Below are 111,735 nucleotides of genomic sequence, written 5' to 3'. Positions count from 1 at the left end.
CCGGACTCGACTGGGAGTCCTGGCGAGAACCCGCAGGGCGGCGCGCTGCTGCCACGTCATACGGCGTGCGATGCCGGACAGCTCTGCGGCGGAGAGGGGCGGTTCGGCAGGACCGCGGGGCCGGGTGTCGCTGTGCCCGGTGGAAGGAGATGGCGGGCCGGGTGGGTTGGTGCTGGTCATCGCGTGCGTCCCGCTGCCTGCTTCGCTGCTGGAGGCATCACGACCGCTGCTCGGGTGGGGGCCGTGGTGGGCTTGTGATGGGCGAGGGCACGGTGGCCTTCGGCGGTGACGCGGAGGCGCTGGCCCTGGTGCAAAGGCGTCGTGGTGTCCACAGCGACGAGTTCTCGCTTGACCAGGGCGTTGAGGGTGGTGACGTTCACGGTGGCCCGGTCCTTGTCGATGGCCTTGAGCACGCCGTATCGGCTGATCACGTAGCGGGTGCCGCCGCCTGCGGACAGCCGGGCGAGGACGGCGTGCTGGCTGTCCGTGATCTTCGGCGGCGGGGCCGCCTGGCTCTGGTTCTGTTCGGCGTGCTGCTTCAGGTCCCGGGTGATGCCGCTGGCGAGGTAGTAGCAGCCGGTGTGGGCCAAGTCGAGCTGGTGGGCGGCATCCGCGAGGTGCCCCGCCATGGCCGGGACCGCCTCCGCGTGCCGTGCCTGGCGCACGGCCGCTTCATCGACCGGCGGGCCGGGAAACGCGGCGCCCTCCAGCGGATTGGCCTCCAGCGCGCAGGCCAGGTCGGATGCGGCGATGCTGGCAGCCAAGACGACGGAGGCCAGCGCATCCAGGGTCGGGCGGCTGCCGGGGACAGCGGTGTACTGGCTGCCGTCCAGGGCGCCGAGGCGTTCCATGGCCTTTTGGGCCAGCTCGTGGGTGGCCACGATCTTCGCCGTGAGCTGCTGCCGGGCGTCGGTGCCGGGTGTGAGGGTGAGTGAGCGGATCTCGCTGTGCAGGTCCTCGAAATCGCTGCCGAGCTGCCGCAGGCGGGCGATCTCGGCGTTCAGATCGATCTGTTGCATGGTGCTGTTCCGGGGGAAGTGGTGGTCAGCGGCGGCGCCGCTGGGCCTGGTCCGGGGAGGGCAGCGCCGGCGCGGACGGAGGGCGAGAGGGCGCGGGCGGGATGCCCTGGAGGGTCGGGATCCCGAGGTCGACGCGCACGCCGACGCCGTAGGAGTAGAGGTGGGTCTCTGCGCGGATGACCGCATTCACGGCGTCGGATTCGCTCATCCCGGCAGGGAGTGTGTACTCCTGCGATGCCTTGGTGGGCGTGAAGCCGTTCTGGGCGAGGACATCGCCGGCGCGGTCCGTGAGGGCGGTGGCGGTGACTGTGCCGTCGCGGAAGCGGATGGTCGCCTCGGGTTCGGCACCGTTGGCGCTGGGGTGGCGCGTGGTCCAGGCGAGGTCGACGAGGTCCAGGGTGTGGGCCATGAGCCCGTAGGCCGCGACACCGGCGCGTTCGTGCGCGTCCTCGCCCGTCTGGGGTGGCAGGAGGTAGAGCGTGCGGCCCTGGTGCTCGCGGGCGGTGAACCCCGCCCCGGTCAGCATGCGGGCGGCGTTGCGGATAGGGCGGTTGACGATGACGAAGGTCCATCCGTCGTCGGTCGAGCCGATGAAGACGTCGTGGTGGTCGGTGATGGCCATGGCAGTCCGGGTGGTCGGGTCAGCGGCGAGGCGGGCGCGGGGTGGTGCGCGCCGCTGTGGTGGGCGGTGGTGGAGTGGAACGTTGGATTCAGGTGCGGGGTTGAGGCCGGTCAGTGAGGCGCGGGCCTCGTCCAGGGCCTGGTGGGCGTGGCTCAGGTGTACGTGCAGGCCCCTGTGGCGGTCGATCGCGTCGAGTTGCCAGTCGAGGGAGGCTCGGGCGCCGGGCTTGGCGCGTGCGGCGAGCGGGGTGAGGGCCAGGGTGTAGTGGGCCACAGCACGGCCGACATGTCCTGCGGTCTGGCTGAGGGTCTCGGCCGGATGCCGGGCGGAGGAGATCTCCTGGTCCTCGTTGAGGTGGTGGTGGGCGTCTCCGGCGAGGCGGATGGCGAGGTGGCCGAGCAGCTCGATGTGGCGCAGGGCGGTGAAGAACCCACCGGGGCCGCCAGCGATTCGGTGTTCGCGGATGTCGGCGATGACCGCGTCGAGCGCAGCGTGGACAGTCAGATCGTCGAGATCGCCGGGTTCATACGGGGCGATGAGCCGTCTCCTGGCGGAAGTTGCGGAAGAACAGGACGCTCAGGACCGGGCTCCTAGGCCGCGGGCCCGAAGTCGCTCTGTTTCGGCGCTGCCTTGGCTACGGCGCGGGCGGTGATGGCCTTTGAGGCGCGGGCGGAGGCGGCGGCCAGCTCGTCGGCGCCGGGCTCCAGGTACCAGGGGCGCAGGTCGAGCATGGCGGCGCGCATGCCGGTGGCGAAGCACAGGGCGGTGCCCTTGGGCAGGGCGCGGATCGCGTCGGCGGGCAGGATCCGCTCCTGCCGCATCGACACGGAGGTCGACGTGCCGGACTCGGAGCGGGAGGTGGAGGTGGTCTCCACGTCGTGGTCACCGATCAGCCGACTCAGCTTGTCGGCGAAGTCCGGGTCGTCGATGCCGGAGCCGATGACCTTGACGGTGGAGGCGGACCACATGGCGTCCATGCCGGCGTCTCCCCAGACTTTCTGGCCCTGTCGGTAGGACTGGAGGATGGTGATCGGGATGATGCCGCGCGAGCCCAAGTGGCTGTACAGGTCGGGGAGATCGCTGATCTTGCAGACGTTGGCGGCCTCGTCGAGGATCGCGAGCATCGGCGGGTCGAGACGCCCGCCGGCGCGTTCGGCCTGCGCGGTCGCCGCCCGCATCACGGAGTCCGCGCACGCGGCGATCAACGCTGACGCTCCCCCTCCGCCGTCCTTCGACAGCAGGTAGAGCGTGCCGGTGGACGTGACGAACTCCGACGGGCGGAACTCCGGAAGATCTTTCTGTGGGGTCACCCACGCGGCGATCTCGCTGTTCAGCAGCGCGGCGGCGTACTGGCGGGCCGTCTCATAGATGCCGTCCCTGGTCTCCGGCGGGCCTTCCACGGTGCCCTTGAGCTGCGCGGCGACGGCCGTGAAGCGGTGGTCCCGGAGGATGTCCAGCGGCGTGCGGTCAGCGGGGAACGCCAACCACTGCATCACGTCCGTGATCGGGCGGTCGTCGAGCGCGGCAGCGAGGAAGAGCTGGGACAGGATGTTCGATCCGGCCTTGGACCAGAAGTCGCCCTGCTGGCTCGCGTCGATGGACGCGGCGAGGAAGTGGCCGGCCAGGCGTCCGGCGCCGTCCAGTGTCTTGGCATCGGCGAGGGGGTTCCACCACATCTGGCGTGCGGCGTGTGCGATGTGCTGCGGATCCATCGACCAGACCCGGCCCACTCCGGCGCGGGCGTCGAGGGTGGCGGTATACGCGTCGCCGGCGGCCTTGTTGGAGGTCAGCAGAACCGGTCCTGGGGCGGCCAGGATGGACGGGATCGCGAGACTGGTCGTCTTGCCGGAGCGCGGCGCCATGATCGCCACCGCGACGTCCTCGTACCCCATGCGGACCTCGTGCCGTGTGCCCTGCAGGTTGCCGAGGAGGATGCCGGTGTCCTTCGCATCGATGTGCTTGGCGGTCTTCAGACTCGGACGCAGGGAGCGGGCCTTGGCGGTGATCGCTTTGGCCATCAGGGGCTCGATGTCCTTCGGCTTCGCCATCCCGGCGATCTTCTTCTTCCGGCCGCCACCGCGGTTCTTGTGGCGGGAGAACAGCACGCCGGCCACGGCACCGAGCGCGAGCAGGGCTGTGATCGGGACGATGCGAGCGCCGATCAACAGGGACGTTTCTCCGGCCTGCGGCCAGAGCTGGTCGGGATGGAGGAGGGCCGTGGTCGGCTGGTAGGGCGCCCAGTCGTGTCCGGTGACCCAGGCGGTGATGTTGCCGCTGAGCCAGGCGAGGTGAGACAGGGGTACGACGACGCCGAGCACTCCCAGAAGGAGGCGGAAGGCGACGTCGTACCCGTCGGTGGAGGAGCTGTTGGCGGGAGAAGGCAAAGGGAATGAGCGCTTCCGGGAGGCGGTGACGGCGATCAGCGGGTGTGGCCCGGGTTGGTCGGAGGACGTCGCGGGGCAGGCGGTGCCGTCGGCGGGGCGGCACGTCGGGCGGCTAGGGCGTGCACCCGGTCCTCCAGGGCCAAGGCGACCTGGACGGCAGGCAGTTCCCGGTACGTGCGGGTGATGAGCTTGGTGCCGTAGCCGGGGATGCTGAGTGGGTTGCCGGTGCGTGGGAGGGGGCTGGGGTCGGCGAGTGCGCGGGTGAACGTGGTGATCAGGTGCGGTGGGGTGTGCTCGCCGAAGTGGGCTTGCCACACCGGTCCCTGGCTCTCACTGAGTAGGGTGGTGGCCCACCAGCAGTTGGACGTTGCGCTGACGTAGTGCTCGACGTAGGCCTTGCCGTCGGGCGAGACGAGCCCGTCCTTGTCGGGAAGGGGCGTCCAGTCGGCCTTCGTGAGCGGTTCGGAGGGGTCGACGTCGACGGCAGCGTCTGTGGCCGGGTCGGTCAGGGCGTCGGTCAGGGCCGCGATGATTTCGACCGGGGTACGGGCCCCGAAGCTGGCGTACCAGGCCGGCCGGTCCCGCTCGGGCGCGTGATGCAGGGTCCACCACTGCCCGTCGGGATCGGGCTCCAGACGCAAGCGGGCCTTCTGGCCGGGGCTGGAGAGGATCACGCGCGGCTGCAGGGGGTCGTGGCCGTAGCTCCAGCCACAGGCGTGGTGCAGGGGGGGCGGTGACCCATGCGGGATCGCCGGCGCCGGCCAGGTGACGCGGGGCGACGAAGTCGACCTCCACAGTCTCGGGCGTATTAGGCACGGTCACCTGCGCACGGTGCCGGCGTGGCCGGTTGCGGGGGCCGCGGTCGTGGTCGGCGGCGGGGCCAAGGTGGAGGGGGCGTGCCGGGCGGCGGTGTTGATGTCGCCGATGGCGTGGCCGTGGGTGGCCCAGTCGTCGAGGGAGCTCCACGCTTCGGCGTAGTGAGCGGCGAGGACGTCATCGAACACCGGGGTGCCAGGGTGGGCGTCGGCGGGGAGGCTGTCGCGGGTCTCCAGCCACTTCTCGTGCAGGGCATCGAGGCGGTCTAGCGCTTCGTGCAGAACACCGAGTTGCCACACCCAGCGGCTTTGCACCGTACGGGCAGGCAGGTGCGTGAGCTGGATCTGGGCGGTGGCCAGGAGATAGTGCGCGCCGTCGCGGACGCTCTCGAACGCCTCGGCGGTCGCTGCGTCGCGCAGGCTCGCGCGCCGGCCGTAGGCGTCCTCGTCGTAGGGCCAGCCGTCGAGGTCGGTGTGCTCGTCGGAGTACGCGTCCCAGGAGTCGAGGATCTTCTGGCTGTCGCGCAGGAAGCGGCCGAGCTGTTTGAGCAACGCGCGGTGGGCATCGGAGGGTGCGGGAATGGCGGTTTCCTTGGGTAGGCGATGGAGTTCGGCCGAGTACGGCCGGTGGGTCAGCGCCGGACGGGAGGTGCTGCGGCCTTGGGTGGCGGCCCGAGGGGCTGGGTAGTGGCCGGCCGCTGGCGGCGGCGCGCGGCGCGTGCCTGGATGCGCAGGGCATCGAGGCGGGCGGTGTGCGCGTCGACCACCTGCTGCGGGCTGAGCGGGCTCAGCTCCTTGACGGCGCTGTAGTGGGCGGTGCGCTCGAACATGCCGCGCTGGAGCGGGGCGGTGTCGGTGAGCGTGGTGACAAACGCGCTGACCAGGTGGGAGGGCGTGTGATGGTCGAACCAGGCGTGCCAGATCCGAGGGCCCACGGGATGGCCGTGTCCGTGCTCACGCGTCTCGATGTGCCAGGACGGCGTATCGCGGTCGCCGAGGGGACGCAGCTCGATGTGGCACATGCCGTCCGGCGAGTGGGCGCTGTTCTGTTGGTCGAGCTTCCAGGCGGCCGAGGACAGTGCCTGCCAGGGGCCCGGGGGCTCGGCGCGCGGCGGGCAGAGGAGGGCGTCGGTGACGCTGGCCAGGATCTCGGCGGGGACGAGTTCGCCGAACTCGGCGTACCAGTCCGGTTCGGTGTCGGTGGGCTCGGCCCGCAGCCGCCACCAGGCGGAGGTGGCGGACTGCGGGTCGAGCTGCAGGCTGTGACGGCCATCGGGGCTGCGCAGGACGATTTCCGCGCTCAGCGGGTCGGATGTGCGGGTCCATCCGACGGCTGCGAGGCCGTGGGTGACGTGGCGGGCGTCGCCGGGGCCGGCGAGGTGGCGTGGACTGGTGTCGAAAGGGATCTGCCAGGCGCGCTTGTCGGCGAACTCGGCGAGCTGCCGCTCGCTCACCGGCATCAGCTGCACTCCGGCGTGTTCGGGGAGTCGTTGTCGAGCAGGGTGCGCAGGTCGTCGAGGACGTAGTGGAGGGTGTGCTGGTCGGTCTGCTCCCACGCGGCGGTGCGCAGCTCTGCGATCAGGAGGTGCGTCTCGGGTGTGCGCGGGGTGTTCGGGTGGTCGAGTACGGCGCGGGCGAGGGCGCGCAGGGTGTCGCCGAGCTGGACGGGGATGCCGGTGTACTCATCCAGCAGCGGCTCGACAAGGGCGAGTGCCTCGGCGGGGTTGGGGGCGTCGTGCAGGTACTCGGTGAGCCGGGACAGGGTTTCGGTGGCGGTGTGGATGTCGTCCGGGGTGAGTGCGGGCACAGGGCTCCTTGAAAAGGGAGAAGGGGGCCGGTCAGCGGCGGGCGCGGGGGCGGCCGGCGGTGGCGTGGGGGCGGGTCGTGGTGCGGGGCTGGCTGGCAGCCCAGGAGTTGCGGGCCCAGGTGGCGGCGCGGGCGGCGTGGACGCGGGCCTGCTGCCAGGCGCTGAGCTGGGAGGGGAGAACGGAGACGGAGGTGGTGCGGATCCGCGTGCTGTGCGGGACACGGCCCCGCGGGCGCATCACGGGGTCGGGGCTGGCGAGCGCTTCGGAGAAGGCTTGGACCAGATGCATGGGGGTGGAGGCGGTGAAGCTGGCGGTCCAGCCGTTGCCCTGCTCATCCTGTGCCCCAGACCACCAGATGGCCTGGCCGCTGCGGTCGTGGTGGAACTGCATCCACGCTGCCCCGTCGGGGCTCGTGGCGATGAAGTGTTCGTCGCCGCGGTCGGTCTTCCAGTGTTGCTCCTGGAGCGGCGCCCAGACGTTGGGGGCGTGCGCGCTGCGGGGGCGGGTGAGGGCGTCGGTGAGTCCGGCGACGATCTCCACCGGCGTCTGCCGGCCCAAGGACACCGTCCATTCGTCCTGGTGAGCGGTGGCCTTGCTGTGGATCGTCCAACCGCCTGGCAGCATGTAGGGGTTGTAGCCGATCCGGATCGTGCGGTCGGGGCTGTCGAGAACGAGCGGGCCGTTGCGCTTGGACTTGTCCTGCCACCCGCAGGCGCTCAGGAACTCCGAGACGTGCCTGAGGTCGCCGCCCCCGGCGAGGGCACGGGGCTGGACGAGGTAGTGCTGCTCTGCTTGCTCGCCCGGCCCCCAGCCCTGCCACTGTTTTCGCTTCACCGGCGCCGCCGTACGACGAGCGGCGCAGCGGTCGGGGGCTTGGCCGTCACGGCGGGGCGGGCGTGGAGGCGCTGGAGGGTGTCGGTGTGCTCGTCGAGATCCAGGCCGATGTCATGCAGTTCGTTGGCGGCCCGGCCGAGGGCGAGCCACACCTCCGCGGGCAGGGAGCCGCGTTCGGCCTGGGTTTTGGCGAAGACGCTGCCGGTGGCCACGAGGTGGGTGAAACGGCCGAGGACTCCGTCTTCGGGGTTAAGGACGCGTGCGATGACGCGGGTGGCCTCACCTGCCGGGAGTAGTACGAGGTGGTCGGAGAGTTGGCCGAGCTGACGGGCGATCTCGTCGGCCAGCCGGTCCGGGTTCGGGGCGGGGTGGGGCATAGCCCTCCGGGGCGGGATTGAGGGTCAGTGGTGGTGGCGGTGGCCGATCCGCCGGGCTTCGTCGAGGCTGGCCTCGGGGTGTGCGCCGGTCGGCGGAACGATCCGGTGGGGGCCGGTGGGAATGCAGGCGCGCAGATAGCGGCGGAACAGGGCGGTGGCGAGGCGGGGTGTGAGGCGGCGGGACATCGGCGGTGGTGTGCGGGGTGCTACGGGCTTCTCCGGTCGGTGCTGCGGCGGCCCCGGGGCGGCCCCGGCACGTGCCAGGGCCGCCGTTCGGGCTTATTAGGGGGCACGCCGAGGCGAAGCGGTGACTGCGGCTGCTGGAGCAGGTTTCGGGGGCTGGGGTCGTACCTGGCGGGTGCGTATGTCGTGCACGGCCTGCTGATAAACGACGGGATCGAAGAGGTAGTCAGGAAGGAAGACCTCGTATCCCGCCGTGATCAGTGCGGGGACGGCTCGGGTTGCGAGCTGCTTCTTCTCGTCCTCGGTGAGGTGCGCCGGCGCCTCGTGCCAGATGTAGACGGGACCGGCCGTCACCGCGGTCCTGCGCTCGAAACCGAGACCGTCGAGCAGGGCCAGGAGCTCCTCGGGCGCACCGGTGGGGGTGTCGGCGTGAACGGTGTCGGTCAAGGGCTTGCAGTAGATCTCGACGTCGGTACCTTCGTCGTCGGCGCGATTGCCCATCACCGGGTCCGCGTGGTCGAGTTGCGCGCCTGGGGCGGCGGGGCCGCCGGCGCGGTGGACGTGGGCGCGGACCGCGCCGCAGGGTGCTGGAGCGCGGTGGTGATGCCCTGGGCGGCGAGCTGCTCGCCCATCTTGCGGACGGCTCGGGCCTGCACGGCGGTGTCGTCCCCGCTCAGCCGGTAGGAGCCGGTCTGCTCGTCATGGACGAAGCCGTTGGCGACCAGGACGGCGGCGACCATGTTGCTGGTGGGGGCCGTGGCGAGGCTGCCGTCGGCCTGCCAGGTGAGCACGACCCGCTCCGCCTGGGACGGCTGGGTAGCGTCGGGCTGGCGGGCCAGGCCAATGGAGTTGTGCCGGACCTGGGCGAGCGCGGCGTCGTAGCGGGCCAGAAGGTCACCGGCGACCGTCTCGGCGCTCAGGAACGGGTCGTCGCTCAGCGCGATGCCGTCCGGCTCGCGCATCCCGCCAAACGCCTGCCCGGGGATGTCACGGGGGGCGACGGCGGCGATGAGGAAGCCGTCCCGCTCGTCGTGCCGGTCGATGACAACCAGCTGGGCGCCGTCCTTGCGGGTCAGCACGGCCGCGTGCCGGATCGGGTGCGCGGCGAGGGATTCGGCGACGAGGTCCATGTCCCAGATGTGGTCGGCCAGTTCGGCGAGATCGTCCTTGCGCTCGGGCGGGTGGTAAGTACTGCTCCAGGTGCCGGGCAGTTCGCCGGCGAGGACGTCGGCGAACGAGGCGAGGCGGCCGGGATCGGAGTCGTGGTCGTGCAATGTCTTCCTTAGTAATGGAGCGGGCGGGGGTGAGGGGCGCAGGCCCGCGATGCCGGAGGCGGGGTCGGCACCTGCGCTGCCGTGGCGGGTGGACGCATCCAGCGGACGCTTCGCGCTCTGCGCCGGGCACCTGCCCGGTGCAGGTGCTGCGGGCGGGGTGCGGGCGGGCCGGTCGGCGAGCTGGGCGACCTGGGCACCGAGCGGGGCAGGTGCTGGTCGGTATCGAATGCCTCGTCGCAGTCGATGTGATAGCCGACGGCCACAGCCGGGCCACGGCGTTGGTGGCAGGTCTCGTGGACGCGGACGACGGGCCCGAAGCCGCAGCGCTGCAGGATGCTGTGGGCTTCGGGGTCTGCGCCGCGAGTGAGGACCTCACCGGAGTGGGGATTCGGCGGAAACCCAGGAAGCGGTCGGCACGCAGCAAGAGCGGGGGCTTACTACGGTGATCGTCGTGTGTGCCGCCCATCCGGCGGTGCGGTGGCGATGCCGTGCCGAGAGACGGCGCCCGGTGGGCGAGCCGCGAGGTGGGCGGTGGTGGCGTCGAGGTCCTGCTGGATGTCGTAAAGCCGGTGAGCGATCAGCTCCAGGCGGTGCGCCGTGCCGGGGCTGCCGGCACCCGGCTGGCGTGCGACCCGATAGGCGGTGTGCTCGATGAGGCCGCGCACGGTGGCCAGCGGCCCGGACTGCTCGTCGGTGAGCTGCGCCAGGACCGTCGCGAGCTGAGTCGACGCGCTCGGGACGGGCCGGGCGACGGCCTGGCGCTCAGGGGCTGTGCGTACGGGGGTGAGGTGCAGCTCGTTCTCGATGCGGCGGGCTTCATCCGAGAGCCGTCGGAGCAGGCTGGTGGGCTGCGGCTGCCAGGTGCCGTCGAGCCGGATCAGGTTGGCGATCAGGTCGAGGCGGCCGGGCTGGGCCTGGACGCCGATCCAGCGGCAGCCGCCTTCGTCGCCGGGGATCTCGATCCCGGCGGCACGGGCGAGGCGGTGGGCGGCCTCAGCCCACTCCGGACCGGTCAGATCACGGTCATCGGGGTGGAGACGGACGTCGAGGTGGAAGATCGCCCGCCGATCGCCCCGCGGGCCGGCAGCGAACGGGTGCTCCACCAGCGGGTCGTCGATGTGCTCGGCCCACTGGGCGGACGTCCAGATCGCCTGCTCGTCGTCCAGAGTGTAAAAGTCCAGGCCCGGCCAGTAGGCGACGACAGTGTGCTCGGTCAGGCCCTCCTCCGCCGACACGTTCCGGTCCAGCGCCTGGCTGAGCGGGTGCTGGGCGGAGATGCTGCGCTCGTTGAGGCGTGGGATCACGTCTGTGTGCCTCCGCTGGTTCGTGCGGACAGCGACACCTCGCTGGCGGCGGCGATCAGGGAACGCTCGCGCACCAGATCCGCGTGCACCGACACATCACCCGGCGGCAGCAGGTCCAGCGCGCGGTCGATCGCCGCAAGCCCCTCCTCGTGCCGGCCGAGCTGACGCAACGCGCCGGCCTTTCTGAAGAGCACGATCGGATCGGTCCGTGCGGCGAACGGCGGCCGGGCGGCGAGGTCGAGAATGCGCTCGGCGCGCTGGGGCAGGTGCTGGCCGAGCCACAGGCCGTGCAGCAGCACGTGCAGGGTCTTGGCGTGCTCGCCGGCCTGGTCGAGGACCTCGTCCATGAGGGCCAGGCCCTCGGGCCGTGACTGGCCCAGCAGCGAGAAGGCGTACAGCGCGCGGCTGTAGCAGTCCAGCCCCGCGCGTGCGGCTGCGGGGAGTCGCTCGACGAGCGACTGCAGGCTGGGGCATCGGAAGTCGTAGCGCAGGCCGCTCAGGTACAGGTGCCGGTACGTGCGGGCGGTGACCGGGTCGGGGTCGGCGGCGGTGACCTGCTCGGGCCGCAGCAGACCAAGGGCGCTGTGTCCTGCAGCGCGGGCCGCCCAGGCGGCATCCGCGCACACCTCGGCCGATTCCCGCCAGTCGGCGTCGAGTTCGCGCAGATCGGCTGCCAGACGGGCGGGCCAGCGTGCGTCTGCCGGCGTGAGGGTGGCCCGGGTGCGGGCGTACGCGAGGGCCAGGGCGCGGCCGGGCCGGCGGACGGGAAGACTCACCGGCCGTCCCGGGCGTCGTTGACGTGCACGAGCTGGCCGAGGGCCGTGGTGGTGTACCAGCCGCAGTCGATCAGCTCGTTGCGGGAGGCGTACTTCGGCAGGAGGTAGTCCTCCATGGCGCGCAGGTAGATCAGGCAGTCCGGGCACCGGCGCTTCAGGTGGACCAGGTAGCGGGGGTGGGCGGTGAGGTAGGACTGCTGGCCGCCGGTCGCATCGCGCAGCCGCCATCCGTCCTCGTCGGTCGGGGTGTGCCACGAGGAGGCGACCACGCGCATGGCGTCTCCCCACAGTTCCCCGCCGGACACGCCCTTGAGGACGACGACCTGGTCACCGGCGCCGAAGTGCCGGTGGGTGATGTCCCGGGCGGGAGTGAGCGGATCGGGCGTCGGCGCGAAGGCCGGAGTCGGCGGAGGCGTCCAAGACGGCGGGAGCATGCAAGTCCTTCCACGCGGTGCGGGTGGCGGTGGGAGGATCAATGGTCCGCAGGATCGCCGGTTTGGCTAACCGGCGATCGTCGGCTATGTTCCCGCCGTCGTCAGCGGTACGGGTTCTCCGTCCCGCGGTCGGACTCGCTGGCGGCATCGAGGAGTTCGACCAGGTCAGAGCCCTCTGCGTCCCTCTGGTCGATCCACCAGCCTGCCCTCGTGATGGTGCGGGCCTTCTCTTCCAGCACCGCCCAGTCCGCCTCGCCCCAGGTGCCTTCGGCGACGAGGGCGGTGTGCGCGGCGGTCATCAGCTGGTGGCGGGAGCGCTCGCCCCAGTCCAGCGCCCTCTCGGGTCCTTCCAGCGGCGGCATGTCGAACTTCTCGGCCCACTCGGCCGCGGCCTGCTGCTCCTCGGCGCGCTTGGCCGCGAGCCACTGCTCCTTGGACTCGGTGTCAGCGTCGCGGGCGGCCTTCCAGCAGTCAGAGCATTCCCGTCCGGCGAGCCAGCGGGCGAACCCCGCTCGCCGGTCGGCCGGGCGGTCGGACAGGTCATGGACGGCCTCATGGCCGCATGGAACATGCTCGATCGTCCATCTGGTACGGACTGACATGGTTTGGATCTCCTCAGTAGGTGGGTGTGCGGCCGGGTTGGGGTCGTGGCTCTAGCGGTGGCGCGCGGGCGACGGGCCACGGGCGGGAGGCGCTGGCGGCGTTGTGTCCAGGACCGGGCGCGGGCGGACGTGTGGCCTGGGAGTGCGATGGGGCGGCAGGACGGCGACACTCGCGCCGAGGTCCTCGGCCGTCTCGTGTACTTCGCGGGTGAGGAAGTCGAGGTATCGGCCGAGCGCGGCGAGCCGGGCGGCGACCTGCTGGCCCCGCACGGTTTCCAGGGCGTGGGCGAACTGGCCTGCGATCTCCAGGAGTTCCTGGAGGCGGACCAGCGGGCCCGCGTTGTAGCCGTGCTGGGTTGCGGTGAGCAGGACCTCGGCAACGTCACCTGCCGCTCGGGCTTCGATGACGTCCCGGATCAGTTCCTGCAGGGAAACCTCGGGCGCGGCCTCCGGGCGGTTGAACGGGGAGACGCCCGGCCGCAGCACGCCGGGCGGGACCGCGGACGGCAGTGCCTGCCCGGCGATGTATTCGTTGGCGTAGTGCCCGATCACCTGCCAACCCGGCGCATCCGGATCGCCGGACAGTGCGATCACGGTCGAGGTGTCGTCCTCGATCAGGTGGGCGATGGTGATGAGTCGGCCGTCGACGGCGTACCACGACTCGATCAGATCCAGCTCGCCCCGCCGCTGCGCCGCGTGGGCCATGGCGGTCCACATCTGCTGTTCCTCGTCGGTCAGCGGGATTTCGCGCTGCTGGTGCTGGTCGGCGAGTTCGGTGGCGAGGTAGCTGTGGTCCGCCCAGAAGGCGAGGTGCGGCCACACGGCCGTGTGCTGCTCACGCTCGGCGGTAGAGCCGGGTGAGGCGGGCTGGTCGAGGACTTTCGCGATCTCGGTGTGGGAGGCGGCGAGGCTGTCGAGCAGGCTCCGCCACGCGGCGGTGTGGCGGGCGGGCGGCAGCACGTCGAGGGCGCGGCGGGCCGCGGCGAGCAGTTCGCCTGCGTGCGGGACCAGGTAGGTGGCGTACGCCTGGAGGGCTGCCTGGTCGCGGTGGGCGCGGGCTGCTGCTTCGGCATTGTGGTGGACGGTCCGCCCGTGGCGGTCCCGGGTGGCATCGAGCGCGGTCTCGACCTCACGGCCGATGCGAATCATGCGAATTCGGAAGTCCCGTGCTTTCCAGGCCAGTTCGCTCGCGGTGGGAGTGGGCGGGTTGGGGATCGGTTGCTCCTGGCGGTTGTGGTCAGTGGCGTGTCCGGCGTCCTGTCGACGGTGCCTGTGCGGTCATCGCCGGCCGGTGCTTCGGGGCGGACGGGGTGGACTGGCCGGGGCGCGAAACGCGCAGGTCGGGGTCGAGGTGAACCGAGTAGCGGGCGGCCACCAGCATCTCGGCGGCCCAGCTGGCGTGTTCGTTCTCCCAGGTGCGGCCGAGGTCGAAGGGCAGCCGGATCCACTGCCCGCGCAGCGTCGGATAGGTCTCGAATCCGGCGCGGGCCAGGATGCTCGCGGCGAACGCGTCGCACCGTCCTTCGACTTCGACCTCGCCGCCTTCGCCCCGGGTGATGCGGATCGGCTCGCTGGTCATGTTCACTGGCGCCGTCCTTGCCCAGCAGTCGGGGCGTGGCTGGCGGCGGCAGGCGGTGCCGCCGGCGCGGTGTTGGCCAGGGCGGAGATGCGGGAGGGGCGAACGGTGGCGGCCTGCGCGATGCGGGAGCGCCGTTCAGCCAGGCTGTTGCTGGTCGTCGGCCGGGCAGGAGCCGATGCACGGGCGGGGTCGAGCGCGCTGTCGTCCTGCACGCGGTAGCCGAGGCTGCGCAGGTCGTGGACGGCTTGGCGGGTACGGCGCAGCCCGTCGCGTTCCGGCTCGGTGAGCCGGTACAGGCCCGGAGAGAAGGGGATGGGCTCGAACTGCTCGCGGAGGAGGAACCATTCGGCGAGGTGGGGGGTGAAGTTCGCGTCGGCGGAGGCGACGAAGCCGTGTTCGGGATGGGCGCGGAAGTGGAAGTGGTCGGACAGAGGGATCCTTATCGGTCAGTGGCGGTTCGGCTGCCGTGTCTGCGGGACGGCAGCCGGCTGGGTTCGCAGGCCGGTCGTTCGCGGTGTGGACGGCCCAGGCGGTGCCGGTGTGGAGGTCGCGCGCAGGGCGGCGGCGGTGTGCCGCAGACGGGCGCGGGCCGCGACGTATTTCTCGGCCGTCATGATCCGCAGGACCTCAGGGTCGTTGCGCAGAGGCGAGTGGGCGAGGTCCTCCACGGCCTCGCGCTGGAAGCCGGTCGTGGCGTAGGTCAGGGCCTCGGCGAGTGTGTCCAGAGCTCGCGCGATACCTGCGGCGGCCCGGGCGAGCCGGGTCAGAGCGGCGCGTTCGGGCGGGTAGACCGTCTGCGGTGTGATGAACCGTTCCTGCGCGCGTTCGATGGCGTGCTGCAGATGGTGGGCCAGCACGCCGATGTCGTCGGTGAGCGTGACCAGGTCGACGGCGTCGGGGCTGGTGGGGAATTGGGCGGCCAGCTCGTCCAGACGCCGGGCCAGGTAATCGAGCGTGGCCGGGGTGACGGAGGACGACATCAGACCACCCCGGCCGCATCTCTCGTCTCTCGGCCGCAGAGGGTGGCTCGCAGGCTGCGTCCGTAGTTCCACGCATGCCGCCGAGCCTGCGGCTCCAGGACGTCATAGGCGTCCTGGCGGGTCATCTGGCCGGGGTGTTTGCGGTACCGGTAGACCGGCAGGCGCAGCAGGATCCCGGGGGCGAGGCTGGTGACGCCGACGGCGGCCATGTAGTCCTCGCCCTGGACCAGGCCACCCATCGGCGCCGCGCGCACGAGGTCGGTGCGGGCGAGGAGGGTGGTCGGCCCGATGGGGATGGTGTCGGACGGGGACTTCCAGTACGTCCACACGTCGCCGGCCTCGTGCCGGCCGGGCGGCGTCGGGCAGCGCCACAGCGTTGTCGTTCCTTCGGGGTGGAGGTCCTGGCTGTAGCCGGCACACCAGCCCACCCCGGTCGCTTCCAGGGTGTGCAGCCGTACGGCCATGGCGTCGTCGGTGAACTCGTCGTCGTCATCGGCCCAGTTGACGTAACGGGTGCGGACGTCGTTCAGGGCGAGGTTGCGGGCGCAGGCCGCGCCGACCTGGCGGGGCAGCACGAGGGTGCGGACACGCGGGTCACCCGCGAGCGGCGCGGGCAGGAGCTTAGGGTCGGCCCCGTCGATGGCGATCACGGCTTCCCAGGGCACGCTCTGCCGGGTGAGGCTGGCGTGCATGGCTTCCAGGTAGCCGAGCCGGTCCTCGCGCAGGCGGGTGGCGATGACGACCGTGATCAGGGGCGGTGCGGGAGTGGGCAGGGCAATTCCTCCGGGAAGGCGGGCGAGGAGCGTTTAGCGGCGCGCGGCGGGGCGGGCCGGGGAGCCGATCGCTGGGCGCGTGGTGGGGGTGGCCTGGGGCGGGGCGGCGCGCACGGGCGTGAGGACGGGGGCTGGTGCGGTGGAGGACCAGTGGGCGGGGCTGTCGCTGAAGACAGTGCGCGGGTCGGTGTTCCAGTCCACGACCGGACCTGCGTCCTCGTGGAGCAGGCTGATCACTTCGATCCCGTGCGGGCGCAGGATGTAGCCCCACTGCAGGTCCTGCTCGATGGCGGTCGCATCAGTGACCGTCATCCGTACCGGCGGGGAGCCGTCCGGGGTGATCAGGTGGTCCAGGGTGCGGCTGGGCCAGTGTTCGCCGCCGGTCAGCGCGGCGACGAGCGCGGGCGGGGCGCCGTCGAGGAGATCGGTGCCCAGCTCCTCCCAGCCGACGGCGACATCGTCCACGAGAAACCGGGACATGGCTTCCAGGTCGCGGCGGAAGCGGTGCTGGAACACGGTCAGGAGCAGGGGCAGGTGGTGGCTCGGCACGCCGTCGAGATGGACGTAGATGCCGCCGTAGCCCCCTTCGGTGGGGCGGGCGACGAAAGAGCGGGTCGACAAAGGCGGGTCTCCCAGTGGGCACGGGCGGATGCGGCGGGGTGTTCGCTGAGACTCAGGGACGCTGACGGGTGGGGTGCGGACCACCGGTGTCGGGGGCGCGGCCGTGCTCGGCTGCCAGCACTGGCAGGGGTACCGCGCCGGCCAGGGGGGCGTCGGGTGTGGTGACGGCGTGCAGGGCCCGGTTGAGGCTGCGCAGGGCGGCGGCGTGGCCGAGTGTCGCGTTCAGCCGGTTCTCCACCGGTTCGCCTCCCCTGGCGTGGGAGGTGAGCCGGTGGGCGTCGGCAAGACCGGTCACGGCCGTGCCAAGGTGCGTGGCGGCGAGGCTGCTGTGCGCAAGCGCGGCGGCCAGACGGGACAGGTACTGACTCCGACGTCGGTGCCGGCGAGGGAACTCTCGGCAGTCTGGCGCAGGTCGGAGACGAGACCGGACGTCAGGTTGTGCACGGCGACGAGCTGGTCGAGCACGGGCACCAAGTCCGCCTGGGCAGTGCCCACCTCCGGCAGGACCATAAGCCCCGCAGTCTCCTTTACACGGCGCTGCCACAGACGCAGGCGTGCGGACGCGAAGTCGGCGTGGGGACGGCTCATCGGCTCGGCCCCTTTGGCAGATTCGCCGTCGGGACGGGCTCGGTCGAGGGGGCGCCGAGGGCGAGGCTGGACCGTACGGATACGTGGAAGCCCAGGTGCCGGAGGCGTTCGAGGCTCTTGATGAGCTGGCGGCGGGTCTGCGCCTCGGTGAGGGTGTCCGGCAGGTGGCATTCGCCCGTGGCGGCATCGAGCAGGAAGCCGTCCCGCGCGAGCAGCTCGATCAGGGCGCGGATGTAAGTGGTGCGAATGCGCGGACTGCGCTCGGCATCGAAGGTGACCTGCACCTGAAGGTGGCCCTGGCTGGCCGCACGCAGTGCGGGCAGTGAGGCGAAGCGGTACTCCAGCAGCATCCGCCGGCGCACCGCCGCCGCGGCCCGGACGGGATCGGCCGATACCGCGATGCCAGGGGGACCGGGTAGGTCCTTCACGTGCTCCTGTTGGCAGCCGGCGGGCAGCAGCGGCAGCACGAGGAACTGTTCGGCTCGATGCGGCCGGGGCAGGACGTACAGCTGCAGGCCATACAGGGAGGTGAGCACGCACCGCTGGACATCGGCCGCGTCGAAAGCGGCGTACGCCAGCGGGCCGCTGTGCCAGATCCGGTGGCTGCCGGCCTCCTGCGCCACGAGGCTGGTGGGTTCTCCAGCCTGCCAGCGGCCGGGCAGGTGCTCGGCGAGCGAGGCGGCGAAGCCTGACACGGGCGGGGGCGGTTGCTGATGCGCGTGGCTCATGCTCACGCTGCCGAGGAAGTGGACAGGCCCTCGGCATCGGTGCGGCGGCAGGTGTAGCTGATCAGCTTCGACTTGTCCGGCGTCGTCGGGACACTGGCGACGTCGGAGCAAGTGAAGGTGTAGGTGAAGTACGGACTAGGCTTGTCCCCCAGCCAGGCCCGGTCGTCCTTGTCCGGCACGATCTGCAGCCCGGAATGGGCGACAGCATCGCGCTGGATGTGCGTGTGCGCGAAGACGACCAGGGCTCCACCGGCGGCGGTCCTGAGAGCGTAGCTGCCGGTGAACTCGGTGGCGGCGGCGGAGAACTGGGTGGTGCCGCGGCTGCCGAACTTGTGGATCGTGTCGTCGTGCACCTTGATCTGCCGGGTGGACGTCTTCGTCGTGGTGAAGACCTTTTTGCCGGCCAGGTCGCCTCCGGTGGCGAAGTTGTCCAGGACAGCGTCACGCAGGACGTCGACCGGGGCGGCCACGTTCTTGGTGGAGGTGGCGTCGACCGCGGTGGCGTAGCCGTCCGCGTCGAGAGCGATCTTCGGGACCTGCTTCTCGTCGTCGAGGTCGACGGCGGCGACCATCGCCCACCGCTGCGTCTTGGCCTGCTCGGCCATGATCAGGACGCGGGCGTACTTGTTGTTCTTGCCGCTGTAGGTGACGGCGGCGAACCACTTGGGCTGTCCGGTGGTGAAGCGGGGGATGTAGACGTCGGTGGAGCCAAGGTTGTACGACCACGGCTTGTACTTCTCGCGGTCGGCCTTGGGCAGGCCCTCGTCGTGCTTGTAGTCCGCGACCGACATCGCGTACAGCGGGCCGTCCTCGATGGTGTCGAGGAGCTTGCGGTTGTTGTGCGCGTTGGCCTGGTTGTTGATCTTGGAGTAGTGGGCGATCTGGGCGAGGGCCTCCTTCTGTGTCAGAGCCGGCTCGGCGGTCGGCGCGGGGGAAGCGGTGCGTGTGACCCGAGCCGTGGCGCGGTTGTCGGTGCTACCGGGAGCGCCGCAGGCGGACACGGTCAACGCGACGGACGCGGCGGCGGTGAGCAGGAGAGCGGAACGGCGGGCGGAAGTGTGCAGGGGGATGACGGTTCTCCGAAGAATGCGGATGGGTCAGCGGTTGCGTGATGCGGCAGCGGAAGCTGCGGGCGGTCGCGGCACGGTCACGGCGGGTGTCACCTGGGTGTCCGCGGTAGCGCGCAGCTGCTTCGCGGCGTGGGCGAGGTGCGTACGGGCGTCGCCGAGGCGGTCCACGAGGTGCTGGTGTGCGGCCGCGATCGACCGGTCGCGGGCGGGGCCGGACTGCTGGTGGGCAAGGTGGGCCAGGAGCCCAAGCTGGTGGACGGCGGCGCCGAGGGCGGCGAGCGCGGCACCGGCGGGCTGGGCGGCGCTCGCCAGCGCGAGGGTAGTGCGGCGGTCGGTGGCTGTGACCTGGTGGGGGTAGCGGGTGGCGGCCCGGTGGCGGAAGGCGCTCTCCCCGGCCAGGTAGCCCAGCAGGCGGGCCAGATGGCGGACTTCGTCGTCCAGGATCTCGCTCAGGGCCGGGTCCGGTTGGATCTGGTCGGGGAGCGGGAGGTGGTCGGCCACGGTGTTGAGCCGGTCGGCCACGTCGTGCAGCAGCATCCGCTGGTCGAGATCAGACACCAGAGGCAACTCCAGGATGTACGGGGGCGTCTACCGTCGTGCTGAGGACGGCGTGCCCGCTGTTGGCCGCGTGGCGGGCGCTGCCGTGGGCGGGCGGCTTGTTGGGCCTGCGGAGGTGGGGGTGGCGTGGCGGAAGTTGACGCCGATGCCTTGGGCGGTGAGCAGCCGGACGGCGCTCTGGATGAGCAGGGCGCGGTCGCTGGTGCTGTAGGAGGCGGGTAGGACGAATGCCGCCTCGTGCGGGCTGTACTGGAAACGGCAGCCGTACAGCACCATGCGGGCGTCTTCGGGCACCGACCTATACGGCGCTCCCACCACGCCGTCCGGGTACCACACCAGCGTGAGGGTCTCGGCGACCTCTGGTGCGGCGGGACGGTGCGGCGGCTCAGGCTGGACGCGGGCGCTGTGACGGACCGCGTCCACTGCCCGGTGGTAGCGGGGCAGCACGCGGCGTGCGACCCCGGCGGCGGCACGGACTGGATCGTTGGGTACGGCGATGCCGTTCGGCTCGTCCACGTAGCGGAAGTGGTGCGGCTTGAACCCCTCGGGCTCGAGTGGGGCGACCAGGTACTGGTGGGGGTAACGGGGGCGTTCGGTGACGCAGAGTTGTTCGTCGTCCGGCCCGTGGAGGAGGGCGACGGGGGCATTGGGAAAGTCGAGGAGGGTCGAGTGAGTGGTACCGCAGTCCCAGACCCGGTCGGCGACCGGCCGGTGGTCTTGGGGAGCGGGGAAGCCTTCGTACTTGCGGTACCACTGTCCAGGCAGGTGCTGGGCGAGTGTGGTGGCGAAGGAGGGCAGGTCGGTGCGGGGTTGAGGCATGGGCTCTCGGTGGTCTTCAGGGGGTGCGGCCGGCGGGACGTGCAGACGGCGGCGGCTGAGCGGGGGCGATGTGGGCCGTGGCGTAGTAGTCGGCCACGGCTTCCTGCCAGCTTCGGCGCTGTGGGAGGGCGAGGGCCTGCATGCGTTCGGCCGCGACGTGCAGGTCTTCGCCGAGCCGGCGCAGCGTTAGTGCGGCGGTCTGGAGGGCGTGGTAGAGGTCGAAGCCGTCCTGGCGTTCGGATGTCTTGGCCGTCTTGGCTGCCGCTTCGAAGAAGCCTTCGAAATCGTGGAGGAGTCCCTCGGTGGGCTCCAGGACCTGGTGGAGGAGCTGGGCGGCTTCGTCGTAGGAGCGGGCTGCGTTCAGCCGGTCGGTGAGATCACGTACGGCCCTGGCGGCGGAGTGCCGGCTGGCAGAGGTTTCGGGCTGGGGTGGCAGGCGGGCTTCTCCGGTTTCAGCAGCGGTCGGTGATGATGGTTCGGGTCAACGCCGTGGCCGTCCCGGACCTGGCTGCTGCCCCGGCGGCGGAGCCGGAGGCGTGTCGTGGGCTGCGCGGGCCTGCTGGGTGAGCGCGTCGAGGCCCGGGGGCGGGTCGTAGTGGGCGCGCAGGATCTGCAGGTCGGCGTCTGCGGCCATGGCCACGGCGGTCTTGATCCGGCTGGCGGCATCCCTGAGCAGCTTGGGCGGGGAGGCGGGGGCGGCTCCCCGGTTCTGCCGGCGCCATTGCGCAGCGGCGGCCAGGTAGTCGACGACCGTGTTGAGGAGGGGTTCGGCGGCGTCCAGCAGGGCGTTGGTGACCGTACTGAACTCGGCGGGAGTCTTGGCTGCGGCCAGTGCCGTCAGGTACCAGTCCAGGTCTGGCACGAGCAACGGCTGCTCGGGCAAAGGGTGTTGGGCGCGGAATCCTTCGGAGTCTCGCTTCGCCCAGCGGTACAGGTCGTCGGTGGTGGCGGACCGTGTGTGGTAGGCGTGGATCTGTTCGGCGGTCCGGCCGACGTTGTCGTACAGCTCGAAGTCGGGGTGCTGCAGTGCGGTCTCCTGTCTGGCGGTGGGGACGGCGATCGTCCCGGGGGTGGAGCTGTCAGGGGCGTGGCGTCGTGCGGGATGCGGAGTTCTGAGGTGTGCGAGGGGCCGGGGTGAGCAGGCCGGCGAGGAAGCGCTGCACGTGCGGTGTGTCTTCAGGTGACGTTTGGCGGCGTGTACGGCTTCGGAGGCACGGCGCAGTTCGCGTCGGCGGCAGTCCAGGACGTCTTGCCGGTGGGGTCGTGGGTTCGCTGCTGGCCAGGCGGGACGCCCAGGCCCGCAGTTCGTGGGGATCACGATCCAAACAAGTCGCCCTGGTCGGCGTCGTCTTCGGTCCAGCCGAAGACCACGCGTTCCAGGTCTCCGAGGTAGACGACGTCGCGATGGGCGCGGAAGGCGTCGAGGACTTCGTCCGCGTAGTCCTGTATCTCGTTGTCCGCCTGGTCGATGCGCGTCCGGTTATTCCTCGACAGTCGGCGCCATTGCACGACGTCGGAGTCGGTGGCGCGGTTCATCCAGACCCATACGCCGTTGCCCAGCTTGAAGACGTACTCGGGGTGGAAGAAGCGGCCGGTTCGGCTGTGGCGGCGGGGGTTGCGCTGTTCGCCGAACCCGGTGACGAGGCTCTGGGCAAGTTTGTCCAGGGCGGCGGCCTTGACGTGCGGGTCGAGGTCCTCGCGCGCGATCTGCTCGCGTACCGCGTCGGTGAGCTGGCGCTTGTGGAAACGGCCGTCGGCGTCGGTGAGCTTGAGCGCGGTCTGCTCAACGATGTGCCGCAGCCGCATCTCGGCGGTGGTCGTCACGGCAGGTCACGCTCCTGCCAGACCTGGTCCATCTCGGTCAGCGCCGTCATGGCGTGGGCGATGGTTTCGCGGGTGATGGGTGTTCCGCTGGCGTACTCGGGGTCGTATCGGCTGAACGTCCGGGTCCCGCGGGCCTGGGCGAGCGGCGGCACGACCTCGTCCAGCAGCCGGGTGGCCACCCGGCGCTGCCGCTTGTCCTCCTCCACGCGTTCGGTGCGCTCCGCCCGCGCGCCGGCCAGGGTCAGGTCGCCCTCGACGACCCGGTCGGCCAGTTCGGGATCCTCCTCCCGCAGCCGGGCGAGCTGGACCTCGGCGCTGTTGGCCTTGGCCTTGTTCTCCTGGGCGACGGCGTACGCCTCGTTCAGCCCGGTGGCGCCGCTGATGACCGGGTCCACGAGGTCGGGCGCGTGCTGGAGCACGACATTCGCCTTGCCTACGGTGCCCAGCGAGATTCCCAGCTGTTCACTCAGTGAACGGGAGGACTGTTCACTCGGTGAACGGCCGCTCTGTTCACTCAGTGAACAGGCTTTGGCTGTGATCATCGCAATCTGGCCCTTGGTCAGATTGCGTCGGTGGACGTTTGCCGACAGGGCGTAGCGGTCGGGGTCGTCACCGGCGTATGTGGTGTACGCGGGTTCGACGCCGGCGATCTCGCATGCCTTCAGACGGTTGCGTCCGTCGATGACTCGGCCGCTGCGGTCCAGCACGACCGGGTACAGCAGGCCCTGCTCCTTGATGTCGTCGGCGAGGGCGTTGAGGTCGTCCTCGTCGAGTGCGGGGAAGAGCAGGATGGTCGGATGGAACTGGATGGTGTGCTCCTAACGGATTGATCGTGTTGGGTGGTCGGCTGCCCGAACTCGCGGGAGTTTCAGTGCATGCGGGCGTCGGTGTCGAACAGCTGCAGCTCGTGCGGGTGGAGGAGGTGCTGGACGATGAAGGACCGGCCGGCGACCTTCCACAGGCCCCGTCCTCGGTTGAGGTGGGAGATGGCGTCGGTCTCGACCGAGGTAAGTCCCAGCAGGGAGGCTGCGGCGTGGAGTTGGTCGGTCTCCTGCCGGTAGATGATGCGGGTGGAGCAGTCGGCCAGCAGTCCCTCGGCCAGGGCGCGGCCCTGGGAGCCGGCATCGCCGGCGGTGAGCAGGTCGGACAGCCGGTGGATGACCATCAGGTTCGCGATGCCCAGGCCGCGGGAGAGCTTCCACTGGGCCTGCATGCGCTGCAGCAGGCCGGGGTGGCGCATCAGACGCCAGGCTTCGTCGTAGACGATCCAGCGCCGGCCGCCGTTCGGGTCGGTGAGTGCGGACTCCATCCACGCGGAGGCACAGGTCATGGCGAGGACGAGGGCGGTGTCGTCGCCGGACCCGCCGAGCCGGGACAGGTCGATGGTGAGCATCGGGCTGCCTGGGTCGAAGGCGACGGTGGAGGGGGCGTCGAACATGCCGGCGAGGTCACCGTGGACCAGGCGGCGCATGGCGTGGGCGAGGTCGCGGGCCGCCTCACCGAGCCGCCCCGACATCATCCCGGCCGCCTCGTCGAGCTGCTCGGGGTTGTTGAGCGCGGAGGCGACGTCGCCGAGGAGCGGTGTGCGGCTTGTGTCGGCGGCGCGGGTGACGACGACGTCCAGGGCGACGTCGAGAGCCGTGTGCTCCATCGGCAGCAGGTCCCGGCCCAGAATGGTCCGGGCCAGCGACCCCAGCAGTAGCAGGCGGCGCTTGCGGATCTCTCCTACCCAGTCGGCTTCGGCGACCGAGGCGGGCCGGGGGGCTGCGTCCAGCGGGTTGAGCCTGCCGGGCAGGCCGGGGCCGAGGGCGACGGAGGTGCCGCCCAGTGCGTCGGCGACCGGCGTCCACTCGCCCTTGGGGTCGCAAGGGACGTAGACGCGGTAGCCGAAGGCGACCGACCGGAGGGCGAAGCTCTTGGCCAGTGCGCTCTTGCCCTGGCCGATGACGCCGGCGAGCAGGAGGTTGGGGTTGGTGAAGCCCTCGACCTTGCCGTACAGGGCGAACGGGTCGAACACGAAGGAGGCTTCGGCGTGAACGTCGCGGCCGATGTAGATGCCCTCGGCGCCGAGCCCTCCTTCGGCGAGGAAGGGATACGCGCCCGCGGCAATGGCGGTGGTCATACGGTGGGCCGGCAGTTTCAGCCGGTTGCCGCGGGCGGAGGCAGGTCCGGGCCGCCCGGTCGGCGGGTAGAGGGCGCTGGGCATGTCGTGCTCGGCCGCGCTCGGGCTTGCCGGGTGGGAGCTGGCTTCGGCTCGGGCCTTGGCCGCGGCCTCCGCGAGCTGCCGACGGGCCGCGCGGCGGGCGGCGCGGTCGGTGCCGTGGGGGGTGAACACCGGGCTGGCGGAGGCGCGGCGGGCGCGACGGTCGGGCCGGTGGCTCATCAGAAGCCCTCGATTCGGCGGGTGGTGTTCATCGCACGCATGCAGTGGTGTGCGTGCGGTTGAGATCGGTGGGGGTGGTCTTGCGGCGGACGATGTGTCCGGCGGCCAGATGGCGCTGGCAGATCGTGAGGACCGGCGGTCCCTCCGGGAGCCGTTCCGGATGACACTCGCTCGCATCCGAGGTGGAGGCGGGCAGGAGGTGGAAGGCCGAGTGCACCTCGGCGGTCGCCTGCCACAGCCGGGCGTGCGCAGTGGCGAGGTGCCGACCTGCGGCGGGATGCGGCGGGCGGGCGGATTCGGCGAGCTGGTCGAGGAGTTGATGCAGGGCGGTGAGGTGGGCGTGCAGCACGTCGAGGTGCACGCGGTCCACCACCGCGGGAGCGGTAGGTGCTGAGCGGGCCAGGGCACGGGTGTGATGGCGGATGCCGGCGCTTGCGGCCCGGAGGTAGGGGTGCGCGTCGTCCGGACGCGTACGAGAGGTCAAAGGGGTTGTGTTCCTTCCTGTCGCCGTGTGGGGACAGGGGCGGGCTGTGAGTGCGCCTCACAGAGCGGTTCGGGCGAGGGGCAGCGCGGAGAGGGCGAAAGCGTCTGGCTGCTGGTAGTTGAGACGGCGCAGGTCGACGCCGGCGGTGACGGCGGCGGTCTCGATCTGCGCGCAGGCCGCGTCCAGGAGGGCGTCGGTGGCGGCGGTGACGGTGACCAGGCCGGTCAGGGCGACGTCGGCGTGCCCGGCGATGAGCTGGCGCTCGCGCTGTTTGACGTCGGCGTACTCGACGGAGTCTTCCTCGCTGTCGACCTGGCCGCGGCGGGCGCGTTCGTTGGCGTCGGCGATGATTGCGGCCTTCTTGCGCTGGACGTCCCGCAGCGCGGACTCCAGCCCCTGCGGCACGTAGATAAGGGACAGGCTGCGGCGGACGCCGGCGGTGAACATGATCCCGTGCAGGAACCCGGCCCCCATCTCGGTCCGCGGCCAGTTCTCCACCCAGTACGTGGCGTGGCGGGCGGTGTCGGTGGCGAGCCGGTCGTACTCCTCGACCTGGACGACGGGCCCGGCGGCTGCGGGGTCCGCTTCGGCGCGGCCAGTCTGGGACCACTGCTGGAGCGCGGCGAGAGCCCTGGGGTCGTAGGCGGTGCGGATGACGGCGGCGATCTCCCGGGCGCTCAGCCATCCGGTGACCATGAGGCCGGCGTTGCGGGCGGCCTGGGCGATGGAGGCGGTGGTCTGCTCCATGACGGTGAATGCGCCCGGAAGCCCGCCTCCGGCCTGCGAGATCAGCCGCTTGGCGGCTTTGAGGTCGAGGGAGATAGCGAGGTAGGTCTCGTGCGGGGCGGCGGCGGGGCCGGCGGAGGCGACGAGTTCGGAGTAGATCTGCCCGGCGACGGGTGTCTGCGGCTGGCCGTGCTGGGCCCAGTGGCGGGTGAGGGTGTCGCCGGAATCGGGGACGGTGCGTTCCAGGACCTGCACGGTGGCGACGTGCCCGGTGCGGGCGATGCCCGCCAGCGCACGCCCCCAGCCGTTCACGTTGTGGTTCTGGGTTGCGGGGTCGAGCAGGGCGAAGGCCCGGCTGGTGACGCGGGCGATGGCGGTGAGGGTCTGTTGGTGCGGGTCGTGGACGGCGGCGGCGCCGTTGGCGGAGTCGCCGGGGGTGACGACTTTGAGGGAGGCGGCGGTGCCGGGCAGGTGGAGGAGGCCGTCCTGGCGCGGCCGGGTGACGGGCCGGCCAAGATAAAGGGTCTGCCCGGTGCGGCGGCGGTGCGCGTAGCGGGCGACGATCGGCGCCCAGTCGATGAGAGAGCGGCCGTGCCGGCGGATCGCGACGAGCGCGGCGACCGCCGCCCACAGCGGGGTCAGCGCGATGACGCCGAGGAGACCCGTGGAGACGACGGTCACCAGCGCAAGCGCCAACGCGCCTGATACGAGGATGAGTTGGGAGAGGGAGAGGCCGAGGAGGATGCCGCGGCGGGAGCGGTGCGGGAATTTCACCGTGACCGGGGCGACGGAGAGAGCAGACAAGGGGCTGGTCCTGGAGGGCGCGGGGAGCCCGGGGGCGAGAAGGCGATGGGCACGGCCCGCCCCCGGGGATTCGGTCAGATGGTCAGAGGCCGGTCGGGGGCGGCGGCGGGGATCCCGTGCCGCTGCTCCCGGCGCTCTGCGTTCCGGAGGACGGCGGGGCCCCCTGCGGCGGCGGGCTCGTGGTCGGCGGGGCTGACCGCCATCCGCCGGCTTGGTCTGCTGCGGCGCCCGATCCGGGGCCGGCCGTACCCGGGTTGCCGCCCACCTGGCCGCTGGTGTCGTCGGTGACGCTGGTCGGCGGCGGCTGTACAGCCTTCTCCAGGCCGGACTTGACGGCGTCGCCACCGGGCGAGGCACCGGTCCCGCCGCTCTGGGAACCCTCCTGGCCTGCCGGGCTGGATGCGATGTCGCCAGGGAAACCGCCGCCACCTGGAATCGTGTCCGGACCCTGCGGGGCGGCGCCGACTCCTGCGGCAGCGCCGCCGGTTCCTGCGGTGGCCGCCATCGCGGCTGCCTTCTTGCCGACGTTCTGGGCGTGCTGCTTGGCGAGCTGGGCACCGGCGCCACCGGCACGGTGAAGCGTTTCTCCGTCGGACCCTTCGGCCGCCCAGTGGACGAACTTGAAGGTCGCGTACGGGCACAGCAACACCAGAATCATGATCACGATGCCTGCGAGGACGTCGGCGAGCGCGCCCAGACCGTCCTTCGCCTCGGTCTTGCCCATGGCGGCGATCCCGAGCACGAAGATGATCGTCATCAACAGCTTCGAGACGACGAGGGTGGCGGTGGCCTCGACCCAGCCCTTGCGCCAGCGGCGTGCGACTTCCCAGCCGCCGCCGGCCCCGGCGAAGACGGCCAGGGTGACGAGCACGAGAATGCCGACCTTGCGCACCATCATCACGCACCAGTACAGGACGGCGCCGATGGATGCTCCCAGGGCGGCGAACACGGCGACGAGCCAGCCGAGTCCGGCGAGTCCGGGAAGCTGGTTGACCTTGACCATGCGGCGGACCGCGGAGGCGATGTCGGTGTTCGCGGCCTGGAACAGGCCGGCGGACAGGGCGTCGACCACTTCGATCGCGACGGTGGTCAGGGCGATGGCGGCGAAGGCGAAGATCACGCCGGATGCGGTGCCGGTGAACGCCTGCCTCAGGGCCTGCCCGTCGCGTCTGATCGCGGCGCGGACGAGCTGGGCGCAGAACGTGGCTACGAGAACAACCAGGCCGATCGGGAGGATGGTCTCGTAGTTGTCGCGGAACCAGCTCGCGTTGAGGTCGACGCGGGTGGTGACGTCGACGGCCTTGGAGGCGAGGTCGGCGGTGGCGGCGGCGAGTTCGCCGGCGCTTTTGGCCATCCAGTCGCCGATCGCCTTGCCGGGGTCGGAGGCGAAATCCACGGCTTCGCCGACCGTGCAGACGGTGTCCGCGAGGGGGAGGTCACAAAACCCCATGGAGGACTCCTTTCGGTCAGGGCGCGACGCGCGGGGCGATGGCGACGAGTGAGCAGTCGGCCGAGGGGCGGCACTGCACGGCGAGGGTGATGGAGCGGTCCTCCGCCCCTTGGCCGCCCTTGGCCCAGGCGATCTGCTGCGTGCCGGTGACGGTCACCGCATAGATGTACGCCTTGGTGATCGCCGAAGGATCATCGGCCAGGGCCTGCTTGAACGCGGCCGGGTAATGGCCCTCGGCGATGGTCGCGGTGGCGTACTGCTTCTGATCGGCCATCCGCGACCACAGCGTCGGATCCGGCATCTGCGCGGAGACCGACGCCCAGTCGCCGTACTCGCTCTCCTTCGTCATCCACGCCTCCATGCCGGCGAGCTGCTGCTCGTGGCTGGTGGTGCGGGTGTCGTAGGACCAGAGCATCGCCGCGGCGGCCTGGGCGAACGCGAGGGGATCGGAGATCCGCGGCGGCTGGGGAACCGACCCTGTCTTGGCTTGCGGATTCTGCGTACCGACCGACGGCGCCGTGCTCGGTGATGAGGACGCTGCGGGGCTGCTGGAGGAGGGGTGTTGCTGTCCGCCGTGGCCGGTGAAGTAAGCGGTCGCGCCGGCGATGGCAAGCAGGCAGACCAGGGCGATCGCGACCAGGGTGAGGCGGCGGCGTGCAGACCAGCCGACGCCGTATCCCGACGGGGAGAAGAGTCGGGTGCGCATCAGTGGACCTGAGAGCCGAGGGCGGAGAAGAACGCGACGATGCCGTTGGCGGCACCGAGGCCGAGTGCGGCGCCGGCCGCGACGACGGCGCCCTTCTTCCCGTTCGCCTCGGCCTGGTGACCACCGGAGTGGTGGCCCCATGCCCAGACGCCGAGGGAGACGGCGAGCGCGCCGACGACGGCCACGATGCCGAAGAGGTTGATGCTGTTGACGACGTTCTTCAGCACCGACAGGCCCGGCAGGCCGCCTCCCTTGGGGGAGATGCCCGGGTCGTAGGCGAGCTGGATGAAACGGTCGGCGAATGGGGTCATGGGTATGACGAGGCTCCTTGCGTGCGCAGGCCAAAGGGCCCGGCAGAGGGGAAGAGAGAAGAAGAGGGAGGGCGCGACGGGCGCGAGAGGGGCGGGCGTCAGACGACGCGGCGCGCGGCGAGGACGTCCCAGTCCTTGATCGCGGTGATCCGGACGGGCTTGCCGGTACGCGGGGCCTCGATGACGAGGCCCTCACCGAGGTACATCCCGACGTGCTCGGGGCGCGCGGCACTGCCGCGGCTGAAGAGCAGGTCACCGGGCTTGAGAGCCTTCGCGGAGACGGCCTTGCCCTCGTTGACCTGCGTGTACGTGGTCCGGGTGAGCTGGATGCCGGCGTGCGCGTATGCCTGCTGCATCAGCGAGCTGCAGTCACAGCGGCCCATCGGGTCGGGTCCGTGGGGCGCAGTGCAGCTGCCGCCCCACTGATACATCGTGCCGAGCTGCTGCATCGCCCAGACGATCGCCTTGCGGGCCCGCGGGTCGGTCCCCGCGGGGATCTTGTAGCCCTTCGGGACGGCGCCTTCGGGGATCGGACCGAACGAGGAACCGTCGTCGGTGCTGCAGCCGGACGTCGAGGGGGTGGCCTCAGTGCTCTTGCCAGCACTGTCCTTGCCGGCGCCGGGGAAGGTTGCGGCGATGGCCTTCTGCAGCGCGGTCGCCAGCGGTTCCCACTGCGCGTACGCGTCCGGATAGCCGGACCTCTGCACGGCCTGGGCCGCCTGCGTGAGGGTCATCTGCTGCCAGCCGTCGACCTTCAGCAAGTGCTTGTAGAACTGCTCGGAGGCGTAGACCGGGTCGTGGATCTCCTCAGCGGTGCCCCACCCCTGGCTGGGGCGTTGCTGGAACAGACCCAGCGAATCGCGGTCCCCGGCACCGAGGTTGCGCAGCCGGGATTCCTGCATCGCGGTGGCGAGCGCGATGATCTGGCCCTTCTTCGGCACGTCGAGGCTGATGCCGGTGGCGACGATGGTCTGAGCGTTGGGGATCTGCTCAGCGGGCAGGGTGAGGCCCTCGATGTGGACGTCCTTGGCGGAGGCGCCGTCGAGGATCTTGGTGACCTGATCGGCGACAGCGTCGGTGTCCATGCCGGTCATGCACTGGTACGCGCTGCTGCTGGCCTGGGCGGCTTCGCTGGAGGAGGCCATCATCATGGCCGCGCCGCCGAGGAGGAAGGGGGAGAGGAAGACGACGCCGATACCGGCGGCGAGCGCCTTCAACCGGTGCGGCCCGCTCGCGGGGCGCCGTTGCGGGGCAGGGACGGGGAACGAGGCGTCATGGACGTGTCCTTCGGGGTGCGGTGCCGGACTGCCGCGTACGCGAAGCGTGGTGGAAGGGAACGCGGCAGGCCGGCGGTGGGCGATAGGGGCGGGCCGGTACGGGCGAGTTGCCGCTCGCTGAACGGGCCGGGCCGTGAGCTAGGTATGCCGGGGCAGGGGAAACCTCCGCGAGGCGTGGTGGGGATGGGCCAGCGGCGGTGTGCGCCGGGCGGTTGAAAAACTGTAGGCCCGGATCGCCGGTCGACCAAAAAGCAGGCGTGAGGGGTCGGAATCCGACCCCTCGGCAGTGCACTTTTTGGTTGACCGGCGTTATGCGCCTACAGTTTTTGGACTCCCTTCGCTCTTCCCTGGTCTGTGGCCTTGGGCTTCTGCATGCCCGATTTCCGCCCGCGGGGTTCCGCTTGCGCGACGGGGGATTTCCCGCACTCTCCCACCCGAATCGGGGTACCTCTTTGCCTTTTTCCCTGCACCACGGCGACGCGCTGAGCGTTCTCGCCACCCTGCCGGATGACTGCGTCGACTCGGTCATCACCGACCCGCCGTACAACTCCGGCGGTCGGACCGCGAAGGAGCGCACCTCCCGCAGCGCGAAGGAAAAGTACACATCCGCCGACGCCGGCCACGGCCTGGCCGACTTCACCGGCGAGAACATGGACCAGCGCAGTTACGGCTTCTGGCTCACGCAGATCATGACCGAGGCCCATCGGCTGACGAAGAGCGGCGGGACGGCACTGCTGTTCACCGACTGGCGTCAGCTGCCCATCACCACTGACGCGATCCAGGCAGCCGGCTGGCTGTGGCGCGGAGTGCTGGCCTGGCACAAGCCGCAGGCCCGACCCCAGAAGGGCCGGTTCACGCAGAACTGTGAGTTCATCGTCTGGGCGTCCAACGGGCCGATCGACGCCTCCCGTAACGCCGTCTATCTGCCCGGCCTGTACTCGGCTTCGCAGCCCTCGGGCGCCAAGCGCCAGCACATCACGCAAAAGCCCGTCGAGGTGATGCGCGAACTGGTCAAGATCGCCCCGCCGGGCGGAACCGTGCTCGACTTCTGCGCTGGCTCCGGCTCCACGGGCGTCGCCGCGCTACTGGAAGGCCGCGACTTCATCGGCGTGGAGAAGACCAAGCACTACGCCACCATCGCGACGGACCGGCTCACCGAGACCGTCCGTCACACCCTCACCCAGGATGACGTCGTCCTGACCGCCTGAGTCATCAAAGCCGTTCCCCTGAAGTGAATGTGGGTCCCTCGCCCAGATGTCGCAGGGGTGCCCCCCAACGGCCGTCCGCACATTGTCGAGGGCCCATCTTTCCCTTCTTCCCGGCTTCAAGGAGGCCCGTCTTCTTCATGCCTGAATCCGTAGAACCCCACGGCGATGGGGAGTTGGATCCGATAAGGATTCCGGATCCCCACCTCGAAGGAATCGAGGCCCGCGTCCGCAAGCTCATGGAGCAGTCCGCCCAGCAGGCCCAGCAGCTCGACCACCTCGCCACCGGGCCGACGCCAGGCCCATCACCGTTCGCCGCGTTCGGAATGCCGGGGCTCGGCGGACCCGCCCCGGCCGCTCCGCCCGAGCCGCGCCCGATTCTGGAGCTGGAGGGCGAGGAGTACGAGGACGAACTGGACGCCCTGAGCGACTGGGTCGACGACTTCCTGATGCCGGTGTATGGGGCCGAGGTCACGACGGCGGCGCCCTGGTGCCTGCAGTGGCAGGAGCACGACGACGTCGTGGCCTGGCTCCACGCGCTCTGGCTCGCCTACCAGCAGTACAAGGATCCCGAAGCCGGCCTGAGCGGGCTGTTCGTATGGCACCGGGACTTCCTCACCCACGCCATCGCGGCGATCCGGGCACCGGGCGGTCCGCTGTCGGCGTGCATGACCTCTCCGGAGCGGCCCGCGCACCGGATCCTGCCCGGCCCGCCGCCCTCGGCCCGCACGGAGAAGACGGACACGCCCGCGACCGGCACACCTGGCTCCGGCGAGCCGGACGAGCCGACGTCATGAGCGCGGGGCAGCCGGCTTTCGGCCTCAGCTTCGATCCCCGGGCCCTGACCGACCTTCTCCAGGCCCCCAGCGACATCCGCGACCTGACGCTCGCGTACCTGCAGGACGTGGTGAACGCCGAGCGGTTCGGGATCAAGCTGACCGGCGACCTGGAGGGCTACCGCAAGCTGTTCGTGGATTCCCGCAAGGAGTGGCGTGTCGTCTACGCCGTGCGCCCCGCACCGCCGACGTCCGCGCACCGCCACGACATCCACGTCGTGGCCGTCCGGCCACGGGCGGGCAACGACGTCTACGACACCGTCGGGCAACGCCTGGGAATGACCCGCCGGCCCCTGAGCGCCCGCACCCACGCTGCCCGCTCCCGCTCCCCGCAGCTCACCGCTCGCGGGCCCGTGCCGAAGCCGGGACCGCTGCCCTCCGCGATGCCGGGCCTGCCCCGCCCGGCCCACGCTTCCTCGCAGCACCACGCCCGCTGACACCAGGAGCACCCCCTATGCCCCCTGATCCCGCGCCGGGAACAGCCCGGCGTGCCATCTCCCCAATCGACCTCCGAGTTGAGGCCGCGACCGGCCACGACATAGACACCCTCTGGGCCTATCGCGACCGCGGCGTCCTCGACGAGCCGCGCGCACGCCTGGTCGACCGGCACCGCGCGCTGTCCAAGGCCGAGACCAGCGTGACCTTCCACCGACAACTCCTGAACCGGCTCACCAGCGGCGAGTTTCCCGTCGACTCCGCCCTGCTCACTCGGATCGACCGCGCGGCGCATCAGCTGGAGGAGGCCGCCGGTGAACGCGACGCTGCAACGGCCCGAGCGATCGCAGCCCTGGAGCCGATCGAGGATGTCGCCCGCACCACTCAGCCGGACGGTCACGAACCGCTTCCGGCAGCCGACCAGGCGGCGCTGCTGGCCATCGCCGGCGGCGCCAAGCTGCACGAGCATCTCCTGTCCGGCCGGATGTCCGTGGCCACTGCCTCCGGCACCCGGGTCCCGTACACCCACCTGCAGCGGCTCGAGGCGGCCGGGCTGGTCTCCCGGGACACCAGCCATCCGGTCCACGCCGGGCAGCCGGTCGCCTTGACCGACGCCGCCCGCGCCGCACTGGCCGACAGCCGCCGCCCGCCCTCGACCGCTGCCCCGGCCAGTGCCCGGCCCGGCGCCTGGCCGACCGCCGCCAGCCGCCGCCGCTGACCCCCGCCCACCTAGCGAAAGGCCCTATGTCCCCGCCCGAACCGGACTTTCGGCTGGACGACTTCGAGGCCGCCGACGAGCGGACCGAGGAGGCGTTCTCGCACACGATCGGGATAGAGCACGACATGCTCACCGCACTCGCCGAGCACCACACCCCCGACGGGTCGCAGAGCTACTACGTCCTGCACAACGGCGCCGTCACCTGGGGCATCCCCGGTGAACCGCAGCTCGTCGCACTGCACCTGCAGCGGGACATGGAGCGACGGACGTTCCGCTTCGAGCACGCACAACTGCCCCTGCCCGCAATGGCGCAGTCCTGGCTCATTCACCGCGGCTGCCCACCAGATGCCATCGGCCTCATGCGCGGCATGGGAACCGCGCCTGCGGATGAGACGACCCGCGCGCTGGAGCAGCGGCTCATGGGCGACGGAGATCACTTCGCCCTCCTGCACAGCTACACCCGGGACGACCCCGACGACATGACCACCGTCGTAGTCCTGCGCGCCCTCGACGACCAGCGCAGTCCCGCGCCGTTCCGTGTGCTGCACGAGGAAGCGGACACCGACGCGGGGACCCACACCCTGCGCGAGGGCGGCTTCGCCACCGTCGCCGAAGCCCTCCAGTGGTGCGACAAGCGCCTGGGCGGAGAGGTCGCCCCTTTGCCACCCGTCCGGCTCATGGCCCGCTCCACCGGGCCCTCAGGCACGGCGCCGGCACCCCCTGCGCAGCGCCCGCCAGGCCGAAACCGCTGACCCTCAAATCCGCTGAACGGGCCGAAACATAGCCGACGATCGCCGGTTAGCCAAACCGGCGAATCCGTGGACTCTTATACCGCCGCCGGGGCGAAAGCCCTGTCCGCCTCTCTCAGCATTCCCATTCCCTGCACGGAGGTTACTTCCGCATGCGCTCCACCCGAATAGCGATATCCGCCGCGATGCTCGGCGCACTCGCTCTGCCGTCGCTGTCCGCCCCCACCGCCAGTGCGGCCACCGTGGCAACAGCCAGCAGCTGCTACAACCTCCCGCCGCTCCCGTACACGGTCCACACGAAAGCCGTGACCATCCGCTCCAAGGCGTCGGTGAAGTCCACCAGCCTGGGCATCCTCTACCGCGGTCACAAGTTCACCGTCCACAAGACCAGTGGGAACTGGCACTACATCACCGACAAGACCACCGGTGTGAAGGGCTGGGTTTCCGGCACCTACGTCTACCGTGACGTCCGCATGTGCCTCGACTGAGCAAAGCCCTCAACTCCGCGCACAAATGGATGAGTTGATCCGTCCCCATTCGCTGCTCTTCTCCATGGAAGGCCAGCATTTCCCGTGCCTTTTGAAAAGGAGTTCTCTGTGTCCGACGGCATAGAGGATGTCGTGGGCGTGCTCACCGAACAGATCGAGCGCCGCTTCGAGATGAGCATGGACGAACTGACCGCCGCGGTCGCCGCAGCGCCGGACGCGAACCCCGAAGCCACCGACATCGTCAAGTGGCACGGGCTCCTCACCGAGGCCCAGGCGGCGCTCGGGCGTGCCGAGGACGACCTCCTCGCCGCGCTTCAGAGGCAGCCCAGCGAGGTAGACGACCCGACGCTGGACCTCGCTCACCGCGTCAATGCGGCCGTGACCACGCGTGACGGGCGGGCCCTGGTCGTGCGCTGGCTCCTTGACCCCGACGCTCCGGGGAAGAAGGACCTCGCTGCCGAGCGTCTGGCCCGCCTCAATCGTCGGTCCCGCCCGGGCCCGGCTGTGCCCACCAGCGCGCCGGTTGCCCGGCCCGCGACGGCGCCCGCCACCGGCCGAGGAGCCCTGCCGTGAACGTCCGCGACAAGCCCTGCACTCAAGACGGCAGGCTCCGGGAAGTCTTCGGCGCCCCGGTCGCCGACCTGTACGAGACGGCCGCCGGCCCGGACGCCTCCGCCGCGCTGACCCGGGCGCTTGAGATCCGCTCGTTCCTGGCCCTGGCCGAGGAACAGGTCGCCCGGATCTGCCAGCGCGTGCACGAGGCGATGGCGCCCGAGCACGACATGGACGAGCTGTCCGCGGACCAGCTGCGGATGGACGCGCAGTGGCTGGAGGCGGCGCTCAGCGCCCGCGACGGCTACCGCACCGCCCTCGGCGACCTGCTGCGCACCATGCCGCCGCCGGGCCAGCAGACCCGACCGGTCCGCATGACCCAGCAGACGATCACCACCACCCTGCCCCCTGCCACCGCCGCCCCGGCACCCCAGCGTGCCGGGGCAGCCCGGGAGCGCCGACCGTGAAAGACCCCGCCGCTTGCCCCACCCCACGTCCGCCCAGATCGGCTCACGCATCGAGGAGTTGTACGGCGCTTCGCTGACCGACCTCGAAGCCCACGCCCAGGACCAGCCGCCCGGCATGCTCGCCGCCCTCCTTGGCAGCCACGACCGGCTCGCTTTCGCCGAGCAGACCATCACCTTCTACCGCGAGCGGCTCAAGCAGCTCGTCCATCCCGAGCGGCAGATCGGCACCTTCGAGGTGTCGCACATCTTCGACTGCGCGCGCCGCCTCGCCGAAGCCGTCGCTGCCCGCGACACCCAGGCCGCCACCACCCAAGCGGTCCTGCAGAGCCTCGGCCGCACGGACGCGCCGGCATCGCCCACCGCTTCCACGCCTTGTGCTGTTCCCGCTCCGCCCGTGCCGACCGTGAGCGCTGCCCCGAGCCGCTGACCGATCGGGCCCAAGCCCTTCCTCACCCAGGAGTCCCCCCCTTTGGCCACCACAGGTCTGCCACCCGCCGTCGATGCCGACGTCGCCCGGGTCACCGAAGCCCTCCACATGATCACCCCGCGCTGGAACGTGCGAATCCTGCTGGCCCTGAACGAGCCGCCGCAGCGCTACACGCAGATCGCGAACAAGCTGCCCTACCTCCACAGCGGTCAGCTGCACCCGAAGATCCGCTCGCTGTGCGACGCCGGCCTCATCGAGCGCACCGAGCACTCCGCCCACCACGTCACCTACGGCCTGACCCAGCGCGGCCGACAGCTCCTGCCGGTGCTCGGGGCGATCGCCGCCTGGGCCGAGGAGCACCTGGAGCAGCCGGAGCAGTCGCTGTCCGCGATCGAGCAGATCGAGGACAGCCTCACCCTCCTCACCCGCCGGCAGGCTCCGGCAATCCTGTGGGTGCTCAAGGCCCGTCATGAGGTCAGTGCCCGGGCCCTGGCCCGCATCGTCATCCCCGACGGCTACTGGACCAGCATCTACCCGCCGCTGCGCCAGCTCATGGACGACGGCCTGGTGGTGACCGCGGGCAAGGGCCAGCCCTACCGCCTCTCGCCGGGCGGTGACGGACTCGGTCATGTCTTCGGCGCGCTGTCCATGTGGGCTGCCGGACGGCCGATGGACCACGCGGCGAGGCACCCGCTCTGGGGCCGGCTGGATCGCAGGGCCATGACCGCTCCTGGGACGTGGGTCAGCCACCCGTCCCGGCTTCCGGTCCCCTCCGCCCGTCCGGCACCCGCTGTGCAGACCCAGCCTGCCCATCGCCCGGCCTGGCAGAACGGCGACCTGTTCTCCCACGCCACAGCGCCCCGCCCGATACCCGCCCTGTTGGCCGGAGGGGTCCGCCGATGATGCCAGCCCTCTCTCCCCAGCAGTTGCAGGTCGCGTGTACAAAGCTGTCCTCGGCTGGCCTGATTCGCCTGGTCAGCGAGATCGACGACCATGGGGCCATCCCGCCCCGCGCGCTGGCATGCACCCTCACGGACCTCACCAGGGACCAGATCCGGCAGGCCACCGAGCAGGCGGACGCACTCGGACTCCTCGACCGCTCGCATTCCGGCCTCGGGCTCACCCCGGCCGGAGGGGACCTTGCCGACCTCTACGACGCGACCGCCCGCTGGGCCCGGCGCAACAACTACCCGGCGTCGGTCTGCGACTTCGCCGGGCGTATCCGCCACACTTTCGCCCTGCTGGGCGAGGCGGCCGCGAATCCTCGCCCCACGGAGGGCGAGGCCGACGCCGAACTCGGCCGCGTCCACCGGCTGCTGGCCGAGTGGGTCTGCACGCACCAGCCCCCGCAGATCCGCGGCGACCACGGCGTCGCCGCGTGACGCCGGACGCCGTGGGGCGTTCCACTGCCGGCCTCAGGCGCAGGATCTATCTGCCGCGCGGGGCGGATGCCGCCGCCTTCGCGATGACCACCTACGGCATCCCCCTGCTCGTCCTTGCCACCACCGGATCGGCGGCTCTGACCGGGCTGGCCTTCGCGCTGGAGTGGATCCCGAGGATCGGGGCGTTCACCGTGGCCGGCACCCTCGTCGACCGCTACGGCACGGCCCGCATCTTCCGTGTCACCTGCCTCGCGCGGGCCTTGGCCGTGCTCGCCGCCGCCGTCATTCTCACCGTCCTTGAAGCCCGAACCCCGGCTGCGACGGTCACGGTGATGCTGCTCGCCGCCTCAACCGGTGTACTCACCGAGTTCAGTTTCGTAGCGGCTGAAACGGCCGGCAGTGAGGCCAGCCGGAAGGCCGGCGACAGGGCGCACCGGGTGCAGTCCGTCCTGCTGGGGATCGACCAGACCGCGACTCTGGCCGGGCCAGCGGTCTCCGGCCTGTTGCTGGAGCACGGCGGACCGGCCGCCATGCTCGGCACGCTCGCAAGTCTTTCCCTCCTCGCTGCCGCACTCAGCTCCCGCATGGGCACGGCGCCGGTTGGCGTGGCTTCTGCCAAGCGAGGGCTGCGCGCGGGTTGGGCAACGCTGGGTTCGCTGCCGGCCCTCGCCTGGCTGGTGGGCGGCCTGGTCGTCTCCAACGGAGCATTGGCCCTCCTGCAAGCAGCCGTGCCGGTTGTCATCGTCACCGCGCTGGACCACTCCAGCGCGGATGCCGGACTTATCTGGTCCGCCGCAGCCGTCGCTTCCCTGCTCGCCATCACAGCATCCCGCCGCGCGATCGACCGCTGGGGCCTGTGGCCGGTCGGCGCCGTGGCCGCCACGGTCGCAGCCGCAGCGACGTTCGCCGTCGCCCAGGCCGACACCTACCGCGGCTACCTGCTCCTGGTCGCTGTCGTGATGGCCGGCGAGGGGAGCCTCACGGTCGTCTTCCGTACCCTGCGCTCCCGTCTGATCCCGCCCGAGGTGTTCGGCAGCACCCTCGCCGTGACGGTCCTTCTGCTCCTGCTGCCCTTCCCCGCCGCTGGCCTGCTCGTCGCGGCCGTGCCACCCGCGCAGCTCGGGCACGCCATCACCGTTGGCGCCGTCCTGCAGGCCCTCGGCTTCGCGGTCGCCTTCGCCCGCCTGCGCACCCTCCCCGCGCTGCGCACATCGCCGGCCTGACCCTCCCGGGCACGAGAGGCGCCTTCGTCGCTCATGTCCACCATCACGGAGGGGCGGCCGTCGTTCAGCGAGCAGTTCCACGCCCTCAATGCCGGCCGCCCCTGGGTGTACCGGGCTCTGGAGCGGCTCGCCGTCCAGCGCCTCGCGACCGGCGCGACACGGGGCGGCATGAAGGCGCTGTTCGAGGCCCTGCGTTGGCGCCACCCGCGCGGCGTGAAGGGCCTCAACAACAACTACACCGCGCTCTACGCGAGACGGCTGCTCGACGCGCACCCGGAGTGGGCCTGCGCCATCGAGGTCCGCCGTCGGCGCAGCCCGTGACCAACGACCGGCACAACCCATCCGCCACCACATCCTCCGAGGAGCCTTCTTGTCCGACCGTCCTGTCGTCCTGGTCGTGGCTGCGGCCGACATGGAAGCCGAGGCGTATCGCCGCTACTGCCTTGAGTCCGTGTCTGCCGCCTACGACGTCGTCCTGATCACCAGCGATGAACCCTCGTGGGAGGTGCCGTTCATCCGGGACTGCGTGGTTGTGCCCGACCCCACCGACCAGGCGGCGCTGTCCGCCGCTGGCCGGACCCTGGCCGACCGCTACGAACTGGCCGGCGTGTTCACCTGGACCGAGTGGTACCTCGTCCCGGTCGCCCGCCTCGCACGCCAGCTCGGCCTGCCCACCACGGCGCCCGAGGTGATGCAGGCATGCCGCAACAAGGCCACCGCGAGGAGCCTGTTCGCCCGCCATGGTGTCCCCTCGACAGCATCGGTGAGCGTGCGCACCCGCCAGGAGGCGCAGGTCGTGGCTGAGCGGATCGGCTACCCGGTCGTCCTGAAGCCCGCCGCGCACGCGGCGAGCATGGGCGTGATCCGCGTGGACCGCCCCGAACAGGTCGCCGCCGCCTACGACTTCGCCGCCCGGGCCGCCGGCCTGGGGACGGAGAGCACGAGCGTGCTGGTTGAGGAGTACCTCGACGGACCCGAGGTCTCGGTCGAGTGCGTCACCTACCGGGGCGAGACCACCGTGGTCGCGGTCACCCGCAAGACTGTCAGCGCACCCCCGTTCTTCGAAGAACTCGCCCACTCGGTCGACGCGTCTGACCCGCTGATCGACGTAGTGGCCCCAGCGGCGCGGGCCACGCTCTGCGCGCTCGGCATTACCGACGGCGTCAGCCACGTCGAGATGCGCCTGGTGCACGGCCGGCCCCGGCTCATCGAGGTCAACGGCCGCATCGCAGGGGACCTGATCGGCTACCTGGTGCGCCTCGCCACCGGCATCGACCTGCCCCGTGTGGCGGCCGACATCGCCTGCGACCGCACCCCCGACCTCACCCCCACCCAGCGCTCGGCCGCCGCGATCCATCTGATCTACCCCGAGACCTCCGGCACCCTCACCGCCCTGCGCTTCGACGGTCCCCGGCAGCCGTGGCTGGAGCAGATCTCCTTCCAGCGCAGCGTCGGCGACCGGCTGTTGCTCCCGCCCGAGGGAGACATGTTCTCTGCCCGGATCGGCTTCCTGATCACCACAGGCGCCTGCGCCGAAGACGCCCGGCACCGCGGCCAGGAGGCGCTGCGCGCCCTCACCTTCCACGTGGCTCCCGACCAGAACGGCCAGGGCACGGGGGCGGACTTCCTCGCATGAAGACGGCACCCCTCACGGCCCGCCGCAGCCGTGGCCTGCTGACCGGCTACTTCCTCGGCCTCGGCGTGGTGATGGCCATCTGGGGCGCCCGGATGCCGGCCGTTCAGCAGGCCGCCCACCTGAGCACCGCACACCTGGCCCTGGTACTGCTGGCCGCCGCGCTCGGCATGGTCGCAGGACTCCAGGCTGGAGGACGTCTCGCCCAGCCAGCGCTCTTTCCTGCCCTGCTCACCTCGGGCGCCGCCGGCCTTGCCGTATGCCTCGCCCTCCTGGGCCAGTGCGACAGCCTGCCGTCCCTCCTCACCGCCGCCCTTGCGTTCGGTATCGCGCACGGTGTGCTGGACGTGGCCGTCAACTCCGCGGCGGTGCGCTGCCAGAACGCCGCCGGCAGACCCATCATGTCCTCGCTCCACGCCGCCTACTCCATCGGCGCCCTCGTAGGAGCCGTTCTGGCCGCCGTCACCGCCCACACTGCGCACAACACCCTCTTCCTCGCCACCGGCCTGGCCCTCACATGCGCCGCGCTCGCTGCCGCCCCCGCAACCCGATCCCTGAACGGCACGGATCAACCAGATGCACCCGCCGGCCCCGGGCAGAGCGAGGCGCGGCCAGCACTCTCCTCCGGGAAGCTGTGGCTGCTGGGCGCACTGGCCGCCTCGTGCCTGCTGGGGGAGGGAGCGGCAGCCGACTGGGCCGCCGTCCACCTGCACAGCCTGGATGCCTCAACGGCCGTGAGCGCAGCCGCGTTCGCCCTCTACAGCGCGGCCATGGCCACCGGACGACTCACCGGAGACCGGCTCACCACAGCCTTCGGCGCCCCCTCGGTCGTACGGGCCGGCGCACTCCTTGCCGCGGCCGGGCTTGCCACCGGCGTCGTCACCGCTAACACGCCGCTGGCGCTGGCCGGCTGGGCCCTGTTCGGGCTCGGCCTGTCCATCACCGTTCCCTGCCTGATCACGGCTGCCGGAGTCGGCGGCCCACGGGCCGTGGCCACGGTCGCCGTCACCGGCTACCTCGGCCTGCTCGCCGGACCTGCCCTCATCGGCGCCCTCGCCACCGTCACCACCCTGTCCACCGCACTGCTGCTGCCCGCCCTGCTCGCAGCCGCCGTCGCAGCCCTGGCCCATCGAGCCCTGGAGAAACCCACCCCTTGACCCCCACCACCGCGAACCCCGCCCTCGACGCTGTGATCCTCGACTACAACGGCGTCATCGGCATCCAACCCGAGACCGAGCAGTGGCGTCACCTCGCCCGCCTCGCCAACCGGCCCGACGACATCGCCTCGTTCCAGAACGCCTTCTGGAACGCCCGCGAGGCGTACGACGCCGGCCAGCTCAGCGACTTGGCGTACTGGGCCCGCGTACTCGGCTACCACCCCGGCCCGCGCATGCTGCGCGAACTGCGCGCCGCCGACACGGCCATGTGGACCACGGTGGACCACCGCGTTGTCTCCGTCCTACGACGCACCCACCAGCTCGGGCTGCCGATGGTGCTGCTGTCCAACGCCCCGCACCCGCTCAGCGATGTCCTCGACACCCACGACTGGTGCCGCGAGCTGATGACCCAGGCCCTGTACTCAGCCCGGCTGCAGGTGTGCAAGCCGGACCCGGCCGCCTACCGACAGGCCCTGGACGCCACCGGCGCCGCAGACCCGCAGCGCGTGCTGTTCGTCGATGACCGGGCGGACAACTGCCGCGCCGCCGCACGCCTCGGGCTGCGCACGCAGCACTACACCGGCCAGCCCGCCCACCTGGAAGCAGCACTGCTGCCCCGCACCAGCTGACCCGACCCCGAACACCTACATCTCAGGACCCGCGTGCCAACCCACGACGACCTACACACCATCGACGGGGACGTCTACGTCTCCCCGCGCTATCTCGCCGGCACCACCGGGATCGGCGACCCCGCCCTCGCGCCCCTTCTCGACCTCGGCTGGGAACTGGAGAACGACGACCTCGGCAACGCCTACGTCCACGCACCCGACCGCAAGGTCCGCCTCGGCTACCTGCCCGAAGGCGAGGACGACGGACTGTGGCGCATCAACGCCTACAGCGATCCCTTCGGCCCGCCGGCCTGGGGCCTCTGCTTCAACGACTCCTGCCCGACGGAGTTCGTCACCGCGTTCACCACCGCGCTCGCCAAGGCGTACGAGCAGGGCCCGACCGCCTACCTCGCGACGCCGAAGCCGGGCAGCACGGACCGCGACCCGTTCCTCGCCGCCGTACCACTCATCAACCGCGGCTGGCAGATCGACCACCCCCGGTGGGGCGTCTTCGCGATCCATTCGCCCGACGGCTACGCAGGGCTGGAGTTCACCACCGGACGCCTCAACCCGCAGACGGAGTTGACCACCCGCGACGCCCGCTGGCAGCTGTGGGCCGGCACCTCGATCGACCGCCCGGCCTGGTACGCCACCGCCAGCACCGACACCCCCGTGGCCCTGATCAAGGCCGTCACCGAGTGCGTGTCCGATCCCGCGCCGCTGCCCCGCTGGCGGGAGGAAACGTACAGCTACGTGAAGGGCATGGCCCAGCTCACCCCGGTCATCCCACCCCGGTCCTCGGCCCCGACACCGCTCGACGTCCAGCGTGCCGCCGCCCGCCGCCCGGCCGCCCTTCCTGCTTCCAGCGTCCCGCGCTGGAGTACCACCAGCCGGCCCGCTCTGCCCGGCCCCGGCCGTTGACCACCTGCCACCTCACCGTCCGAACGGAGGCATTCGCTTGGCCCTGTACGCCCGCGAGTTCTTCATGGAGCACCTGAAGCTCCCGTTCACCGAGGCAGGAGTTGTCGGCAGCACCTACTACGCGACCCCCGTTCCCGGTAGCCCGCTGAGGCTGCGAATCGACTTCGCCCGGACCATCCGCGCAGACGAGTACAACGGCCTGCGCCTGGCCACCATCCACCAGGACAGAGGCGAACTCGACGCCGCGGTGCTGCGGTTCGAGGACCACAAGACCTTCGACCACCGCGACGCATCTCAGGACCGCAGTCCGAGGGAATCTGGGTACGGCACCTTCCAGGAGTTTCGCGACCGTCCCGACTGGGTGCCCTGGGAACACGCCCACACAGACGGACTGCGCAACGCCATCGAGCAGTACGTCTCCGTCTGGTTCCCCGGCGCCTGGAAGACGCCCGCGCCGTCACGTACCTCGGGCCGCACCGCCCGGAAGGCCCCGTCACCGCCGACCGCCCGCAGCGGCGCTCGCTCCCGCTGAACCGTCGCAGCCCCGCGCTGCCGCCCCTTCGTCATCCTCTTCTTCGTTAAGGAGTTCCTGCTTGCGCGTCACCCCTGCCCGCCGCCTTCCCGTTGCCGCCGCCGCCGCCGTCGCCGCGGCGGTGACCAGCACCCTCACCTGGGCCCCGACCGCAACTGCCCAGCCGACCGAGCCGACGCCCTCCGCTGCTGTCACCGACACGCCCCAGCCCGACGCGGGCAGCATCGGCATTGTCAAGAAGGATCCGGCCGGCGACATCCTTGAAGGCGCCGCCTTCCTCCTCCTCGACGCCGCCGGCCAGGAGGCCGGCAGCGGCACCACCGACGCCGAGGGGCAGCTGACCTTCATCGGTCTCGCCCCCGGCGTGTACCGGCTGAAGGAGACGACCTCAGGCAGCCCGCTCCACGATGTCGTCGCTGACCAGGACGTCATCGTCACCCCCGGCGCCACCGCCCGCCTGACGATCGTCGACCCGTTCAAGCCCGCCCAGGTCCTGCTGAAGGCCAAGGACAACGAGACCGGCAAGCTCCTGCCCGGCGCCACCGTGAACATCGGCAGCGGCGAGAAGACCCTGCTCACCCTCACCACCGGCCCGAAGGGCACCGCTACCGGCGAACTCGCTGTGCCCAGCCGCAAGGCCGAGTTCTGGGTCAAGCAGGTCAAGGCCCCCAAGGGCTACGAACTCTCCAAGCCCGTGAAGACCTTTACTGCCGGACCCGGCGCCCCGGTCACCGTGACCGTCACCAACACCAAGACGGCCACCACGCCCAAGCCCACCGAGAAGCCGACGGACCAGCCGACCGCTACCCCGTCGATGCCCACGGACAGTCCGGCCGGGAGCACTTCTGGCGGGTCAACGTCCAATCCGCCGGCCACTGGCACACCGGACACTGACTCCTCGGTCATCTCGTCAGCGGACGGGACGGATCCCGCGTCACCGAAGACTCCGGTCGGTTCCCTTGCCCACACCGGCGCCGACGCCACCCCGTGGATCCTCGGCGGTGCCGGACTCATGCTCGTCGGCGGCATCGGCGCGATTGTCGCCGCGCGTCGCCGTACGGGCTCCCAGCCCGAGCAGGACGAGAACGCCGACACGAACTGACCGGCCTTCCCTCATGCCAGGCCCTTGGGACCGAGTCCCGGGGGCCTGGCGCGCATCCATGCTCTTGCGCCAATCGTGGGGCTTGGGGGAAGCACGTTTCCGTAGCGCTGAGTGGGCGCAGCGTGTTCCTTACAGCCGGCCTGCTGCACCACCGCATCCGCAACCTCGGCATGAGCAGCGCCCAGCTCGCCGATGAAGCCATCCTCCCCGAACCTCTGGTCATCGCCCGGCTCGACGGGCCCCCGTCACACCCTCCCAGCTCCTGCGCTGCGCCCCGGCCCTGCAGTTGTCCGAGGACGTCCTGCTTGCCGCGCTGGAGGGCAAGCGAGACACCGAGTACTGGCCCCTGCCTGTTCCGCCACCGGACCAAGCAGGGCCGTCCTGAGTGACCAACCGCGGCTGGACACGTCGGACGCCCCCGGAGAGCCCCTCCACACTCGTAGGCCCACAGGCCGTACGACCGGGGATCACGCACGACGGAACCTCGACTGTGTTCAGGTTGGGGGCCTGGTTGCTGGTGTTCGGCACGGCTGGCCCAGTCGATGCGGCAGCACCTAAAGGCGCTCGGCGTCACTCTGACCGCCTATTGCCGGACCTTGCGGGCCGGAGGCGACGGGGTTGCGAGCGGCGGAGCCGAGGGCTCCGGCGGTGTCGGCTGCCGGCGCTGAACGGCCGGCTCGGCGCGCCTCGCCCCACCAGCCGACCCCCGTCAGCACCAGGGTGAGGCCGACTCCGGCCAGGATGGCCGTGGACGGTGCCACCGCCTTGAGGAGGGCACCGGCGAGCGACCCTGTCGCCGCGTAGCCTGCACCCGCCGCCGCGTACATCAGGGAGTAACCTGCGGCCAGAGCGCCCGGCGGAAGCGCCTCGCGCAGGGACAGGTTGCGGGTGAGCATCGCACACGACTGGAGTGTGCCCCCCACGACCAGCGCGGCGGCGATCCCGGCCGGGTGAGGCGTTAGCGCCGCGAGGGTCACGCACGCCGATGTCCCGGCCATCAACACCAGGCTGCGGGTGCGCAGCCGCCCGGGCCAGGACCGAAGACCGTGGACGAAGGCGCCGAGCCCCCCGCCCACCGCCATTCCGGTGAGCAGGGGACCGGACCAGCCGACGCCGACGCCGCGCTGTTCGAGCAGGGCCGGCAGCACGAGTTCGGACAGACCGAGCAGGGCCAGACTGGCTGCGCCCGTGACGTACACCGGCCAGGCGCCGGTCAGGAGCCGCAGCAGCGACGCGCTCGTCCGGTCCTCGCCGCCCGTGTCGTCCGCGCCCCAACTGGCCGGAAGCAGCCACAAGCTCGCGACCGACGACGCCATCAGGGCGGCACCGAGAAACAGCGGGGCGGGAGATGCTGCACCGAGGGCCAGACCGGCAACCGCGGCCGGGGAGACGGCCCAGATGCCGGCCGTCAGTATCGACTCGACGGACAGAGCCTGCGCTGTCGCCCGCTCCGGGACGAGCACGGTAAGCAGCGTGCGCAGGCCACCGGTGGCAGCGGCCGGGGCGGCACCGGCGAGACACGCAAACCCGGCGAGGACCGCCGGATGCGCGTCGGGGAACACCCCGAGGCCCGTGAAGGCGGCGGCTCCGACTGCGAGCCCGACGGCCAGGTGAACTCGGGCGCGGTCGGGGCGTAGGCGCATCCCGAGGACGGGGGCGCCGATGATCTCGCCGATGACGTAGGCCGCCGCGAGGATCGCGCCCAGGGAGTAGCCGCTGGGGCGTTCGCGCACCAGGAAGACCAGGGCCAACGGGGCCATGGCCACCGGCATGCGGGCGCCGACGGTGGTACAGGACCAGATCAGGACCTGCCTCGAGGCGACGTCGCGGTAACTCATGGGACGACGCTAGAGGCCGGCACCGACAACGCCCCAGGGGATTTCCGGCGCCTGTGGATATCTCGTGGGCACCCGAGAACTCCTGAGCACCCCCTTCAAAAAGTCAGCCCTGAGCCACTTGCCCCGCCCGCCACGTGCCGACACCACGCCGAAGAGGTCAGGGGGAACGGCACCATGTCCTGTCGGCACAGGTCTTGTCAGTGGCACCTCATACACTCCGCTGATGCGACAGCCAAGGATGATGAGCACCCTGGCCCTGGCCCTCCCAGACACCAGAGCTCTCGGGTACGGCGTCTGCAAGGTCGCCCGCAGATCCAGTAGATCAACGGCACCATGCGCCAGAAGCGCTTCCGCGAGGTGGGACGGTCTCCGTTACGGATCTCGGAGAGGGTTCCACTATCGTCCGTGTCAACAGGGGGATTAGAGCTGTGCCTTCCGCTACTGGCTTGACTGACTTGCGCGAGCAGTGGATCCAGAAGATCTGCACGAGGATCGTCACCTCCAGCGGCCGCCACCCGTTGCTAGATCCGGCGCGAATCGTCGGCGACACGAGCGATCTGGATCTGATGCGGGCCCTTCTGGTTCTGCAGATCGCCGTCTTGGATGCGCGTGGCCGATCTACCGCGCACATCACCGGACTCCTGGCCGAGCACCCGGTCTTCGCCGATCCCAAGCCCGACACAGATCAGTTCGCCAGCCTGGTCAAGCATGTCCGCCAGCGTGTGGAATACGACGGAGTAACGGGTTCCGTCCTGCTGTTCGGCCTCGGCCTGCGTGCCGAGGACTTGGAAAGCGCGTACGCCCTTCTCCTGGACCACTGGTTCCGTCGGCGTTCCCGCGCGGCCACCACTGCCCAGGTAGTCAGAGACCTGGCCCGGCACTGGGGCGTGGAAGCCTCTCGCACCGTAGAAGCTGTGGTGCCTCGCTCACTCGCACCCCTGGAGGCGTGCTCCGACACCATCTGGTCCCGGCTGAAAACGGAGCCCGATACTCGTGTCCAGCATGTCGTGTCACGTGTCCTATTCGGGAAAGGCCACGAGGCTCAAGAGCTATTGATGAAGCAGTTTCCAGCCCGCGGTGTCAGGCATCTCTGGGAGCTGGGCTCACAGACGGCCAGCTGCACCGCAGCTAGAGGGTACTTTCGCGAGGCGATCCGCCACCCCCGGCTGAACTATGCTCAGCGGTCGGTCATCACCCGCGCCTTGGACCTGATCGACGAGCAACTCGAGGCGCTCGCCAAAGCGATAGGTTGCCTTAGCGCCACCGAGCGCGACCTGCTACGGCCCCGTACACAGCAGGAGCGCTTCCGGGACGCCTGCATCCTGACCTTCCTGAACCGGTCGCTCCACTTCCGAGACAGCTACCCCGTTAGCTCTTGTGTCCCCGACGCCCAGGCGGTACACGGCACATACGGCCCTCTGCCCTGGTGGAACATCGTCGTACGAACCGGGGAGGAGACGGAGGCCGCCCGCGCCGCACTCAGCGAGGGAGTGTTGCCCCTCGGTTTCGAGAGGGATCCCGGACACGCGAGTCGACTTCTGCTCATCTGCCGCAAGCCCAGAACGAAGTCCCTGGGTATGCGCGCTCACTTCGTCTTCGACCTGGACAACCCAGCCCACGCCTGCGAGCTGCTCCTCATAGCGAAGAGCTCCGGCGTCCCCATCGACCTCTATGCCGAATCACACAACGGGCAAGACGAATGGGACATTGAGTCCACCCACCTGGGCACGCTGTACGCGCCCATCGGCCCGGAACTCGCTGGCCTGGTCACGGAAGGGGCCATCGAAGCACTGACACGATCCTTGCCGGGCGCCCGTGACAGTGACCTCGACGAGCATGAGGGGATTGAGCCGCTCGTGGAGGCGTTGCGGCGTCTGCCTCCCGCGGGGGTCCAGTACTTCTCCTCGGGACGGCACATCACCGCATCGTCCCATCGCGACCTCGAAGGCGGGGTCGTAGCGCTGAAGGCCGACCCGCCGGTCGAGCTCTCTGGATTCTCCAGGGGCACCAAGAAGCGCCAGCAATCCAGCGGCTCGCGGGAGACGCGCACCAGGACCCCCCTGCCTCGCCCTCGGACGACTGGATTCGTGTACGTCCAGCGGAATCCTGCCTTCCCGGACATGCTTAAGATCGGCTACTCGGACCGGCTCGCAGAGGACCGCGCGAAGGAGCTGTACGGCACATCGGTCCCCTTCCCTTACGAGGTGCTCTTCAGGGCTCTCTCGTCCCGCCCTGAAGACGTGGAACGGGCTGTCCATCGCCTCCTCACTGCCCAACGGGTCAACGCAGACAGGGAATTCTTCCGCGTCACCCTTGAGACGGCTATCGAGGCGATCCGCCATTGCCAGGGTGAGGCAACCGGGATCACCACCTGGGAGCCGACACCTGCCATTCATCGCCTGCGCGCGGACGACCGAGTCGTCCTGCCACTGCGAGCCGGGCAGTTGTTCGCGCTCACGGCATACCCCCATCTGCTCAGTTCGTCCGCCGAGGTCCTCGACTTCTGGCAGGCCCACGCGGACGGTGATCTACTGGAAATTCACGCCACGCGCGACCCCGGGCATGTGGCCGGCATCAGCGACAACGATCCCGGTGCATTCGAGGACCCCGTTCCATTCCTCAATAGGGAAAAAACCGCACGGAACGGCATGCTCCACGGTCGGGAACGCATGGTCGCCGGCGACCGGCTGATCTGGTTCTCGGACGAAGAGGGGCCGACCGACGCCCGCGGCGTCGTCTTCGAAGCGGACGCCTTCTGCCAGGTCACCTACCGGACGGCAGCCATCCGACGGGGCCCGCTGGGAATTCCTCTACTGCTGAACGACCTTGACCGGGACATCCCCGACGCCATGGGAACACTCATCAGGGACGTCCTCGCACTAGACCCACCGCGCAGCTGGGCGCCCCGGAACCCTCAAGAAGAAGACGGGTGGGCGGTAGCGGCCACGGATCCCCAGCCGCCCGAGCGCTGGCTCCCCCAACTCGAACGACGGCGCAGGAACGTGCGCCGAGACCGATCCTGAACACCGTGAGGCACAGGAGCCAGCTCGACCTGACCAATCCCAGCGTACGCACTGAATCTCTGTCAGATCCCAAGCAAACCCGGCAAGTTCTTTTGCCAACCGATCCCGGTCGGCGCAGGTCAGCGGGACTCCAGCGACTAACGTCACCCCCAAGGACAAACTGCCGTCCGTCGACGACGAGTCCTCCCTCCGGGGAACTGCCCCTGCCATCCTTTCAGTCGCCATACTCGCGGTACTGGCGCTGCGGGAGGTCCTACTCGATCATCTGCCAATGAAGTTAGTCCTTGCAGGTCAGCGTCTTCCTTTGGGTCAACTTCGATGTCGACGGACAACAGTTCGTGTCCTCTGACGTCCAATCGAGTCGTTTGACAGCGAACCTAGTCGTGCGAGGTGAGCACGGGTCTGCTGCGCGATCGGGCGACATCTGAACTGGCTTGCCCTGTGGTGCGGTGGGAAGAATGTCGTTGTGCCCAAGCCCGATCCGAGAGAGTTCCGCGAGGGCTTCGTGCGGGTTGCGAGAAAGCGCGTGGCGTGCTTGAACAGCAGCAGAGGGTAGGGCGGCAGGTCGGTGACCTAGGAACGGGTGACGGCCCTGCTGCGCTCTCTGTCCACGGCTGTCCATGGCGCGGCAGGTGAGCGAGACGCTCCTTGTATGAGCCTCACTGAGAACCTGAGCGACGGGGCCGTGGCCGTGTTTGCAGGCGTTGTCATCGAGCTGATGCTGTGGGGCGGCCGCCAGTTACGCCGCCGCTTGCCGACAGACCCGCCGGAGCTGCCAGGACCAGATACGAAGGAGCACATGCGCATGGGACGCCCCGGTCAGCTCACCAAGCCGAATCTGCCGCCAGGCTCGCACCGGGATCTCATCAGCCTGCTGCATCACCTGCACTTGCTGGCCGGACTGCTGTCCGTACGGACGATCGCAGAGCTCGCCCGGCGGTCGCCCAGCACCGTACACAAGGCCCTCACCGGAACCGAACTCCCTGATCTGCACGTGGTGATGGCCATCGCTCTCGTCCTGGCAGACGCGGCCCGCAGTGACGATCGTGACCGCATCCTCGACGACGTCGACTCCCGCGTCGAAGCTATGTGGCTGGAGGCACAGCGCGAGGGGCGCCCGCCCGCTCCCAAAACCGTGCAGAGCGTCGTCGAGGAGACCTGGGCCGAGTTCTCCCGGGGCGAGAACCCCTGGGCCAACGTGATCCTCAACCCGGTGGATTACTCCCAGCTCGCACGGTGTCCCATCCTGTCCGTGAGCCTGCGTTCTGGTCTCGTCACGGTCCTCGTCTCCACCCCGGACTGGGACGCCTTGGGAACCGTGGAGGACCCCCAGGAATGGCACCTACTGTTCCAGACTGCAGTGATCAAGAAGCTCGACTACTTCCTCCACGTCTGGATCAAGTTGGTTCCCGGGTTCGACACCGTCGCGAATCCGTGCCCCAGGCTGACCCCCGTCGCGCCTCGTACGGCCTGACTGACGCGGCAGATCAACGGCCCTGGATCCGCGTGCGGGTTCGGGGCTTTGCCGCGAGGGCCGTGGTCAGCAGCTGCGTCAGGTCCTGGGTGACGGTGAGGGTGCGGTGCGGTCCTGTTTCTTGGTGTGACCTTGCCTCCCCGTACGGCGTGCCGTTGCAGTCCGTGACATGTGAGTGCCGACCGGTACAGCCACACACCCCCGGCCAGCGCACTCCTCACGACTAGGTTCGCTGTCAAAGAAGCCGAAACGCCTGGGCTGGCTGTCGAACGACTCGATTGGATGACAAGGGACAGTTCGCCCGGGGCAGACAGGAAAGAGCCGGGAAAGACTGGCCAACGCGCGTAGAACTATGTCAACGTAGACGACCTTCCCGGAAACAACCAGGTCAGAGAGGTGATTGTCCATGGCTGTGGCTCCCGTGAGCCACGGAGATGCCAGCCGATATCGTCCCCGTCGTGTCACACGTGCTGGAGCCTCCCGGCCCCTGTGAAGGACAAAGTCGAGTTGGCGTCAGGAGATTCCACACGGTACCGCGCTCCTTCTGCCCAACCTTGAGCGGCGCGACCTTCGCCGTCCTGTACGCCCTCTGCCTGTATGTAAGGAGACTTCCCGTGGAGCCCTCGGAGATGACCGTCGGTGACCTCATCGACCGCCTGTCCGCCTGCGACCGGACCGCGCCCTTGCGGCTGGCGATGAACCCGTTCTTCCCCATGGCCCATCGCCCGGCGCAGGTAGTCGAAGCGTGCGATGAGGCCGGACGGGCCGTCGTCTACCTGGCCGAGGGACGGGACGCGGACAGCCAGCTCGGGCATCTGCCGCCCGAGGTAGCCGTGGCCCTGACCTGGCAGGCCCCTGTCCAGGCGCCACCGCGCCGCCCCCGCCGTACCGCCCGCGGCCTGTAGATCCGCACCCAGCACCAGGAGGCGCCCCTGAACCCCAGCCACTCGCTCGGCCCGTCTACCCCGAACCGCGCTCAGCCCGCGTACTGGGTCGGCCCTCGACACCTCGCCGGTGACGACGGACGTCTCTACGACGCTGTCGCCGACACGCTGGCGGGCCTGAATTGGACGAGCCTGGCAATCGTCCGCGGACGCCAGGCGCCTGACGAGGCACTCGAGGACCGCCAGGTCCTGCGCAGTACCGTGCTCCACGTCAGCCCCGACACCCTGCGGTGGGCCCAATGGGTGCTGCCGGACGAGCCGTTTCACCTGGGCGGGCTGCCGATCGCCTGGCAGGTCTGTGCCCGTCAGGACGTGACCACGCCGCTCGCGCAGTGGTCCGCCTACTTCACCCCCGACGTCCCAGGCGAGGTCCTAGCCGAATTCCTCGTGGCGCTCGATGCCCGCGATCAGCCCACCGCCGCGTTCACCGGGCCAGAGCTGGTTCTCGACGCCGTCACCACGCACGGCTGGCTTCGCGACGTCGACCAGCTCGACGCCGGGGCGACGGATCCGACCTTCACCTCCCACCTCAGCCTCGGCGAGGTGCCGCCCCTCATCCAGGATGGCGACCCCCGTGCCCTGACCGTCGAGGCGGACGAGGCGGGGCCTGTCGGATGGCAGGCATGGGCAGAGCCGGTGCTGGGCGCGCCGTGCCTGTGGGCTGTGTCATTCAGCGCCAGCGTGCCGCACGACCTCGTCGCCGCCTTCGCCGCATCCCTCAGTTCCACCGCACCGGTCCTGCGCCGGGTGCTGCCCGAGAGCACGCGGGACCGACTCCTGCGCGCCCCGGCCAGCTGAGTGCCGGCGCACCGTTTGCATCCGACAGTCCGGTTTCCCGAGTCATTCGGGAGGCCGGGCTGTTTGCTGTTACCGGCTGGCTCCTACCTCTCCGCAGCCTCTTCCCCTGAAGGGTCCTGGCGCAGATACACCAACAGCGCCCCGGCCGTTCGCTTGGCCTGGGGCGCTGTGGCGTGGGAGGGCGTCAGCGGGGTGCTGTCACCTTGGCGAGAGCCTTGTCGAGGTGTTGGTCGACGAGGGCCGGCGCTCCCGAGACGGTCAGTAGCACGTTCCCGGAGCGGATCGCGGTCTGTTTGACCACACTGTCCCGCCCGTCGGCGGAGAAGGTGAGGAGCATGCTCCACCGCTCGTCGCCGAGCTGGGGCGCGGACATGCGCTGCGTGGTGATGTCGATCGCGGTGCTGCCGGAAAGGAGCTGGAACTCCGGGCATCCGGTTATCGCGGCGAAGATCCGGCCGGTGCTGTCGGAGAGCCTGCCTGCGGTGTCGCTGTACAGCTCCTCGGACACTCCCGAGTTGCTGTCGCCGGTGTAGGTGAAGGATGCCTTCGCCTTGCGGGGGAAGTCGAGCGAGCTTCCGGTGACCGCGTCGCCGCCGAGTTTGGCCAGGGTGGGGCAGCCGAGGACGGTGACGTCGTCGTGCCGGGCGGGGCGCTGGGGCGTGCGGGTGTAGCCGCTGCCGAGGTCGCTCTCGTCGAGCAGGAGACGCTCCAGCGCGGCCGACGACAGCGGCGCCGTCTGCCGCTCGCCGTTCACCGGAATGCCGGTGAGGGTGGCGGATGAGGCGGTGGGCTTGGTCTGGCTGGAGGGGGTGGAGCAGGCCGGCAGGGCGAGGACGGTGACGGCCGTGAGGCCGAGGACGGTGGTGGCGACGCGAACACGCACGGAGAGACCCCTTGTGCTAGGTGACGGTTGGGCAGTGCGGGCCCGTGGGCCCGGAGGGGTCGCAGGGGAGGGGGTCAGTGGCCGAGATGGCGCAGGCACTCCTCGAACGTCGCGTGCGTCGCGTCCGAGGGGCCGGAGTGCCGGTTGAACCAAGCGGTATCGAGCCGTGGTTCGAGCTGCTGGTGTCCGGCGCGGCAGCGCAGCCACACCTGGCCCCGGGTGGAGATGATGAGCCAGTCCCGGTACGTGGCGCACTCGGCGCAGGCGACGACCTCATTGTCGATGACGATCGGCCAGGGCCACGGCATCATCCGTCCCTCGACCTGGTCGTGGCTAGGCACCCGCAAATCCGCCGGCAGGAAGTCGTCCACCACCGGCGCCGGCTCAGCGACCGACTCTGGGGCGATGGTCGCGGGATGCGGTGGCCTCTGGTTCGCGATAATCCGCGCCTCGAACTCCGCGTGCTTGCGCAGCATCTCGGCCATCTCTGCCTCCGCGCGACGGCGCCGTATCCGGTGGAACAACCGTGGTCCTCCCTCGTCTCGTCCTGCACACACGTTGATCGTCTCGCAACGGCCGGACCAGCTTCCATTCAAAAAGTCTGTAGTTATTGCCTGCGGCTACGGGATCCGGACCGCCCCTGTTCGGACCGCTTCGCGTGGTGCGTGCCCCGGTCTGCTGGGTGATCGGCGAGTGCCATGTCGGTGGTGTCTGCGGGGAGGCTGGCGGCGCGGCGTAGCCGCCACACGAGCACGTCACTGATCGACTCCGCACTGTCCAGTTCCCGTCGCCCAGCTGCTTCGGTGAGGAGGCCGGCTGGGTCGTGGCCGGCGCTCTCGGCGTCGGCGAGGGTGGCGGCGAGGGCGTACCAGCCGGGTTCGGCCAGGATCTGCTCGGCTAGCTCCGGCAGCGCCTCGCGCAGTAGGGCCGTCTGCCGTTGCTGCAGGGGACGGTTGAGGCGTCGGCCGCGCTGGTAGAGGGCGCCGAGGGGCTGGGCTGCGGCGGCCTGGTAGGCGGCGCGCAGGTGCTCGGCTGCCTGGCGGGCGGCGGCGGCCTGCTGCGCATGGCCCTTCTTCGCGTGCCAGTGGATGGCTGCGGTGATGAGGAAGAACAGCATGTCGATGGCCATGGCGGTGGTCGCGCCGTCCTCGCCACGGCCAAGCGCGGGACCGCTGTAGACGAGGTCGCGGGCGGCCTGCCGCAGCGCCTGGTCGTGCCCGCGCTCGGCCCTCACGTGAGAGCGGCAGGCCCGCTCGAACGCCCAGGCCGCTTCGCGCAGTTCGCGGCGGGTGTGGGCGGCAGAGGTCTTCGCCAGCGCGTCCAGGACCTCCCCGGCCGCCGCGATGTACGCGGCCGCCACCGCATCGTCGCCATGCTCGACGACCAGCACCGCTTGCCATGTGGCCGAGGCCGTACGCCGGCGGGCGGAGGCCGGGCCGCTCGGCGCCGGCTCCCCTGGCGCGGTGTTCGGGGTGTGTTTGTCGGCGGACCAGCGTTCCTGGATGCGAGGGAGGGAGAGGTCCGGCGCGAGGCGCGCGCCGGGGTAGAACACCGGCTCGTCCTGGGCGTTGCGGTCATCAGGCAGGGCGACCTTGTACCCGAGCAGGTCACCGGATGGGGCGGCCCGCTTGCGGATCAGCAGTCCCGCGGCGGCCAGCCGCTCGAAGAACTCCTCCTCGCTGGTTACGCCGGCCACCGCGCGGCGCACGGTCTCGCGCAACTCCTCCCGCGCCGTGCGCTGTCGGCCCTGGCGTTCGGCTTTGTGGCGTTCGGCGCTGGTGGGTCGCTGCGCGGCAGTGCCGTCGCCCTTGTTGAGGCGGCGCAGCCCCAACTCCACTTCCAAAACGCGGGCTTGGGCCTGGACGCGGGCGGCGTCGTGGTCGAGGTCGGGTTTGTAGCCGTCCTCGCGGACGAGGGTGGCGACGATGTGGATGTGGTCGTCGGCGTGCCGGACGGCCGCCCACCTGCAGCCCGCGCCCTGGTCGGGGTCGTCGATGCCGGCGGCGGCGACCATGCGGCGGGCGATGTCGCCCCACTCCTCGTCCGTGAGTATCCGGTCCTCAGCAGCGTTGCGGACAGACAGGTGCCAGACGTGCTTCTTCGGCCGCTCGGACTCCTCGATGTTCTCCAGCGGCTGGTCAAGGAGCTGCTGCAGCTGCTGGAGGGTGGCGGACTCGTCGCGGCCGGGGTCGGGAGCATTGCTGTCCCAGGAGGCGACCAGGTGTGGGTCGATGTGTTCCTCGTACTTGCCCGGCTCGTACAGGTAGTACAGGAGGCCGAGCGTGCGCTGCCCGCGCCTTTGGATCCTGGGGATCATGCTGCTGTCCTAGAACGATTGATCAACTGGGGTGGTCAGCGGGAGCGGTGCGTTCCAGATCCTCGTCGCGGGAAGCCATCGCGGATGAACTGGATATCGCCGCTCTCCGCCCTTCTGGGAGTCCTGTTCGGTGTCGGCGCAACGGCGCTGGCCGATCGCCGGCGGTGGCGCAGGGAGTCGGTCACCCGCCTGCTGGAGCTGCGTACGGCGCTGTACGCCGAGTACTTGGTCGCGATGGAGGAGACGGGGCAGGGCCTGCTGCGCGTCCTGAGAACCGCGGCGGCGGAGGAGCGCGCGGAGGCGGCCGAGGCGGCCTTCGTGGGCTTCAATCTCGGCGGCACCCGTCAGCGGATTCATGTCCTTGCCCCGCCTGACGTGTCCGAGGCCGCCGACGCGGTTTTCCGCAGCCTCCGGCGTGCGCGGGACTACGTTGCCATCGCGGATCAGCGGGACACACAGGGGCTGAGTGCCTTGAAGGACGAGGTCGGCTGCCTACGCGACCGGTTTCAAGAGGCACTGCGGCGCGACGTACGTGGCCTGCTGGCCGGCAGCGCTTCGTGGTCCGCGTGAGCTTCGAAATCACCGCCTGTCCAGCAGCCGGTCCGTGGCCGCCTGCACGCGGGTCACGGCGAGTTGGACCGCTGCGACGACTGCGTCGACCTCCGTGGGCTGCCCGCCGGAGTTGATGGCACGGGCTACCTGGTTGAGGTTGTTGCCCACTTGACCGAGATGTCGGCGGGCGGCGAACAGCTCGGCGACCAGTTCGCGATGTCCGGCGATGGCTGCAGCAGTGTTGTCGAGGTCGTGCGCGGCGGCGAGGCCGCTGCGCGCGAGGAAGGCAGGCAGGCTCGTACGGGTGGCGTTGGCGGCGGCGGCGAGGAGGATCTTCTCGTCGTCGTTCAAGCGGACGCTGCACACGTAGTCACGTTTACGCGCGGGCGGCTTCGGTGAGCGCTTGCGCGAGCTCTTCTTCGTGGCGCGGCGCTTGCGCGGCGACGGCTGCTTCTCCGGCTGCGATCCGCCCTCGGTCGCTGCCTCGCGGACCAGCGCCCCCCGGTGCTGGTCCGCTCCCGCCACCCCCGGGGCGGGTCCGGCCGAAGACACCTTCCCCGACGGGGAAGAGTGTCTTGGCCGATAACTTGCTCGCTCCGAGACCGAGTTGAGCTTCGGCTCGCGGTCTGGGGTGTTGTCAGTGTCGTTTGGGTTGGTCATCGGGTGCGGGGCCTCGTGGTGCGGATGCGGTGCTGGATGGCGGCGGCCAGCTCGACGACGTCGGCCGGTCCCGCGAGCACGCGAACGGGACTGTCGGACTTGCGCTGAACGAGCCACTGGCCGTTCGGGACGAGAATCGCCGCGTGCAGGAGCTGACGACGCACCAATACCTCAGCCCAGGCGGCGGCCTCGGCAGGGGTAGGTGCGGACGAACGTACGATCTGAGAGTCGATGGTGGTGCCTCCTGGAAATCCGGCCGTGGCCCGGCACTGAGCGGGGCCACGGTCGCCTTACGGGGGCAGTGAGCTGCGGCTGTGCGAGCATCAGCCGCACTCGGGGCAGCGCACGACGTGCCGGCTGAGGGCCTTGGCCATCTGCTGCTTCGCCGACAACGCGTGTTTCGCGCTGGCCTTCGCCGCCGGCTTGCCGGCATGCAGCTCGGAGTGGTTGCCCAGGAAGCCGATCTCCTGCTCGAACTCCTGGCGGATCTGGGAGAAGCGGTGGCAGGTCTTCATCGGCTGGTGCTCCTTGTGGTCGTGGTGGTGGTCGCCTCGCTCCGCAGTTGCTGGAGGACGAGGCCGAGTCGGTCGTTGCGGCCGCCCGTCAAACCCTCGCGCCGGATGATCTCCCGGAGCTGGACTCGGGTGACGGTCTCGTTGCCGTCCCGCTGCAGCAGGTCGGGGACGTGTGGCAGGACCTGCTGCACGAGCTGGTCCACAGCCGCCTGCAACTCCCGCGACGGGCGCTGCGCCTTCTGGCTGCGGGACCGGCCGCCTCGCTTGCCCTTGGCTTTGCCGCTCGGCTTCCGCCGCAGCGGGACCATGTGTCCCCGGTCCGTGGTGGGGTCGGTCCCCGTGTCGGTGTCGGTCGGTCCCCGGTCCGTGGTGGGGTCGGTCCCCGACTCGGCGCCGCTCGGTCCCCGGTCCTGTCCAGTGGCCTGAGCAGGCACCTCGTGCATCTGGCGGCCGGTCCCCTCGCCGCTGTCGAGGGACCTGTCGGTCCCCGGCTCAGCCGCTTCGGCCCCCGCTTCCGTGCTCGCGGGCCACGCTTCACGGTCCCCGGATTGGGGGACCGTACAGCCCGGTGCCGACGCGGTCCCGGGGACCGGTCCCCTCGCAGACTGCGCGGACCGGTCCCCGGTCGGGTTGGCGTGGGGGCGGGGGCCGTCGCCGGGGACCGCGGTTTCCAGTGAGGTGGTCCCGGTGACCGGTGCGGGGACTAGGCCCGCTTGGTTGGCCTGCGGGGACCAGGGAGAGGGCAGGGGCACCGTGGCGAGGGCGAGTGCGTGCCGGCGGGCCGCGAGCTGGTTGAGCAGCTCGGCCCGCTGCGCGGGATCGGTGCCGACAGAGGCTCGGCCGATGGCCTTCGACAGTCGGCGGGTGAGCCGTCGGCCGCGCCAGCCTGTTCGCTGCTCGGGAGTGCGTTCGGCGAGGCGGGCGGCGAGGGTGACGGCACGGCGAGTGGCCCGCTCGCGGGTGATCTGTGCGGCGTCGCGATCCCGGGCGGCGATGCCGAGGCGGGACAGCAGCCGCTCGCGTGCCTCACGGCCGAGAGTGGCGAGCAGTCCGTGGGAGGCGGCGCCGGGGGTGCGCAGGCGCAGTTCGATGCCCATGGCGAGGTGCCACAGCATCGCCGCCATGACCGGGCCGACGAAGGCCCGGACGGTGCCGCCGATGGGGCCGCTCTCGGCGTAGGCCGGGATCACCTGCACGCCGGTGATGACCCAGACCAGCGTGCCCGGCATGCCCGGCGCCCCCTGGGTGGCCAGGTTCTGCCGTGCCATGAGCGCGGTCGCGAACAGCGCCAGTTCGGCGGCGGCGAACATGCCAGCCCGCTCGGCGGTGCCGGCCATGTCGAGGTAGTCGGCGGCGAACCGCCAGCTCGTGTCCGCGCTGTAGACGGTGCAGCCGAGCGCGGCAAGGGCGGCGACCTTGACCGCGGGGCCGCCAGAACGTTTCTTCTGGTCGCGGGCTCCCCGGCGGATCGCCCAGCCCATCAGGACAAGAGCCAGGACGGCGGCGGGGACGCCGATTGCGAGGAGAACGGACAGGTCCGGGACGGCGCCGAGGGGCAGGGAGAGGCGGGTCAAGCGGCGGCCTTTCCGAGAGGGACGTGCGCGGATGCCGGCTGTACCGGGTGGGAGGGGGGCTGCTCCTGGGCTGCCTGACCGGTCGCGGGTGTGCTCGTGGCCGGCTTGGACTGCTTCCGCTTCTTCTTCCTCGGGGGCACCCCCAGGGTGAGGTCCCGGTGGAAGACCTTGTGGGCGGCCTGGGTCAGCAGGTCGCGGGCGTGCTTGTGGCTGACCTGCAGAGCGACGGCGAGCCGGTCGGCACGCCAGCCCCGGGCGTAGGCGTGGTCGACGACGACCTGCTGCTCCTTGCCGGTGAGGTGCACGTCACGGCCGTTGAAGAACGCGATCACCCGGCTGTAGTCGAGCCGCTGCGGCAGCCCGTCGTGCCAGGGCCGGCGTTCGGCCTCGGTGAGCCCGCCCCAGATGCCCTCCTTCAGGACGTTCTCCAGGGCGAAGTTGAGGCACTCCCGCTTGACCGGGCACGCGGCGCATAGCTCCTTGGCGTCGGCGATGGCCTCGTGGTCCCGGGGCAGCGGGAAGAACGTGGCATCGGCGTCCTCGGGGTCCATGCCGTGGCACACGCCGTCTGTATGCCAGCTGGTGTCGCCGATGCCACGCAGGCCGCTGAGCGGCGTGTTGTGGGTGGTGATGGTGCGCAATCTTGTCTCCGATGTGCTGCCGCGTTAGCCGCTCGGGTCCGGCGGCGGGTGGACGCGGCGTCAGGCGTCGGTTGCGGCGCAGGGCGTGCGCCGCAGGGAGGGGGCGGTGGTGTGCGGCGGTGCACCGGACGGGGGGACCGCCGGGTCCGGTCACGCCATCGCGGGCTGCTGGGCATGCTGGGCTGCGGCGAGGTCGACGCGGCCGGGGTGCGGGGTGGCGCGGGGTGCAGTCCCGTGTGCGTAGCCGTCGGGGCTGACGCGTCGGCGGCGGCACGGCTCGCCGACCGCTGCGTGGCACCACTCGCAGCGGACGCTGAGGAAGTCCGGCTGGCCTTGGGCGACGGCAGCCTCGCGGGCAGCGCGGGCTGGCCGGTAGGGGGCGAGGTCAGCGCGGACGTGATCCGGTATGTACCGGCCGATCGACTTGAGATGAGGTTCGAGGTCCGGGTCGACCTGGCCGCTGGCGATCTGCCGGTATGTCGTCGGCGCCGTGGCTCCCGAGGCAACGGCGTGCCGCGTGCGGACCAGCTCGGCGGTCCAGGCGGCCTGGTCGTCCGGGTCGGCGGTGGGGGTGGGGTCGGTGTGACGCTGGAGGCGGTCCCGCCGGTAGCTCTCCCACGGGCGGGCGATGTCCGCGGGCAGGATCTGGTACGGCGAGATGCGGATGTGCTGGCGGGCCGCGAAACGGGCGTCCCAGCCGTGTGGTGTGGCCAGGGGCACGTCGCCGAGCAGCTCATGCCACTGGGCGAGCTGGTCGCGGGCCTCGCCTGTGTCGGTGCGGATGGTGCGGGGGTCGAGTCGGCCGATGTAGGCCAGCAGGGCGGCGACTTCGCGTCGGTCCACGAGGGTGCTACTCCGTTCCGGTCGGCTCGTCGAGGGCGGCGAGGAGGGCGGCGGTGTGGGCCTCGGCGCGGGTCATGCCGCCTTCGGGTGCGGGTCCGCTGCCGGGCAGGGCGTAGAGGCGCGGGCGGCCCGGGGCCGGGGTGTGTTCCCGGGCGACCCAGGCACGCCAGTCGGCAGCCCAGGCTCCCGCCGAGCGGGGCTTCCCGTCAGTGCGGTAGGCGCGCCATTTTGCGTCGGCTGAGCGCAGGCCGTCTTCGCCGAGGCGGGCGAGGTGACCTTGCTGGCGGGCCCAGGCGTGGGTGGCTGGGTCGACTTGCCACTGGCTGGCCGAGATGACGGCAGCACTGCTGCTGTCCTTACGGTTCACCTTCGGTTCACTACGGTTCTGGGTGTCGGAATCCGCACCCCCCAAGGGTCGGAATCCGTACCGTCGGGGGGTCGGATTGCGACGTGAGGGGCCGGAATCCGACCCGGTCGGAACCCGGCGGGAGGGGGCGGAATCCGTGCCGTTCTTGGGCCAGATTCCGTACTGCCGGAGATCCTCGATCTTCAGCTCGGGTACCGGCAATTCTGTCGCCGGCGCGACGTCCGCGTCCCAGCCCTCCTCTTCGGCGGCCTTGACCTTGGCCAGGAACGCTGCGGTCAGGGGCAGGCGGTAGACCGTGGTGCGCTGCGGGCCCTGGAGGTCCTCGCGCTGTTCCAGCTCACCGCTGGTGGTGAGCTTCTCGAGGGCGTCGCGTACGGCGGTCCGGCTCGCGTTCGTGCGCTCGATCAGGCTGGAGAGGGAGGCCCAGGCGGTGCACTGCTCGTCGGGCACCCGGTCGGCGATCGACAGCAGGACAAGGCGAGCAGTTCCCCGGCTGGAGCTGTGCTCCCACACCCACTCGCGGGCGTCGCTGCTCATCGGCCACTCCCGACCGACAGGTGGGAGGCATGCGTCAGCATGGTGGCCAGGGCGTGCTCATGCCCGAGGCGGGGGGACGCGGGAACGAGGGCGGCTGCCGCGCAGGTCAGGCCGTCGGGCCTTTTGCGCAGGGCAGAGCGCATGCGAGAATCTCCTTTGGTGTTGCCACGCTGAGATGCCCCGTGGAAGGGATCAGCGTGGTGATGGTGGCGATATCCGCCCTTGCCGGGGCGGTTTGTGCCGTGAAGCGTTCGGCGTCCGGGAGTTGCACCTCTCGGGCGCCGTCGCTGTTTGTGGGCCTATGAGGCCCGAAGTGTGCGCATGCCGCTGCTCCTCACATTCGTCGTCCCCCGGGCGGGCTGCCCGGGGGACGACGAACATACGCACGACCCTGCATCAAGATCCAGACTTGGTTCTTAAACCCTGTAGAAGTCGCGCGGCCGGGCGCGACACCGGGCGGGTCATCATGAGCGGTCCTCGTGCCTAGGGGTATGGCGAACGCCGCAGGGAGCGATGCGCTCTGCCGCCCTCCCCGACGTAGCAACACTTTGGTGTTGCCGTGGCTGGAACATACGCCAAAGTGATCCCCGCCTGTCAATACCGTAGTGTTCCGTCTCGCGAGTTGGTCCCACATCAACACTGGAGTATCGTCAGGTCTTCAGGGTGTAGATGGGAGGAGTCGGGTGATGGTGGAGTCCAGCGGATCGGCGGAGGTGCCCTCGGGGTCGTCCGGCGGTCGGCAGCTGAGCCTCGCCGACAAGCTGAACCACCTCTTCGAAACGGTGAAGAACCCGGCGACGGGCAAGAGGTACACCAACGCGGAGGCGTCTCGCGCGATCCGTGAGGCCGGCGAGGCGGATGGCCTCACTGTCTCGGAGAGCGCCATTGCGCAGCTACGCTCCGGAGCCAAGCCGAACCCGACCGTGAATACCGTTGAAGCGCTGGCACGCCACTTCAATGTCACGCCCCAATACTTCTTCCCTGACTTCGACGCCGAGGAGTCCGAGAAGATCCGAGCCTCCATGGAGCTGATCGCGGCCGTGGGGGACAGCAAGGTGCGAGGGCTCGCACTGCGAGCCAATGGGCTCTCGGCCGACAGTCTCAAAATGATCACGACGGTAATTGAACAGGCGCGTCGCCTAGAGGGCCTTGATAAGCCTGATAATCCCTCAGTAACGTGACCTCCCTCACCCTCTATCCCGTTTTGACGGATATGCCTTCAAGATCCTCTTGGTCGCCCGGCGAGGCTGTGTAAAGCTCCGCTTGGCCGCGGGGAATTCTCGTGCGCCGGCGAGTAAGAGTCGAGTAAGAACTGCGTACTGCGCTTACTCGGGGATCACAGCAAGGATCTCGTTCATGTTCAATCGGCGCTATGCGCGAAAAGAAGCGCAGCTGAGGCGACAGTGCGAGGAGCAACTGCGGGGAATCGAAATATCCGACCCCTACGCGGTGGATGAAGTATGCCGCCAGCTGGCGGTCAAGCGTGGGCGCCCGCTGCACCTCCACGAATTGCCCGACCTGGGAGGTGTCAACGCCCCGTGCGGTCTCATGATCTCCTTCGAAAGCGGAGATCACATATTTCATGTGACGGCGACAAGTGAGCGGCACCGCGCGCAAATAGTCCGCCACGAACTGGCGCACCTACTGCTCGGGCATGCAAGCGAGAACACGAGCGTCGTGGAGTCGCTCCTGTCGATCATGCCGCAGGGCGTCGACCCCTCGGCCGTACTCACAGCGCTCGGACGGACCAGCTACGACAGTGAGACCGAGTACGACGCCGAGATGGCCGCCTCGTCCCTCGGTGAGCTGTTCGAGGAACTGGCTCACTCCGGCCGAGAACCAGGGCGGCCAGGCGCCATGACGCGTCTTGACGACGCCCTCGTCCATCCCCGAAGGAACCGCCGCTCATGAACACCCCGACCCTCGTCGCCGGCTCCCTGTGGCTCGTGACCGTATGGCGTCTGCCGTCCATCCGTCACTCCCACAAGCAGCGGAGCCTTGCGCTGACGTTCGCGGCCCTGGCTGCGGCCATGACCTTCGAGGTGCCCGCCGTCAAAGCCGCTATCAGCGACAACGCCGGCGTCACCAGTCTTACTCCGCTGCTGAAGCACCTGCTCGGCGTTACCTCCGCGGCCTTCCTCCTGGACTTCATCGTCGCTGTCGTCCGCCCGCAGGGCCTAGCCCGCCGCACCAGGCTGGCAGCGATCGCAGCCACGCTCCCCCTCATGGTCCTCTTTTATGCGCTGGCAAACTGGATGCCAGGTGGGCCAGTACGGGTCGGCGACGGCGAGCGCGCCATCTATCCGGTTCTCTACACGGCCGTCTTCACGCTGTACATCGGCATCGCCATGTTCGTCGCCACCTGGCTTTTCCTCAGCGGCGTCCGGCACAGCCGCACCCTCCTGGGCAGGGCCGGCCTCGGCCTCATGGGGCTCGGCACGCTGCTCGGCAGCCTCTATGCCCTGCAACGCGTCGGCTTCGTCACGCTGGACCTCACCACCGGAGTCCGGTATCCGATGCTGGAGTACCAGATCTCCACCGCGCTCAAGCAGTTGGCGATTCTGTCGATCGCGCTCGGCAGCTGTCTGCCGCCACTATCCGTGGCCGTGGAGTACGTCAGATCCTGGATCATGCTCAGGCGGCTCCAGCCTTTGTGGAAGCGCCTGACAGAAGCCGCTCCCCACGTGGTGCTCTCCACATCGGTTCCAAAGCAGCGTGTCGGCTTCCGACTTGAACGATGCGTCATCGAAATCGAGGACGCATGCCTGGCGCTACGTGAATACGTGTCACTTGATATCCGCGAGCGGGCTCGCGCGTTCGCCTTCCAAAAAGGCGTAAGTGAGCAGGAAGTTGATGCTGTGACAGAAGCTGCCTGGCTGCGCGTGGCCGCTAGTGCCGCTCGAACAGGAAACCAACTTGAAGGTGTTGAGTACCCGCCCCTCGGCGTCACTGGAAGGGACCGGCCGAGTGAACTCGCGTGGCTCCACGCGGTATCCCGCGCCTACACTTCTTCACCCGTCGTAACAGAATTCACCCGCCAGGAAGTCGCACTTGCCTCCTTGCCGGCAGGTGGACCGGAAAAGGACTCCTCCCATGACAACTGACGTGCACCCCGCGGAGTCCAAACTGGCACGCCGCATCACCGACTGGCTTGAGCCGAAAAACTGGATTATCGCCGTCACCCTCCTGATCGGCTGGCACACGGCGCAATGGACCGGCGTCGCCTGGGGAGCGGTCGGCGCACTCTTCGCCGCCATCATTCCCATCACCTTCATCAAGTACGGCATTAGGAAGGGCCACTGGGGCGATCGACACGTCGGGGCCAAGCCTGCACGGCTCGTCGTCATGGCCGTCATCCTGCTCTCCGTGGCCACCGGAATCCTCCTCATGGCCGCCGCAGGCGCCCCGCGGACGATGACCGCCCTCATTGTGTCGATGCTGGTCACCCTCGCGATCCTCGCCGTGATCACGTTCGTCTGGAAGATCTCAGTGCACCAGGCCGTCTCGGCAGGTGCCTGCGCGATGCTCGTACAGACCTACGGTGTGTGGATGGCCCTCGGGTTCCTCCTGGTCGTCATCGTCGGATGGTCCCGGGTCGAGCTGCGGGACCACACACGCAACCAGGTCATCGCCGGCACAATCCTCGGCACCATCGTGGCCGCGGCCGTGTTCCAGCTGGCACGCTGATCAGCCCGCCGTCGGCCTGACGGCGGGCGATCGGCGCCCGCTACTGTCGGCGCCGTGACCCAGCAACCGCTTCCCGGAGACCCTGCCGCACTGCGCCTGAACTACCACTTCGGCCACGGCCTGAGCGGGGACACCCATGAGGAGACTGTGGAGCGCTGGCAGGTAGACATTCGCCACGGCGGTGACACCCACGATGCCGCCAGCCCAATTCACTGCGGGGCCAGCGTCGGCCACATGGTGTTCTACCGCATCCGCCTGACCCAGCGCATGAACGCGTACTGGGCGATGGAGGCGGAGAGCGAAGAACTGTACGAGCTGGCCCAGGCGCTTCTCGACCCCTCCACGGGCTACTTCACCGAGGAGGTCGACCAGCTCCTGGCGTACGTCGGCATGGACCTGTTGATCATGGACCGAGTCGTACTGAACCGGGAATGGCGGGGGTTCGGCCTCGGCCCGATGCTCGCGGCCGAAGCCATCGACAGGATCGGCCTGGGGTGCCGCGCCGTCGCGTGCAGCCCGGGAGTCTCCGAGCCTGACCCCGACTGGCGGCCAGACCAGGAGGAGTGGGATCGCGTCACGGGCCGGATCAGAGCGGCCTGGAAGCGAGCTGGGTTCACCGGCTACCGCGATAGCTCGTATCTCCTCGGGCCTGCGTCGCCGGAAACCGAGTCGGCTCGCGACGCCCTGCGCACAGGCTTCCAGGACCTCTGCCTCCGGTGGCGCGCCGAGCGGACGGACGCGCTCGATCTTCTGCAGCAGGACGCTGAATATCTCAGCGCAGGCGGTCATCAGTAGGCGGAGTCGGCCATCCGTGATGCCGCAACCCGAGCAGGACCTCGCCGTCCCGTTCCAGGTACAGATGGACGCCGATAACGTTCGGCACCGTCTTCGTGCCAGCATCGCGTACGCGCAGCACCGGCAACTGACCGGCGGCACCATTGCCAGCGCGCGGGCCGTCCTGGTGGTGGTGGATGACGGCCGTGGTCTTGGGGGCCATGGTCACATACGGGATCTGCTCGGGATCGGTCCAGAGCAGCATGATCCCCTCGGTGAGGGGCAGCAGGGCGGGGCCGCCGTTCCATGTCCTGGTGTACACCTGGATCCGTCTGGTGGGCCGGTCCTCGGCGTCGGTGTTCTCGATGACGGCGAGCGGGACGAGGTCGGGGATGTACAGGCCGGCCTCTTCGATCAGTTCGCGGGCGATCGTGTCATCGAGGCTTTCGCTGGGTTAGGGATGGCCACCGGGCAGGGACCACTGCCCGGCGCAGATGTTCTTATTGGTGTCCCGCAGATGCAGCAGGTAGCGGCCGTCCTCGCTGATGAGCAGCGCCGCCGTGGTCGTGGTTACAGCTGGTGCGGTCACGGAATCCTCCATGTACGGCGGGCAAGGGGTGAGGCTGCCGCGCCCCGGGTCGGGACGCGGCAGCAGGGGTGGTTGGGTCAGCGGTCGGTGGACAGGGCCAGGAGTTCGGCGAATAGGCCGCCGCCGTAGGCGAGTTCGTCGTACGTTCCGTGTTCGGCGATCCGGCCGTGTTCCATCACGATGATCCGGTCGGCGATCTTGGTGTTTTCCAGGCGGTGGGTGACCACGATGGTGATGCGGTCGGCTGCGATGTCCTTGATCTGTTCGAAGATCTGGTGCTCGCCGCGCGGGTCCATCTGGGAGGTGGGCTCGTCGAGGATCAGCAGCCCGGGCCGGCGGTACAAGGCCCTGGAGCAGGCGATGCGCTGCCACTGGCCGCCGGAGAGCTCCGAGCCGCCGAAGACCTCGCGGGACAGCAGGGTGTCCAGGCTCGCGGGGAGGTCCTCGACGGCTTCGCGTAGGCCGACCGCGTCGATGGCCTCCCACACGGGGGTGTCGTCGTGGGTACGAGGCTGGCCGAGGGTGACGTTCTCGCGGACCCGCAGCGGCCACTGGGCGAAGATCTGCGGTACCAGACCGGTGCAGCGCCAGACGGTCTCGGGGGCGACCTCGGCGAGGTCGGTGCCGTTCCAGGTGACCTTGCCCTTGTCGGGTAGGTAGATCCCGGTGAGCAGCCGGGTGAGCGTGGACTTCCCCGAGCCGTTCGCTCCGACGATCGCGAGGATCTGGCCGCGCTCCAAGGTGAGGGAGACACCATCCACGGCGGGCTTGTCCTTTCCCGGGTACTGGTAGACGACCTCGTCGAGCTGGATCTCCTCGACCGGCGCGGTGAGCTCGCGGGGGCCGCGCTTGGGGGCGCGGGCGGCGGCGTCGTCGAGAAAGGCTTGCATGTCGCTCAGGTACAGGCTGGTGTGGAAGACCGCGGCGCCGTTGATGACGACCTGGGAGAGCGCAGCGAGCGTGGTCTGGACGGCGATGACAGCCGTGGCGGCGACCGCGAGTGCGATCCGTCCGGTCACGGCCATCCACGCGAGGGCTGCCCAGGTCGCGACGAGGAAGACACCGCCGGCCAGCGAGGAGAGCAGGGCGATCCGCAGGGTCCTCGGCGCGGCGGCCAGGGTGCGCCGGTCGCATCGGTCGGACAGGGCCCGGTACCAGTAGACGAGGTAGTCGGTCATCGAGTTGGCGCGGACCTCGTCGCCGTACTTCGGAGTGGTCGCCCACCAGCGCATCATGCCGCGCACGTTGCGGTCGGCGACGTTGGCGTAGTGGATCTCGTAGTCGACTCGGGCAGTCAGGACGGCGCCGACACCGGCAGGCAGCACGGCGAGCAGCAGCAATGGCAGCATCACCGGGTTCAGCACCGACAGCACGCCGCCCGCGGTGACCATACGGATCAGCGCGGACAGGAATCGCTGGGCGTCGGTGACCATCACGAGGGTGCGGATCACCCCCATCTCGGCCGCCTCGTGCCGGTCCGAGAACCCCTCCTCCGCGTACGCTGCGGCCTCAACCCGGCACACCGCCTCCACCAGCGCAGTGTCCGTCTCCGTCGTCAGCCGCGGGGTGATCCGCCGCTCGGCGTACGCGGCCACCGCCCCCGCGGCGCGGCCCAGCGCGGCGGCGAGCGCCACCACCAGCAGCGCGGGCACGGCGCCGCGCAGCCTCTCACCGGCGGAGCCGTCCCCGAGGACGGGCTCCATGGCGCGGGCGGTTGCGGCCAGCAGCACGGCGGCGGAGACTCCCGTGACCACCTGGCAGCCGAGCAGGAGCTGAACCGCGCGCCGGTCGGTCCGCCACGACAGCCGAGCGATCCGGCCCAGGACGGCCGGGATCTGCGCGCACATCCGCCGGAAGGAGACCTCGGCGAGGGGGTTGACGGAGTACTGCCCGCTGTAGGCGATGTCCGCCGGCGGTGGCGGAGGCGGCGCCGTGGTCTGCTGCTCTTGCGTATCGGCCGAGGTCAATGTGGTCCCCCTTGACGGTCGTTCGGCGTGGTCGTGAGGTTCAACGAACCGGCCGAGATATCGAACACATGTGTTTCGGTCGCTCTCGAAATCCCGACATTGAGCCCGTGGCGGAGCGTGGACGATGCATCGACCCGCCTCCAACAACAGGTGTGCGAGGCACGAGGCTTGGCCGAAACGCCGAGCTTCCGCCCCAGCGGCTCACAAAAGGCTCCGAAGCGCGCCCTTGGCCTTGGCCATGGCTTCGGCGAGGGCCTGCATGTACGCGTGAAAGAGCGGAGGGGCAGTGCGGGCGCTATGGGATGGACGTGCGGTACAGGAGTCGCTGGTGGCAGGTGCTGTCGCACGGCAAAGCAGTGTGGAGCGTGGCGAAGTTGTCCCAGCCGACGACGTCGCCCTGGCCCCACCGGTGGGAGTACACGTACGACTCGCCGGTGGTGCGCCGCAGCAGCTCGGCGAGCGGCTCGACTCTCGTCCGGGCCCAGCCGATGCGCGACTGCTGGTTTGTCACGAACAGCCTCCGTCCGTGGAGAGGCCGGCGAACGCGTCATCGAGGTCGGAAAGGCTGTTCAGCAAGCGGCGGATGGCGATCTGCCGCTCGTTCCAGTGCTGCTTCAGGTCGGCTTCCGCTTCCGGAGGAAGGTCGTACTCGGCGGTGGTAGCGCCGTAGAAGCTGAACAGCATGTACAGCAATGCGATCCGGGCGCAGGCTCGTACTTCCGTCAGGGGGAGGCTGGGGTTCTCTGCGCGGTAGGCGCTCACCATTGCCAGCGCGCAGGCGTCCCATTCCGGGCTGGTGGCCACGGTGCGCGGATCGAACGCGGCCCGGCCCAGCTCCCAGGCCGGTATGGCGGTTGCGCCCCGGAAGTCGATGACACCGGTGACGGCATCAGCGAGAACGATCAAGTTGGTGCGGCTGAGGTCCGCGTGCAGTGCCTGCTCCACCATCGTGCCGGGCAGGTGCTTCCGGAGCCGGTGGACGTGATCCTGTAGGTCCTGCCGCCGCTGATCGAGGTCGGTCCGTAGGTGCTCGAGACTCTCATGCCCCTGCTGCAGGGCCGTGGCCATCACGGTGTCGCATTTGGCGACCGCGTTCTCGACCGTGCCCGTCCGCCAGCGGGACTGCTGCACGCGCTGGGGCAGCGGGTAGGCGGCCAGCACTCGGTGCATGCGTCCCATCACCGTGCCGATGTGTTGGGCGAGGGGCACCGTCATCGCCGAGGTGGTCACGCGGCCGGGCGCCTCGTCGACCACGGCCCAGGCGCTGCCCTGCGCGATCGTGATGAGGTTGCCGTCCTCGTCGTCCCAAACGCGTGGGATGGGAAGTCGCGCGGCTCGGCAGTACTCCGACATGTCCCATGCGGTGCGGGCCGCCTCCAGGTCCGCGGTCGACCGGTACTCCTTGACGAACAGCCGTATTCCGTCGTCGGTCAGGACTCGCCGGTTGATCGTGTCGGTGCCCATGTGCACCGGCTCGACCACGTTCACGACGAGCCCGTACCGCTCCTCCAGCACGTCAGCTGTCACCGCCGCGTTCCAGTCCGCCTCGCTCATCCCCGTCACCGGTCCGTGGAAGAGGGGCGGCGCGCGGTGCGGACGGTGAATGTGTTGTCCTCCACGAGGAACCCGCCTTCCGCGAAGGGGACCAGGGCCTCGGTGAGTGCCGTCTCGAAGGCATCCTGGTGGTCGCCGAACAGATGCGAGGCCGCGAACGAAGTCGAGTACAGGTAGCCGATGACTTCGGCGATGCTCCATTCGCGGCGGACGGGGATGGTCGCGGTGGTGACCTCGCAGAAGGCGGAAGCGCGCAGCACTTCTTCGTACGGTGGCCCGGCCGGGCCGAAGACGCCGTCCCCCGCTCGCCGCTGCTCACCGAGGAACTGCTGGACGACGGCGCGCGCGGTTTGCTGCCAGGCACTCTCGGCGGTCCACAGGCTGCGATCGCTGAACACCGCAAGCACACCGCTGGGGGCCACGTACTCGGCCAGTCGGTCGAGGAAACGAGGCCGGTCGAGCCAGTGAAAGACACGGCCACAGGTAACGAGGTGCGGCTGCCATCCCGCCGGCGGTTCGAAGTCCTCCGCCAGCGCGTGCCGGATCTGCAACCGCTGACCGCCGGAGAGCGCGGGACGGAGCACGGCCTCAGCTTCGGCGCACATTGCTTGGTCGGAGTCGACCGCGATCACCTCGTCGAAGTACGGGGCGAGCGCGCTGGCAACGAGCCCTGGGCCGGTGCCGATGTCCAGCAGACGCAGTGGAGAACCCGCGGGCGCCTCGTGGGAGAGAAGGACGGCAAGGTCGACTGGGATGCTGGGGCGGAAGCGCCGGTAGTAAGAGGCAGTTCCGGCAAAGGCGTTCACGAACCCCACCCGCCCCACATGCGCGCGCCGCTCTCCTGACGCAGGTTCTCCAGCATGGTGTGGGCCTCGTCGGCGAGCCCGATGTCATGGTGTGTGATCCCCCAGGACAGCGAGTCGAGGGTGTCCAAGGCCGCGTACGCCTGGCATGCAGCCAGCTCCTCTTCGGTGAGCTGGCGGCCGTATCCGTGGTGGACAGCGGCAAGGAGGTCGGGGCGCTGCAGAAGAATCCGGTAGCGCAGGCGGCTGAAGTCCCGGCGGGCAGCGGGCTGGAGTTCCGCCCGCTCGAAGTCGATGATCCGAAGCCGTTGCTCGGTCTCGTCCCACATCCAGTTCTTGGGCATGTAGTCGCCGTGCGTCGCCACCTGCGGCAGACGCGGCGGTGGCTCCTTGACGAGCGCACGCACCATCGTGATCTCGTGCTCCGGCACGTGGGAGGCAGCCTCATCCAGTAGCTTCGCAGCCGTCGAGTCCCACGCGTCCTCGGTCATGTTCGCGGTCGGCTCGTCCGCCGCTGCGGTGTGATGCCGGGCCAGGAGTTCACCGGCTTGCTCATACGCCTTGCGCTCCTGCTCGGCCGGCAGCCGCAGCGTGTCCAAGCTGCGGCCGGGCACTGCGGTGACCAGGACGGTTCGCGTCTCCGCGTTCGAAGCGATGAGCTCGGGCGCACGGTCAGCGCCCAGCGAGACCGTCCACTTCCGGTACGCGTCGACCTCACGCCGGTGCAGCTTCGGGCCGACATGCTGTTTGGCGAACCATCGCTCGCCGCAGAGTCCGTTGATCTCCCAGAGGGATGGTCTGATGTTGCCGGGCCGGGCGTGTTCGGTAACCACGGTGTAGGTGTCGGTCACCGATTCCACCAACTGGTGGAGTGCGCGGGGCATATCGGTCACGTTTGGTGCGCCCTTCCATTGGCCATGCCACCCACTACGATCACAAAGGTGATTGATTGGGTGCTCTTGGTGGTTATGCGGCGATGGGGAGTGTGCCACGGGGGACTGACAACTCGATCTGAGCTGGTCATGTAGGAGCCGGGGCACGAAGGACCGTGCCAGAGACCATTTCGACGAGGGACTCGTCGATCACCCCATACGTCCAGCCGAGCGTCACCAGGTGCGGGTCGTTGTGGGCCCGGACGCGCTCCCGGAGAGCTCTAATCCGCTGAAGGGCTTCGTCGCGGCTGATCCGGGCACGGTCCGCGTAGTCCTTGGAGGTCGCACCGATGGCGATCATCCACCACGTCTCGGTCTCAGCGTCGGAGAACGTCTCCGGGAAGGCTGCCTTCCCGGGACGCTTGAGCTGCCCGGTTACGTAGCACGCGTGGACGACGGCGGCCCGACCGCTTACCCCGAGCTTCTGACCGCAGTGCTTCATTTGCACGTTGATCGTTCCGGCGGTGATGGTCAGGTCGGATGCGATCGCATCGGTGCTCTTGCCCTTCGCGACCTTCTGGGCGATCCGAACCTGAGCGGGTGTGAGTTCGAGGTACGTGGCGGGCGGGCGCGCCGGTCGTGCACTCACGGGAGTTCCGGGTCCTTTCCTTCTTGGTGGCTTGACGGTCAGGCTCGGGCCAGCCACCTCTGCCGCTCGGCATCGGTGACCAGGCGCTGCTGATGGTCGAGTTCCAAGCGGGCGAGATGGGCATAGTGCTCGACCACTTCGGTGCCGAACGCTCCGTGGGCCAGGGCACTTTCCTGGAAGGCGGCCAGGGCGTCAGCGAGGGTGGGCGGCACAGGGGTGCCACTCCCGCTGTAGGCGTTGCCGGCCGCTTCAGGGCCGAGGGCGAGCTGCTGCTCGATGCCGTAGTCGATCGCCGCCAGGACCGCGGACAGGGCCAAATACGGGTTGGCATCCGCCCCCGGCACACGGATTTCCAGATGGAGGCCCTCTCCGTGACCGACGACGCGGACAGCGCACGTGCGGTTGTCGTGGCCCCAGTGGAGCATGGTTGGCGCGAACGAGCCGGGAGTGAATCGCTTGTAGGAGTTGACGTTCGGCGCATAGAACGGGCCCAACTCCGGCAAGCCTGCGAGCAGCCCCGCGATTGCGTTCCGTCCGATCTGGGACAGCTCGTATTCGTTGTCAGGGGAGTGGAGTTGGCTAAGGGCTTTCGACCACAGCGAGACGTGCAGGTGCAGGCCGTTGGCCCACCCGGTCTCTGGGGCTGCCATGAACGTGGGCGCCAGTCCGGCGCGCGTTCCCAGCGTGCGCACCGCGTGCTTGAACAGCAGGTGCCGGTCGCAGGCGGTGAGCGCGGGTCCGTACGGGAAGGTCACCTCAATCTGGCCGGGGCCGGCCTCGGTCTTGATCGCTTCCACGGGCATGCCCGCCCCGGCCAGGGCACGCTGCAGGCGGCGGAAGAACCGGTCGCAGGCGGGGCCGTGGTCGAGGGCGTAGTCAAGGTTCTCCATCGTCACGGGCCGCAGGCCCTTGTACCCGGCCCGTTCCGCTTCCGCGTACGTGCCCTGGTAGATGGTGAACTCGGTCTCGATTCCCGCTTTGGCCTGGAGGCCGTGCCGTGACAGCCGGGTCAGCTGCTGATGGAGGATCTGGCGGGGCGCGACGTCGATGGGGGTTCCGTCGTGGTGCACGGCGTCGCCGAGGACGATGGCGGTGCGCGGCAGCCACGGCACCACGCGTAGGGTTCCGAGGGCCGGCTGAACGGACAGGTCCTGGTAGCCGCTGTCCCACGAGGTCAGCTTGAAGCCGTCCGCCGGGCTCATCTCAGCGTCGGTGGCCAGGACGTAGGCGCACATCTCGGCACCGTGATGCGCGATGCGCTTGAGGAAGTGGTCGGCGTCGTACCGTTTTCCCTTCAGCCTCCCCTGCAGATCGGGAACGGCTAGCAGCACGGTGTCGATCGCGCCGCCCTTTACGAGGTCGCGCAGGTCGGTCAGGGACAGGGACTTCTCCGAGCGCGCCCCCGATGCGGAAGCCGCCGCTACGGCCGGGCGCGGGGCTGTGCCGTTGCTCGTTGTGGTCATCACACGACCTCGTCTTCGTACTCGCCTGCCGAGCGGTCGAAGTTCTGGGCCGGCACCTCGTACTTGCTGCCTTGCTTGTGCCACCACCCCCACGCCAGTGCGAGCACGACGATTAGGGCCACCGGCGCGTAGTTGAACGTGTCGACCGTGGCGAGGGCACCGCCGTCGGGGCGGGTCTGGGGCAGACAGAAGAGGACGGTCACGAACATCACCCAGATGACGGCGATTGTGCCCACCATTACGCCCCAGCTGCCCAGGTTCCATGGGCCCGGCCTGAATCGGTGCCGGTTCTTGACCCGCAGGAAGATCGGGATCGCGTACGCCGGGGTGATGCCGATGACGTTGATGCTGGTGATCGCCGCGTACGCGACCGGGCTGTACAGACTCGGCAGCGCCAGCACCGCGGCGCACACCACGGACAGCAGCACCGCCTTGCGGGGCGTGCCGGTACGACGATCCACCTGCCGCCACAACGGAGAGCCCGGCAGTGCCCCGTCCCGAGAGAAAGCGAACACCATCCGGCTGGCCGCGGCGGTCTCTGCGTTGCCGCAGAACAGCTGGGCGACAATCACGACCAGGAGCAGCGCCTTCGCCCCCGCCATGCCCAGGGCGTCGAGGAAGATCTGTGCTGGCGGCACCCCTGTCGCTGTGCCCACGGTGCCCGCGTAGTCCTTGATCGCGAAGGTGAGCCCGGCCAGCAGCACGAACCCGGCCAGCCACGACCAGCCGATCGCGTGGATGATCCCCCGAGAAGCAGACACCTGGGCGTCCGTGGTCTCCTCCGACAGGTGCGCGGAGGCGTCGTAGCCGCAGAACGTGTACTGGGCCAGCAGCAGACCCAGCACCGCCACGTACAAGGGGCTGGACCAGCCGGTGTTGTTGACGAACTCGCCGAACACGAAGTCGACGGACTGGTGGTGGGAGGGCACAATCGCCAGCGCGCCGACGATCACCGTGACGCCGGCCAGGTGCCACCAGACGCTGATGCTGTTGAGGACGCTGACCAGCCTGACTCCGAACAGGTTCAGCGTGAGGTGCAGGGCGAGGATGCACAGGAAGATCACCATGATCTTGCCGGGTGTCGGCTCGAAGCCCCACTGCAGGTTGAGGAAGGCGCCCGTGAAGAGCGCGGCCCCGTAGTCGATGCCGGCGATGGCGCCGAGCAGGCCCAACAAGTTGAGCCAGCCCGTGTACCAGCCCCACTTCCGTCCCCCGAGCTGCTCTGCCTGGTAGTACAAGGCCCCGGAGGTCGGATAGGCGGACGTCACCTCGGCCAGTCCGGCGCCGATGAACATCACCATGGCGCCCACGACGATCCAGCCCCACAGCATCACGGATGGGCCGCCGGTGTTCAGACCGAACCCGTAGAGGGTCATGCAGCCGGACAGGACGCTGATGACGGAGAAGCTGATCGCGAAGTTCCCGAACGGCCCCATACGCCGGGTCAGCACCGGCTCATAGCCGAGCTCCCGCAAATACGCGTCATCGGCCTTCTGGGGCGCCGCGCGATGGCTGTGGTTTAAACGGGACACAGGACAACCTCCAAGATTGAGGGAAGGCGGAGATGGATGGGTTCATGCCAACGGAAGGAGTTGGCAGCCGGAAGTCGCTTACGGATGCGGACCGGCGCGCCTCCCGTGGGAGCGGGCGTAGGAATAGGACTCGGCACGTGCTCGAAGCAGTAGCGCTTCGCCGGGATCCGGTCCTGCGGCTCTGTCGTGCACCGAGGCCCAGGGCTCACGAGCCGCGTACGGGTCCACCGCCGCGAACACCTCGGCGGCTTCCAGATACTGATGTCCCGCCCACAACGCATAGGCGAGACAGTGCAGATCGGCGACCGAACACTGCTCGCGGGACGTCTTGCGGAACCAGTCATGGAAGGCGTTGAGCGTGTAATCGAGCGTCGACTCGTGCGCCCACTGCCGCCGCCACAACGGATCGGCGTGCGATCGGCGTCGCTGCTCGATCTGCGCGTACGCGGGCAGAAGCAATAGCGGAGACCCCACCGGCCGCTGTGATGCCACCCATCGTCCGAAGTCGAAGACCGCAGCCAAGGACGCGGCTTGGGGCCCATCAAGGGCGAGCAGGAACTGCAGCACACGGTGGTAAGCCTCGCGGTTGTACGGATCACGCTGGTTGACCTCGTAAAGCAACCCCCAGGGTCCGCTCGGCAGCATCGGCTCGGCCGGCGCCAAGCGGTGCTCATGACGCAGCTGCCGGGTGTCGATCTGCGCCAACGCCACAAGGCAGACCCACGGCACGGGATCCTGCGGCGCGTGACGAGCCGCCAGCAGCACCTCGCGCCGCGCCCTGAACTCGAATTCCAGGGTCGCTGGATGCCGTTGGCGGTGTGCGCGCAGCGCCCGCTCGACTGCGACGCGAGCACTCATTAGCTGCGCGTTGTAGTTTCCGGGCTCTTCGTCGAGCCATACCTTGACCACATCGGACCGAGCTGCTGCCACGGCCAACACTTGGGTGCGCGATGTCCGCAGTGCCCAGTGCGTGCCCGTATCCAGGAGCAGCTTCCCGGTCGTTCGCCAGCGGCCTGCCTCTAGCTCTTCCAAGGCCACGCGTAGGTCGTCGTCGTGGCCGGCCGGGTGATACACGAGAGGCATCACGGACCCTCGACTCTGGAATGGCGACGCCCCAAAGGCGGAACACCGCTGCTCTTCTGAGGCACACGACCAGCGCGATGCGAGGTGGATTTCCAGTTGGGCGTGCATGTCATCAGAGGCCTCAGAAGAATTGGGGGATTGAGCCGCAGACGGCAGGTCGTGCCTTCAGACAGGGGGAGTGACTGCTCCGACTATGGCACTAACTGCACTAAAAGCGGATCTGACCGACCATGTCCGCAATGTTGGTGACGAAGCGGTTGATGCTCGGAGCCATCGATGTACTCGCCAGAAAGAACCCGAAGAGAGTGCACACGATGGCGTGCGCCGCATTCAGTCCGCTCTTCTTGACGAAGATGAAGACGAGAATGCCCAGGAGTACGACGGCGGAGATGCTAATGGCCACCGGGCACCACCCACTGGCCCGGCGCTTCTGCCGGGTGAGGTGCGAGAAGCGGGCCGTGGGAGGAGGCAAGCGGGCCGCGGCCCAACCTTGGTCGTCTGGCGGGTGACAACGTGGACTCCGATAGGGGGATCAGCGACAGGTGCGCGTACCCCGTAGCGCGACGAGCAGCAGGCGGACCGAATGATCAGGCTCTCGGTGGGTTCGTCGCCACGTCGTGCTGCGGGACTCCAACCCTGGCGGCAAAACATCCTGCGCACACATTCCGAGGGTGATATCACTTGTGTAATTCCGGATCCACCAGGAGTAATTGAGTTTGCGCACGCTCACTCGCGGGGAGGCCTGACGTGCATCAGCAGCCGTTGCGAAGCTGCGATCGCTGTGGTGGCCAACTGAGCAGCTACAACACTGACACCCTGTGCTTCGCATGCTCTCGCTCCCGCGGCACCGAACAGCACTTCCCCGTCGTGCCGGAATACGTTTGGTTCGACCCAGACGTTCGCGACGCGCTCGCCGCTTGGGACTTCGGTCAGGCCTGCCGCCTGATTCGACTGCGCGGCTCCCTGCGGCAGGACGACATGGCCCAACTCACCGGCCTCAGCCAGGCCTTCCTCTCCATGCTGGAGGCGGGCAGCCGTCGCCTCACGAACATCGACAAGATCGTCGAGTTCCTGACGGGGCTGGATGTGCCAGCCGAGCTCGTCGCGCTCCCCCTCCCACAGTCCAGAGCCAACGCGTTACAACCGCCCCGGGACCAGTTCGCTGGTGACGCCGATCCGACCCTGCCCTGGACAACGGTCCGTATGGTGGCAGCACTGGATACTGCGGTAGGAGACAGCACGATGGAACGTCGACGATTCCTCACCGCAAGCGGCATCGCCCTCACCGCCTTCGTGAACGCATGGGACAGCACCGAAGCCGAACCCCTCCGCCGCGCAGCAGGGGGAAGCCGCCTCACCAACGAACTGCTCGATGGGCTCCAGCGCACCACGGACAGCCTGCGGACGATGGACGCGAGCGACGGCAGTGGCACCGTTGCCAGCCTCGCAGACCGACACCTTCAGTTCCTCAGGCACCTCATGGTCTCCACGTCCTACGACGAGGCAGCGGGGCGGCGACTCGCGGCGATCACCGCCGACACGGCTACTCAGACGGGTTGGTTCGTCTTCGACTCCGGTGACCGCGACCGACCACTCGGCTACCTGTACGCCGCACTGCGCGCAGCCAAAGCCTCACAAGACGTCCGGCTCGGCGCCGGCGCCCTGTCCTACATCGCCATCCACGGGTACTCCACCGGGACGCCGCACCACGCCGTCACCGCGGCACGCCGGGCCCGCGACAAGATCAAGAAACTCGGCACTCCAGCACTCGAAGCCATGCTGCTGACCCGACAAGCCCGCGGTCACGCGAAACTCGGCGAACGCCACGCTGCCCTCACCGCGCTCGGTCAAGCCGCTGAACTCTGTGCCCAGGGGCGCTCCGAGCATGACCCGCACTGGCTGTACTGGATCAACGAGGGGGAGATCCACGGACAGGCCGGCAGTTGCCACCTGGACCTGGGCGATCCGCGAAGCGCCGTCGCCAGCTTCACCAAGGCACGGCAGGCCCTCAACTCAGGAGACCACCGAACCAGGGGCCTGTTCCTCTCACGTGCCGCAACCGCGCATATCGCGCAAGGTGATGTTGAAGCCGGGTGCGCTACGGCACACGAGGTCCTCGACCTGGCGGAAACCCTTCACTCGGCTCGATTCGACAACCACGTCACGAGCATGATTCGCGAACTCCAGCCGGTTGCCCACAACGCGTACGCTCAAGATGTACTGGAGCGACGTGCCGCAATGGTGGCGACAGGGAGCCGAACTTGAGCGAGGCCCAGCAGATCCTCGTGCTGTGGGACATCGACCGCACTCTGCTGTACGTCGGTGACGTCGACCGGCAGGTCTACCGAGAGACCTTCGCTGAGATCGTCGGGCGCCCAGCAGAGCGACTTCCGGCCCGGGGAACCGGCGTCACCATGCCCCTCGCGATCCGATCCCTGCTCCTGGACAACGGCGTCCGCGAGGCGGATGTGCCCCACCTGCAGCCGAGGATGGTGGAACTCCTGCCACAGCGCCTCGCCGCCCACACTGAAGATCTACGCGAGCAGGGCCTCCTGCTTCCTGGCGCCCTGGCTGCTCTCAAGGCGGTGCAGGCCCAGCCGAGGTGCGTCTCGACCGTCGTCACAGGAAACCTCAGGCCCAACGCGCTTCTGAAGCTCGAAGCGTTCGGCCTGGACGGGTTCCTGGAGACAGAAATCGGCGGATACTCCTCCGACAGCGACCACCGTCCGGTCCTCGTTGGCGTCGCACAGAAGCGCGCTCAGGCCAAACACGAGGCGGCTTTCACCCGCTCCAACACGGTCATCATCGGCGACTCCCTCGAAGACGTCCGTACGGGACTTGAGGGAGGCGCTCCCGTGATCGGGGTCGCCTCAGGGAAGACGTCAGCCGACGAACTGGCGTCGGCCGGAGCCGATGTCGTCCTCGAGAGCCTCGAAGACGTACCGCGGCTCCTTGACGCGATTACGGCAGTCACCGTCGAACGTATCTGAGGCGAGCCGAAGTTCCTCTGACCTGCCCGTATCACTTCCGTGATGCGGGCACGACTATGTCCGCACTTACGCTGGCGCGCGCAGACGAGAAACGGGGGTGCGATGCGAAAGCACGCTCGGGCTTGTGCCGGTTGCGGGTGCCGATTGAGCCAGTACAACCCGGAGGACCGGTGCGCCGCGTGCGCACGCGGGAAACGGCTCGGCGCCCACCCTGTACCGCACGTCCCAGACACGGTCTGGCTGGACCTCGATGTCCAATCAGCCATCACCGCCTGGGACTTCGGTCGTGCCAGCCGTCTCATTCGCGACAAGGCAGGTCTCCGGCAGGACGACATGGCGTTCATGACCGGGTTGAGCCAGGGCTTTCTGTCGATGCTGGAAGCCGGGAATCGCCGCTTGACGAACATCGATAAGGCCGCACGATTCTTGCAGGGCGTCGGAGTACCGGACACCCTGCTGGGCCCACCGTTTCGTGAGCACTCAGCGCTTTCCACACCAGCCCACGCGCCGCAGCTCGGGCATGGCCGTGACGGCATCTGGCCAGCGGCAAGCGACACCACGAACTTGAACGAGTTGGCAGCGCAGGCCGCTGCGCAGTCGCTGCAATTCACCGACGAGATCACGAAGAGCAACGTGAGCGAGGTGGAACTTGAGCGACTTGAGTCCGCGCTCACCCAAATCGCGGTCGATTACGTTCACGCTCCGTTGCACCAGGTCTTCACAGACCTCGTCGCAACCCGAGACCGCCTTCTTTTCCTGCTCAGCGGCCACCAACCGCTCGGCCAGACCAGCGAACTACTCCTCCTCGCCGGTACGAGCTGCCTCCTGCTCGGCCACGCTTCACAGAACCTCGGTGATGAAGACGCGGCGGTCGCGCAGCTCCAGGCAGCTTGGACGTTTGCCGAGCAGTCCGACAACAACGACCTACGGGCTTGGGTGAAGGGCACGGCCGCCCTGATCGCCGAGTGGTCGACTCACCGGCAAACGGCTCTCGACTACACGCGACAGGCGATCCAGCTTGCGCCCGGCGGTGAGACTCGGATCCGAATTGCCGCGATTGAAGCGAGAGCAGCAGCGCGAATAGGTGATCGAGGTACGGCCATGGCCGCTCTTCAGGAGCTCCAGCGTGCCCGCGAGGAGAAGGCGGCCCCGGACGCCCTGACCCGGTTCGGGGGACTTCTCACCTTCCCCGAAGCGAAGCAGGAGTACTACATGGGCGGAACCTTCGCCCTGCTCGGCGAGCCTCGGCGGGCCGAAAAGCATGCCACCGCAGCGATCGAGTTGTACGAGAGCGGGCCGAGGGAACACCGGTCGTACGGTGACGAGGCTTTGGCACGCCTGGACATCGTGACAGCGCGCATCGTTGCCGGGGAGATCGAGGGTGCCGGCGAGCAGCTCCAGCCCCTCCTGGAGCTTCCGGCGAACCGTCGTATCCGGCAGCTAGGCGACGCCATGGAGGGAGTAGCTAGGCTTCTGGAAGAACCGCGGCTCGCCCGTAGCCGGGTCGCCCGCGAGCTAGCGGACGCAACCCGCGGCTATAAGGCGATCGATACCCCAGCGAAGGCCCTTACTCCATGACATTGACGGTCTCACCTGAGTCGGCCGCCCGCCTCGCCTGCCGGGCATCCGGATTGGCAGACCGATCCCTCACTCAACTCCACCATCACGCCACGTCCGTTTTCCTGCTGGTTGATGAAGGCGTCGTCGTTCGCGTCAGCTCCGACTCGCAACAACGGCGGCTCGAAACTGCCGTGTCCCTCACTCGCTGGCTTGTCGCCAACGACTTCCCGGCGACGGAGCCTGTGGACGTTCCGCAACCAGTGGCATGCGCCCCGTATGTCGTCACGTTCTGGCGGCACTACCCGCAACCTCAGAGGGGAGCGCCGTCGGCGGGAAGGCTTGGCGATCTACTGCGAGCCCTACACGCCTTGCCACCGCCGCCGGTGTCCCTGCCCCAATACCAGCCGCTCACGTCTCTCAAGAGTGCTGTGGATTCCAGTACCTACCTGGAGCCGTCCGAGCGCGAGTGGCTGGCTGCCCGGCGCGAGGAGCTGCTGGATGCTTACGGCAAGTTGGAGTTCTCTCTGGGCCAGGGACACATCCATGGTGACGCGTATCCAGGAAACACCCTCTGGGACGAACAAGACGTCAGGCTCGGTGATTGGGACGAAGCAGCCGTCGGCCCCCGCGAGCTCGACCTGGCCAATACCTTCCAAGGAGTCCGTTTCGGACGGACCACTGCAGAGCTCGATGATTTCAGCCTTCGGTACGGCTACGACATCAGGCAGTGGCCTGGTCTGCCCGTTCTCTGCGAGATCCGGGATCTACACACCCTCGGTTCCTTCATTCGACGTGCGGATCACGGAGACGCTGGTGCCGCCAGGCAGTTGTCGCACCGCGTTGAGACCCTCAGAAATTCCGATGGCCAAGCCCAATGGGGTGCTGCCTGAAACGCTTAGCCGTCGGAACGAAGGATGGAGACTGAGTTCGGCTCGGTCATGGAGGCCCGGCGGCCCGACGAGCGCGTGAACAGGAAGAAGCTCGTGGATGGACCGATGGTCGAGTGGGCACGCTCGGTCGCAGAGGCGGAACTGAGTGGGCCGCTTCCTCGTCGCTGGGCGCACACGAAGGGGGTCGCCCGGCGTGCAACTGAACTTGCCTGGATGCTGGGTGACGTCGCGGAGCTTCTGATGCCGGCTGCTGTCCTGCACGACGTGGGGTATGCGCCCAGACTGGCAGTCACTGGTTTCCATCCGCTGGACGGTGCTCGGTTTCTGCGGGACGCCCATCAGGCGGACGACGGACTCCTACGGCTGGTGGCCAACCACTCGTTCGCGCTTCTGGAGGCCGAGGAGCGCGGACTCCGCGAGGCATTGGAGAGGGAGTTTCCCCTGCTCGACGATCAGCGACTGGTTGACGCATTGGTGTGGTGCGACATGACCACGACACCCGACGGGGAGCCTACCAATGCGGGGAGCCGACTGGCCGAGATCGAGAGCCGTTACGGGTCGGAGAGTCTTGTGGGGCGATTCATTCGTCGGGCGTCGCCGGAGATCCTTGCCGCTGCGGCGCGGGTGGAGGCGGAGCTGGAGACTCAGCCGAGATAGGGGCGGGTGTCAGCCAGATAGTCACCGATCTGCTGGCACATGCTCGGGCGGATGTCGTAGGGCCTCAAGCCCGTGATCCTTCCGGCACGAGTCGGCTCGTAAAGCCGTTGCTACACAGCCGTTCGAAAGCCGCCACCACGTCGCTGGGAATCTCTTGCTCGATCATGAACCCTTGCCGTGGGTACACCATGAGCCGTTGCTGGGCTCCCACCAGCATGTCGATGACGAGATGCGCGTCCTGGATCGAATCGACGTACTCGGAGAGCGTCATGGGCGTGGAGGCGCTCACCCACTCGACATCCGGCCAGAGCTTTCGCGCCGTTGCGTAGGCCCGTCGCTCCTCATACGGCTTGCTGACCAGGAGGACCGAGGAGACGGGAACGTTTTGTTCTTCGAGGAGGGCGCGGGAGAAGCGGATGTTCTCGCCCGTGTTCTGGGCCTTTGGCTCAACGATGATGGCGCTGGCAGGAACCCCCAGCTCAACCGCGCGGTCTCGATAGTGGTCGGCTTCCCCGCGGGGCATCCGCTCGCGCGTTGTACGGCTGGTCGCTCCGGTGAAGACAATGAGAGGCACCAAGCTACGTTGGTACAGGTCTGCGGTGGTGTCAGCCACTCCCAGGTCGTGGCTTCCGAGTCCGATCGCCACGGAGCAAGGGCGCAGATCGTGGCCCATCTGCTGGAAGTCCCACAACCGCCGAGCATCCGCCCATGCCTGTGTTGAAATCACTTGTTCTCCCCTCCATGGGCGTGACGTACCCGGCGAACGGCTACACGGTCACACTCCCCACCAGTCCGGCGGACGATGCGCCGACACCAGATGGCCTCGTCCTCGACGTCGAGCGTGCGCCCGACTGTGCTGCCAGCCGGCCGAGCTGACAAATTCCTCACCAGAAACGGGAAGCTCCTTCGGAACTGGGGCAGCGTCTCTCACCAGCCGTGGAGGGACACTTGTGGACCGCCCTCAAGGTAACGGTGGAAGGCGCTGACAGTGGTGTCCACAAGCTCCTTGGGGACTGCGTCGACATCGACCCAGCAGACCTGGTCGTGCTTGCGAGGTTCGCGGTTTTCGGGTTCACCGGTCCATTCATGGGTGGCGAAGACGACGGTGAGGAAGCCGTTGGGGGCTTCGACGCCCCAGCCCCCGTGGATGATGTGGGCGACCTTGAGAGCCTCGGGCTTCACGGTGAGGCCGGTCTCTTCGTACAGCTCTCGTACGGCGGTTTCGGTGATGGGTTCGCCGGGTTCGCTCTTGCCGACGGGGAGGTCCCACATGCCTGCGCGAATTTGGCGTTCTGGCTGCGCTGGAGGAGGACGACGCGGTTGGTGGCCTTGTCGTGGACGATGACGGCGGCGACCAGCACGGTCATGGATTCGAGGGCGGGCTTGAGGGCTTTGGGCTGGTCGTCGGCGTTCGGCTGAGGCACGGCTGCGTCCCTTCATCAGCCCGTTGATGGGCAGTTTAGGCCAGAGCTTCGCGTGCCCAACTTCGAGCGAGGCCCCGCCGCAGGCGCCTTCGAAGAGGTCGACGCAGTGGTGGGGCCTGCCTGAGGCTAAAGATCCCGAGCGGTGACCGAGGACTACCGCGGAGTCCTAGCGGCGACACGTCATCCACTCCGTGCGACTGCGATCGTCATCTCAGAACCCGTGTCCGTGAGCGATTCATCGGCCAACCCGTATCGCCAACCCAGCGTCACCAGGTGCGCGTCGCTGGAAGCCTTCAGCCGGCGTCGCAAGCACTTGATCCGCACGCGAGCGGTAGCGCGCGAGACTCGGAGTACGTCAGCGATGCGTTGCACCGTTGCCCCTGACGCGATGAGGTTCCACGTCTGAACCTCGATCTCAGTGAACTCACCGTCGAAAGACTCCTGCTCGGGGCGAGGAATCTGCCTGGCGACGTAGGAGGCATGGACGATTGCGGCCCGACCGCTCACTCCGAGCTTCCGGCCCATGTTCGCCAGCTGCACGTTGACGGTGCCTGGTGTGATAGCCAACTCGAACGCGGTTTGAGCGGTGTCCATGCCGCCAGCGATCTTGCGAGCTACCCGCACCTGAGCAGGAGTGAGGGCTCGAGGCGTTACGCGAGGCTGGGCCGACACTGCTCGACTGTCCTTTCGATTCGCGTGCACTCGGAATTGATGGGGATGGCTGCGCGGGCGCGTGTAGCTGAATCCGCGCAAGCGACACGGCCCGCGCAGTTGGCGCCGCCTGCGTGAGGCCGCTGGCCCCCTTGGATGAAGTCGTACGCCCGCGACCGTGGGTCTCGCACGATCGGTGGCGGCTGACCACAGAACTGTCCCGTCAAATGCCCTCTACGTATATTCCGCAGGTGATATCACGGGGGTGATATCCATTCCAGGACGAACAGTTGAGGTCATGTGCCCCACTCGAAGAAATTCGAGACCTGACTGACGGCCTCGCGCCGATCATTCGCGCACCGCACGCTCGTGGCCTGCGGAACTGTGCGGCACCTTGACCTCGACGCCACCGACAGAGACGCGCCACATGGCGCGGGGTATGTAGCGCGGCAATGGCCGTATCACGGGAGTGATACTCCAGTGCAGAGGTGCGGTCGTACGCTGTCGCGCGGATCAGACTCTTGCACGACCTCATACCCGCGTGAGACCGCTCCTTCGGAGTGTGGATGGGCGTCACGTTCGATCAAGCCTAGCGAGCCCGCGGACGCTCAACCTCCGTGCTTCCAAAGGAATCCACTCTGATCGGAGGCGGAAATCAATGCGAGATCACATGGCTCGCGGATCGTCGCTCGGAATGTACACGAATTCCGGGCCGGCGCCTGGGACCCGATGAACAGCAGCGGAAAACTGACCGCGGCCGACGAACCTACCCATACGACGACTTCAACGTAGGCAAGAGGAGCATCGACCGTGAGCCCTGAACGGCTGTGGATGTGGGCGATCGCACTACGCAAGCGAGAGCACCGTTGGCTCGCCAAGCGCGTCAAGCAACTCAACTCGTTCCTGTACCACAACTCGCTTGCTGCTGGCGGAGACGTTAGCCCCGACGTGTATCTCGGCCACCACGGCCTCGGAACGGTCGTCCACGACAACGTGACGATCGGCCGGCGGGTACGTATCTGGCAGAACGTCACGCTGTCAGTTCGTGCCCCGGCAGGATCACCACACCGCATCATCGTCGGAGACGATGTCATGATCGGGGCGAACGCCGTGGTGATCACTCCGTTCGAGAAGAGCCTCCACATAGGGCAAGGGGCGAACATTGGAGCCGGAGCTGTCGTAACCCATGATGTTCCGGCCGGGGCCACAGTGGTCGGCGTACCGGCCCAGGTCGTGCGAGAGAAGACGATCTAGCTGGTCCGTTCCGCATGAGGACGACGGACAGAGCGGAGGGGGCAGGCCGCCAAGGGTGCTGGATGATCGAGATACCGGATGACTTCGCAAGCAGAACAATCGATCGGGAGGGCGAAGGCAGCAGGACTTGGCTCGCGTCCCTGCCCGTCCTGGTTGATGAGCTACTCGAGCGTTGGAGCTGCACACCGACTGCTACAGCAATGCACGGGCAGGTCGGGCTCGTAGTCCCCGTGCTGCGCCATGGCGACCCCGGAGTCTTGAAGATCTCGCATCCGCACCCCGGCCTTGTCCACGAGCCCCACGCCCTTGCCTGGTGGGGTGGACGTGGAGCCGTGCTGCTGCACGAGCGTGACGACTCGAACTTCGCCATGGTGCTGGAGCAGGCAGAACAGACCAGCCTTGCCGATCTCGATGACGTTGACGAGGCGGTGGCCACCGCAGGCCGCCTCGTCCGTCGATTGGCTGTGCCAGCTCCTCCGCGCCTGCCACGGCTGCGCGACCACGCTGAGCAGTGGTGGCTTGATGAAATCCGCGAGGCAGCAGCGGAGTTGGCCTATCCCCTGCCGCAGCGGGTAGTCGACGCAGCGCTCTCGACTGTGAAGGAGCTTGGCCCCGACCAGCCGGATACGCTCGTCCACGGCGACCTGCACTATGCCAATGTGCTGCGGGCCGAGCGGGAGCCCTGGCTGGCGATCGACCCTAAGGGGTACGTCGGCGATCCGGCTTACGACGCCATCAAGCTACTCCGCGGCCACTTCGATGATCTGCTCGCCGCCGATGATCTTAAGACAGCGCTGCTGCGTCGCCTCGACATCTTCTCCGAAGCCGCCGAACTCGACCGAGAGCGCGTCTCTCGTTGGGCCCAGGCGCGCGCAGTGATGTCCGCGCAATGGGGTCGCCAAAACGGAGATCCTGGTTGGCTCGTGGACATCACTGACCAGATCGCCGAAGCCCTGACCTGAGCTCCCGCTGCGCATGCGCTCAGTGGCTGTCCCGCGGATCACCGCAGGCGCCTGGGGCGTACCGGAGCGGCCGGGACCACCCGCACATGGCGGCAACTTCCCCCGATCTTCAGGCCGTCCGGGCTACCGGCGTCTTGCCAAGTAGACGGCCTGACGCATGCTCATATTCCGTTGCTGTGAGCCTTCTGCGAAACAATCATGGCTGCCATGGAGCGGCCGAGTCAGATCATCGAATGCGGAGACTTCGCCCTGCGACGCTGGCGGGGGCAGAGCGACTTCCCTCAGGCGTTCAAGTTGATCGAGGAGTCTCTGGACCACCTGCGCCCGTGGATGCCGTGGGTCGCTCGGCACAGCGAAAAGAGCACCCGAGACTTCCTCGCGAAGTCCGAGTCGGAGTGGGCAAGCGGCGACGCGTACAACTACGCCATCACCAAAGACGGCACGCCTATCGGCATGTGCTCGACCTACCGCGGGGCCGAACCTCAGGGCTGGCGCATGGGGTACTGGCTGCACCCTGCCGCCACCGGCCAGGGCATCGCCACGAGAGCGATGGCAGCCATGGTCACCGAGATGTTCGCCCTGCCGGACGTGGAGTACCTGGAGATCGCGCACGACCTGGCCAACATTTCCAGTGGCGCCATTCCGCGCCGGTTGGGCTTCACCGAAGTCCGGCAGGAGCCGGTAACACCACCCGCAGCTCCCTCAGACAGTGGCACCGACGTCGTCTGGCGCCTGGACCGCCTCACACCGCCTACTTACGGTGCTCCCGCTCCCTGAGCGACCCATTCCGGGGCATGCACCTGCACGGCCGTCTGGCGACCGACCCGGAGCCGGAGTAGGCGGCAAAGTTCACTGGCGGGAGGCGGCGCCTGACCGCACCCCGCAGCCTCGCCCCGTCGGAAAACCACGGGCGCAGTCAGTGAACGCGCGGGATCATGAGGCATGCGCCCGGATGACTGGCACCTCACCGAAGACGTCGACAGCTTTCTCGCCCGAGCCGGAGACTTCCTGCGCTCGCGCCCCGCCCTGCACACCGTCCCGCTGACGGTGACCGAGGCGCTGCGTACGCGCGGGGCGGACGCATACGGCGCGGAAGCCCCCATCTTCGGCCTGCTGGAGCGGGCGGGTGAGGTCCGCGCGACCTTCTTCCGCACCCCGCCCCGCCGTCTGAACCTCACCCCCCTCACCCCCGAGGAGGCCGACACCCTCGCCGCCCACCTGGCCGGCCTCGGCCGTCCCCTCCCCGGCGTCAGCGCGGACCACGACACCGCCACCGCCTTCGCCGAGGCTTGGCAACGGCACACCGGCGCGACGCCGACGCTCTATGAGCGGCAGCGCCTGTACCGCCTCGGCACGCTCACCCCGCCGGAACCGCGTCCGGAGGGCCGGGGTCGAGTCGCAGGCGAGCAGGACCGCGAGCAACTCATGTGCTGGTACCGCGAGTTCGTCGCCGCCATCGGAGAAGCCGCCTCCAGGGACGCCAGCTCCTGGGCCGACACGCGCATCGCCAATAGACGCGTCAGGTTCTGGGAGACCTTGGATGGCACCCCCGTCTCCATGGCGGGCGTAACTCCTATGGTCGCGGGCCAGCTCCGGGTGGCCCCCGTCTACACGCCCGCCCACCTGCGCGGCCGCGGCTACGCGGGCACCGCGACAGCCGAGGTCAGCCGGGCGGCACTGGCGGCGGGCGCGGCGGAGGTGCTGCTGTTCGCGGACCTGGCCAACCCCACCAGCAACGGCCTGTACCAACGGATCGGATACCGCCCGGTGACGGACTTCGCGGTGTACGACTTCTAGATCGCTACGCCATTGATCGTCTCCGGTGGCCGCTGCATACCCAGGAGGATCCGCAAGGCGTCTGTGCGTCCCCACGGCCCCGGCTCCGGAGGATCGGACATCGGCCGCACCCACCTCTCCACAAAGCTCATCAGGACAGCTGACCGCGGCGCTGTGGATGCGTTGAAGCCTGAGCGGTGCCAGGTCGCTGCCGTCATGATCAACAATGCTCCGGGCTCACCATCGAACACCACGTGATCGATGACGGCGTCGGCGTCGGGACGGTCCGTCCTCGTGTGCGACTCGGGTACCAGCTGAGTGGCTCCGTTCGAGGAGCAGAAGGAGTCCAGAGCCAGCACGCATTGCAACCCCAGGACGGCTCCAGTCACAGGGGCCGGCATCTCGTTGTAGGGGTAGTCGATGTGCCAGCCGTCGACGGGCTGGCCGGGCTGAACGACGTTGAGACTGTAGTCGGATACGAGGTGGTTCTCTCCCAGCAGTTCGTTCAACACCGCGGTGAGTTCTGGGTCGACGAGAAGGTCAACAAACTCTGCTCCATGCCGGTACAGATCCCACACGCGTGTGGACTTGGGGTAGTGGTTGGCATGTTTGCCGCCCGCGAGGTGCTCGGTGAGCCTGCGTATCTCGTCGCATCGTTCGCCCTGAAGGAACCCGGGCCAGATCGCGAACCCTTGCTTTTGTACGGCGGCGACCAGGCTGGTCGTGGGCTCTGAGAGCGTCATTGAGCGGTACCACCCTTCGGCTGCGCTCGGAGCTCGATGACCGTGCCTCGGTGATCGTGGTGCGAGAGATCCACCAGCGTCACGCCGCTGTCGAGAAGACCCATGATTTGATCAACCAGACCTTGCACGTCGCTGTCGGCATGGCGAACATCGAATGTGCAGACGCTCCGGAGTTCGGGTTCTACAGCATCGTTCGCAAGATCCACCCCTGGTGTCACGATGACTCCAATAGACGTCGGGCAAGGAGAGCGGTGGCCGCTTCGGGACCGATGAGTTCAACAGGCTGGAGACGCAGCCAATCGCCGATCTCGGCTAGGTACTGCTCAATGGCTGTGTCGTCACTCAACCTCGACAGGTCCAAGATCACACACGACGGTTCCTCAGCAGCCAGTGCCTGAGCAAGCCTTCGGAGACAGAACTCAGCCCGGCCGGCGGCGGCCGTGACGGTGGAGCCATGCAGAACAGCCAGCGCCGGTAGGGACGGGGCCAGTCGCATCCACCGCTCTACTGCCGGAGACACAGCATTCGGCGCTATGAGCAAGCGAATGCCACGGTCCGCGATCTCCTGTGGCGTGGCGCTGGGGGGCTCGGCGCTCACCAACAACGCCTGTACTTCCTCCAGGCCAGCACGCGGTGCATCGAGCTCCGCGATGGAGGGTGGTGGTCCCTCCGGCGCGGTCTCGTTGAGGATCAGCGCACTCTTCAGCGGTTCCGGAACCGCACGGCGCAAGGCGTCGGCCTGCTGACCAGAGCCGGGGTTCAGGACGAGCATGAGGCGGCGTCGTGGGACGTGGGGCAGGGGCCGCTGGGCCAGTTGGTGAATGACATCGATTGCTTCAGCAAGACCCTTGTGGTTCGGTTCGAGCCGCACTTCACGAAGAGGGCGTGCGAGAGCTTCGCGGACGAGTTTCTCAAGGGCCTCCGGATCGGTCGTCGCCGTGGCACCGCCGTACTGCTCAGCTATTCGAGCCGCGTGCTCGTCGAGACCCTCCATGAAGGAGACATCTGGTACGAGGACGAGATGGGCCTGGCCCAGCAACGCCTCGGACAAGGCATTGTTACCGGGCTTGATGATCGCGACATGAGCCGCGGAGAGAAGTCCCGCCAGCCGAGGCTCGTACCGGCGGACCGTGACGTTTCCTGTCTCATGCAACGGCTTGCCGGCATAGTACGGGCCGGTGACGAACACGAACCGCGCTCGGTAACCGTCCGCGTGGATCCGTGCTGCCACTTGCGCGCAGGCACCGAAGAGACGGTCGCCGTAACCGTCAGGCATCTGATCCCCACCAGCCCCGCCGTTGACGACCACCAGGGGCTCGTCGTTGGGCGCGTAGGCGGCGCGCATCTGCGCGATCTCGGCAGGAGAAGGCGAATAGCTGAGGTTCCCGATGAAGGAGAAGCTGGTGCCGAACTGCACGGCAGCCATCGAGTCGCCACTGTGCCCTTCACGTAAGAAGTCCTCGCGGCTCTGCGCGATGAGGATCTTGTCGTAGGCCGCAAACCGACCCTGCATGCGGAGCTGGTCGAACGACGTCCCATCGAGGCGACGCATCACCAGTAGCCGAGGGCGCTGGGCAAGAGACTTGAGGAAGAGGTAGCGAGGGTCTGGGTAGGTGTCCTCGATGACAACTGCTGGATCAAGTCGTTCGAGGAGCCGGTCGAGGATCGCGAGGTAGCTGTCCTCTGCCACGGCCGATGACACCCTGTGCAGCAGCGGAAAGTTAATGACCTCGACGGGCGTGTCGCGGAACAGACTCAGTGAGCTGGCCTGGCTGATGATCACGGGGCGAAGCTGGCCTTCGTTCCGGATGGCCTCGGCGATGAGCACGGCGCGCCTCAAGTGACCGAACCCGATGCCGTTCTTGACGAGCAGCACGACGGTCTTCATTGGGGTCCTCCCGTGATCAGTGGCTGCCGCAGCGGGTCTGGTGCTTGGTACCGAGTTGCGCCGGCCGCCGCCGTACCTCTGAGTGGAGACCTCGGGTGCCCCATCCTGCTGAAGGGGTCGCTGGTCAAACCGATGTCATGGCGGGAGGTGTGCACAGGGTCCGGCATGTTGGCGAGTATCACGTGGCCGTCAGCCCGTGCGTGGAGGTTCGGCCGTTTCTTAAATCTTGTAGTCAGGTAATTACTCTGCGTGTTGGTGTGGTGTGGGTTCCGGACGGCCGAACCTGCGCCGGGTGCCGTCCTTGGGCCCGCCGTGGCGCCAATCTCGTGATTGGACACTCATCTTTTGACTCAGCTAGATTTTTCGAATGGCGAATCTGGAAGAATTGCTGCATCAGAGGTTGGCCCCGGCATTCGAGACGGTGGCAGGCGCTCCCGTCGACCCGGTCATCCGACGATCCCAGCGCGCTCACTTCCAGTCGGACGCCGCGCTGGCGCTGGTTCGCAAGATCGGTGGCAACCCGCGCGACATCGCCAGCCGGGTCGTGGAGGCCGCGCAGCTTGATGATCTCTGCTCCTCGGTCGAGATCTCGGGGCCTGGCTTCATCAACCTCACCTTCTCCGACGAGGTTCTCGCACGTCTCCTCGCTGACACCATCGGTGACGAGCGGCTCGGCGTACCGCAGGCCAAGGCCCCGGAGACCATCGCGATCGACTACTCCGCCCCGAACGCAGCCAAGGAGATGCACGTCGGACATCTGCGTTCGACGATCATCGGCGACGCAGCCGTGCGCCTCCTGGAGTGGCAGGGGCACACCATCATTCGCCAGAACCACATCGGCGAGTGGGGCACCCCCTTCGGCATGCTCGTCGAGCACCTTCTGGACATCGGAGAGTCCGAGGCCGCACACGAACTGTCGGTCGGCGACCTCAACGGCTTCTATAGGGCCGCTCGCGTCAAGTTCGACGCCGACGATACGTTCAAGGACCGGGCCCGCAAGCGTGTCGTCCTGCTGCAGAGCGGCGACGAGACGACCCTGCGTCTGTGGAAGACGCTCGTGGACGAGTCGAAGAAGTACTTCATGACCGTCTACGGCATGCTGGGCGTCCGCCTCACCGAAGACGACTTCTTCGGCGAGAGCTACTACAACGACCAGCTCCAGTCCGTAGTGGATGAGCTGGACGAGCTCGGCCTCCTGCGGGAGAGCGACGGCGCCCAATGCGTGTTCCCCGACGGCTACAAGAACCGGAGCGGCGACCCTCTGCCGATCATCGTCAAGAAGGGGGACGGCGGCTTCGGCTACGGCGCCACCGACCTCGCCACGATCCGGCACCGCCTGCGGAACCTCCACGCCACCCGCCTGCTGTACGTCGTGGGCCTGCCCCAGCACCAGCACCTGGCGATGATCTACGACGTGGCCCGGGACGCACGCTGGCTCGTCCCACCCGCCCGCGCCGAGCACGTCGGACACGGGTCGATCCTCGGCGACGACGGCAAGATGCTGCGCACCCGCGCCGGCAAGTCAGTGAAGCTGGTGGACCTCCTCGAAGAGGCCGTGGTCCGCGCATCCGCGGTGGTCGCCGAGAAGAACCCCGAGCTTGATGAAGAAGCCCGTTCCGCAGTCGCCCAGGCGGTCGGCATCGGCGCCGTCAAGTACGCGGATCTCTCCACCGACCGTACGCGGGACTACGTCTTCGACGTCGACCGGATGGTGTCGTTCGAAGGCAACACCGCCCCCTACCTGCAGTACGCGCGAGCCCGGATCTGCTCCATCTTCCGCCGCGCTGGTGTGGAAACGCCGCTGCAAGGTATCGAGAAGCTGGTCATCGCTGAGCCTGCCGAGCGCGCCCTCGCTCTGGAGCTGCTTGAGTTCAGCAGCCTCCTCGCCGAGGTCTCCGAGACGCTGGAGTTCCATAAGCTCGCCAACTACCTCTACGGGTTGGCGTCGGCGTTCACGAGCTTCTACGAGAAGTGCCCTGTCCTGCGCGCCGAGGGTGACGTCAAGCAGAGCCGCCTGGCTCTGTGTGACATCACCGCTCGGACACTGGAGCTGGGCCTGGGCCTCCTCGGGATCGACGCCCCTGACCGTATGTGACCCGTGGGCTCCTGCTACCGGCGAGGTAGTGGGCGCCAGTTGAGCAATCCCGTTGAGGAGTACGACCGGCACCACCGGTCGTACTCCTCAACGTCGTTAACGCCATCGTCGAGGACCGCGCGGTAGACATCGATCGACCGGTACTCGGTGCCGCTTGCCACGAGGGATTCCTTGATGCGCAGGATCGCACTGCGGGTCTGGGAACTGAGTGCGGCGCGCATGGGTTCCACGAGGTCAGCCGAGCGTGGCCCGTCGTAGTCGGCGGGTAGCAGCCACATCTGCACGGTCCAGGGCACGCCGCCAACCCGGTAGCGCACCTCCCAGCCGAGACCGGCATCTGGCTCGTTGACTGCGTTGAGGAACAGGACTCTGTCGACGGCCGGGTCTTGGGCCCACTCGGACACGAGGGAGAACCCGGTATCGACACGTAGAGAACCGTAGATCTCAATGTCGATGTCGGGGGCAACCAGCAGGCCGTACGACATAGCCCCACACAGCTTCGGTACACCGAACTGCTCCCACAGCTGGAGTGGTTGCAACGCGTTCATGACGCTACGCGCCTGCTCTTGCCTCGCGTCCTGTCGTTGAAGGGGGGAGGTGCCGTTGTCCGGCCCCTGGCCCGTGGTCGCCGGGGCTGTCACCGATGGGCCTCCGCGTACCCGAAGGCGCGGCAGGCTTCCATCAGGCTGTCCGGCACATCCGCGTCTGCCGGCAGGCTCCGGCCGGGCTGGACGACGCCGCTCTTGATGTTCTCGGTGAAGTCGCCAATCCCCTGCACGAACGGGCCGTGATTCACGGTCCCGTAGTTGAGCATCTCGGGTTCCCACGGCACGTCGAGGTAGGCGCAGATCTCCCGGGTCACCTGCTCCGCATCGCGGGTGAGGTCCTCGTAGCGCACGGTGGCGCCGTTGAGGGTACGGCGGGCTGCGTCGAGTTCCCGGAGGTACGTTGTCACCAACTGCTGTGTCTGTGCGGGATCTTGCTCGGGTCTCCCGGCCAGCGACGACTCCAGGATGTGCAGTGGATGCCGGAGCAGGAAGATGTACCTGGCCTGCGGCCAACACGCGGCGAGCCTGCGCCATAGCAGTAAGTTGCCGGGGGTCTTGTCCACCACGATGTCCTTGCCTGTGAAGGCCAGCTCGCGGTGGAGCATGCGGTCCCAGAGCAGGTGCTCGATCTCGTCCTTCTCCAGGTTCGAGGCTTGCATCGCCAATTCGATGTAGGGGCTGCTGAGCTGGACCTCAAGATCGGCCAAGTGCAGCTCGTGCGGCGCCCGGATCTTGCTGTGAGTGTCCAGGATGCACCGCAGGAGCGTCGACCCGGAACGTATCGAACTGAGGATGAACACCGGCGATGGCACCAGGCGATCCAGTGCTGGCTTCGATGGCATGCGCAATCTCCTCGTTTGCTGTCCTGGGTGGGTCATCGGCGCCAGAAGTCGATGGGGTCCTTGCCCGGTTTGAAGCCGTGAGCTTCGACCATGGCCGCAGTCGCGGCGAAGTTCCGGCCGACGGTCTCCGGCTCGTGGGAGTCACTGCCGAAGGACACCGCTGATCCGCCCTCCTCGTACCACCAGCGCACAACTTCGGCCGCGGGCCAGGGGCCCTGGGTGTTCATCTCGAGTGCCCTGTCCGAGCGGGCCAGGGCACGCAGGACGGCCCGGTACTCCTCTTCGTAGTCGTTCGCGTTGAACGGCTTCGCGCCCTTCGGCCAGGCGCGCATCGGGTAGTCGATGTGGGCGAGGACCTGGAACACGTCGTTGCTTTCGACCATGTTGAGGGTCTCGATGAGGTAGGTGCGCATCAGCTCCTGGGCGTTGTCGGCCGTGAACAGGAACGGCGCGTAGTGCAGTTGCCCGTCGACGGTCAGCGAGTGCAGAGATCCGAGGAGCCGGTCGAAGTGCCGCCGCTTCAGGAGCGAGCTGATTTCCTTGTCGAACAGATGAGGCTCGCCGAGTTCCATGCCGGAAAGGATCTTGAGATCCGGATAGCGGTCGCGGCAGCGTTCCAGGCACTCCCAGTACCCGTCCAGGTCGAACAGGCCGGTGTGAGCGTGGGTGTCGATGACACGGACGACGGACGAATCCTGCGCCTCACCAGGGAACGCCCAGGCGGTGAAGTCCGCGTGGTCGGTGAAAGAGATAGCCGGCAGCCCGAGCCGTATCGCCTCCTCGCAGGCCTTCTCCATGACCCCCGTAGAAGCGTCCCACGACCACTCTGTGTGGACGTGGTTGTCCGCCGGGAGAACTTGTCCGGGCGAGGCCTTCCATGCGAAATCTTCCGTAGCCAACGGATCTTCCTTCCTCTGTGCGGTCAGTTGTTCCCTCGTATGCCGAGCGCGCGGAGAACCTCCCGCTCGGGCGGTGTAGAAGCGGAGCGCAGGTGCCGGGTCAGAACCTGGGTGGCACGCACGGTCAACTCATCGAGTTGCGCGGAGGCGCGCACGGTCAGCCGTGCACCGAGTAGGGCCCGAAGGACTTCCACGGCATCTGCCTCGGCCAGGTCGGAGTTGACCTTCCCTTGAAAGCAGGCCTGATGAATGGCTCGGCTGACCTCATTCCCGGCAAGCGCCCCATGGGCCTGCTGTACGGTGAACAGCTCCACCGGATAGACGGCGTCAGGGGTATATCCGAGGCGTTCCTGGAGCTCGGCGAAGCCCGACCGGAGATGTTGCACTGCAAGCGCAGGCAACGGCTCTCCGAGCAGCACGAAGGTGTCCACGTCGCTCGTCGGCCCCGCTTGGCCCGTCGCGACTGAGCCGTAGACGAATGCGGCAACTGCCTCGCAGGACTGATCGGTGAGGAACTGATCAATCGCGGATACAACGTCGCCGCTCACTCGCCATCGTTCCATCCGGCAGGCCCGCTCAGTCGAGGAGCGTGCTGGTGCACAGCTTCTCCGCGGATCTCCGCCAGCATCGGCTCGACGAGCGGTTGCGCCTCGGCGACGAGCCGTTCCACCGCGACATCCAGATCAGCCCGGGTGAGGAGCGGATTACCCGGGCATGTGGCCATGATCGTGTAGCCGGTTCCAGCACCAGCACCCACACGGTCAGCCAGGTCGGCGAGCGAGTGCTCGTCGAAGCACACCTCACCTGCCTGATACAGGGCTGTGTTCACCCGCGACGTGTACGCACTGACGATCTTCGCCGCTCGCTGCCTGCCGACTGCATCCAGGCTGGTTAGCGCACTACGAACGCTTGGCGAGCAGAACACGAACGCCATCCGGTAGAAGTCAACATCGTTGAGACGAACGAACAGTCCGGTCTCGTCGAGTCGTCTCTCCAGGTAGCGGACCAGAGCCTGCCGAGCCTCCACCATCGCGCCCAGGGCACGCGTGCCGACGTGACGCAGCAGCATCCAGGTCGGCAGGCTTTGGAAGCCCCGCGATCCGAGGAACGGGGTGATCAACCCGAGGTCCCAGCAGTCGTCCGCCATGACAGTCGTCGTGTGACGGCTGAACTGGGTGAGGACTTCACGCTCCCGGAACAGGACATACGACGAGGGGTATGGGGTGAAGAGGCCCTTGTGGGGGTCGAGCGAAACAGAATCGGCCTGCTCGATTCCACGGAGATGCTGCTGCCGCAGCCGATCGTTGAAGATCAGGCTTCCTCCGTGACAGGCGTCGACGTGGAACCACACACCATGCTTGCGGCAGACCTCACCGAGCGCCTCAAGATCGTCCAGTCCTGTTGTCCGGCAGTTGCCGGCCACTCCAACCACCATGAACGGTGTACGACCGGACGGGGGATCTGAGAGAAGCCGGTCGACGGCCGCCGGGTCGGTCGTGTAGCCCTGCTTGGCGCCGGTGGAGAGAATCGCGTCCCAGCCCAGGCCGAGGTGGAACGCGGCGTCGCTGTGCGAGTAGTGAGCGATCGGCCCTGCCATGACGACCGCCGGCTGGGTGTCGAGCCCTCGCAGGCCATGCTTGCGTGCGGCCGGGAAGGTGTGTCCCAGCGCAGCGAGCATCGCGATGTGGTTGGACAGATGCCCTCCGGTCGTCCAGAGCCCAGAGACGTCTTTGACGCCGCGTAGTTCGGTGAGCGGAACGGTCGTGTACCCGACCAGCTCCCGCAGCCATTCGATGACCTGTGCCTCGACGAAGGTCGCTGAGGGCGCACTGCGGTCGACGGCTATGAGGTTCTGGTTGAGGAGCGGACTGAGAAGGCTGCCGGCCAGGGCAGCCAAGGCGTTGCCCGAGTCGGGGAACGCCAAATACCTGGGGTGCCCCTGCCCGATGGAGTAACGGGCAACGACGTCGTTGACCTCAGCGAGGACGTGGTCGAAACCGAGCCCTTCCCGCGGCAGGGGCTGGGCGATGGCCTTTCTCAGTGCGGTCGGCTCGGCGTAGCGAAGGAAGGGCTGCTCCGGCTCGGCGCCGTGCAGGAAGTCCAGGCCAACACGAACAGTCTCGACCAGATCCTCCTCATGCCCTTTCCGGGCGCCACTTCTGCCGACGAGGTAGGTGTCCAGGAGCGGCTGGCTCACACCGCCGACATTGGTGCCGAGCTGAAAGAGAAGTTCGTCCATGAGACGAGCAGGGTCTGCCGTCAGCTGCTGGTACCAGGCCCGCGTGTTCAGACGCGCCTCGGCAAGAGCGGTCACGCCAACAGCATCCAGGGCGTCGATGAGCCCCTCTGTGCGCATTGCACTGCCATCGGCGGTGCCTGTGCAGCTGGCTCGAATGGCGCGGCAGATGTCGGCCTCCATCGCGGCCTCGAATGCCTCCAGGCATGCGACCAGCGTGTTTGGATCTTCTATCGGGGACAGATGGCTGAAGAGCCGGACCTCATGAGCAACTGGCAGGAAGTCGCCCCAAAAGTGCCCAAGCTCGTGTCCGTACAGAACTCCACCATCACGCCGTCGCTCAGGGCGTCGGTGCTGGCTCTCAAGGCGTAGGGATTGACCGAGGAGTTCTCGGCGTTGCCGCCACGTCACCGTATCGACCGCGAGCAGCGCCCGTTCAAACGAGTCCGCCGGCAGCGGATGATCGTCAGCGATGGCGGGCGCACCATTGCTGTCCACGGCGAACAGCTCGGCGGCCTCCGCGGCGGTCAGGCTGTCGGCAAAAAAGATCCTGTGCCACAGCAGGTACTCAGCTGCGCGTGCAGGCGAGGTGCTGCTGTCGACGACCTCCTCGAAGTCGATGAGGATGATCTCCTCATCTCGGAGAAACATGTTCCGGGGAGCGAAGCCCTGCCAGATCAGGCCAGCCTCCAGCATCGCCTCGCGTAGCCGTCGCAGGGCGGTAAGGACCCGGCGTCGGCTGCGCGAATCGAGCCTCCTCGAGCGCAGCGCATCCTCCAATGTCTCGCCGAGGTTCGGGGAGAAGACCCACGGGTCCGCCGAATATTCCGTCCGGACCAGCGCGTACTCGCTCTGGACGGCGAGCCGCAGCTCACCCGGACCACTCCGCTCAGGGAGGATGCCGGAGATCAGAGCAGCGTTCCTCTGCCGCTCCTCGACGGATCCGGCCGACCAGACCAGAGCCACCAGGTCACACGAAGCTGGCTCATCGACTCGGAGAATGCGTGCCCTACGGGAGGGGTGGATCGGGACGGCGGTCTGAGCCAAGGGCTGCTGGGCCGCCATGAAGTCATCGAGGTGGAGACATTCAGCGAGCAGCTCTCGCAGCAGTCTCACGATGTCTGCGTCCCCGTCGAAGAGGAGAGGCGCGCTGGCCCGGCTTGCTGACGGGAGCAGGGTGGTGCCAGCCAGTAACTCAGCGGCTCGATGAGGGTCGGCTGCTGCTGCCTCCCGTGCTGCTGCGACGCTTTCCGTCATGGCGAATGCTTCCATCTGAGCCAGGACGATCGAGTACCGGTCGCGGAAGCGACTCGAGAGATGCCGACTCTCGGCAAGACGCGTACGCCACGCCTCCAGGCGCTCGGCATACGGGCGTGACGAGTTGATGCGTGTCGGAGGGGTCGTCATGCTGTCACCTCAATGGGCGTGTCGAGACCCGCTCGGAACCGTTGCTCCAGCTCGGCGAGGACTTGAGCCTTCAGCCGGGGATCTTGGGTGTGGTACATCGACCCTGGGGCGACCTTGCGATCGCAGTGGAACACTTCAAGCGGCCAGCCTTCGGGGAAGGCGATATGGCGATCCCCCGTAGTGCCGACGTGGGAGACGAGATCCTCCCAGTTGTAGCTGAGGTCGGCCCGGTCGATGAACACGTCGAGGTCGAAGCCTCCAAAACGATCGGCAACGGGGGTGAACCGGCGCAGGTCGTACGCGATGAAGTGTGTGGACAGCCGGTTGACGGAGCGCACGCCAGGTTCGAGCTCGTCGCCCGCGTCTTCGAGCTTCCAGGACCACTGGTGGTAGTCGCTCACCTTGCTCAACGCGGGAACCCGTGGGTGCTTCTCGAAGAGGCGCCGACAGGCAGACAAGGCGTCGAACGACGGATCGGTGCGGTACATGACCACGTCGTCTTCGATGACGATCAGGTACGGGGAGCGCTGGTCGAACAGTCTGCGGTGCCCGTTGTTCGATCCGTCCCCAGAAGCTACGAACCGGTCTCGGCGGCGTACTCGCACCTCGTCGACCCCCCATTGCGCCAGCCGTGGGGCGATCTGGGCAACGGTCTGCGGGGGAGTCCCGTCACAGTGCAGTACCACCTCGAAAGACTCCTGAGTCCCTGCCGTCAGGGCTTCCAGGCAACGCGGCAGGGTCTGGCTGAGCAGGTCGAGATTGGTGTGGAAGAGGAACGCGATCCGGAAAGCGGGATCCCCGGCCGTCGACTCGTGGATCGGCGAAGTCTCACCGGGCTGTGGCACCTGCGTCACAAGTTCTTCTCCTTGAACGAAGATTGCTTTCTGGCGCTGATCACTGGGACACCTCAAGGGGCTGCTTCGCCGTGCCGAAGAAGTCGGAAGGGTCGCGAGGGGCGCGGCCAGCGATGCGGATCCAGGTGTTGAACGCTGCGCACTGAAGGCCGTAGCGCAGCCCTGCGGCGATCCGGGCTGTCCTGTCAGGCGCTCCGAGGCGTTGAGACAGATGAAGCGCGAGTCGTTCACGCCTGTAGTGGGCGCCGGCAAGCCGGTAGTCCGAGCTGTAGTCAGCTGCGAAGTGGATCAGAGCGGGCTCAACTTCAGTCCCCTGCTTGGCGAATGTGCACGCCCCGGCAAGTGCATTGACTCGCAGTGGGCCATTGATGCCGATCGGAGTCGCGGATGCGAGAGCAGTGAGATCTTGGGCGTGGATACCTTGCTCGGCGAGCGCCATCGCCAGGAGGGGCTCGTCGGCGATTCCTCCGCGGAAGGTGTGCAGCCCCAATTCGGTGTACTCGTTGACCAATTCGCGGGCCCGAGCGAACACTTGCCGAGTTGCATCGGTGGAGTGGAGGAGGATCAGGCCGCTGTTGCACTTCGGTAGCCAGCCTGTACCTGCTGCGCGACACATTGAGGCGACGTCCCCGTACCAGATTTCGTCTCGGTCGGCTGTGATGTCACGCCCGACTACTCCAACGTCGGAGCTGTCGAAAAGGTCAAATACTGGCTCGATGGGGCGGACTGCAAGAGCATCGGCGTCCAAGTAGAGGGTGCGCGGGTACGGGGCATACGTATCGAGACTTAGCTTGAGGCGGCAGTCATCCGACTGCCCAGTCTTAATCTTGATCACCGAGTCGTACGCCTTTGTTGCTACACATCGCACGTCGTCGGTGACCAGGGTGCGATGCATGCCGGGAGAGTGGCGCTGCAACGATAGGGCCAGTGAATATGCTTGGCGGTGGTATCGCCTGTGCCCGTAGGCAAGTACCAAGATGCCGCGGTCTGGTACGTTGCCTCGCCCGTTGCCTGGACTCTCAGTGATCGGTTTGTGCGGTACGGATGCCACAAGTCTCCCCTCCCGCCGCTCATTCGCCGAGCCTGCCGACTCGGACATGTGTGATCCTTTGCGCCACTGTCTTGCAGGGCACGCATCATCCACGTTCTTGGATACGCACCAGTAGAGAGAGTCAATTCAGCCGTCAGCGTTTTGGTGGCGGACGGCTATCACCTCAGGTCCGATAGATCTCGTCGTGCAGAACCGACAGGTCGAGGCCGAAGACATTAGTTGCGACAGCGGCAGCGGAAGAAATCTGCAGCGACCCCTCTGCTCCCCAGCCGAGGCGATCGGGAACATAGCTGACTGGTGTCAGCAGCCTCTGGAATGAGCGACAGCTGCCAAGCGCGGGGCTCCGGCGATGGAACGTGGTTATGCGCGCTGCCAAGAAGAGTTCGGCATAGGTCAATTCGGCGTCTTCGTCTCGAACCTGTCGATATCCCAGATAGATAGGTTTTGTGATGGTGACCCGATACCCGCTTCGGCACTCTCGGACCAACGTTGCGAGGTAGTCGTATCCGTCTGCTTCCGTTTCACTGCCGGGCATTCGGAGCCCGGGGCTTTCGCCGTGCTCCACTCCCAGCAAAACCCGGCCGGCGGCGTCAAAGCAGAAGCCGTAAACCTGTCGCACATCGGTCTCGTCCGGCATACGACTCGGGAGCCATCGGTGCGTCAACGTGGTCACGTTGTGCCCCTCCTCATGGGCCGTCCAGCAGGTGTCGGGAATACGGACACGGTGTGAGGTGTGTTCCAGTGCGGCGAATAGCCGCGCTTCCCGCTCGCCAAGGTGTTGCTCGCGGGGAGAGGGTGCATTCAACATCCGGCTCCGGACACGAGCCGAACGAGCTTGTAAGGATGCCTAGTTCGTAGGAGCGGGACCATCGCCTGAGTGATATCACCGAGGTGATATGTGGTCCCGAAGGCCGGTGATTGGATGACGGCATGAATGAGGCATCCGAAGGGCTCAACCTCGCCAGCCGGGACATGATGCGAGCCAATGAGCTCAACTGGGACGCGCGTACCTCTGTCCACATCGGCAGCAGGTACTACGGCCTCGAAGACGGCAAGGCTTCCGACCCTTCTCGCTGGTTTGCCCCTTTCGAGTGGGAAGACCTCGGTGAACTGGAAGGGCGCGACGTTCTCCACCTTCAGTGCCATCTCGGTACCGAGACCATCGCCTTCGCCCAACGCGGCGCCCATACGGTAGGTCTCGACCTTTCTGGGCAGGCCGTCTCCTCAGCCAGAGAACTCGCGCAGCGCGCCAACATCTCTGTCGAGTACGTCCAGGCCAATGTGTATGACGCAGCCGAAGTTCTCGACGGGCGTCAGTTCGACGTGATCTACACCGGGAAGGGGGCCCTGTATTACCTCCCCGACCTGATGCCGTGGGCCAATACGATTGCCAGACTCCTGCGCCCGGGTGGCAGGCTGTACATCGCCGAGTTCCACCCGCTTCTCAACGCCCTGCGCCCCCGGCCCCACACCGGTGACGGCCCTGACCTCGTTGGCCACGATCACCACGCCAGCAGTCTTGCGATCGGCCATGACTACCTGGCCAGCGGCGCCATCCAACGCGAGTCCACCCACACGTACACCGATGGTCCGGCCCTCCTGGGCGCGACGGACTTCTTCGAGTGGATGCACGGGCTGGACGATGTGGTCAACGCCATCGTTACCGCCGGCCTGCAGATCGAGAGACTGCGGGAGACGTCGCAGCTCCCCTGGCGCCGCTGGGACCGCATGGCCCGTACCCGCGAAGGCTGGTGGCAGTTGCCCGATGACGAGCCGAGGATCCCCCTGCTGTACGCCCTGCTCGCCCGACGGTAGAGGCGACTAGGGAGTGAGAGAGTAGGGCGTGCGTTCTTGGAGTGGCCGGTCCGCTGGCCATGACGGAGCAACTCCACGCTCCCTATGAGGATGCCCGTGAACGTCAGCTTGGGGAACTATGTGGCGTGGTCACGTCCACGGACGGGGTGTACGGCGGGCTGTTGAGGCCATCGCCGATGGGTGGTTTGAGCGTGCATGCGGGTGGCGTGGGGCATAAGGCAGCCGTCATCGGCTGAGCCTTCGGGAGAACGCTTCAAGATCTCCGAAGGAGGCCGTCCGATGACCGCTCCGCACGGTGTCTTGCATCACTCCGCGATGCCCCCTGCCCTCGTGCGCCTCCGTCCCAGCACCGAGGATGAAGCCTCCTTGCCCCGTCTCTACCGCTCCGAGGAGATCGCCGAAGCCCTCGGCTGCTCTGCCTGGTGGGTCAAGGACCGCGCCCGGCGCAGCCTCATTCCGCATGTCCGCGTCGGCCGCGCATACCGCTTCACCGCCGAACACTTCGCCGAGATCGTCCGCCTAAATGAAGAGCGCCCGACACGATCCGCCGGCGGCGCGGCGGCTGTTCCAGCCGCGACATCGCCTCCCGCCGCACGAGCCCGTGCCACCCAGCCTCGCCGGCCTACCGCGGCCTCGACGACGGGGCGTCTGCGGGCCCGTCCGCCGCGCCGTACCCGGTACGAGTCCGTCGCGTAGCGTGCCCGCGCCAGCCGCAAGCCAGGAGCCGGGGGAGGAAGACGGAAGTTGGGTTTCGCGGAGAAGCGCGGAAACTACTGGCGCGGTCGGTACAGGATCGCGTCAGGCAAGCACCTCACGGTCGTCGACGAGAGCGGCAAGGCGATCAGGTTCGCCACCAAGGGCGAGGCCCAGCGCGCCGCGAGCGAGGCCGAGAACAAGTACCGGCGCGGCGACTGGCGTGACCCGGCACTTGGCCAGGAGACCTTCGGCGAGTACGCGAACCGATGGTATGAGGCCCAGGATCTGGCCGCCTCGACCATGCAGAACTACCGCCGCCACATCGAGGAGCACCTGCTCCCCGAGTTCGAGGACAAGGCGCTCGCTGGCATCCTGCGCACGGACGTCGCCCTGTGGGAGAAGAAGGAGAAGACCGTGTATGCGGCCTCCAGCGTCAAGACTTGGCGCTCGACGCTCCACCTGATCTTCGAGGACGCGATCGACGAGGGCCTGATCACGGCGAACCCGGCGGCCAGGCGGCGAGGGCGCGGAAAGCGCGCTGGCCGCTCCCGCGACCGCGGTCCGGAGAAGGTCGTCACCGACGCTCTCGGTATCCTGCTGACGGCCGAGCGGGCCTCTCTGCTCTCCGGCCGCGACGACGAGTTCGTCGCCGTAGTGCTCAAGGGGTACACCGGCATTCGCTGGGGCGAAATCGTCGGCCTGGAGACGGAGTTCGCCCGCTCAGGCATGATCCGCGTCGAGTGGCAGCTGTACGAGCTCGACACGGGCGAGCTCGTTCGCTGTCCGCCCAAGGACGACAGCTACCGCACCATCGACGCGATGGACTGGCTGTCGGCCCTGGTCGCCAACCACGTCGCCCGCACGAAGCCGAAACCCTGCCCGTGTCACGGCAAGACCTACGTCTTCCGGGGGCAGGGCGCGGCCCGTACTGGTGGCCACCAGAGTGCGAGGCTCATCGACGTCGCACGCCGTGCCGAAGTTTCCACGGGCACGGTGTCCAACGTCCTCAACCACTCCGACCGCGTCACCGAAGCCAAGCGGGTGAGGGTGGAGCAGGCCATCGCAGACCTCGGGTTCGTGCGGGGTGAGATGGTGTCGGAGCACGCTGCCCACTGGCGTCGAAACGGTTTCGCGACCTGGCTGTTCACCCCTGCGGTCTCGGGCTGGTACCCGAAGAAGGCGCCGCAGGAGGCCCGGCCCGTACCGCTGCTCGGCGAACCATGGCCCGGCGTCCCGGCGCGAGGACGTGGCGCCCGAGAGAGGGCCGACGCCTGCTGGCTCCCGATCGCCAAGGGCCTCACACCCCATGGCCTCCGCCACACCCACCGGACTGTGATGGAGGACCTCGGCACCGAGAAGGTCCTCATGGACGAGCGCATGGGCCACATCGACGGCTCGGCCTCGGCGCGCTACGCCCACGTCACCATCGGCATGCGCAAACGCCTCATGCTCGGCCTGACTGAGCAGTGGGAGACGGCGCTCGACGCCCGAGTGGCCCTGTGTCCGACGTCTCCGGTGCGCGTGCTCAACGATTTCCTGCGCGCACGCGCGTCCAGTCCAATTTCCTCGCCATCGATCAATACGCTGCTACCAGTCACGATGGCGGGCCCGGCCCGCAGTTGCTGAGGCGGATCCCAGTGCGGCTCCCGTGATGCCAACAGGAGCAACCAGTGCGTCCGTGGCCCACACCGTCGGTGACGGACTCCCGGCAGGTGTCGTGCTGGACACACCAGATCCAGCCAGGGTCTCGCCCTATGCACCGGGGTCCGAGGCCCGCATTGCGAAGGCCCGGGGCAAGAACCCGTGTCGGCCGAGACCAGGCCGGTCGGTGGCAGGGCCGGCCGCGCCGGCCAGACCCCGGTCGGCCGCGGGCGGCCGGCCTTCCCGGAGGCCGCCCCCGGGCCCGAGCGGTGGAGTCCGCTGCCTTCTACTGGGGCTGCCATTCGTGCTCGAGGACGGAATACAGGACGCTGTCTCGCCACGAACCGTTGGTGAAGACGTGGTCCCGGAGGACTCCTTCCCGGGTGAAGCCGAGTCGTTCCACCAGCGTGATCGAAGCAGGGTTCTCCGGGCCGATGGCGGCACTGACGCGGTGGAGTCGGAGGACTCGGAAGGCGAAGTCGGTGAGCGTCCGGGCGGCATCGGTTGCGTACCCGCGGCCCCATTCATCCGCCGCGATGGCGTAGCCCAACTTCCCGGCCTTGACGCCGGCGAAGGCAATACGGGCAAAGCCGATCACGCTGTCGTCGTCGGGGCGCGCCACCGCCAGGTAGAACTCCGTCCGGGGCGACTCCTGGGCACGCTTCACCGCACCTTCGATCATGGCCCGAGCCTCGTCACCGCTACGGCTGTCGAAGGACAAGAAGCGTGTGACCCGATCATCGCCGATGATCTTCAGTGCGTCGTCGACGTCGTCCAGCGTGAATTCACGAAGGACCACACGCTGTCCACTCAGACGCAGGGGGTAGTTCACGAGACTCCTCAACGGGGCAGAGACTTCAGCGGTGTACGGGTGAACATCTCGATCTGCTCTTGCAGATCAGATCCTTCCTCGGCCAGCGGAGAGTCCCGCAAAGCCCGGTGTACTCGCTGCGCACTGTGAACGATCCCGTTGATGCGCTGCTCGGGTGCGAGATCAAGGACGGGGAGGACGGCCTCCGTCGCGCCCTCCAACTCGCCCATCCGGATCCGGGCGATCGCCAAGCCGGCCCGGCTACCAGCTTGGTCGCCAAACGCCCATTCCGGAGTTGACTCATCCTCATACTCCAGCACAGCCCGCTCGGCGTAGTCCTGCGCAGCTTCCGCCTCGGACGGCAGCCACGTCAGGGCGTCAGCCGCGTAGTAGATCTGGCGCACCCGGCCGAACGTGCACAGACCGCCCAGTTCGTCCACCTCGTCCTCTTGGACGGACGCCCAGGCATCCTCGGCTCGCTGGATCGCTACGCGGGACTTGTCGACGTTGCCGAGTGCCGCCCAGGCACGGGCCTCGTTCATCGGCAGCCACACCTTGGCCGTACTGCCCGCCAGAGCGGCGAACTCCGCACCAGATTGCGCGTACTGCACGGCCTCTCGAGTACGGCCGGCCCAGTACGCCACCAGGGACTGCACGCCGCGGATCCACGCCCGCAAACCATTGTGATCAGCCTGGTCCGCGCACATGAACGCCGTACGGGCCTGCGTCAGCGCGGCGTGCGGATCAGCCAGATCGTGGCTAGCTTTGGCCAACATGCCTCCGGTCACTCCTGCCAGAAGGTAAAGCTGGCGCGCTTGCCCAGGGCGCCGCTGGCGCTCGAGCAAGGTGTAAATGGTGTCCTGCGTCTCGATCATGTCGGGCAGCAGCTCAGAGAGAGGTCGCTGCGGATATTCCATGGCGAGGCGTTGAACGTCCGCGTGGACCTGTTCCATGGCCTCGGGAGTGAGGTCGGTCTGCCCCGTCGTCAGGGCGAAGCGTCGGGCCCGCTGTGCAGCCACGTTGATCAGCTCCTTGTCTGCGGTGGGATGGCCAGTCGCAATGACCAAACCCGAAGGCGTGCTCCCCGCCACGAGCGACCCATCCCACGGGCTGAGCAGCTCCTCAAGCGGTTTGCCGAACATCATCTGCAGAACACGGCGGGTAACGGGGTTGACCCCGGACCGCTGACCGGAGGCAAGACGCCGAAGATGCCGAGCAGTCAGCGTCGCGTCCTCGCCCATCTTGCGGGCTAGCACCCCGAAGTCGCGGGCGATCTCCTCGTACGTCTTGGGCTGCTGCGAGAGCAATAACTCAAGCATCGTTCGTGGATCCTGGCCGCTCTTGCCGGCGTTGCCAGCCATTGCGTCGCCCCCTGCTACGTGGTCTGCATCTTCAGGTTCCCGCGCTTTCCGAGAGCTGCCGGCCCTGGTCCCGTTCTGGTCCGCATACGGTCCGCCAGGGGTCCCGAGCAGGCCCTCGCATGGTCATCGTCTCCTACCTGAGGCTTCTAGTCATGAACTTGACGAGCACTCAGCGCAGGGCAGTGGTCCGCATGGCGTTGCCCTCTGGGGTTTCCAACTCGTACTCGGACGGTGCTTCCGTGTGCGCACTGCGGCGCGGCCAGGCCACCGAACTCAACTGCTGCGTCGCCGCCGTCGGAGCCTCCGTATCTTCGGCGAGCCCCTGATGCCTCAGCTACCCAGTCGCCGATGTCATGGTCCTGCACTCGCCATAGCCCCACCAGTCGTCCCAGCGACTGGCCGCGAATGAGTGCCCACTAACCGGAGGAGATGTGTCCGTATCGGCTGTAACTACCTTCGAGGCACCTCGCCCGCGACAGACACGCCGGTGCAAAGGATGTGGATGCCACCTCAGCCGCTACAACGATGAGACGTCCTGCGCCGCGTGCATCCGCCGGACACAAGAGCCGCCGACGCTGGCGCACGTTTGGTCTGATGCCGAGGTTCAACAGGCGCTCGCCATGCGGGACTTTGGGACCTTCTGTGTGCTGGTCCGCCGCCTTGGAGGGCTACGACAAGAAGACCTGGCCACGTTGACCGGGCTCGGTCAGTCGTTTCTGTCGATGCTGGAATCAGGCGTACGGCGGCTCACCAATATCGACAAGATCATCATGATGCTCGATGGCCTTGACGTGCCGATCGAGCTCACTGGCCCCATGCTGCGGACCTCAGCGCACCCCACTCCACCCCATGGCGAACCCTCGGGGTCATTGGGACATTCGCCGTTGTAGGACTGGCTCGGCAGATAAACCGTTTCAGTTGCGACTCAGCGAGCCGATTCGGTTCGTGCTGCAACGTGCCCGGAAATCCGCCATTGCTCTGGCAAGCCAAGCCCCGTTCGCCCAGTGCTCTCAGGGCGGGCCGTGGCCCGGCTCCCCGATATGCCAGGACCATGGAAATGGAGGGACGCCGAATTCGGCACCGACCTGGGCCAGCGTCTCGTTCTTGGGCAGGTTCACCCTTGTGTCATGGAGTCACTCGTGCATGCCAGGCGATTCGTCGGACTCATCGCGCATCCAGTTCGGCATTCGGAGCATAGGACCGGTGAGTTCCGCTGGAGCACCGAGTCCTGCAAGGAGCTCGACGATTTTGTCTATGTTCGTCAACCGGCGTGCGCCTGACTCGAGCATGGACAAGAAGGCCTGGCTCAGCCCTGTGAGTACAGTCATGTCACTCTGCCGTAAGTTGCTGGCGACACGCACCAGTTGACATAGTCTGCCGAAGTCGCGAGCGAGCAGTGCTTCCTGAATGTCTGTACGGGCCCATACCTCGGTAGGCACGCTTGGAGCTGGCTCAGACAGATGCCGCCTCCTGCGTGAACAGGCGCTGCAATATGGCTCCTCGTTATATCGACTAAGGACGCATTCGCACTGCTGGCACCGGCGGCCGTCTCGCGTCTCGTCGGAGTTGCTGACGCGTTCTGTCCATGAACCCCGCCGGTTGGAAGCGCCAAGTAGTACCTCGCCCACTGGGTGTGTGGTGATCGGGGACCGACTCGTCGACGAGGGGGTGCTCGTCGCCGGATAGGGCATGGCGAGGCTCCATCAGTAGATCGGTGATCTCGTGCAGAACCGGGCTCTCTGGCCGGCGGGGTGCTGAACAGCCTGGTGAATCAGTGAAGCCATCTGGTGACCAGGCGGGAAGGTTTCTAGGGGGTTTCTCTCGACGCTGATGGCCCTCATGTGCACGTCAGCGTGGGTAGTCTCCCATCATCGAGCAGGGATGACGGGAGGCCTGGCATGACTGGTGAGTCGTTAGCAGTGCACCCACTGACCTTCGTCCGTCAGTCGAGCGGATGGGGGAAGGCCGAGCTAGCCAGGCTCATGCAGGCGCGGGGGAAGGAACTGGGTATCCCCCTGGCGACCAATCGCACGACCGTTTGGAAGTGGGAGCAAGGCCAGGAGCCGGACGCCGATGCTCAGCGCGTCCTCGCCGACCTGCTGCGCGTTCCGTACGAACAGGTTCAGGCCGAAGGATGGCCGCGGTGGCTCCCCGTGTGGGAAGTTACTGGGCTCACTGCCCCCTGGACCGAGGCCGGTACCGTCGAGGCTCTGGCTGATCTGGTTGGGAGTGGCCGCATGGACCGTCGGGGGTTTCTCACCATCACAGGCGCGGCCCTGACGGGGCTCGCAGCGAGCTGGGCTGAGGCGCCCTCCGCCTTCGCCTCCGCACTCAACGGAGATCGCGTCACCGACACGATGGTCTCGACGATCGAGCAGCGCATCAGCACACTCCGCACACTCGACGACCAGCTCGGAGGCGCCCGACTCCTGGAGCAGGCACGCGGCGATCTCGCCCTGATCACCGGTCTCCTGGACGCCGGCCGCTATACGGACAAGATCCGCATCCGCCTGTACGCGCTGGCGGCCCGGGTGTCGCACCTGACTGGTTGGATGGCCTACGATGCGGGGCTGCGATCGGCAGGGCAGCGGTACTACGTCGGGGCCCTGCGCAGCGCCCGGACGGCTGGAGACGACGCCTTCGGGGCCTTCGTCCTGGCGGAGATGGGGGTCCACGTCTCCGAGGCCGGACGGACCGCCGAGCGAGTCGACCTCATCTCGACCGCCATCGACAACGCTCCTCGAACGCTGTCGCGCTACACCCAGTCCTTTCTCTACCTGCACAAGGCCGAGGCGCTGTCCCGCGACGGCGACCACTGGAGGGCTGGTACGGCGCTGAACCGCGCCGCTTCTCTCTGGGAGCGCCACACGGTGGAGGAAAACCCGGACTGGCTCGACTGGTTCGGCGAGGCGCAGTTGAAGTCGACTGAGGGCAAGGTCCTGTTGCGCTCGGGCCAGGTGGAGCGCGCGACGAGTTCGCTGGCGGCCTCCGTCAAGAAGGCCGCGCCCCGGGACAAGGCCGTACGGTCCAGCCGCCTGGCTGAGGCCAGGCTCGCCGGTAACGACTTGGACGGCGCGCTCGACGCCGCCAACTACGGTGCTGAGCTCCTCGAAGGCAAGGTCAGTTCCGTGCGGGCCCTGGACCGCTTGAAGGAGTTCTCTGCGCGGCTTGAACCGCACAAGTCAGTTCCGGCCGTCCGCGAGTTCCGTGAACGCCTTCAGGCGCTGCCCGTCGCATCCTGATCGAGATGAGGTTGGGCGCACCGAGAGGGACCACCCTCCGTGCGAGCGGCCGAAATGCCAGGATGGTCGGCATGACGACGATCAACGGTGAGGTCGCGGACGGGTTCGAGCCGGTGGGTGAGGCGTTCGCGGCGAACTTCGATCAGCACGGGGACGTCGGCGCGGCAGTGTGCGTGTACCGGGATGGCCGGCCGGTGGTGGACCTGTGGGGTGGGATAGCCGACCCCGACACCGGTCGTCCGTGGGAACGGGACACGCTGCAGTTGGTTTACTCGGCGACCAAGGGGGCGACCGCCACCGCGGCGCACCTGCTGGCCCAGCGCGGAGCGCTGGACCTGGACGCGCCGGTGGCCAAGTACTGGCCGGAGTTCGCCGCAAACGGCAAGGCGGAGATCCCGGTGCGCTGGCTGCTCTCCCACCAGGCCGGCTTGGTCGCGCTGGACCAACCGGTTCCGCTGGCCGAGGCGCTGGCCTGGCAGCCGATGGCGGCCGCATTGGCCGCTCAACGTCCCGTGTGGACTCCAGGTACCGCTCACGGATATCACGGCAGGACCTTCGGCTGGTTGGTCGGCGAGGTGATTCGCCGGGTGTCCGGCCGCACGCCGGGCCGTTTCTTCGCCGACGAGATCGCCGGCCCTCTGGGACTGGACTTCTTCATCGGGTTGCCAGCGAGTGAACGCGCCCGGGTCAGCCGGATGGTGTATCAGCAGCCCGATGTCGATTTCACCACCGTGCCTCCGGAGTCGATCCCCGAGGAACTCCGCGAACTGGTCGCGGCGTGGCGCGACCCGAACTCGTTTAGCAACAGGGCGTTCGCGGTCACCGATCCGGCCGAGATCGACTTCAACTCGCTCGAGGTCCAGGCTGCGGAACTCCCGGCCTCCAACGGCATCGGCACCGCGCGCGGACTAGCGCGCATGTACGCCGCCCTGATCGGCGAGGTGGACGGCGTACG

125 protein-coding genes and 1 pseudogene (2 of these 126 only partly in view) are annotated in these 111,735 nt (G+C 68.4%); 47 read left to right on the top strand and 79 right to left on the bottom strand.

Annotated elements, in window-relative coordinates; translation table 11 throughout:
- The 3 genes in view from H4N64_RS06030 to H4N64_RS06020 are tightly spaced (at most 25 nt apart) and all read right to left on the bottom strand, a layout consistent with a single transcriptional unit that may run on beyond the window.
- Positions 1–180, bottom strand: the beginning of a protein-coding gene (locus H4N64_RS06030) for a hypothetical protein (protein ID WP_186281032.1). 297 nt of this gene lie to the left of the window's left edge; only the first 180 of its 477 coding nucleotides appear in the window; it begins with the start codon at positions 178–180; the stop codon falls past the left edge of the window.
- Complete coding sequence (locus H4N64_RS06025; RefSeq protein WP_186281031.1) at positions 177–1,019, bottom strand: hypothetical protein; 843 nt, start codon at positions 1,017–1,019, stop codon at positions 177–179. The genes H4N64_RS06030 and H4N64_RS06025 overlap by 4 nt, the downstream gene beginning before the upstream one ends.
- A 25-nt stretch (positions 1,020–1,044) precedes the next feature.
- Positions 1,045–1,914, bottom strand: a complete 870-nt coding sequence (locus H4N64_RS06020) for an alpha-crystallin domain-containing protein (protein ID WP_260859558.1) — start codon at positions 1,912–1,914, stop codon at positions 1,045–1,047.
- Here H4N64_RS06020 and H4N64_RS06015 point away from each other — a divergent pair.
- Entirely contained in the window at positions 1,906–2,235 is a 330-nt protein-coding gene (locus H4N64_RS06015) for a hypothetical protein (protein WP_186281030.1), read from the top strand. The two genes, H4N64_RS06020 and H4N64_RS06015, sit on opposite strands and share 9 nt — an antisense overlap.
- Here the strand turns inward: H4N64_RS06015 and H4N64_RS06010 are convergent.
- The 25 genes from H4N64_RS06010 to H4N64_RS05895 all read right to left on the bottom strand — a co-directional run bounded on the left by H4N64_RS06010 (position 2,232) and on the right by H4N64_RS05895 (position 20,148).
- Positions 2,232–4,025, bottom strand: coding sequence for a type IV secretory system conjugative DNA transfer family protein (locus tag H4N64_RS06010; RefSeq protein WP_186281029.1), 1,794 nt, complete (start codon positions 4,023–4,025; stop codon positions 2,232–2,234). The genes H4N64_RS06015 and H4N64_RS06010 overlap by 4 nt on opposite strands.
- A 35-nt stretch (positions 4,026–4,060) precedes the next feature.
- Positions 4,061–4,699: an SPDY domain-containing protein gene (locus H4N64_RS06005; RefSeq protein WP_336246647.1), complete on the bottom strand. Its 639-nt coding sequence runs from the start codon at positions 4,697–4,699 to the stop codon at positions 4,061–4,063.
- Positions 4,700–4,843: 144 nt separating this feature from the next.
- Complete coding sequence (locus H4N64_RS06000) at positions 4,844–5,392, bottom strand: hypothetical protein (RefSeq protein WP_260859557.1); 549 nt, start codon at positions 5,390–5,392, stop codon at positions 4,844–4,846.
- A gap of 80 nt (positions 5,393–5,472) precedes the next feature.
- Positions 5,473–6,300: an SPDY domain-containing protein gene (locus tag H4N64_RS05995; protein WP_186281028.1), complete on the bottom strand. Its 828-nt coding sequence runs from the start codon at positions 6,298–6,300 to the stop codon at positions 5,473–5,475.
- Positions 6,300–6,647: a hypothetical protein gene (locus H4N64_RS05990; RefSeq protein WP_186281027.1), complete on the bottom strand. Its 348-nt coding sequence runs from the start codon at positions 6,645–6,647 to the stop codon at positions 6,300–6,302. Before H4N64_RS05990 ends, H4N64_RS05995 begins: the two co-directional genes overlap by 1 nt.
- Before the next feature lie 31 nt (positions 6,648–6,678).
- Positions 6,679–7,482, bottom strand: coding sequence for a DUF317 domain-containing protein (locus H4N64_RS05985; RefSeq protein ID WP_186281026.1), 804 nt, complete (start codon positions 7,480–7,482; stop codon positions 6,679–6,681).
- On the bottom strand, positions 7,479–7,859 hold the full coding sequence (locus H4N64_RS05980; RefSeq protein WP_186281025.1) for a hypothetical protein: 381 nt from the start codon (positions 7,857–7,859) through the stop codon (positions 7,479–7,481). The genes H4N64_RS05985 and H4N64_RS05980 overlap by 4 nt, the downstream gene beginning before the upstream one ends.
- A gap of 24 nt (positions 7,860–7,883) precedes the next feature.
- On the bottom strand, positions 7,884–8,045 hold the full coding sequence (locus tag H4N64_RS05975) for a hypothetical protein (RefSeq protein ID WP_186281024.1): 162 nt from the start codon (positions 8,043–8,045) through the stop codon (positions 7,884–7,886).
- A gap of 96 nt (positions 8,046–8,141) precedes the next feature.
- Positions 8,142–8,543, bottom strand: a complete 402-nt coding sequence (locus H4N64_RS05970; protein ID WP_186281023.1) for a hypothetical protein — start codon at positions 8,541–8,543, stop codon at positions 8,142–8,144.
- Positions 8,543–9,316, bottom strand: coding sequence for a hypothetical protein (locus tag H4N64_RS05965; protein ID WP_186281022.1), 774 nt, complete (start codon positions 9,314–9,316; stop codon positions 8,543–8,545). The genes H4N64_RS05970 and H4N64_RS05965 overlap by 1 nt, the downstream gene beginning before the upstream one ends.
- A 437-nt stretch (positions 9,317–9,753) precedes the next feature.
- A complete protein-coding gene (locus H4N64_RS05960; RefSeq protein ID WP_186281021.1) occupies positions 9,754–10,620 on the bottom strand; it encodes a relaxase/mobilization nuclease in 867 nt (288 codons plus the stop codon).
- A complete protein-coding gene (locus H4N64_RS05955; protein ID WP_186281020.1) occupies positions 10,617–11,396 on the bottom strand; it encodes a hypothetical protein in 780 nt (259 codons plus the stop codon). The genes H4N64_RS05960 and H4N64_RS05955 overlap by 4 nt, the downstream gene beginning before the upstream one ends.
- Positions 11,393–11,830: a hypothetical protein gene (locus H4N64_RS05950; protein ID WP_186281019.1), complete on the bottom strand. Its 438-nt coding sequence runs from the start codon at positions 11,828–11,830 to the stop codon at positions 11,393–11,395. The genes H4N64_RS05955 and H4N64_RS05950 overlap by 4 nt, the downstream gene beginning before the upstream one ends.
- 101 nt (positions 11,831–11,931) lie before the next feature.
- A complete protein-coding gene (locus H4N64_RS05945) occupies positions 11,932–12,432 on the bottom strand; it encodes a hypothetical protein (protein WP_186281018.1) in 501 nt (166 codons plus the stop codon).
- Between the two features lie 51 nt (positions 12,433–12,483).
- A complete protein-coding gene (locus H4N64_RS05940) occupies positions 12,484–13,581 on the bottom strand; it encodes a hypothetical protein (RefSeq protein WP_222108576.1) in 1,098 nt (365 codons plus the stop codon).
- Positions 13,582–13,669: 88 nt separating this feature from the next.
- Positions 13,670–14,011 (bottom strand): hypothetical protein, encoded by a 342-nt coding sequence (locus H4N64_RS05935; protein WP_186281017.1) that lies wholly within the window; start codon positions 14,009–14,011, stop codon positions 13,670–13,672.
- A gap of 446 nt (positions 14,012–14,457) precedes the next feature.
- The gene (locus H4N64_RS05930; RefSeq protein ID WP_186281016.1) at positions 14,458–14,991 is read right to left on the bottom strand and encodes a hypothetical protein; all 534 of its coding nucleotides are present in this window, start codon (positions 14,989–14,991) and stop codon (positions 14,458–14,460) included.
- Complete coding sequence (locus tag H4N64_RS05925) at positions 14,991–15,743, bottom strand: glycosyltransferase family 2 protein (protein ID WP_186281072.1); 753 nt, start codon at positions 15,741–15,743, stop codon at positions 14,991–14,993. The genes H4N64_RS05930 and H4N64_RS05925 overlap by 1 nt, the downstream gene beginning before the upstream one ends.
- Positions 15,744–15,797: 54 nt before the next feature.
- Complete coding sequence (locus H4N64_RS05920) at positions 15,798–16,313, bottom strand: hypothetical protein (protein ID WP_186281071.1); 516 nt, start codon at positions 16,311–16,313, stop codon at positions 15,798–15,800.
- 124 nt (positions 16,314–16,437) lie between these two features.
- Positions 16,438–16,680 carry a hypothetical protein gene (locus tag H4N64_RS44850; RefSeq protein ID WP_260859555.1) on the bottom strand — a complete coding sequence of 81 codons (243 nt, stop codon included), beginning with the start codon at positions 16,678–16,680 and terminating at the stop codon, positions 16,438–16,440.
- Complete coding sequence (locus tag H4N64_RS44845; RefSeq protein ID WP_260859554.1) at positions 16,677–16,973, bottom strand: hypothetical protein; 297 nt, start codon at positions 16,971–16,973, stop codon at positions 16,677–16,679. The genes H4N64_RS44850 and H4N64_RS44845 overlap by 4 nt, the downstream gene beginning before the upstream one ends.
- Positions 16,970–17,701 (bottom strand): hypothetical protein, encoded by a 732-nt coding sequence (locus H4N64_RS05910; protein WP_186281070.1) that lies wholly within the window; start codon positions 17,699–17,701, stop codon positions 16,970–16,972. The genes H4N64_RS44845 and H4N64_RS05910 overlap by 4 nt, the downstream gene beginning before the upstream one ends.
- Before the next feature lie 2 nt (positions 17,702–17,703).
- On the bottom strand, positions 17,704–18,702 hold the full coding sequence (locus H4N64_RS05905; protein ID WP_336246651.1) for a DUF8094 domain-containing protein: 999 nt from the start codon (positions 18,700–18,702) through the stop codon (positions 17,704–17,706).
- Between the two features lie 96 nt (positions 18,703–18,798).
- Positions 18,799–19,329 (bottom strand): hypothetical protein, encoded by a 531-nt coding sequence (locus H4N64_RS05900; protein ID WP_336246646.1) that lies wholly within the window; start codon positions 19,327–19,329, stop codon positions 18,799–18,801.
- A 30-nt stretch (positions 19,330–19,359) separates the two neighbouring features.
- Positions 19,360–20,148 carry a hypothetical protein gene (locus H4N64_RS05895; protein ID WP_186281015.1) on the bottom strand — a complete coding sequence of 263 codons (789 nt, stop codon included), beginning with the start codon at positions 20,146–20,148 and terminating at the stop codon, positions 19,360–19,362.
- A gap of 208 nt (positions 20,149–20,356) precedes the next feature.
- Between H4N64_RS05895 and H4N64_RS05890 the strand changes: the two genes are divergently transcribed.
- Positions 20,357–20,617: a hypothetical protein gene (locus H4N64_RS05890; RefSeq protein ID WP_186281014.1), complete on the top strand. Its 261-nt coding sequence runs from the start codon at positions 20,357–20,359 to the stop codon at positions 20,615–20,617.
- A 12-nt stretch (positions 20,618–20,629) separates the two neighbouring features.
- Here H4N64_RS05890 and H4N64_RS05885 read toward each other — a convergent pair whose 3' ends face one another.
- From H4N64_RS05885 to H4N64_RS05840, 10 genes are all read right to left on the bottom strand, one after another.
- A complete protein-coding gene (locus H4N64_RS05885; protein WP_260859552.1) occupies positions 20,630–21,466 on the bottom strand; it encodes a hypothetical protein in 837 nt (278 codons plus the stop codon).
- On the bottom strand, positions 21,463–21,972 hold the full coding sequence (locus H4N64_RS05880) for a hypothetical protein (protein WP_186281013.1): 510 nt from the start codon (positions 21,970–21,972) through the stop codon (positions 21,463–21,465). The genes H4N64_RS05885 and H4N64_RS05880 overlap by 4 nt, the downstream gene beginning before the upstream one ends.
- Positions 21,969–22,679: a hypothetical protein gene (locus H4N64_RS05875; RefSeq protein ID WP_472910302.1), complete on the bottom strand. Its 711-nt coding sequence runs from the start codon at positions 22,677–22,679 to the stop codon at positions 21,969–21,971. The genes H4N64_RS05880 and H4N64_RS05875 overlap by 4 nt, the downstream gene beginning before the upstream one ends.
- Positions 22,680–22,840: 161 nt before the next feature.
- A complete protein-coding gene (locus tag H4N64_RS05870; RefSeq protein ID WP_186281012.1) occupies positions 22,841–24,355 on the bottom strand; it encodes a VirB4 family type IV secretion system protein in 1,515 nt (504 codons plus the stop codon).
- A 28-nt stretch (positions 24,356–24,383) separates the two neighbouring features.
- On the bottom strand, positions 24,384–24,839 hold the full coding sequence (locus H4N64_RS05865) for a DUF6238 family protein (protein ID WP_186281011.1): 456 nt from the start codon (positions 24,837–24,839) through the stop codon (positions 24,384–24,386).
- 57 nt (positions 24,840–24,896) lie between these two features.
- Positions 24,897–26,369 carry an SCO6880 family protein gene (locus H4N64_RS05860; RefSeq protein WP_186281010.1) on the bottom strand — a complete coding sequence of 491 codons (1,473 nt, stop codon included), beginning with the start codon at positions 26,367–26,369 and terminating at the stop codon, positions 24,897–24,899.
- Positions 26,370–26,451: 82 nt separating this feature from the next.
- Positions 26,452–27,819, bottom strand: a complete 1,368-nt coding sequence (locus H4N64_RS05855; protein WP_186281009.1) for an SCO6881 family protein — start codon at positions 27,817–27,819, stop codon at positions 26,452–26,454.
- A 16-nt stretch (positions 27,820–27,835) separates the two neighbouring features.
- Positions 27,836–28,525 carry a hypothetical protein gene (locus H4N64_RS05850; RefSeq protein ID WP_186281008.1) on the bottom strand — a complete coding sequence of 230 codons (690 nt, stop codon included), beginning with the start codon at positions 28,523–28,525 and terminating at the stop codon, positions 27,836–27,838.
- Complete coding sequence (locus H4N64_RS05845; protein WP_186281007.1) at positions 28,525–28,836, bottom strand: DUF6112 family protein; 312 nt, start codon at positions 28,834–28,836, stop codon at positions 28,525–28,527. The genes H4N64_RS05850 and H4N64_RS05845 overlap by 1 nt, the downstream gene beginning before the upstream one ends.
- A gap of 98 nt (positions 28,837–28,934) precedes the next feature.
- Positions 28,935–30,053, bottom strand: a complete 1,119-nt coding sequence (locus H4N64_RS05840) for a C40 family peptidase (protein ID WP_186281006.1) — start codon at positions 30,051–30,053, stop codon at positions 28,935–28,937.
- 512 nt (positions 30,054–30,565) lie between these two features.
- Between H4N64_RS05840 and H4N64_RS05835 the strand changes: the two genes are divergently transcribed.
- The 19 genes from H4N64_RS05835 (at position 30,566) to H4N64_RS05745 (ending at position 44,548) form a co-directional block, all read left to right on the top strand.
- The gene (locus H4N64_RS05835; protein ID WP_186281005.1) at positions 30,566–31,321 is read left to right on the top strand and encodes a DNA-methyltransferase; all 756 of its coding nucleotides are present in this window, start codon (positions 30,566–30,568) and stop codon (positions 31,319–31,321) included.
- Positions 31,322–31,557: 236 nt separating this feature from the next.
- Positions 31,558–32,115, top strand: a complete 558-nt coding sequence (locus H4N64_RS05830) for a DUF4913 domain-containing protein (protein WP_186281065.1) — start codon at positions 31,558–31,560, stop codon at positions 32,113–32,115.
- Positions 32,112–32,591, top strand: a complete 480-nt coding sequence (locus tag H4N64_RS05825) for a hypothetical protein (RefSeq protein WP_186281004.1) — start codon at positions 32,112–32,114, stop codon at positions 32,589–32,591. Before H4N64_RS05830 ends, H4N64_RS05825 begins: the two co-directional genes overlap by 4 nt.
- A gap of 17 nt (positions 32,592–32,608) precedes the next feature.
- The gene (locus tag H4N64_RS05820; protein ID WP_186281003.1) at positions 32,609–33,307 is read left to right on the top strand and encodes a hypothetical protein; all 699 of its coding nucleotides are present in this window, start codon (positions 32,609–32,611) and stop codon (positions 33,305–33,307) included.
- 26 nt (positions 33,308–33,333) lie between these two features.
- A complete protein-coding gene (locus H4N64_RS05815; RefSeq protein WP_186281002.1) occupies positions 33,334–34,059 on the top strand; it encodes a hypothetical protein in 726 nt (241 codons plus the stop codon).
- 149 nt (positions 34,060–34,208) lie between these two features.
- Complete coding sequence (locus H4N64_RS05810) at positions 34,209–34,544, top strand: SH3 domain-containing protein (protein ID WP_260859551.1); 336 nt, start codon at positions 34,209–34,211, stop codon at positions 34,542–34,544.
- A gap of 108 nt (positions 34,545–34,652) precedes the next feature.
- Positions 34,653–35,117, top strand: a complete 465-nt coding sequence (locus H4N64_RS05805; protein WP_186281001.1) for a hypothetical protein — start codon at positions 34,653–34,655, stop codon at positions 35,115–35,117.
- Complete coding sequence (locus H4N64_RS05800) at positions 35,114–35,563, top strand: hypothetical protein (RefSeq protein WP_186281000.1); 450 nt, start codon at positions 35,114–35,116, stop codon at positions 35,561–35,563. The genes H4N64_RS05805 and H4N64_RS05800 overlap by 4 nt, the downstream gene beginning before the upstream one ends.
- A gap of 13 nt (positions 35,564–35,576) precedes the next feature.
- The gene (locus tag H4N64_RS05795) at positions 35,577–35,990 is read left to right on the top strand and encodes a hypothetical protein (RefSeq protein WP_186280999.1); all 414 of its coding nucleotides are present in this window, start codon (positions 35,577–35,579) and stop codon (positions 35,988–35,990) included.
- Between the two features lie 42 nt (positions 35,991–36,032).
- Entirely contained in the window at positions 36,033–36,893 is an 861-nt protein-coding gene (locus H4N64_RS05790) for a winged helix-turn-helix transcriptional regulator (RefSeq protein WP_186280998.1), read from the top strand.
- Positions 36,890–37,372: a hypothetical protein gene (locus H4N64_RS05785; RefSeq protein ID WP_186280997.1), complete on the top strand. Its 483-nt coding sequence runs from the start codon at positions 36,890–36,892 to the stop codon at positions 37,370–37,372. The genes H4N64_RS05790 and H4N64_RS05785 overlap by 4 nt, the downstream gene beginning before the upstream one ends.
- 83 nt (positions 37,373–37,455) lie before the next feature.
- The gene (locus H4N64_RS05780) at positions 37,456–38,595 is read left to right on the top strand and encodes an MFS transporter (protein WP_186281063.1); all 1,140 of its coding nucleotides are present in this window, start codon (positions 37,456–37,458) and stop codon (positions 38,593–38,595) included.
- A gap of 33 nt (positions 38,596–38,628) precedes the next feature.
- Positions 38,629–38,916, top strand: coding sequence for a hypothetical protein (locus tag H4N64_RS05775; protein WP_186280996.1), 288 nt, complete (start codon positions 38,629–38,631; stop codon positions 38,914–38,916).
- Between the two features lie 91 nt (positions 38,917–39,007).
- Complete coding sequence (locus H4N64_RS05770) at positions 39,008–40,231, top strand: ATP-grasp domain-containing protein (RefSeq protein ID WP_186281062.1); 1,224 nt, start codon at positions 39,008–39,010, stop codon at positions 40,229–40,231.
- Positions 40,228–41,385: an MFS transporter gene (locus tag H4N64_RS05765; RefSeq protein ID WP_186280995.1), complete on the top strand. Its 1,158-nt coding sequence runs from the start codon at positions 40,228–40,230 to the stop codon at positions 41,383–41,385. The genes H4N64_RS05770 and H4N64_RS05765 overlap by 4 nt, the downstream gene beginning before the upstream one ends.
- Entirely contained in the window at positions 41,382–42,014 is a 633-nt protein-coding gene (locus H4N64_RS05760) for an HAD-IA family hydrolase (protein ID WP_186280994.1), read from the top strand. Before H4N64_RS05765 ends, H4N64_RS05760 begins: the two co-directional genes overlap by 4 nt.
- A gap of 33 nt (positions 42,015–42,047) precedes the next feature.
- Positions 42,048–42,914, top strand: coding sequence for a DUF317 domain-containing protein (locus tag H4N64_RS05755; RefSeq protein WP_186280993.1), 867 nt, complete (start codon positions 42,048–42,050; stop codon positions 42,912–42,914).
- Positions 42,915–42,951: 37 nt separating this feature from the next.
- On the top strand, positions 42,952–43,446 hold the full coding sequence (locus H4N64_RS05750; RefSeq protein ID WP_186280992.1) for a hypothetical protein: 495 nt from the start codon (positions 42,952–42,954) through the stop codon (positions 43,444–43,446).
- Between the two features lie 61 nt (positions 43,447–43,507).
- The gene (locus H4N64_RS05745) at positions 43,508–44,548 is read left to right on the top strand and encodes a SpaA isopeptide-forming pilin-related protein (protein WP_186280991.1); all 1,041 of its coding nucleotides are present in this window, start codon (positions 43,508–43,510) and stop codon (positions 44,546–44,548) included.
- Positions 44,549–45,102: 554 nt separating this feature from the next.
- Here H4N64_RS05745 and H4N64_RS05740 read toward each other — a convergent pair.
- Together H4N64_RS05740 and H4N64_RS05735 are read right to left on the bottom strand one after the other, a co-directional pair.
- A complete protein-coding gene (locus H4N64_RS05740) occupies positions 45,103–46,386 on the bottom strand; it encodes an MFS transporter (protein WP_186280990.1) in 1,284 nt (427 codons plus the stop codon).
- Positions 46,387–46,907: 521 nt separating this feature from the next.
- Positions 46,908–47,204 carry a hypothetical protein gene (locus H4N64_RS05735; RefSeq protein WP_186280989.1) on the bottom strand — a complete coding sequence of 99 codons (297 nt, stop codon included), beginning with the start codon at positions 47,202–47,204 and terminating at the stop codon, positions 46,908–46,910.
- A 237-nt stretch (positions 47,205–47,441) separates the two neighbouring features.
- Between H4N64_RS05735 and H4N64_RS05730 the strand changes: the two genes are divergently transcribed.
- The 4 genes from H4N64_RS05730 (at position 47,442) to H4N64_RS05715 (ending at position 52,625) form a co-directional block, all read left to right on the top strand.
- On the top strand, positions 47,442–49,409 hold the full coding sequence (locus tag H4N64_RS05730; RefSeq protein WP_186280988.1) for a GIY-YIG nuclease family protein: 1,968 nt from the start codon (positions 47,442–47,444) through the stop codon (positions 49,407–49,409).
- An 805-nt stretch (positions 49,410–50,214) separates the two neighbouring features.
- Positions 50,215–50,883, top strand: a complete 669-nt coding sequence (locus tag H4N64_RS05725) for a hypothetical protein (protein WP_186280987.1) — start codon at positions 50,215–50,217, stop codon at positions 50,881–50,883.
- Positions 50,884–51,512: 629 nt separating this feature from the next.
- A complete protein-coding gene (locus H4N64_RS05720; protein ID WP_222108609.1) occupies positions 51,513–51,788 on the top strand; it encodes a hypothetical protein in 276 nt (91 codons plus the stop codon).
- A gap of 27 nt (positions 51,789–51,815) precedes the next feature.
- On the top strand, positions 51,816–52,625 hold the full coding sequence (locus H4N64_RS05715) for an SPDY domain-containing protein (protein ID WP_186281061.1): 810 nt from the start codon (positions 51,816–51,818) through the stop codon (positions 52,623–52,625).
- Positions 52,626–52,809: 184 nt separating this feature from the next.
- On the opposite strand, the gene H4N64_RS05710 is transcribed toward H4N64_RS05715, so the two are convergent.
- From H4N64_RS05710 to H4N64_RS05700, 3 genes are all read right to left on the bottom strand, one after another.
- Entirely contained in the window at positions 52,810–53,508 is a 699-nt protein-coding gene (locus tag H4N64_RS05710; RefSeq protein WP_186280985.1) for a hypothetical protein, read from the bottom strand.
- Positions 53,509–53,582: 74 nt separating this feature from the next.
- Positions 53,583–54,032 (bottom strand): hypothetical protein, encoded by a 450-nt coding sequence (locus tag H4N64_RS05705; RefSeq protein WP_186280984.1) that lies wholly within the window; start codon positions 54,030–54,032, stop codon positions 53,583–53,585.
- An 83-nt stretch (positions 54,033–54,115) separates the two neighbouring features.
- Positions 54,116–55,825 (bottom strand): relaxase/mobilization nuclease domain-containing protein, encoded by a 1,710-nt coding sequence (locus H4N64_RS05700; RefSeq protein ID WP_186280983.1) that lies wholly within the window; start codon positions 55,823–55,825, stop codon positions 54,116–54,118.
- 84 nt (positions 55,826–55,909) lie between these two features.
- Here H4N64_RS05700 and H4N64_RS05695 point away from each other — a divergent pair, with 84 nt between their 5' ends.
- Positions 55,910–56,395 carry a hypothetical protein gene (locus H4N64_RS05695; protein ID WP_186280982.1) on the top strand — a complete coding sequence of 162 codons (486 nt, stop codon included), beginning with the start codon at positions 55,910–55,912 and terminating at the stop codon, positions 56,393–56,395.
- Between the two features lie 9 nt (positions 56,396–56,404).
- Here the strand turns inward: H4N64_RS05695 and mobC are convergent, their stop codons facing one another.
- From mobC to H4N64_RS05655, 8 genes are all read right to left on the bottom strand, one after another.
- Complete coding sequence (gene mobC / locus H4N64_RS05690; RefSeq protein WP_336246644.1) at positions 56,405–56,929, bottom strand: plasmid mobilization relaxosome protein MobC; 525 nt, start codon at positions 56,927–56,929, stop codon at positions 56,405–56,407.
- Positions 56,930–57,033: 104 nt separating this feature from the next.
- On the bottom strand, positions 57,034–57,201 hold the full coding sequence (locus tag H4N64_RS05685; protein WP_336246643.1) for a hypothetical protein: 168 nt from the start codon (positions 57,199–57,201) through the stop codon (positions 57,034–57,036).
- A gap of 159 nt (positions 57,202–57,360) precedes the next feature.
- Entirely contained in the window at positions 57,361–57,552 is a 192-nt protein-coding gene (locus H4N64_RS05680; protein ID WP_186280981.1) for a hypothetical protein, read from the bottom strand.
- Positions 57,549–59,126 carry a hypothetical protein gene (locus H4N64_RS05675; protein ID WP_186280980.1) on the bottom strand — a complete coding sequence of 526 codons (1,578 nt, stop codon included), beginning with the start codon at positions 59,124–59,126 and terminating at the stop codon, positions 57,549–57,551. Before H4N64_RS05675 ends, H4N64_RS05680 begins: the two co-directional genes overlap by 4 nt.
- Positions 59,123–59,767 carry a WhiB family transcriptional regulator gene (locus tag H4N64_RS05670; RefSeq protein WP_186280979.1) on the bottom strand — a complete coding sequence of 215 codons (645 nt, stop codon included), beginning with the start codon at positions 59,765–59,767 and terminating at the stop codon, positions 59,123–59,125. Before H4N64_RS05670 ends, H4N64_RS05675 begins: the two co-directional genes overlap by 4 nt.
- A gap of 150 nt (positions 59,768–59,917) precedes the next feature.
- Positions 59,918–60,610 (bottom strand): zinc finger domain-containing protein, encoded by a 693-nt coding sequence (locus H4N64_RS05665; protein WP_186280978.1) that lies wholly within the window; start codon positions 60,608–60,610, stop codon positions 59,918–59,920.
- Between the two features lie 7 nt (positions 60,611–60,617).
- Positions 60,618–61,514: a helix-turn-helix domain-containing protein gene (locus H4N64_RS05660; protein ID WP_186280977.1), complete on the bottom strand. Its 897-nt coding sequence runs from the start codon at positions 61,512–61,514 to the stop codon at positions 60,618–60,620.
- Positions 61,511–61,657: a hypothetical protein gene (locus H4N64_RS05655; RefSeq protein ID WP_186280976.1), complete on the bottom strand. Its 147-nt coding sequence runs from the start codon at positions 61,655–61,657 to the stop codon at positions 61,511–61,513. The genes H4N64_RS05660 and H4N64_RS05655 overlap by 4 nt, the downstream gene beginning before the upstream one ends.
- Before the next feature lie 543 nt (positions 61,658–62,200).
- Here H4N64_RS05655 and H4N64_RS05650 point away from each other — a divergent pair.
- The 5 genes from H4N64_RS05650 to H4N64_RS05630 all read left to right on the top strand — a co-directional run bounded on the left by H4N64_RS05650 (position 62,201) and on the right by H4N64_RS05630 (position 65,996).
- The gene (locus H4N64_RS05650; RefSeq protein WP_186280975.1) at positions 62,201–62,695 is read left to right on the top strand and encodes a helix-turn-helix domain-containing protein; all 495 of its coding nucleotides are present in this window, start codon (positions 62,201–62,203) and stop codon (positions 62,693–62,695) included.
- A gap of 403 nt (positions 62,696–63,098) precedes the next feature.
- Entirely contained in the window at positions 63,099–63,425 is a 327-nt protein-coding gene (locus H4N64_RS44840; RefSeq protein WP_260859550.1) for a hypothetical protein, read from the top strand.
- A complete protein-coding gene (locus tag H4N64_RS05640) occupies positions 63,422–64,618 on the top strand; it encodes an MAB_1171c family putative transporter (RefSeq protein ID WP_186280974.1) in 1,197 nt (398 codons plus the stop codon). The genes H4N64_RS44840 and H4N64_RS05640 overlap by 4 nt, the downstream gene beginning before the upstream one ends.
- Positions 64,608–65,201 (top strand): phosphatase PAP2 family protein, encoded by a 594-nt coding sequence (locus H4N64_RS05635; RefSeq protein ID WP_222108574.1) that lies wholly within the window; start codon positions 64,608–64,610, stop codon positions 65,199–65,201. Before H4N64_RS05640 ends, H4N64_RS05635 begins: the two co-directional genes overlap by 11 nt.
- 54 nt (positions 65,202–65,255) lie before the next feature.
- Positions 65,256–65,996: a hypothetical protein gene (locus H4N64_RS05630; protein ID WP_186280973.1), complete on the top strand. Its 741-nt coding sequence runs from the start codon at positions 65,256–65,258 to the stop codon at positions 65,994–65,996.
- On the opposite strand, the gene H4N64_RS05625 is transcribed toward H4N64_RS05630, so the two are convergent.
- The 12 genes from H4N64_RS05625 to H4N64_RS05575 form a co-directional block, all read right to left on the bottom strand.
- Positions 65,974–66,297: a hypothetical protein gene (locus tag H4N64_RS05625; RefSeq protein WP_186280972.1), complete on the bottom strand. Its 324-nt coding sequence runs from the start codon at positions 66,295–66,297 to the stop codon at positions 65,974–65,976. The two genes, H4N64_RS05630 and H4N64_RS05625, sit on opposite strands and share 23 nt — an antisense overlap.
- A 132-nt stretch (positions 66,298–66,429) precedes the next feature.
- Complete coding sequence (locus H4N64_RS44835; RefSeq protein ID WP_260859549.1) at positions 66,430–66,564, bottom strand: NUDIX hydrolase; 135 nt, start codon at positions 66,562–66,564, stop codon at positions 66,430–66,432.
- Between the two features lie 77 nt (positions 66,565–66,641).
- Entirely contained in the window at positions 66,642–68,531 is a 1,890-nt protein-coding gene (locus H4N64_RS05620; RefSeq protein ID WP_186280971.1) for an ATP-binding cassette domain-containing protein, read from the bottom strand.
- A gap of 295 nt (positions 68,532–68,826) precedes the next feature.
- Positions 68,827–69,042, bottom strand: coding sequence for a TauD/TfdA family dioxygenase (locus H4N64_RS05615; protein ID WP_336246642.1), 216 nt, complete (start codon positions 69,040–69,042; stop codon positions 68,827–68,829).
- Complete coding sequence (locus H4N64_RS05610; protein ID WP_222108573.1) at positions 69,039–70,085, bottom strand: phosphotransferase enzyme family protein; 1,047 nt, start codon at positions 70,083–70,085, stop codon at positions 69,039–69,041. The genes H4N64_RS05615 and H4N64_RS05610 overlap by 4 nt, the downstream gene beginning before the upstream one ends.
- A 5-nt stretch (positions 70,086–70,090) precedes the next feature.
- Positions 70,091–70,891 carry a methyltransferase domain-containing protein gene (locus H4N64_RS05605; protein WP_186280969.1) on the bottom strand — a complete coding sequence of 267 codons (801 nt, stop codon included), beginning with the start codon at positions 70,889–70,891 and terminating at the stop codon, positions 70,091–70,093.
- Entirely contained in the window at positions 70,888–71,772 is an 885-nt protein-coding gene (locus tag H4N64_RS05600) for a phosphotransferase (protein WP_186280968.1), read from the bottom strand. Before H4N64_RS05600 ends, H4N64_RS05605 begins: the two co-directional genes overlap by 4 nt.
- 136 nt (positions 71,773–71,908) lie before the next feature.
- Complete coding sequence (locus tag H4N64_RS05595) at positions 71,909–72,409, bottom strand: LuxR C-terminal-related transcriptional regulator (protein WP_186280967.1); 501 nt, start codon at positions 72,407–72,409, stop codon at positions 71,909–71,911.
- A 38-nt stretch (positions 72,410–72,447) separates the two neighbouring features.
- Positions 72,448–73,872, bottom strand: coding sequence for a glutamine synthetase family protein (locus H4N64_RS05590; protein WP_222108572.1), 1,425 nt, complete (start codon positions 73,870–73,872; stop codon positions 72,448–72,450).
- Positions 73,872–75,404 carry an amino acid permease gene (locus H4N64_RS05585; protein ID WP_186280965.1) on the bottom strand — a complete coding sequence of 511 codons (1,533 nt, stop codon included), beginning with the start codon at positions 75,402–75,404 and terminating at the stop codon, positions 73,872–73,874. Before H4N64_RS05585 ends, H4N64_RS05590 begins: the two co-directional genes overlap by 1 nt.
- A gap of 78 nt (positions 75,405–75,482) precedes the next feature.
- A complete protein-coding gene (locus H4N64_RS05580; protein ID WP_186280964.1) occupies positions 75,483–76,487 on the bottom strand; it encodes a hypothetical protein in 1,005 nt (334 codons plus the stop codon).
- 208 nt (positions 76,488–76,695) lie between these two features.
- Positions 76,696–76,890, bottom strand: a complete 195-nt coding sequence (locus H4N64_RS05575) for a hypothetical protein (RefSeq protein WP_186280963.1) — start codon at positions 76,888–76,890, stop codon at positions 76,696–76,698.
- A gap of 344 nt (positions 76,891–77,234) precedes the next feature.
- Between H4N64_RS05575 and H4N64_RS05570 the strand changes: the two genes are divergently transcribed.
- From H4N64_RS05570 to H4N64_RS05550, 5 genes are all read left to right on the top strand, one after another.
- Positions 77,235–78,752 (top strand): helix-turn-helix domain-containing protein, encoded by a 1,518-nt coding sequence (locus tag H4N64_RS05570; protein ID WP_336246640.1) that lies wholly within the window; start codon positions 77,235–77,237, stop codon positions 78,750–78,752.
- The gene (locus tag H4N64_RS05565) at positions 78,749–79,477 is read left to right on the top strand and encodes an HAD family hydrolase (RefSeq protein ID WP_186280962.1); all 729 of its coding nucleotides are present in this window, start codon (positions 78,749–78,751) and stop codon (positions 79,475–79,477) included. The genes H4N64_RS05570 and H4N64_RS05565 overlap by 4 nt, the downstream gene beginning before the upstream one ends.
- A 144-nt stretch (positions 79,478–79,621) precedes the next feature.
- Positions 79,622–81,055 carry a helix-turn-helix domain-containing protein gene (locus H4N64_RS05560; protein ID WP_260859548.1) on the top strand — a complete coding sequence of 478 codons (1,434 nt, stop codon included), beginning with the start codon at positions 79,622–79,624 and terminating at the stop codon, positions 81,053–81,055.
- Positions 81,052–81,927, top strand: a complete 876-nt coding sequence (locus H4N64_RS05555; RefSeq protein WP_186280960.1) for an aminoglycoside phosphotransferase family protein — start codon at positions 81,052–81,054, stop codon at positions 81,925–81,927. The genes H4N64_RS05560 and H4N64_RS05555 overlap by 4 nt, the downstream gene beginning before the upstream one ends.
- 105 nt (positions 81,928–82,032) lie before the next feature.
- Positions 82,033–82,584, top strand: a complete 552-nt coding sequence (locus tag H4N64_RS05550; RefSeq protein ID WP_186281055.1) for an HD domain-containing protein — start codon at positions 82,033–82,035, stop codon at positions 82,582–82,584.
- Positions 82,585–82,648: 64 nt separating this feature from the next.
- On the opposite strand, the gene H4N64_RS05545 is transcribed toward H4N64_RS05550, so the two are convergent.
- The 3 genes and pseudogenes from H4N64_RS05545 to H4N64_RS05535 all read right to left on the bottom strand — a co-directional run bounded on the left by H4N64_RS05545 (position 82,649) and on the right by H4N64_RS05535 (position 84,680).
- The gene (locus tag H4N64_RS05545) at positions 82,649–83,311 is read right to left on the bottom strand and encodes an ElyC/SanA/YdcF family protein (RefSeq protein WP_186280959.1); all 663 of its coding nucleotides are present in this window, start codon (positions 83,309–83,311) and stop codon (positions 82,649–82,651) included.
- A gap of 200 nt (positions 83,312–83,511) precedes the next feature.
- Positions 83,512–83,951 (bottom strand): annotated as a pseudogene (locus tag H4N64_RS05540) (NUDIX domain-containing protein).
- 237 nt (positions 83,952–84,188) lie between these two features.
- Positions 84,189–84,680 (bottom strand): LuxR C-terminal-related transcriptional regulator, encoded by a 492-nt coding sequence (locus H4N64_RS05535; protein WP_336246639.1) that lies wholly within the window; start codon positions 84,678–84,680, stop codon positions 84,189–84,191.
- A 789-nt stretch (positions 84,681–85,469) separates the two neighbouring features.
- Here H4N64_RS05535 and H4N64_RS05530 point away from each other — a divergent pair.
- The 4 genes from H4N64_RS05530 (at position 85,470) to H4N64_RS05515 (ending at position 88,672) form a co-directional block, all read left to right on the top strand.
- Complete coding sequence (locus tag H4N64_RS05530; RefSeq protein WP_199847858.1) at positions 85,470–85,913, top strand: serine O-acetyltransferase; 444 nt, start codon at positions 85,470–85,472, stop codon at positions 85,911–85,913.
- Positions 85,914–85,927: 14 nt separating this feature from the next.
- Positions 85,928–86,875, top strand: a complete 948-nt coding sequence (locus tag H4N64_RS05525) for an aminoglycoside phosphotransferase family protein (protein ID WP_336246638.1) — start codon at positions 85,928–85,930, stop codon at positions 86,873–86,875.
- A gap of 198 nt (positions 86,876–87,073) precedes the next feature.
- Complete coding sequence (locus tag H4N64_RS05520; RefSeq protein ID WP_186280956.1) at positions 87,074–87,652, top strand: GNAT family N-acetyltransferase; 579 nt, start codon at positions 87,074–87,076, stop codon at positions 87,650–87,652.
- Between the two features lie 165 nt (positions 87,653–87,817).
- A complete protein-coding gene (locus tag H4N64_RS05515; protein WP_186280955.1) occupies positions 87,818–88,672 on the top strand; it encodes a GNAT family N-acetyltransferase in 855 nt (284 codons plus the stop codon).
- Here the strand turns inward: H4N64_RS05515 and H4N64_RS05510 are convergent.
- The 3 genes from H4N64_RS05510 to H4N64_RS05500 are packed head-to-tail and all read right to left on the bottom strand — an operon-like array spanning position 88,669 to position 91,282.
- Positions 88,669–89,394, bottom strand: coding sequence for a phytanoyl-CoA dioxygenase family protein (locus H4N64_RS05510; protein ID WP_186280954.1), 726 nt, complete (start codon positions 89,392–89,394; stop codon positions 88,669–88,671). The genes H4N64_RS05515 and H4N64_RS05510 overlap by 4 nt on opposite strands.
- Entirely contained in the window at positions 89,391–89,612 is a 222-nt protein-coding gene (locus tag H4N64_RS05505) for a hypothetical protein (RefSeq protein ID WP_186280953.1), read from the bottom strand. The genes H4N64_RS05510 and H4N64_RS05505 overlap by 4 nt, the downstream gene beginning before the upstream one ends.
- A complete protein-coding gene (locus H4N64_RS05500; protein WP_186280952.1) occupies positions 89,609–91,282 on the bottom strand; it encodes a glycosyltransferase in 1,674 nt (557 codons plus the stop codon). The genes H4N64_RS05505 and H4N64_RS05500 overlap by 4 nt, the downstream gene beginning before the upstream one ends.
- 367 nt (positions 91,283–91,649) lie before the next feature.
- Here H4N64_RS05500 and argS point away from each other — a divergent pair, with 367 nt between their 5' ends.
- Entirely contained in the window at positions 91,650–93,377 is a 1,728-nt protein-coding gene (gene argS / locus H4N64_RS05495) for an arginine--tRNA ligase (protein ID WP_186280951.1), read from the top strand.
- Between the two features lie 14 nt (positions 93,378–93,391).
- On the opposite strand, the gene H4N64_RS05490 is transcribed toward argS, so the two are convergent.
- From H4N64_RS05490 to H4N64_RS05455, 8 genes are all read right to left on the bottom strand, one after another.
- Positions 93,392–93,925 (bottom strand): hypothetical protein, encoded by a 534-nt coding sequence (locus H4N64_RS05490; RefSeq protein WP_186280950.1) that lies wholly within the window; start codon positions 93,923–93,925, stop codon positions 93,392–93,394.
- Positions 93,926–94,014: 89 nt separating this feature from the next.
- On the bottom strand, positions 94,015–94,767 hold the full coding sequence (locus H4N64_RS05485; RefSeq protein ID WP_186280949.1) for a sulfotransferase family protein: 753 nt from the start codon (positions 94,765–94,767) through the stop codon (positions 94,015–94,017).
- Positions 94,768–94,799: 32 nt separating this feature from the next.
- Positions 94,800–95,666, bottom strand: a complete 867-nt coding sequence (locus H4N64_RS05480) for a histidinol-phosphatase HisJ family protein (RefSeq protein ID WP_186280948.1) — start codon at positions 95,664–95,666, stop codon at positions 94,800–94,802.
- 23 nt (positions 95,667–95,689) lie between these two features.
- Positions 95,690–96,214 (bottom strand): nucleotidyltransferase domain-containing protein, encoded by a 525-nt coding sequence (locus H4N64_RS05475; protein WP_186280947.1) that lies wholly within the window; start codon positions 96,212–96,214, stop codon positions 95,690–95,692.
- Positions 96,211–99,309 carry a pyridoxal phosphate-dependent decarboxylase family protein gene (locus H4N64_RS05470; RefSeq protein WP_186280946.1) on the bottom strand — a complete coding sequence of 1,033 codons (3,099 nt, stop codon included), beginning with the start codon at positions 99,307–99,309 and terminating at the stop codon, positions 96,211–96,213. Before H4N64_RS05470 ends, H4N64_RS05475 begins: the two co-directional genes overlap by 4 nt.
- Positions 99,306–100,163 carry a glycosyltransferase family A protein gene (locus H4N64_RS05465; RefSeq protein WP_222108571.1) on the bottom strand — a complete coding sequence of 286 codons (858 nt, stop codon included), beginning with the start codon at positions 100,161–100,163 and terminating at the stop codon, positions 99,306–99,308. The genes H4N64_RS05470 and H4N64_RS05465 overlap by 4 nt, the downstream gene beginning before the upstream one ends.
- 40 nt (positions 100,164–100,203) lie before the next feature.
- Positions 100,204–101,058: a hypothetical protein gene (locus H4N64_RS05460; protein WP_186280945.1), complete on the bottom strand. Its 855-nt coding sequence runs from the start codon at positions 101,056–101,058 to the stop codon at positions 100,204–100,206.
- Between the two features lie 319 nt (positions 101,059–101,377).
- A complete protein-coding gene (locus tag H4N64_RS05455) occupies positions 101,378–101,887 on the bottom strand; it encodes an NUDIX hydrolase (protein ID WP_186280944.1) in 510 nt (169 codons plus the stop codon).
- Positions 101,888–102,144: 257 nt separating this feature from the next.
- Between H4N64_RS05455 and H4N64_RS05450 the strand changes: the two genes are divergently transcribed.
- From H4N64_RS05450 to H4N64_RS05440, 3 genes are all read left to right on the top strand, one after another.
- Positions 102,145–103,029 carry a class I SAM-dependent methyltransferase gene (locus H4N64_RS05450; RefSeq protein ID WP_260859545.1) on the top strand — a complete coding sequence of 295 codons (885 nt, stop codon included), beginning with the start codon at positions 102,145–102,147 and terminating at the stop codon, positions 103,027–103,029.
- Between the two features lie 315 nt (positions 103,030–103,344).
- On the top strand, positions 103,345–103,725 hold the full coding sequence (locus H4N64_RS05445; protein WP_186281052.1) for a MerR family transcriptional regulator: 381 nt from the start codon (positions 103,345–103,347) through the stop codon (positions 103,723–103,725).
- A 48-nt stretch (positions 103,726–103,773) separates the two neighbouring features.
- Positions 103,774–105,351: a LacI family DNA-binding transcriptional regulator gene (locus H4N64_RS05440; RefSeq protein ID WP_260859544.1), complete on the top strand. Its 1,578-nt coding sequence runs from the start codon at positions 103,774–103,776 to the stop codon at positions 105,349–105,351.
- Between the two features lie 301 nt (positions 105,352–105,652).
- Here H4N64_RS05440 and H4N64_RS05435 read toward each other — a convergent pair whose 3' ends face one another.
- The gene (locus H4N64_RS05435) at positions 105,653–106,198 is read right to left on the bottom strand and encodes a GNAT family N-acetyltransferase (protein WP_222108570.1); all 546 of its coding nucleotides are present in this window, start codon (positions 106,196–106,198) and stop codon (positions 105,653–105,655) included.
- Positions 106,199–106,206: 8 nt separating this feature from the next.
- Complete coding sequence (locus tag H4N64_RS05430) at positions 106,207–107,538, bottom strand: hypothetical protein (protein WP_222108569.1); 1,332 nt, start codon at positions 107,536–107,538, stop codon at positions 106,207–106,209.
- A 620-nt stretch (positions 107,539–108,158) separates the two neighbouring features.
- Here H4N64_RS05430 and H4N64_RS05425 point away from each other — a divergent pair.
- From H4N64_RS05425 to H4N64_RS05415, 3 genes are all read left to right on the top strand, one after another.
- Positions 108,159–108,428: a helix-turn-helix domain-containing protein gene (locus H4N64_RS05425; RefSeq protein ID WP_186280943.1), complete on the top strand. Its 270-nt coding sequence runs from the start codon at positions 108,159–108,161 to the stop codon at positions 108,426–108,428.
- A 1,008-nt stretch (positions 108,429–109,436) separates the two neighbouring features.
- Complete coding sequence (locus H4N64_RS05420) at positions 109,437–110,780, top strand: transcriptional regulator (RefSeq protein WP_186280942.1); 1,344 nt, start codon at positions 109,437–109,439, stop codon at positions 110,778–110,780.
- Between the two features lie 71 nt (positions 110,781–110,851).
- Positions 110,852–111,735, top strand: partial view of a serine hydrolase domain-containing protein gene (locus tag H4N64_RS05415; protein WP_186280941.1) — the 5' portion only. Its footprint extends 289 nt past the window's final position; only the first 884 of its 1,173 coding nucleotides appear in the window; the start codon lies at positions 110,852–110,854; its stop codon lies beyond the right edge, outside the window.

Origin of the sequence: Streptomyces cupreus, from assembly GCF_014257025.1 — a bacterium.
GTDB classification, from domain to species: domain Bacteria; phylum Actinomycetota; class Actinomycetes; order Streptomycetales; family Streptomycetaceae; genus Streptomyces; species Streptomyces cupreus.
This window is presented reverse-complemented; position numbering and strand designations above follow the sequence as displayed.

Excerpts from the sequence above, each read along its gene's own strand:
- H4N64_RS05520 (WP_186280956.1), top strand. The coding sequence starts at position 87,074 with ATGGCTGCCATGGAGCGGCCGAGTCAGATCATCGAATGCGGAGACTTC.
- H4N64_RS05815 (WP_186281002.1), top strand. The coding sequence starts at position 33,334 with ATGTCCCCGCCCGAACCGGACTTTCGGCTGGACGACTTCGAGGCCGCC.
- H4N64_RS06025 (WP_186281031.1), bottom strand. The coding sequence starts at position 1,019 with ATGCAACAGATCGATCTGAACGCCGAGATCGCCCGCCTGCGGCAGCTC.
- H4N64_RS05610 (WP_222108573.1), bottom strand. The coding sequence starts at position 70,085 with ATGAGCGAGGCGGACTGGAACGCGGCGGTGACAGCTGACGTGCTGGAG.
- H4N64_RS05555 (WP_186280960.1), top strand. The coding sequence starts at position 81,052 with ATGACATTGACGGTCTCACCTGAGTCGGCCGCCCGCCTCGCCTGCCGG.
- H4N64_RS05940 (WP_222108576.1), bottom strand. The coding sequence starts at position 13,581 with ATGATTCGCATCGGCCGTGAGGTCGAGACCGCGCTCGATGCCACCCGG.
- H4N64_RS05970 (WP_186281023.1), bottom strand. The coding sequence starts at position 8,543 with ATGGGCAATCGCGCCGACGACGAAGGTACCGACGTCGAGATCTACTGC.
- H4N64_RS05550 (WP_186281055.1), top strand. The coding sequence starts at position 82,033 with ATGGTCGAGTGGGCACGCTCGGTCGCAGAGGCGGAACTGAGTGGGCCG.
- H4N64_RS05725 (WP_186280987.1), top strand. The coding sequence starts at position 50,215 with ATGGGACGCCCCGGTCAGCTCACCAAGCCGAATCTGCCGCCAGGCTCG.
- H4N64_RS44845 (WP_260859554.1), bottom strand. The coding sequence starts at position 16,973 with ATGAGCCGTCCCCACGCCGACTTCGCGTCCGCACGCCTGCGTCTGTGG.
- H4N64_RS05980 (WP_186281025.1), bottom strand. The coding sequence starts at position 7,859 with ATGCCCCACCCCGCCCCGAACCCGGACCGGCTGGCCGACGAGATCGCC.
- H4N64_RS05825 (WP_186281004.1), top strand. The coding sequence starts at position 32,112 with ATGAGCGCGGGGCAGCCGGCTTTCGGCCTCAGCTTCGATCCCCGGGCC.
- H4N64_RS05740 (WP_186280990.1), bottom strand. The coding sequence starts at position 46,386 with ATGAGTTACCGCGACGTCGCCTCGAGGCAGGTCCTGATCTGGTCCTGT.
- H4N64_RS05695 (WP_186280982.1), top strand. The coding sequence starts at position 55,910 with ATGAACTGGATATCGCCGCTCTCCGCCCTTCTGGGAGTCCTGTTCGGT.
- H4N64_RS05910 (WP_186281070.1), bottom strand. The coding sequence starts at position 17,701 with ATGAGCCACGCGCATCAGCAACCGCCCCCGCCCGTGTCAGGCTTCGCC.
- H4N64_RS05950 (WP_186281019.1), bottom strand. The coding sequence starts at position 11,830 with ATGCTCCCGCCGTCTTGGACGCCTCCGCCGACTCCGGCCTTCGCGCCG.
- H4N64_RS05510 (WP_186280954.1), bottom strand. The coding sequence starts at position 89,394 with ATGACGCTCTCAGAGCCCACGACCAGCCTGGTCGCCGCCGTACAAAAG.
- H4N64_RS05485 (WP_186280949.1), bottom strand. The coding sequence starts at position 94,767 with ATGCCATCGAAGCCAGCACTGGATCGCCTGGTGCCATCGCCGGTGTTC.
- H4N64_RS05430 (WP_222108569.1), bottom strand. The coding sequence starts at position 107,538 with ATGGCTGGCAACGCCGGCAAGAGCGGCCAGGATCCACGAACGATGCTT.
- H4N64_RS05845 (WP_186281007.1), bottom strand. The coding sequence starts at position 28,836 with ATGACCCCATTCGCCGACCGTTTCATCCAGCTCGCCTACGACCCGGGC.
- H4N64_RS05810 (WP_260859551.1), top strand. The coding sequence starts at position 34,209 with ATGCGCTCCACCCGAATAGCGATATCCGCCGCGATGCTCGGCGCACTC.
- argS (WP_186280951.1), top strand. The coding sequence starts at position 91,650 with ATGGCGAATCTGGAAGAATTGCTGCATCAGAGGTTGGCCCCGGCATTC.
- H4N64_RS05855 (WP_186281009.1), bottom strand. The coding sequence starts at position 27,819 with ATGGGGTTTTGTGACCTCCCCCTCGCGGACACCGTCTGCACGGTCGGC.
- H4N64_RS05975 (WP_186281024.1), bottom strand. The coding sequence starts at position 8,045 with ATGTCCCGCCGCCTCACACCCCGCCTCGCCACCGCCCTGTTCCGCCGC.
- H4N64_RS05720 (WP_222108609.1), top strand. The coding sequence starts at position 51,513 with ATGACCGTCGGTGACCTCATCGACCGCCTGTCCGCCTGCGACCGGACC.
- H4N64_RS05450 (WP_260859545.1), top strand. The coding sequence starts at position 102,145 with ATGAATGAGGCATCCGAAGGGCTCAACCTCGCCAGCCGGGACATGATG.
- H4N64_RS05785 (WP_186280997.1), top strand. The coding sequence starts at position 36,890 with ATGATGCCAGCCCTCTCTCCCCAGCAGTTGCAGGTCGCGTGTACAAAG.
- H4N64_RS05445 (WP_186281052.1), top strand. The coding sequence starts at position 103,345 with ATGCCCCCTGCCCTCGTGCGCCTCCGTCCCAGCACCGAGGATGAAGCC.
- H4N64_RS05655 (WP_186280976.1), bottom strand. The coding sequence starts at position 61,657 with ATGCGCTCTGCCCTGCGCAAAAGGCCCGACGGCCTGACCTGCGCGGCA.
- H4N64_RS05895 (WP_186281015.1), bottom strand. The coding sequence starts at position 20,148 with ATGCCTCAACCCCGCACCGACCTGCCCTCCTTCGCCACCACACTCGCC.
- H4N64_RS05770 (WP_186281062.1), top strand. The coding sequence starts at position 39,008 with ATGGAAGCCGAGGCGTATCGCCGCTACTGCCTTGAGTCCGTGTCTGCC.
- H4N64_RS05730 (WP_186280988.1), top strand. The coding sequence starts at position 47,442 with ATGAAGCAGTTTCCAGCCCGCGGTGTCAGGCATCTCTGGGAGCTGGGC.
- H4N64_RS05580 (WP_186280964.1), bottom strand. The coding sequence starts at position 76,487 with ATGCCTCTCGTGTATCACCCGGCCGGCCACGACGACGACCTACGCGTG.
- H4N64_RS05590 (WP_222108572.1), bottom strand. The coding sequence starts at position 73,872 with ATGACCACAACGAGCAACGGCACAGCCCCGCGCCCGGCCGTAGCGGCG.
- H4N64_RS05490 (WP_186280950.1), bottom strand. The coding sequence starts at position 93,925 with ATGAACGCGTTGCAACCACTCCAGCTGTGGGAGCAGTTCGGTGTACCG.
- H4N64_RS05765 (WP_186280995.1), top strand. The coding sequence starts at position 40,228 with ATGAAGACGGCACCCCTCACGGCCCGCCGCAGCCGTGGCCTGCTGACC.
- H4N64_RS05700 (WP_186280983.1), bottom strand. The coding sequence starts at position 55,825 with ATGATCCCCAGGATCCAAAGGCGCGGGCAGCGCACGCTCGGCCTCCTG.
- H4N64_RS05930 (WP_186281016.1), bottom strand. The coding sequence starts at position 14,991 with ATGTCGTCCTCCGTCACCCCGGCCACGCTCGATTACCTGGCCCGGCGT.
- H4N64_RS05470 (WP_186280946.1), bottom strand. The coding sequence starts at position 99,309 with ATGACGACCCCTCCGACACGCATCAACTCGTCACGCCCGTATGCCGAG.
- H4N64_RS05460 (WP_186280945.1), bottom strand. The coding sequence starts at position 101,058 with ATGCATCGCACCCTGGTCACCGACGACGTGCGATGTGTAGCAACAAAG.
- H4N64_RS05660 (WP_186280977.1), bottom strand. The coding sequence starts at position 61,514 with ATGAGCAGCGACGCCCGCGAGTGGGTGTGGGAGCACAGCTCCAGCCGG.
- H4N64_RS05635 (WP_222108574.1), top strand. The coding sequence starts at position 64,608 with ATGACAACTGACGTGCACCCCGCGGAGTCCAAACTGGCACGCCGCATC.
- H4N64_RS05775 (WP_186280996.1), top strand. The coding sequence starts at position 38,629 with ATGTCCACCATCACGGAGGGGCGGCCGTCGTTCAGCGAGCAGTTCCAC.
- H4N64_RS05935 (WP_186281017.1), bottom strand. The coding sequence starts at position 14,011 with ATGACCAGCGAGCCGATCCGCATCACCCGGGGCGAAGGCGGCGAGGTC.
- H4N64_RS05680 (WP_186280981.1), bottom strand. The coding sequence starts at position 57,552 with ATGAAGACCTGCCACCGCTTCTCCCAGATCCGCCAGGAGTTCGAGCAG.
- H4N64_RS05425 (WP_186280943.1), top strand. The coding sequence starts at position 108,159 with ATGCGGGACTTTGGGACCTTCTGTGTGCTGGTCCGCCGCCTTGGAGGG.
- H4N64_RS05830 (WP_186281065.1), top strand. The coding sequence starts at position 31,558 with ATGGAGCAGTCCGCCCAGCAGGCCCAGCAGCTCGACCACCTCGCCACC.
- H4N64_RS05650 (WP_186280975.1), top strand. The coding sequence starts at position 62,201 with ATGGTGGAGTCCAGCGGATCGGCGGAGGTGCCCTCGGGGTCGTCCGGC.
- H4N64_RS05850 (WP_186281008.1), bottom strand. The coding sequence starts at position 28,525 with ATGCGCACCCGACTCTTCTCCCCGTCGGGATACGGCGTCGGCTGGTCT.
- H4N64_RS05500 (WP_186280952.1), bottom strand. The coding sequence starts at position 91,282 with ATGAAGACCGTCGTGCTGCTCGTCAAGAACGGCATCGGGTTCGGTCAC.
- H4N64_RS05515 (WP_186280955.1), top strand. The coding sequence starts at position 87,818 with ATGCGCCCGGATGACTGGCACCTCACCGAAGACGTCGACAGCTTTCTC.
- H4N64_RS05420 (WP_186280942.1), top strand. The coding sequence starts at position 109,437 with ATGACTGGTGAGTCGTTAGCAGTGCACCCACTGACCTTCGTCCGTCAG.
- H4N64_RS05600 (WP_186280968.1), bottom strand. The coding sequence starts at position 71,772 with ATGCCCCGCGCACTCCACCAGTTGGTGGAATCGGTGACCGACACCTAC.
- H4N64_RS05780 (WP_186281063.1), top strand. The coding sequence starts at position 37,456 with ATGACCACCTACGGCATCCCCCTGCTCGTCCTTGCCACCACCGGATCG.
- H4N64_RS05870 (WP_186281012.1), bottom strand. The coding sequence starts at position 24,355 with ATGAGCCACCGGCCCGACCGTCGCGCCCGCCGCGCCTCCGCCAGCCCG.
- H4N64_RS05995 (WP_186281028.1), bottom strand. The coding sequence starts at position 6,300 with ATGCCGGTGAGCGAGCGGCAGCTCGCCGAGTTCGCCGACAAGCGCGCC.
- H4N64_RS05945 (WP_186281018.1), bottom strand. The coding sequence starts at position 12,432 with ATGTCAGTCCGTACCAGATGGACGATCGAGCATGTTCCATGCGGCCAT.
- H4N64_RS05640 (WP_186280974.1), top strand. The coding sequence starts at position 63,422 with ATGAACACCCCGACCCTCGTCGCCGGCTCCCTGTGGCTCGTGACCGTA.
- H4N64_RS05820 (WP_186281003.1), top strand. The coding sequence starts at position 32,609 with ATGCCCCCTGATCCCGCGCCGGGAACAGCCCGGCGTGCCATCTCCCCA.
- H4N64_RS05525 (WP_336246638.1), top strand. The coding sequence starts at position 85,928 with ATGAGGACGACGGACAGAGCGGAGGGGGCAGGCCGCCAAGGGTGCTGG.